The organism is Streptomyces sp. NPDC093510 (assembly GCF_040683555.1).
Taxonomy (GTDB): domain Bacteria; phylum Actinomycetota; class Actinomycetes; order Streptomycetales; family Streptomycetaceae; genus Streptomyces.
This window is the reverse complement of the sequence record NZ_JBFBEE010000016.1, coordinates 1-113,393: the sequence shown is the minus strand read 5'-3', so window position 1 is coordinate 113,393 and position 113,393 is coordinate 1. Positions and strand designations below refer to the sequence as shown.

Here is a 113,393-nt window from a genome sequence, read left to right as displayed (position 1 = left end):
AGGTGGCCTCCAAGGCCATCGGCACGGACGCCTTCCAGGAGGCGGACATCGTCGGCATCACGATGCCGATCACCAAGCACAACTTCCTGGTCACCAAGGCCGAGGACATCCCCCGCACCATCGCCGAGGCCTTCCACATCGCCTCGACCGGCCGCCCGGGTCCCGTCCTCGTGGACATCGCGAAGGACGCGCTGCAGGCGCAGACGACGTTCTCCTGGCCGCCGCAGCAGGACCTGCCCGGCTACCGCCCGGTGACCAAGCCGCACGCCAAGCAGATCCGCGAGGCCGCCAAGCTCATCACGGCGGCCAAGCGCCCGGTCCTGTACGTCGGCGGAGGCGTCATCAAGGCGCAGGCCACCGCCGAGCTGAAGGTCCTGGCAGAGCTCACCGGAGCGCCCGTCACCACCACACTGATGGCGCTCGGCGCATTCCCCGACAGCCACCCGCTGCACGTGGGAATGCCGGGCATGCACGGTGCGGTCACCGCCGTCACCGCGCTGCAGAAGGCCGACCTGATCGTCGCCCTCGGAGCCCGCTTCGACGACCGCGTCACCGGCAAGCTGGACAGCTTCGCCCCGTACGCGAAGATCGTCCACGCCGACATCGACCCCGCCGAGATCGGCAAGAACCGCGCCGCCGACGTGCCGATCGTCGGTGACGCCCGCGAGGTCATCGCCGACCTCGTCCAGGCCGTCCAGGCCGAGCACACCGAGGGCCACACGGGTGACTACACCGCCTGGTGGAGCGACCTCAACCGCTGGCGCGACACCTACCCCCTCGGCTACACCCAGCCCGAGGACGGCTCGCTCTCCCCGCAGCACGTCATCGAGCGCGTCGGGCAGCTCGCCCCGGAGGGCACGATCTTCGCGGCGGGCGTCGGCCAGCACCAGATGTGGGCCGCGCACTTCATCGAGTACGAGAAGCCCGCCACCTGGCTCAACTCCGGCGGCGCAGGGACGATGGGCTACGCGGTGCCGGCCGCGATGGGCGCCAAGGCCGGCCGGCCGGACCGCACGGTCTGGGCGATCGACGGCGACGGCTGCTTCCAGATGACCAATCAGGAGCTCACCACCTGCGCCCTGAACAACATCCCGATCAAGGTCGCCATCATCAACAACGGCGCCCTCGGGATGGTCCGCCAGTGGCAGACCCTGTTCTACAACCAGCGTTACTCCAACACCGTCCTGCACAGCGGTCCCGAGGACATCGGCCCCAACAAGGGCACCCGCGTCCCCGACTTCGTGAAGCTGTCGGAGGCCATGGGCTGCGTGGCGCTGCGCTGCGAGCGGCCCGAGGACCTGGACAAGGTCATCGCCGAGGCGAACGCCATCAACGACCGCCCCGTCGTCGTCGACTTCATCGTCCACGAGGACGCCCAGGTCTGGCCGATGGTCGCCGCAGGCACCTCGAACGACGAGGTCATGGCCGCCCTCGGGGTCCGCCCCGACTTCGGCGACAACGAAGACGACTGAGACCGAGAGCGAAAGAGAGACCACGCGTCATGTCCACCAAGCACACGCTCTCCGTCCTGGTCGAGAACAAGCCGGGTGTCCTCGCCCGGATCACCGCCCTGTTCTCGCGCCGCGGCTTCAACATCGACTCGCTCGCCGTGGGTGTCACCGAGCACCCCGACATCTCCCGCATCACCATCGTGGTGAACGTCGACGACCTGCCGCTCGAACAGGTCACGAAGCAGCTCAACAAGCTCGTCAACGTCCTGAAGATCGTCGAGCTGGAGCCGGGCGCCGCCGTGGCCCGCGAACTCGTCCTTGCGAAGGTCCGCGCCGACAACGAGACCCGCTCCCAGATCGTCGAGATCGTCCAGCTGTTCCGCGCCAAGACCGTGGACGTCTCCCCGGAGGCGGTCACCATCGAGGCGACAGGCAGCAGCGACAAGCTGGAGGCCATGCTCAAGATGCTGGAGCCCTTCGGCATCAAGGAGCTCGTGCAGTCCGGCACCATCGCGATCGGCCGCGGCTCGCGCTCCATCACGGACCGCAGCCTGCGGGCGCTCGACCGGAGCGCGTAGCCGGAACCGGACCGCATGGCGAGACCGGCAGACTTCCCTTCCCCCGCCCGCCGTACGGTGGGACGCAACACCAGCACACATAGGAGATTCCCAGTGGCCGAGCTGTTCTACGACGACGACGCCGACCTGTCCATCATCCAGGGCCGCAAGGTCGCGGTCATCGGTTACGGCAGCCAGGGCCACGCCCACGCGCTGTCGCTCCGTGACTCGGGTGTCGACGTCCGCGTCGGTCTGCACGAGGGCTCCAAGTCCAAGGCCAAGGCCGAGGAGCAGGGCCTGCGCGTCGTCACCCCGTCCGAGGCGGCGGCCGAGGCCGACGTCATCATGATCCTGGTGCCGGACCCGATCCAGGCCCAGGTCTACGAGGAGTCCATCAAGGACAACCTCAAGGACGGCGACGCGCTGTTCTTCGGCCACGGCCTGAACATCCGCTTCGGCTTCATCAAGGCTCCCGAGGGCGTCGACGTCTGCATGGTCGCCCCGAAGGGCCCGGGCCACCTGGTCCGCCGCCAGTACGAGGAGGGCCGCGGCGTTCCGTGTATCGCGGCCGTCGAGCAGGACGCCACCGGCAACGGCTTCCAGCTGGCGCTCTCGTACGCCAAGGGCATCGGCGGCACGCGTGCGGGCGTCATCAAGACGACCTTCACCGAGGAGACCGAGACCGACCTGTTCGGTGAGCAGGCCGTGCTCTGCGGCGGCACCGCCGCGCTGGTCAAGGCGGGCTTCGAGACGCTGACCGAGGCGGGCTACCAGCCGGAGATCGCGTACTTCGAGTGCCTCCACGAGCTGAAGCTGATCGTGGACCTCATGTACGAGGGCGGCCTGGAGAAGATGCGCTGGTCCGTCTCCGAGACCGCGGAGTGGGGCGACTACATCACCGGCCCGCGGATCATCACGGACGCCACCAAGGCCGAGATGAAGAAGGTCCTCGCCGAGATCCAGGACGGCACGTTCGCCAAGCAGTGGATGGACGAGTACCACGGCGGTCTGAAGAAGTACAACGAGTACAAGACCCAGGACGAGAACCACCTCCTGGAGACCACCGGCAAGGAGCTGCGCAAGCTCATGAGCTGGGTCAACGACGACGACGCGTAAGTCGTGACGGCAAGGGCCGGGGCAACTGCCCCGGCCCTTGTCCATCGTGTCCAGCCACGGACGAGTGATCCTTCCACCGAGGAGCACGACGACGCCCGTGGCGCCACTACACTTCTGTTCAACATTCGCGTCGGGCCCACAGCGTCGTGCGTCTTCCACGCGGCTAAGCGACTCCGCCTGCGGCCGTCGGGACGGCCGTCCGCAAGGGACTTGTGAGGACTCACGTGAGCACTGCTGCCACCGGCAAACCCGTCGTACTCATCGCCGAAGAGCTGTCGCCCGCCACCGTCGACGCGCTGGGCCCGGACTTCGAGATCCGCCAGTGCAACGGCGGGGACCGCGCCGAGCTGCTGCCCGCCATCGCCGATGTCGACGCGATCCTGGTCCGCTCCGCGACCAAGGTCGACGCCGAGGCCATCGCCGCCGCCAAGAAGCTGAAGGTCGTCGCCCGCGCGGGCGTCGGTCTGGACAACGTCGACGTGTCCGCCGCCACCAAGGCCGGCGTGATGGTCGTGAACGCCCCGACCTCGAACATCGTCACGGCCGCCGAGCTGGCCTGCGGCCTGCTCCTGGCCACCGCGCGCAACATCCCCCAGGCCAACACCGCCCTGAAGAACGGCGAGTGGAAGCGCTCGAAGTACACGGGTGTCGAGCTCGCCGAGAAGACCCTCGGTGTCGTCGGCCTCGGCCGCATCGGCGCCCTCGTCGCCCAGCGCATGAGCGCCTTCGGCATGAAGGTCGTCGCCTACGACCCGTATGTGCAGCCCGCCCGCGCCGCCCAGATGGGCGTGAAGGTGCTGTCCCTGGACGAGCTCCTCGAAGTCTCCGACTTCATCACCGTCCACCTGCCCAAGACCCCCGAGACCCTCGGCCTCATCGGTGACGAGGCGCTGCACAAGGTCAAGCCGACCGTCCGCATCGTCAACGCCGCGCGCGGCGGGATCGTCGACGAGGAGGCGCTGCACTCCGCCCTCAAGGAGGGCCGCGTCGCCGGCGCCGGCCTGGATGTGTACGCGAAGGAGCCCTGCACGGACTCCCCGCTCTTCCAGTTCGACCAGGTCGTCTGCACCCCGCACCTCGGCGCCTCCACGGACGAGGCGCAGGAGAAGGCGGGCATCGCCGTCGCCAAGTCGGTGCGTCTCGCCCTCGCCGGTGAGCTCGTGCCCGACGCGGTGAACGTGCAGGGCGGTGTCATCGCCGAGGACGTCCGTCCCGGCCTGCCGCTCGCCGAGAAGCTCGGCCGCATCTTCACGGCCCTCGCCCAGGAGGTCGCGGCCCGCCTCGACGTCGAGGTGTACGGCGAGATCACCCAGCACGACGTGAAGGTGCTCGAACTGTCCGCGCTGAAGGGCGTGTTCGAGGACGTCGTCGACGAGACGGTGAGTTACGTGAACGCGCCGCTGTTCGCCCAGGAGCGCGGCGTCGAGGTCCGCCTCACCACGAGCTCCGAGTCGCCCGACCACCGCAACGTGGTGACCGTGCGCGGCACGCTCTCCGGCGGCGAGGAGATCGCGGTCTCCGGCACGCTGGCCGGCCCGAAGCACCTCCAGAAGATCGTCGCCATCGGTGAGTACGACGTGGACCTGGCGCTCGCCGACCACATGGTCGTCCTGCGGTACGCCGACCGTCCGGGTGTCGTCGGCACCGTCGGCCGCGTCCTCGGCGAGGCGGGCGTCAACATCGCGGGCATGCAGGTCGCTCGCGCCGACGTCGGCGGGGAGGCGCTCGCCGTCCTCACCGTGGACGACAACGTTCCGCAGCCGGTGCTGAACGAGCTGGCCGAGGAGATCGGCGCGGAGTCCGCTCGCGCGGTGGACCTCACGGACTAGGGGTTCTGCCGGGCGGCGCCGCCGGTTGCCGCACATCACCGGCTTCGCCGAGTTCGTCCTCAAACGCCGGACAGGCTGGAATTTTCCGCCTGTTCGGCGTTTCTGTGCGTCTTGACGCCCCGCAGCGCGACCGCCGCCAGCCCCGCCGCCGCGACCAACAGGCCCGCCCCCGTCAGCGCCGCCACGTGCATGCCGGTGGTGAAGGCTTCCCTGGCCGTCGCCAGAAGGGCGTCCGCCGCGCGGGCCGGGAGGTGTTCGGCCACCGCCACCGCGCCCGTCAGGGTCTCGCGGGCCTCGGCCGGAGCCGTGTCCGGCACCTCGTTCCGGTAGACCGTGTTGCCGATGGAGCCGAGCAGTGCCATGCCCATCGCGCCGCCGAACTCCTGGCCCGTCTCCAGGAGGGAGGACGCCGTGCCGGCCTTCTCCGGCGGGGCCGCGCCGAGTGCCAGGTCGGTGAGTTGCGAGCCGACGATGACGGCGCCGCAGGCCAGCACCCCCGACCCGGCGAGGACGAGCTGGAGGGACGAGGTGCCGGTCAGCGCGAGCAGGCCGTAGCCGCAGGCGGAGACGGCGAAGCCGGTGGCGACGACGTGGGCGCGGTCCATGCCGCGCTGCACGAGTGCCGCGGCGACCGGGGCGGCGAGGCCGATGAGGGCCGAGGGCACCAGCGCCCACAGTGCTGCCTCCATCGCGCTCTTGCCGAGCACGGACTGCAGGTACTGGGTGGTGAAGTAGGCCGAACCCATCATCGTCAGCGCGGAGATGAGGTTCAGCGAGACGGCGGCCCCGAAGGCGCGGCCGTGGCCGCGGAACAGGGCCGGCGAGATCATCGGTGACGCGGCGGTGCGCTGGCGGTGCACGAAGAGGGCGGCGAAGGCGAGGCCGACGGCGACGGACACGACGTACGGAAGCTCGACGCCCTCGGCCGGCATCTCCTTGAGTCCCCACACGAGCGGCAGCACGGCGGCCATCGACAGCGGCACGCTGAGCAGGTCGAAGCGGCCGGGGCGCGGGTCCCGGGACTCCGGGACAAGCAGCGGCGCGAGGACCAGGAGCAGCGCCATCGCGGGCAGGTTGACCAGGAAGACCGAGCCCCACCAGAAGAACTCGACGAGGACGCCGCTCAGTACGGAGCCCAGTGCCACGCCCGCCACCAGCACGCCCTGCCACATGCCGATGGCTTTGGCGCGCTGCCCGGCGTCCTGGAACAGGGTGCGCACGATCGCCAGTGTGGAGGGCATCAGGGTCGCGCCGCCGATGCCGAGGACCGCGCGGGCCGCGATGAGTGTTTCGGCGCTGTCGGCGTACGCGGCGACGAGGGAGGCCGCGCCGAAGGCCACGGCGCCGAGCACGAGCAGCCTGCGGCGACCGATGCGGTCGCCGACGGAGCCCATGGTCATCAGCAGTCCGGCGAGCACGAACGCGTAGATGTCGAAGATCCACAGCTGCTGGGTGGAGCTGGGCCGCAGGTCGGCGCTGACCTGCGGGATCGCGAAGTAGAGGACGGAGACGTCCATCGAGACCAGGAGCAACGGGAGCATCAGGACGGCGAACGCGGTCCATTCCTTGCGGGTGGCACGTGGGGTGGTCTGCATGCGGAGGACTGTACGGATGTCTTATACGTTCGTCTAGTACAAGCGTATAGGACGTGCGTATGGGTCCGGCGTAAGGTGCCCCCATGGGACACCGTGAAGATCTGCTCGAGGGCGCGAAGCGCTGCCTGCTGGAGAAGGGGTTCGTGCGTACGACGGCCCGCGACATCGTGAAGGAGTCGGGGACGAACCTCGGCTCCATCGGATACCACTACGGGTCCAAGGACGCCCTGCTCGTGGAGGCGTACATCGCGCTCATCGAGCCGATGGGGAACGACTTCGAGGGGCCGCGGATCGAAGCCGACGGGGAGAAGGGCGGCCTGGAGCGCTTCCAGCAGGCGTGGGGCAGCATCATCGGCTCGGTTCTCGCGTCGCGTCCCGTCTGGATGATGACGCTGGAGGTCATCACGCAGGGCGAACGCCTCGCGGGCATCCGCGAGTTGCTGATCAAAGCGCAGAGGGAAGGGCGTGCCGGGGTGGCGGCGATGGTCACCGGGATCGAGGAGAGCGAGCTCCCCGAGGACGTCGTGGAGGTCGAGGGCCGCTTCTACACCACGCTCCTCAACGGCCTGATGGTGCAGTGGCTGTTCGACCCCGAGTCGGCCACGACCGCCGAGCAGCTCACCGAGGGGCTGCGGCGCGTCATGGAGCGGGTGGCCGAGGCCGACTGAGGCCGGCCCGCGGTGCGGGCCGGCCTCAGGGTGGTACTTGTTACGGCCGGTTGGTTACGACCACTTGATGCAGGCGGCGGGGATCCAGCCCCGCTTCTTGCCGAACTCGCTGCCGTACAGCCACTTGGTGCTGGTCTTGCCGCACAGCTTGTACTTCTGGCCCGTGTAGAAGTGGCCGTCGTTGCAGAGACTGCCCTTCTTGCCCTTGTTCCACTGGCTGACGGCGGTGGCGTTCACCTTGGCGTGGGTGCGCACCTTGACCGCCTCCTTGGCGGGGACGTTGACGATCTGCCGAGAGCAGTCGGGCTTGGACGCGGCGACGGCGGTACCGCCGGTGGCGACGGTGGTGCCGACGAGCGCGACGGCGGAGAAGGCGACCGCGGGGGCCAACAGCCTGAACTTCATGAGGTGTTCGTTCTCCCGATGCGTGGGGGGAATGGATCTTCGGACGCGGAGAACCGTATCGCCTCTCGAACAGGGGAACGGGCGTCCGTAGCGCGGTCCTTACAGTCGTGACGACTTCAGGACCATGTGCAGCAGCAGACGGTCCTCGCCCTCGTCCAGGTCGAGGCCGGTGAGCTGCTCCACGCGGGACAGGCGGTAGTAGAGGGTCTGGCGGTGGATGCCCAGCTCGGCCGCCGTGCGGCCCGCCTGGCCCGCGCAGTCGAGGAACACCTCGGCGGTGCGGGCCAGTTCGCGGTGGGCGGGCCCCAGGAGCTGCCGGCCCACCGGGTCGTGCGCGGCCTCCGGGGGCAGCGCGGTCAGCAGGCGGAAGGGGCCCACGTCCGACCACTGCGCGACCGGGCCGAAGCGCCGCTCGGCCAGCGCCGCACGCGCCGCCCCCGACGCCTCCCACCAGGCGGCACCCAGGTCCTCCAGGCCGTGCCGGGCCCCCGCGATACCGGCCGCCGCGCCCGGCACCGCGTCCAGGAGGCGCGCCGCCGCCGTGTGCGCGGGCGACAGCGCGTCGGCCGAGCGCAGCCGCACCAGCGCCGCGAGCGACTGCGCGGTCGTGCCCCACGGGACCGTGCACACCGCCGCCGCGCCCGGCACCGTACGGGCGGCGGGCGCGTCGTCCGGGTCCGCGGAGCGCCAAGGGGCCACGCACACCACCGCGTGGAGGCCGTCGGCGCGGGAGCCGAGCGCCGTGCGCAGGGCGGCCACCGCCATGTCGCGCTGCCAGCCGCGCTCGGCCGTCAGGACCGCCCGGAACTCCCGGGTGAGGTCGGCGCCGGCCTGTGCCTCGTCGGCCAGGAGCGCGCCGATCCTGGCGGCCACCTCCATGGCGGCGGTCAGCTGCTGCTCGGTCGGTCCCGGCTCGCCGTCGAGCAGCCACACGTATCCGAGGGCGAAGCCGCGGTGGCGTACGGGAAGGCAGATGCGTCCCCGGTGGACGCCCGCCTCCGGGGTGGGCGGGATGCGGACCGGGGCCGTGGCGCGGGTGATGCCGAAGCTCTCGAACCAGGAGCGGACCTCGGCGGTGGACCGGCGGGTCAGGATCGAACGGGTCCTGACCGGGTCGAGGACGGTCGCGTCGAAGCCGCTGTCGCCCCCGCCGTCGTGCGCGCCGAAGGCGATCAGCTCGAAATCCCGGTTCTCCAGGGTCGCGGGGGCGCCGAGCAGCGCCGAGATCTCGTCGACCAGTTCTTGGTAATCGCCCTTCACGATGTCCATTCTCGCGCAGGTCGCCGCGTTCTTCAGACATCTGTCTGAGATCCAGGGCACGGATGCGTGACAGCTGTCGATGGCTCCCGATCCGGTGTATCCCTAAATTTCACGGTGGTTCTCCGTGCCGTACCGCCGCATTCCCCGTATGTAGGGCTTTGCGGGTACGGCCCTCGATTTCGTACACCCGTGGAGGTGCCCCGTGCTGGGTCCCGTGATCCTCGCCGCGTCGCGCAGCGACAAGATGCGCCGTTTTGTATCGGCGGCCCCCGGCACCAAGCAGGTCGTCTCCCGGTTCATCGCCGGTGAGACCGTCGACCAGATCGTCCCGATCGTCGTCGACGCCGCCGACAAGGGCCTCGAGGTGACCCTCGACGTGGTGGGCGAGGACATCACCACCGTCGAGCAGTCCCACGCCGCCCGCGACGCCTACCTGGAGCTCATCGGCCGTCTGAAGGACCTCGGCCTGGGCACCAGGGCCGAGATGTCCGTGAAGCTGTCGATGTTCGGCCAGGCGCTGGAGGGCGGCCACGAGCTCGCCCTCGCCAACGTGCGCCCCGTCGTCGAGGCCGCCGCCGCCATCGGCACCACGGTCACCCTGGACGCCGAGGACCACACCACCCTCGACTCGATGTTCGCCATCCACGACGAGCTGCGCAAGGACTTCCCGCAGACCGGCTGCGTCATCCAGTCCTACCTCTTCCGCACCGAGGACGACGCCCGCCGCCTGGCCGCCGCCGGCAGCCGCGTCCGCATCGTGAAGGGCGCCTACAAGGAGCCCGCCGAGGTCGCGTACCAGGACAAGGCCGAGATCGACAAGGCGTACGTGCGGATCACGCGCATCCTCATGGAGGGTGACGGGTATCCGATGATCGGGTCCCACGACCCGCGCCTGATCTCCATCGCCCAGGAGCTCGCGCGGCGCGCAGGGCGCAAACTGGACGAGTACGAATTCCAGATGCTGTACGGCATCCGCAGCGACGAGCACCTGCGGCTCGCCGCGGAAGGCCACCGGATGCGTGTGTACACCGCGTACGGCACCGACTGGTACGGCTACTTCATGCGCCGTCTCGCGGAGAAGCCGGCGAACCTCCTGTTCTTCGCCCGCTCCATCCTCACCAAGCACTGAACCAAGGGCTGAGCTCCCACCCCCTCGACCCTCTTAAGGAGATACGGAACTCATGGACGCTGTGACCCAGGTCCCCGCCCCGGTCAACGAGCCGGTGCACGGCTACGCGCCCGGCTCCCCGGAGCGCGCCCGCCTCGAGGCCAAGCTCAAGGAGCTGGCCGAGAACCCGATCGAGCTGCCGATGACCATCGGCGGCGTCAAGCGCCTCGGTGGCGGCGAGCCCTTCGAGGTCGTGCAGCCGCACAACCACAAGGCCGTCATCGGCACCGGCCGCGGCGCCACCCAGCAGGATGCCCAGGACGCGATCGACGCCGCCCTCGCCGCCGCCCCGGCGTGGCGCGCGATGTCCTTCGACGACCGTGCCGCGATCATCCTGCGCGCCGCCGAGCTGCTCTCCACGACGTGGCGCGAGACCCTGGCCGCGTCCACGATGCTCGGCCAGTCGAAGACCGCCCAGCAGGCCGAGATCGACACCCCGTGCGAGCTCGTCGACTTCTGGCGCTTCAACGTGAAGTACGCCCGTGACCTGCTCGCCGAGCAGCCCCCGGCGAACTCCACCGGTGTCTGGAACCGCCTGGACCACCGCCCGCTCGAGGGCTTCGTCTACGCGATCACGCCGTTCAACTTCACCGCCATCGCGGGCAACCTCCCCACCGCCCCGGCCCTGATGGGCAACGTGGTCGTGTGGAAGCCGTCCCCGACGCAGACGCACGCCGCCGTGCTGCTCATGCAGCTCCTGGAGGAGGCGGGCCTGCCCAAGGGCGTCATCAACCTCGTCACCGGTGACGGCATCGCCGTCTCCGAGGTCGCCCTGAACCACCGTGACCTCGCGGGCATCCACTTCACCGGCTCGACCCCCACCTTCCAGCACCTGTGGAAGACGGTCGGCGAGAACATCGCGAAGTACCGCACCTACCCGCGCCTCGTCGGCGAGACGGGCGGCAAGGACTTCGTCGTCGCGCACCCGAGCGCCGACCGTGCGATCCTGAAGACCGCGCTGACCCGCGGCTCCTTCGAGTACCAGGGCCAGAAGTGCTCCGCCACCTCGCGCGCGTACATCCCGGCCTCCATCTGGAACTCCGGTTTCAAGGAGGAGTTCGCGGCCGAGGTCGACGGCATCAAGATGGGTGACGTCACCGACCTGTCGAACTTCATCGGCGCGGTCATCGACGAGCGCGCGTTCGCCAAGAACAAGGCGGCCATCGACCGCGCCAAGTCGGACGACACCTGCACGATCGTCGCGGGCGGCACCTACGACGACTCGGTCGGCTACTTCGTGCGCCCGACCGTCGTCGAGTGCACCGACCCGGCCAACGAGGTCTTCTCGACCGAGTACTTCGGCCCGTTCCTCGCCGTCCACGTGTACGACGACAGCAAGGCCGACGCGTACGACGAGATGCTGACCCAGATGGAGTCGGCCTCGGACTACGCGCTCACCGGCTCGGTCATCGCGAACGACCGCGCGGCGGCCGCGTACACGATGGAGAAGCTCCGCTACGCCGCGGGCAACTTCTACATCAACGACAAGTCGACCGGCGCCGTCGTCGGCCAGCAGCCCTTCGGCGGCGGCCGCGCCTCCGGCACCAACGACAAGGCCGGCGCCCCGCAGAACCTCCAGCGGTGGACGCTGACCCGCGCCATCAAGGAGACGCTGGTACCGCCGACCGAGTACGGCTACCCGCACATGGGCTGACGCCCTCCGCGGGCCGCCCCGGCCCGCCCCTGAACCCCGCCTCCGACCTGGGCCCCACCCCGGTCGGAGGCGGTGTGTTTTTCCCGGCCCGTCAGGTGAGGGTGTCCACGGCGATGCGGGTCATGTCGGCGGCGATGCGGTCCTCGCCGGGGGTGTCCGGGTCGAGGCGCGTCGAGTAGACGGAGACGATCAGAGGGGCGCCGCCCTTCGGAGGCCAGGCCACGGCGACGTCGTTGACCCCGCCGTACGCGGGCGTACCGGTCTTGTCGCCGACCCGCCAGCCCGGGGGCAGCCCGGCCCTGATGCGCTTGTCGCCGGTGGTGTTCTCCAGGAGCCACCGGATGAGCTGGTCGCGGTCGAGCGGGGCGAGGGCGTCGCCGAGGACGAGCTTGTGCAGGTTCGCGGTCATCGACGCGGGGGTGGTCGTGTCGCGCGGGTCGCCGGGGATGTTGGAGTTGAGGTCGGGCTCCCAGCGGTCGAGACGGGTGCGGGAGTCGCCGAGGGAGCGGGCGAACCGGGTGATGGAGTGCGGCCCGCCGAGCCTGCGCATCATCAGGTTGGCGGCCGTGTTGTCGCTGTACGTGATGGTCGCGTCGCACAGCTCCCGGACCGTCATGCCCGTCGCCAGGTGCAGCTCGGTCCGCGGCGAGGCGGAGACGATGTCGTTACGCCCGTACCGGATCAGTGCGTCGAGCAGGCCGGGCTCCTCCTCGCGCGCCCGGCGCAGGATCGCCGCCGCGGCCAGCACCTTGAACGTCGAGGCGATCGCGAAGCGTTCGTCCGCGCGGTAGCCGAGGGTCGCGCCGGTGCCGGTGTTCAGGGCGTGCAGGCCGATGCGGCCCGGGTAGCCCTTCTCGAGCTCGCGCAGCCGCCGCCGGGCATCCGTCGAGGGCGCCGCGTGCGCGGTGCCGGGCACCGAGAGGAACACGGGGGCGGCGGCCGCGGCGCCAAGGAGGGTCCTGCGGGTGGGAGTTGAGTTCATGATCCCGACGGTACGCGAGCCCTCAGCGGCCTCCGAGTGAGGGGGACGCCGCCGTGATGACCTCGTCCAGGACCCCCCTCGCCCGCAGCAGGTCCTCCACCTGGCGGTCGATGCGGGCCCGCTCCTTCGTCAGCTCGTCGACCAGCCACGGCGTGGCCTTCTCCGACGGGCCGCCGTCCTTGTCCCGCATGCACGGCAGTAGCTGGACGATCTTCGTGCTGCACAGGCCCGCCGCGAACAGCTCCTGGATGTGGACGACCCGGTCGACCGCGGATTCCGGGTAGTCGCGGTGACCCCCCGGAGTGCGTTCCGCGTACAGCAGGCCCTGCTCCTCGTAATAGCGCAGAGACCGCTCGCTCACAGCGGTACGCTTCGCCAGCTCGCCGATCCTCATGTGCCCGCACCCCTTCGCACTTGAATTTCACACCGGTGTCAGCTTCTACCGTTCCGGCATGACGAACACCACGCTTCTCTCCCCCTATTCCGCAGGCCCCATCGGCCTCCTCCCCAACCGCATCGTGATGGCCCCCATGACGCGCGCCAGAGCGGCGGAGGACGGCACCCCGCTGCCCGTCGTCGCCGACCACTACGCCCAGCGCGCCGGCGCCGGGCTCATCGTCACCGAGGGCATCTGGCCCAGCAGCAGGGGCCAGAGCGGCTGGCGCTACCCCGGCCTGGAGACCGCCGCGCACATCGAGGGCTGGCGGCGGGTCACCGACGCCGTGCACGCCGCCGGGGGCCGGATCTACGCACAGCTGATGCACGGCGGCCGCAACGGCCACCCGCTCGCCCGCATCGACGCAGACCTGCCGCTCGCCCCCTCCGCCGTGACCCCGCCCGGCCACGCGCACGGCCCGGACGGCACCAAGCCCGACTACGTCACCCCGTGCGAGATGACACGCGACGACATCCGCACGGCGGTGGAGGACTTTGTCGCCGCCGCACGCAACGCCGTCGCTGCCGGCTTCGACGGCGTCGAACTGCACGGCGCCAACAGCTACTTGATCCACCAGTTCCTCGCGGACAACACCAATCTCCGCGACGACGAGTACGGCAGGGGCTCGGTCGCGGACCGCATCCGCTTCGCCGTCGAGGTGGTGCGTGCCGTGGCCGCCGCCATCGGTGCCGAGCGGCTCGGGCTGCGGCTCTCGCCGGGCAACCCGCAGTTCGGCATGGCGGAGGCCGACCCCGGCCCCGTCTACCGCGCACTGCTCGACGAGATCGACGGACTCGGCCTCGCCTACCTCCACCTCACCGACAACGACCGCTACCCGGCCCTCGCCGACCTGCGGCCCCGCTGGCACGGCATCCTCATCGGCAACGTCGGCGAGAACGGCGACCCGACGACACGGGAGGCGGGCGAGGCCGTCCTCGCGTCCGGCCTCGCCGACCTGGTGTCGTACGGGCGCGCGTTCATCTCCAACCCCGACCTGCCGGAACGCCTCGCGGTGGGGGCGCCCCTCCAGGACATCGACCAGGCCCACCTCTACACGCACGGCGCTCGGGGCTACACCGACTACCCCTTCCTGGAGCGGGAGTTGGTGTCGGCCGCTCAGACCTCCACGAGCACCTGATCGAGCGACTTCCGTACGAGGTCGGGGACCTGGCAGTCCGGCGCCGGATACCCGACGGGGATCACCGCGAACGCCTTCTCGTTCTCGGGGCGGCCCAGCACCTGGGAGAGGAACCGCATCGGGCTCGGCGTGTGGATCAGCGCGGCGAGGCCCGACAGATGGAGCGCGGACAGCAGCATCCCCACCGCGATGCCGACCGATTCGTCGACGTAGTAGTGCTTGTGCTTGGTGCCGTCCTCACCCAGCCAGTACCGCTGCTGGAAGACGACGATGAGGGCGGGCGCGTCCGTCAGGTGCGGCTTCACCTCGTCGGTGCCGAGGGGGCGCAGGGCCGCCAGCCACTCCTCGCCGAGCCGGCCGTCGTAGGAGATCTGCTCCTCGTGCTCGGCGGCCTCGCGGATGCGGCGCCGTATCTCGGGATCTTGTACGAGGACGAACGTCCACGGCTGCTGGTGCGCGCCGGACGGCGCCGTCGCCGCGCACGCGATGGCGTCCCGCACGACCTGCGTGGGCACGGGGTCCGGGGCGAACTGCCGTACGGTCCGCCGCTCCCGCATTCGTTCCCTCAACTCGGCGGCGTGCGCCAGGGATTCGGACTCGGGCATGCGCTCCGGGCGGTAGGGCACGGAGCGGTAGGGCTCGCCGTGGATCGGGGTCCACGCTTGCTGCTGCTCGGTCTCAGGCATGGTCCGATTCTGCGGTGAGGGACCGCGTCCGCGCCATGGTGCAGACCAATCACGATCAGCTCCAGCCCGCCACGATCAGGGTGAGCCCTGCCGTGAAACCGGCGGCGAGCAGGGTCAGGTACAGGGCGTAGCGCCGTCGCAGCCGGTGGGCGAGGAACCCGAAGGTGCCGAAAGCAAGGCCCACGGTGAGGGTGCGGGAACCGCGCGAGAGCGCCGAGTGGGCCAGCCAGTCGGACGGGGCGACACCGGCGCGGCCGGCCTCGCGGGCGTACACCTTGAAGGGGATGCCGTTCCATGGCTGGTGCCGGACGGCCGCCGCCGACTCCGCGGAAAGCTCCGCCCGCACTTCGGCCCGCATCCGTTCCGTCGTCAGAGGCTGCGGCAACTGCGCCCCTACTGCTGCCAGTTGGAGGGCTAGCAGGCCGCCGGCCAGGCTGCCCGCGAGCGCCGCGAGCGACAGCTTCAGGGCCCGCCGCGGCACCGCGACGCACGCGGCCGCGAGGAACAGTTCCGGCATGAGCGGCCAGCTCAGCGCCTCCGCGAACGCCCAGAGGAACCCGAGCGCAAGACCCCACCGGGAGCCGGCGACGGCGGCGACCCGCCTGCGCGTCGCGGAGTCCGCCAAGGGCTCTTCCGTCGTACGCCGATGCAGCGCCGCCACCGCGTCGCGGGCCTCCTCCGGGGTGGCGGAGGCGGGCAGCGGCGCCCCGACGGCGACCCGGACCAGGGCGGGGCGGAGCCTGCCGTGCTTGGGCAGCAGGCGGTCCGTGCCCGCGATGCCGACCGGCACGACCGGCACGCCCGCGTGCTCCGCGAGGACCAGCGCGCCGCGGTGGAACGACCCCAGCTCGCCGTCCCGCGCACGGGTGCCCTCGGGGAAGAGGACCACGGCGCGGCCCGCGCGCAGGTCGTCCGCCCTGGCAAGGAGGTCGTCCATGCCGCCTCCGGTACGGCGCACCGGGAAACCCGCGGCGAGGTGGCCGCAGATCCGGCTGCGCCACGGTGAGGCGAACCAGTAGTCGGCGGCGGCGCCGATCGCGGGGGAGTGGCGGGCGTCCAGCGCGGCCAGCAGGGCGGCGGTGTCCGCGTGCGAGGAGTGGTTGGCGACGACCACGCAGCCGCCGCGCGGGAGGCGACCCCGCCGCTCGATGCCTCCGGTGAGCGTGAGGAGCGTCCACCAGAGGGCGCGGCGGAGGGCCGCGGCCACGCGGACCGGCCCGACGCGCCCTTCAACTTCCCTCGCCTGTACGCGGGTTCGGGAGTCCGTCATCACAGCGTCACCACCATCGTCAGCAACAGCGCCACCAGCAGTGAGTCGATCCGGTCGAGCAGGCCGCCGAACCCCGGCAGCCAGCTCCCGGCGTCCTTCACGCCCGCCTCGCGCTTGACCATCGACTCCAGGAGGTCGCCGAGGACGCAGCCGACGAGCACGGCGGCCCAGAGGGCGGGCGTGAACGCGCCGACCGCGGCCAGCGCGACGGCGGTCCCGGCCGCGGCGCCCGCGACGCCCGCCCAGGTCTTGTTGGGGGAGAGCGGGGACAGCGCGCGGGCGAGCGGCCCCCTGCGGCCGAGCGCCGTGCCGCCGCACCAGGCGCCCACGTCGCCGAACGCCACCGCGACGCCCACGGCCACCGCCGTGTCGCCGAGCAGGACGAGTCCGCTCAGCGACACGGGGATCCACAGGAGCCCGAACACCGTGCGGCACGCGCGCGTGAAGCCTTGCGAAGCGTCTCCGGTGCTGACCGCCACCGAGGCGGCGGCGATCAGCAGGGCGCCGGCGGCCCGCAGGTCCAGGGCGTCCGGCGCGGCCCACGCGGCGCCCGGCACGGCCACTGCCGCACCGCTGAGCACCGCCCGTTCGCCCCGGGGCAGCGCGGCCATCCGCGCGTACTCGCCGACCGCGACCACCCCGAGCCCGGCCGCGAGCGCGAACGCCCCCGCCCGCCCGACGAGGAACGCGCCGAGGAAGAGAGGCGCGGCCATCGCCCAGGTGCGCCACCGCTTCCGCAACTCGGCCCGCATCCGCACCCGAGAGGGCAACGCCGCGACGGCGACCCCACCGACCCCGAGCACTCCCGCGACCACGGGAACGGCCCGCCCCGCCACGTCCCCGGCGGCGAACAGCGCACTCATGGCGCACCGCCGGGGGTGGCGTGGGGGGTGGGGTGTGGTGCGTGGCGGAGGTGTGGGGGGTGGGGGGTGGCGGCCGTGGGCATGGCTCGCCCCGCGAGTTCCCCGGCGGCGAACAGTGCACTCATCGCGCACCGCCTTGGGCGGTGGGGTCGGCGGGGGCCAGGTCTCGCCAGAGGTGCAGCAGGCGTAGGGCCGCTGTTGCTGCCGAGCCTGCCGTGAGGGCCATGAGGGTCGGGGTCGTCCAGCCGGAAGCGGCCGCCAGCACGACCAGCGCGCAGCGCTCCGTCTTGCCGACCGGGCCGCCGTTGAGGCGCCGCGCACCCGCCGCCGCGCCCGCGAGCGACACCCAGGACGGCAGAGTCGCCGCGAGACCCGCCGTCGCCACCAGCCACAACGGGGCCAGCGGCAGGAACCCCGCGAGGACGATCAAGTCGGCCGCCCGGTCGCCCAGTTCGTTGAGGAGCGCGCCCCTGCGCGTCGTGCGACCGGTGTCGCGGGCCAGCGCGCCGTCGAGGTTCGCGAAGGCCAGACGCGCGGCGAGCAGCACCGCCACCAGCGGCGCCGAGTACCCGGAGGGCAGCGCGGCGAGCGCGACGGCGGCGCCCGCCGCGCACACCACACCCGCCAGCGTGAGGGTGTCGGGCGACACCTCACGGCGGACGAGCGAGGCACGCACGCCGGACAACCGGTCCGCGTACCAGGGCTTGAGAGCGTAGAGGCCGTTCATGGCACCGACTCTGCCGTCGGCCGGGCGCGGGCAAATCGGGGTGCGTACTCAGATGCCGCCTGAGTACCGTGGGTGACGTGAACACCCTGCGCACTGCCCACACCAGTGATCTGACGGCGGCCGAGCTGCGGGCCGCGCGTGCCCTGATGGACGAGGCGTTCGACGGGGACTTCAGCGACCACGACTGGGATCACGGCCTCGGTGGCGTCCACGCTCTCGTCCACGACCCGGCGGGCGCCCTGCTCGCGCACGGCGCGGTCGTGCAGCGGCGCATCCTGCACAACGGCCGTTCCCTGCGCGTCGGTTACGTCGAAGCGGTCGCCGTCCGCCCCGACCGGCAGCGGCAGGGCCTCGGCGGTCAGGTGATGGGCGCCCTGGAGCGGGTCATCGACGGGGCGTACGAGCTGGGGGCGCTGTCCGCCTCCGCCGACGGCGCGCGGCTCTACCTCGGGCGCGGCTGGCAGGAGTGGAAGGGCGCGGTCGGCACGCTCGGCCCGACGGGCGTGGTCCACATGCCGGAGGAGGAGCCCCCGCTGCTGTGGGGCGCGGACCTCGATCCGGCACACGAGCTCCTCATCGACTGGCGTGACGGGGACGTCTACTAGTCCTGTCGGTCCTGTCAGTTCTGTGTGGTGGAGGACGCGCGGACGATCATCTTCCCCCGGTTCTCGCCGCGCAGCATGCCGAGGAACGCGTCCACGATCCGGTCGAACCCGTCCACCACCGTCTCGTCGAGCCGCATCCGCCCGCTCTGCAGGTGCGGCACCACGAATTCGTACAACTCCTCCTGGACATGCGGGTAGTCGCGCACGAGGAAGCCCTCCATGCGCAGGCTCTTCTCGACGATGTCGGGCAGATTGCGCAGGGCGTACGGCGCACCCGTCGCGTTGTACTGCGCGATCGTGCCGACCCGCACGATCCGCCCGTGCTCGCGCAGCGAGGAGATCGCGGCCTCCAGGTGCTCGCCGCCCACGTTGTCGATGTACAGGTCGATGCCGTCGGGCGCCGCCTCGGCGAGGAGGTCGGCGGTCGGCCCCGCGTGATGGTCGAAGACCTCGTCGTACCCGACGTGCTCGGTCAGGTACGCGGCCTTCGCCGCCGTGCCCGCGCTGCCGACGATCCGGCCCGCGCCCATGAGCCGGGCGAGGCGCCCGGTCGCCGTGCCGACACCGCCCGCCGCGGCGGAGACGAACAGGTCCTGCCCCGCGCGGAGTTCGGCGATACGGGTCAGGCCGACGTACGCGGTCAGGCCCGTGCCGCCGAGGATGCCCAGATACGCGGAGAGCGGCACGCCGTCGAAGCGGGGCAGGCCGCGCACCTCGCCGGGCGTCACGACGGCGTGCGTGCGCCAGCCCTGCCGGTGGAGGACGATCTCGCCCTCGGTGAGGGAGGGGTCGCGGGACTCGACGACGCGGCCGATGGCGCGGCCCTCCAGCGGGGCGTGGAGCGCGAAGTCGCCGTCCATCATCTCGCGGTGGTACGGGTCGACGGACCAGTAGAGGTTCTCGACCAGGGCGGTGCCGGGCGTGGGGCGGGGCAGCGCGGACTCCACGAACGCGAAGTGGCCGGCGGTGGGGAAGCCGTGGGGGCGGGCGGTCTGGTGCACGGTGAGTGCGGTCTCGGTCATGCCGGTGACCGTAGGCAGGAATGCGGGGGTGGGGCAGTGGGTTGCGCTCATGGAACGGCCCGGACCATGAGGGGCCCTCATAGAAGCAGGTGAGCCCCCTGACAGCACCCGCCACTCCCCGTTCCTCCGACCGCCCCCGTGCCACCGCCGCTCTTCCCGCCGATCTCGCCCCGCACGAGTTGCGGATTCTCGTCGCCGTCGACCGTGAGCGCGGCTTCTCGGCGGCCGCGCAGGCTCTGGGGCTCACCCAGTCCGCGGTCTCGCACTCGATCCGGGGGACGGAACGCAAGGTCGGTGCCGTGCTCTTCGAGCGGGGCAGGAAGGGCGCGACGCCGACGCCGGCGGGAGCCGCCGCGGCCGCGCACGCCCGGCGGGTGCTGCGGCTCCTTGACACGCTCGTCGCGGAGGCGCGGGGCGCGGCGCAGGGTGGCGGCGACGGGGCCGTCGAGGGGACGCTGCGCATCGCCGCGTTCCGCAGCGCCGCCCTGTACCTGCTGCCGGCCGCCCTGGACCGCCTGGCCGCCGGGCATCCCGGGCTGCGGCCGGAGGTCCGCGTGGTGCGTGAGCTGGGCGCGGGCACGGCGGGCGAGGTCGCCGAGGGGCGGGCGGACATCGGGATCGCGACGCTCGGGGGGAGCTCGCCGGTGCCCGCCGGGCTCGTCGGCGACGTACTCCTGGAGGAGCCCTACTCGCTCGTGCATCCGGCGGGCCACCCCGACCCGCGCTCGTTGCCGCTGGTGGACTGGCACGAGAACTGCGGCTCGTACACGCGCGACTGGTGGGGCAGGCAGGACTGGATTCCCCTGGCGACCGTCCTGACGGAGGACGACGGAGCGGTGCTCTCGATGGTGAGCAGGGGACACGGAATGGCGATCATGCCTGCCCTCTCCCTGACCGGAGCACCGGACTCGGTCCGGATCACTGATCTCGGAACGGAGCGCCCGACGCGCTCCGTCGGCTACGTCACCACTCCTGAGCTGGCCTCTTCCCTCGCCGTGCGGGCGCTGATCCGCGAGCTGAGAACGGTACGCGGGTGAAGCCGTCTCAGATAGTAGGAAGTCCGAGTAACTGTGGAGACAGATGCTCCGTCCTCCCTTAGCTTTGTAGGAGCCGAACGTCTCGCTCGATCAAGCGAATGGCGGTCGTGAGCCGGAGCAGCACGCAGGCGAACCCTGCCGCTCCAGCGCTCCCCGCCCCTCCGGCGTCTCGTATGAATACACCCTTCCCTCAAGGAGTGGATCTCCCATGGCCGAGACGACCGCCCGCCGAGTCCGTCACACCTCCCGCACCAGCGACGCCGAGCGCAGGAACGCCGCCGCCGCCCTCCAGCGAGCCCTCGACCGCCGGGACAACGGCGGCGAAACGGGTCACTGAGTTCCGCGAGTTCCGCGTACGACCTCGAAGTGGTCGATGCGCTCGCCGGTCTCGGCGAGCGCGGAGACCGACATCCTGGGGCGCGCCCCGGCCGTCACCTCCACCGCGAGGAAAGAGAAGCCGGTGTAGCGCACCCGGGACCACTCCACGGTGTCCGGGTCGGGAACGCGCGACTTCGTCCAGTGGAAGCTCACGATGTGGTCGTGATCGTGGACGTTGCCCTCGTAGCTGTCCTCGACGCCGGGCCCGAAGCCGTAGAGGTCCTTGCCCGCGCCGCCCGCGGTGACGTACACGATGCCGTCGCGCGTCGGATCGGTCGACGCGCCGACCGGCACGGGCTTGCCGACCTCGCCGCCCTTGATCGCGTCCGTGCGCTCGTAGACGTGGTTGTGGCCGTTGACGACCAGGTCCACCTGGTGCTTCGTGAACAGCTCCAGCCAGGCGTCCCGCACCCCGCCGTCGGAGGCGTGCGTCGACGTCGAGTACACGCAGTGGTGGAAGAAGACCACGATGAAGTCGACGGACTCGTCCGCGCGCAGGGCGCGCAGGCGCTTGTCGAGCCAGGCGGTCTGCCGGCCGTCCGTGTAGCCCTTGTTGGCGGGTATCTCGTACGAGACGTCGTTGGCGTCCAGTGCGACGACGCCGACGTTCCCGTACCGGAAGGAGTAGACGCCCGGCGCGTTCCGCGGGTCGAAGCCGTTCTCCGGGAGCGACCAGCGGGCCCGCTGGCCGCCGTAGCCGTTCGGCGAGTACCACGCCTCCATGTCGTGGTTGCCGGTGGTCACCATCCACGGCACCGACTTCGCGACGGACTCCGTCTGGGCGAGGAAGGTGTCCCACACGCGTGCGTCGTAGGTGTCGGACTCCTTGCCGTGCCCGGTGGTGTCCGCGTAGCAGATGTCGCCCGCGTGCAGATGGAACGACGGGTTCTGGCCCAGGATCACCTGATCGTTGGCGAGGGCGTGGTAGCTGACGCCCTGGTCGCCGAAGGCCGTGAAGACGAACTTCTCCGGCTCGGCGGGCGCGGTCCTGAACGAGCCGATCGTCGCCATCCGCTCGGGCGAGGCCGGGTCGAAGCCGTCGTGGCCGACGCCGTAGTAGTACGTCGTGCCGGGGCTGAGGCCGTCGAGCGCCGCGTGCAGGTAGTACTGCTCGACCGCGGGCAGCTTCTTCGACAGCGACGGGGTGCGCAGGTCGCGCACCTCCGCCTCGATCTTCCGGCTCAGCTCCCAGGGCTTCGGGCCCACGCGTATGTAAGGGGACCTGACCGCGAGCGGCACCTGCCAGGAGATCCGCATCTGCGTCTTCGGGTCGGCGCCGAAGGCGAGGTGCCTGCCGAAGGGGGCCACCAGTCCGCCGTCGACCCGCACCGGCGCGGGCGGCGCGCTCACGGCGTGCGCCGACGACGTACCCGAGCCGTCGGCCGTGACCGAGCCGTCGGCCGTGCCCGAACTTCCGGCGAGCAGGCTCACCCCGCCCACCGTCCCGGCCGTCGCGAACGAACTGGCGAGCACCTTGCGCCGGGAGAACTTCCTGCGCAGGTACTCGTGCTGTTCGGGCATGCTCATCCGGGCCGCGAGCTGCTCCGGAATGCCGACGTTGGGAGTGTCCATGGCAGGAAACTTCCCAGCGACGCCCAACTCCCGCCCTACACCGGGATGAACAGAAGCTGACCGCGAGGAGCCGGGCGGGCCGGGCGGCCCGCGCATGTCCGCATGCCGGACACCTCATGTCATCCCCTGGGACGAAGAGTACGGTGCTCGTATGTCGGCCAGTTCTCGCAGCATCAATCTCGCAGTCATCCCCGGAGACGGCATCGGCCAAGAGGTCGTGGCCCAGGGGCTCAAGGTCCTCAACGCCGTGCTTCCGCAGGATGTGAAGCTCGAGACGGAGGAATACGACTTCGGCGCCAAGCGGTACCACGCCACCGGTGAGACCCTCACCGACGCCGACGTGGAAGCCCTCAAGCAGCACGACGCGATCCTCCTCGGCGCGATCGGCGACCCCTCGGTCCCGTCCGGCGTCCTGGAGCGCGGCTTCCTGCTGAAGCTCCGGTTCCTCTTCGACCACCACGTGAACCTGCGCCCCTCGAAGCTGCTCCCGGGTGTCGCGACCCCCCTCAAGGGCCAGCCCGAGATCGACTTCATCGTCGTACGCGAGGGAACCGAGGGCCCCTACACGGGCAACGGCGGCTCGATCCGCACCGGCACCCCGCACGAGGTGGCCACCGAGGTCTCCGTCAACACCGCCTTCGGTGTGGAGCGCGTGGTCCGCGACGCCTTCGCCCGCGCGCAGGCCCGCCCGCGCAAGAAGCTGACGCTGGTCCACAAGAACAACGTCCTCGCGTACGCCGGTCACCTCTGGACGAACGTCTTCAACCAGGTGGCGAAGGAGTTCCCCGAGGTCACCACCGACTACATCCACGTCGACGCCGCGACGATCTACCTCGTCACCGACCCCGGCCGCTTCGACGTGATCGTCACCGACAACCTCTTCGGCGACATCATCACCGACCTCGCCGCGGCCGTCTCCGGCGGCATCGGCGTCGCCGCCTCCGGCAACATCAACCCGAGCCGCGAGTTCCCGTCCATGTTCGAGCCGGTGCACGGCTCGGCGCCGGACATCGCGGGCCAGGGCAAGGCCGACCCGTCGGCCACGGTCCTCTCCGTCGCGCTGCTCCTGCGTCACCTCGGGTACGAGGGCGAGGCCGCCCGCATCGAGGACGCCGTCTCCGCCGACCTCGCCGAGCGCGGGGACACGGTCCGCACCACCGAGCAGATCGGCGACGCGCTCGCCGTACGAGTAGCGGGCTGACCCGGTAGCTCGTAGATCACACCGAAGATCACGCAGAAGCCGCCGGGTCCCTCAGGACGCCCGGCGGCTTCTCGTATCCACCCCCCGGGTGTCACCATCGACCCCCGGGCCGCAATCGTGCCGTTTCTCCCTCAGGTCCCCGCGAGCGATAATCGAACGTGGGGCCGTGGAAGCAGCAGGGAAAGTCGGACGTCCTAGTACTGGGCGTCCGGATGTGAGCGCGGTCCGTCACCATCACACGTGAAGGACGAAGTACTCATGACGACGACGCCGACCATCGAGCTCAAGCCCTCCTCGACGCCGCTGGCCACCGCGGAGCGCGAGGCCATCCTGGCCAACCCCGGGTTCGGCCGCCACTTCACCGATCACATGGTGACGATCAAGTGGACGGAGGGCCGCGGCTGGCACGACGGTCAGCTCGTGCCGTACGGCCCGCTCGCCCTCGACCCGGCGACGAACGTCCTGCACTACGCCCAGGAGATCTTCGAGGGCCTGAAGGCCTACCGGCAGCCCGACGGCTCGGTGGCCACGTTCCGCCCTGACGCCAACGCCCGTCGCTTCCAGTCCTCCGCGCGCCGCCTCGGCATGCCGGAGCTGCCCGTCGAGACGTTCATCGAGGCGTGTGACCTGCTGGTGCGGCAGGACATCGACTGGGTTCCCGCGCACGGCGGCGAAGAATCCCTCTACCTGCGCCCCTTCATGATCGCCACCGAGGTCGGCCTGGGCGTGAAGCCCGCCAACGAGTACCTCTTCGTCGTCATCGCCTCGCCCGCCGGCGCGTACTTCCCCGGCGGCGTGAAGCCCGTCTCCATCTGGCTGTCCGAGGACCGCGTGCGCGCCGTGCCCGGCGGCATGGGCGACGCCAAGACCGGCGGCAACTACGCCGCGTCGCTGCTCGCGCAGGCGGAGGCCGCGGCGAAGGGCTGCGACCAGGTGGCCTACCTCGACGCCGTCGAGCACAAGTGGGTCGAGGAGTTGGGCGGCATGAACCTGTACTTCGTGTACGGCAACAAGATCGTCACCCCCACCCTGACGGGTTCGCTGCTGGCGGGCGTCACCCGCGACTCCCTCCTCACTGTCGCCCGTGACCTCGGCTACGAGTCGGAGGAGGCCCGCGTCTCCATCGACCAGTGGAAGAACGACACCGAGAACGGCACCCTCACCGAGGTCTTCGCCTGCGGCACGGCGGCCGTCATCACGCCCGTCGGCACGGTGAAGTGCAACGCGGGTGAGTGGGAGCAGAGTGGGGGCGAGCCGGGCGAGGTCACGATGAGGCTTCGTGAGGCGCTGCTGGATGTGCAGCGGGGGAAGGTGGGGGATCAGCACGGCTGGATGCACGAGCTCGGCTGAGGGCTTGACCGGTGGCCCCTGGCCCGGGCCCGGAGGCCCGGACCGGGGGTCCCCCTTACGTCCGCTCCAGGCTGCGGGCCCGTTGTGGCTGATCGCGCAGTTCCCCGCGCCCCTGAACGGCTTCGCCGTCCGGGGGTGTTTCCCTTTGGGGGTCGGCTGCGGGCCCGTCGTGGCTGGTCGCGCAGTTCCCCGCGCCCCTGAACGGCGGCTCCGCCGCCAGGGGGCGAAGCGTCCTCGCGCCCCTGAGCGGCGGCTTCGCCGTCAGGGGGCGTGGTGGGGGCGGTGCCGGTGGGGTGGGGGTGCGGGTGGGGTTGTTAGGGGCGCGGGGAACTGCGCGATCAGCCACGGCCGGGCCGCAGAGGGGAGAGAGGGAAGCGAGGGAAGCTAGGGGGCCGTCAGCGGGCCGGGAGTGTGAGCGTGGTGGGGAGCGCGGCGCACGCCTCGTCGAGGAGCGCCGCGAGACGGCCCCGCGTCGGTTCGGACTCCTCGACCCACCCCTCCAGCGCCCGATGAAACGCCGCCACCAGCAGATCGACCGCCAGTCGAGGACGCAGATCACCCCCGCCCGGCAGGGCGAACCGGCGCCGGGCCACGACCAGCGCCGCCCCACTCGTACGGTCACAGAAGGCGAGCCCGTGCGCGTCCATGGACGGAGTCCGCGCCGCGAGGCGCCGGCTCAGCAGCACCCGCTCGGCCCACCCGTCGGCAGGCATGCGCCCGAGCGCGGCGAGCAGCACGTCCCGCAGTACGTCGAACAGCGGCTGCCCCGGCGCCGGTTCGGCCCTTTCCAGCTCCTCCAGGAACGCCGTCCACAGATCCTGCGTCGGCGCCATCGCCACGTCTTCCTTGCTGCTGAACGTGCGGAAGAACGTCCGCTTGGAGACGTCCACGGCATCGCACAGCGCGTCGAGCGTGACGCCGTCGAAGCCGCGCTCCGTGAAGAGGTCCAGGGCCGTGTCGACGAGGGCCTGACGCGTCCGCAGCTTCTTGCGCTCCCGCAGGGGGAGCTGGTCGAGGTCCGTGGAGTCCATGGCGGGAGTGTAGCCAGTCCCGGGAGCGAATGCCCCTTGAGCACTTATGCCACTCAGTGGCACTATTGCCGTGTCGAGGCACCCGTCGTCGGTGTGCGTTCGGATTCTCTGCCTGCTCTTCTTCTGCCTTGAGAGGTTCAACTTCCATGCGCGCACTTCTGGTTGACCGTTCCGCACCCGGGGGCCTGCGCCTCGGGGAAGCCCCCGACCCCGTACCCGGACCGCATCAGGCCCTGGTCGGAGTCGCCGCCACCTCCCTCAACCACGGCGAGGTCCGCTTCGTGCTGGAGAGCGCACCGGAGGGCACGGTGCTCGGCTGGGACGCGGCGGGTGTGGTCGAGCGCGCCGCCGCCGACGGGTCGGGCCCCGCCGCCGGAACCCCTGTGGTCACCCTTGGAGGTGATGGCGGTTGGGCCGAACTCCGCGCGGTGGACACCGACTTGCTGGGTGTCGTCCCCGAAGGGGCGGATCTGGGTGCCATCAGTACGCTGCCGGTCGCGGGCGCCAGCGCCCTGCGCGCCCTGGACCGGATCGGCCCGATCCTCGGCAGGCGCGTCCTGGTCACGGGGGCCACCGGCGGCGTCGGCCGGTACGCGGTGCAGCTCGCCCGGCGGGGCGGCGCCGAGGTCGTCGCGGTGACCGGTGACCCTGAAGGGCGGGGCGAGGCACTCAGGGCTCTCGGTGCGCACGAGGTGGTCGCCACGCCCGCGGCGGCCGGGGCGCCGGTGGACGGCGTGGTCGACCTGGTCGGCGGCCGTCAACTCGTCGAGGCGTACGAGCAGTTGGGTCAGCACGGGACCCTCGTGTCCGTCGGGCACTCCGGCGGCGACGCCGAGCACTTCCCGTACGGGACCCTCTATGGGGACATGGGCCGCCACGACCGCTCGGTCGTCAGCTTCCACCTGCTCGGCTGCACCGGGCTCACCAGGGATCTGACCTGGCTTGCGGGGCAGGTGGCGTCCGGTGCGCTCGACCCCGGCACGTCCTGGCGAGGGTCGTGGGAGAAGTTCCCGGAGGCGGCCGAGGAGCTGCTCGGCCGCCGTCTGCACGGCAAGGCGGTCCTGGACATCGGCTGAGGTCCAGGGAGGCGCGGGATTCCGGTCAGGAACCCTGCCCGGTCTGCCCGGTCTGCCCGGTCTGCCCGGTCTGCCCGGTCTGCTCGGCCTTCTCGCCCTTGCCGTCCTCGTCGTCCGCCTTCGGGGCGTTCGAACCCACCGGGGTGAGCGGGCCGCTGGTGAGGAAGTCGACTGCGCCGAGGACCGCCGCCCCGGCGCCCTTCGCCGCGCGGACGCCGAGTCCTATGAGTTCTTCCATGGTCGTACTCCCCGTACTGCTGTGATCCCCTGACGGTCAACTTCCGCTTCAGGCTACGTGATCAATGGAGGCGGCGGCCGGGGTGGCCTCCGGGGCGGTGGGTGCGACGGGCCGGCCCTCACGCGCAGGCAGCGTCAGATACGCCGCCCCGCCCACCACCCCCGACAGCAGGAAGCTGCAGTCGACCCCGCCCGTCAGGGACAGCAGCGGCCCCTCGTACGACGGCAGCGAGACCGCGAGCACGCCGACCGTCGCGCCCAGCGCCCAGGCGGTCGTGGCCTGCACGTTCCAGCCGGCCCTGTACCAGTAGACGCCGCCACGGGAGCGGCGGTTGAAGACCTGGAGGGCGTCCGCGTCGTACTCCCCTCGGCAGCGGGCGAAGCCGATCAGGGTGATCACCGCCCACGGGGTGCCGATGGCCGTCAGGAGCAGCACGAAGGACGTCATCGCGTCCTGCGCCTCCCATGCGTAGTGGCCGGCGAAGACGCAGGCCGTGGCGACGACGGCGACCGTGTACGTGGCGCGGGCGCGCGACGCGCGGGGCAGGATCGCGTCCAGGTCGAGGCCCATGGAGTAGAGCATCAGGCCCGCGTTGCCGACCGAGCCCGCCGAGGCGGCGAGCAGCAGCGGGAGCAGGTACCAGGTGGGCGAGGCGTCGACGAGTCCGCCGGCGTAGTCGAGGGCGGCGCGGGCCGCGTACGCCGTGAACGTGCCGAAGAGCTGGGGGATCAGGAGCCCCGCGAGCAGTCCGAGCCAGGCCGCGCCGAGGACCGCGCGGGAGCTGTGCCGGGCCGGGGAGACATAGCGGGTGTAGTCGCCGAGGAGGGTGATGAAGGCGATCGGCCCGGAGAGGCCCGCGGCGACCAGGGCGAGCAGCCACGTCGGCCAGAACGAGCCGAGGAGATAGCCGCCCGCGCCCGGGAGCGCCGACGTCGTGAAGTCGGGGGCGTACGCGAAGACGCCGAGGATCAGCAGTCCCGTCATGGCGAACGCGAGGACCCGGGAGAGCCGCAGCAGCACGCGGTAGCCGAAGACGGCGCCGACCACGGTGGCGGCGGCGAGCAGGGTGTAGGCGACGCCGTACGAGAATCCGCCGGCCGGCAGGCCGAGCAGCCGGTGCAGCGTGCCGACCATGACGTCGCCGCCGATCCAGATGGTCAGCGCGGTGTAGCCGAGGGAGAGCAGCAGGCCGACGACGGAGCCGACGAGGCGGCCGCGCACCCCGAACTGGGCGCCCGAGGACGTGGAGAGGTTCGTCCCGGTGCGCAGCGAGACCAGGGCGAGCGGCGCGGTAAGTGCCGTGCCGATCACCGTGCCCGCCACCACCGCGCTCACCGACTGCCACCAGCCGAGGCCGAACGACACCGGCAGCCAGCCGAAGACGATCACCCCCAGGCAGAGGTTGGAGCCGATGAGGATCGACACGAGATCGCGGGGACCGCTGGTGCGTTCCCCGTCCGGGATGGTGTCGACTCCGCGCTGTTCTATCGGCATGAGGGTGCCCCTGACGCTCGCTGGTCCCGAATGGTTGCCCCTTGTTTGAGCAGCGCTCAATGTGACGTGTTCTACGCCCTTTCGTCAATGCCCCTGTCGCCGCTTCCCGAGTGCGGATTTCGTGGTTAGAGTGGCGCTCTAAACGTGGAACAGGGAGGTACGGCGCGTGCGACTCACGCCCACCGAACGCGACCGGCTGCTGCTCTTCGGGGCCGCCGAGCTCGCGAGGTCACGCAAGGCGCGCGGCCTCAGGCTCAACGTCCCGGAGGCGACCGCGCTGATCGCCGACACGGTCTGCGAGGCCGCCCGCGACGGCGCCCGGCTCGCCGAGGCCGTCGAACGGGCCCGCTCGGTCCTCGGCCCGGACGACGTGCTGCCCGGCGTCGCGGACGTGGTGACCGAGGTGCACGTGGAGGCCGTCTTCGACGACGGGTCCCGGCTCGCGGTGGTGTCCGACCCGATCGGGGAAGGGCTCGGCGACGACGCGCCGGGCGCGCTGCTGCCCGGACCGCCGCACGAGGACCCCGCCCCGACGGTGACGCTGACCGTGCGCAACACCGCCACCGTGCCGGTCTCCGTGACCTCGCACTTCCACTTCTTCGAGGCCAACCCCCGGCTCGACTTCGACCGCGCCGCCGCCTACGGCCTGCGGCTCGCCGTGCCCGCCGGGTCCTCCGTCCGCTTCGGGCCCGGCGAGAGCGTCGACGTCGGGCTGCTGCCGATCGGCGGCGAGCGGATCGCCATCGGCTTCGCGGGCCTGGTGGACGGCCCGCTGGACGCACCGGGCGTCCGCGAAGAAGCGCTGCGCCGCGCCGCCGCCTGCGGCTACCTCGGCGTACCGGAAACCACCGATCAGGAGGTCGAGCGATGAGCCGCCCCGGAGGACACGCCGCCGAACCGCGCCGCCTCACCCCGTACGAGTACGCCTCCACGCACGGCCCCCGCGCCGGCGACCACGTCCGGCTCGGCGACTCCGGGCTGACGATCCGCGTCGAGTCCGACGCGCAGAAGTACGGCGACGAGTTCCTCGCCGGATTCGGCAAGACCGCCCGCGACGGGCTGCACCTGAAGGCCGCCGCCGTCCGCGAGACCTGCGACGTCGTCATCAGCAACGTCGTCGTCATCGACGCCGTGCAGGGCATCCGCAAGGTGTCCATCGGCATCAGGGAAGGCCGCATCCACGCCATCGGGCGAGCGGGCAACCCGGACACCCTCGACGGCGTCGACGTCGTCGTCGGCACCGGCACGTCGATCGTGTCGGGGGAGGGGCTCATCGCCACCGCCGGGTCCGTGGACACCCACGTCCACCTGCTCTCGCCCCGGATCATGGAGGCCTCCCTCGCCTCCGGCGTGACCACGATCATCGGCCAGGAGTTCGGGCCGGTGTGGGGCGTCGGCGTCAACTCGCCCTGGGCGCTGAAGCACGCGTTCAACGCCTTCGACGCCTGGCCGGTCAACATCGGCTTCCTCGGCCGGGGTTCGTCCTCGCACGACGCCCCGCTCGTCGAGGCGCTCGCCGAGGGCGGCGCGTCCGGCTTCAAGGTGCACGAGGACATGGGCGCCCACACCCGGGCGCTCGACACCGCGCTGCGCGTCGCCGAGGAGCACGACGTCCAAGTCGCCCTGCACAGCGACGGGTTGAACGAATGCCTCTCCGTCGAGGACACCCTCAAGGTGCTGGAAGGGCGCACCATCCACGCCTTCCACATCGAGGGGTGCGGCGGCGGACACGTGCCGAACGTCCTGAAGATGGCGGGCGTGCCGAACGTCATCGGCTCCTCCACCAACCCCACGCTCCCCTTCGGGCGTGACGCCGTCGCCGAGCACTACGGCATGATCGTCTCCGTCCACGACCTGAAGACCGACCTGCCGGGCGACGCGGCGATGGCCCGCGACCGCATCCGTGCCGGGACGATGGGCGCCGAGGACGTCCTGCACGACCTGGGCGCCATCGGCATCACCTCGTCCGACGCGCAGGGCATGGGCCGCGCGGGCGAGACCGTACGCCGCACCTTCGCGATGGCCGGGAAGATGAAGGCCGAGCTCGGCCCCATGGAGGGCGACGGCGCACACGACGACAACGCGCGCGTGCTGCGCTACATGGCCAAGCTCACCATCAACCCCGCCCTCGCCCACGGCCTCGCCCACGAGGTCGGCTCCATCGAGGTCGGCAAGCTCGCCGACATCGTGCTGTGGCGCCCCGAGTACTTCGGCGCCAAGCCGCAGCTGGTCCTGAAGTCCGGCTTTCCCGCGTACGGCGTCGTGGGCGACCCGAACGCCGCGACCGACACCTGCGAACCCCTCGTCCTCGGACCGCAGTTCGGGTCGTACGGGGCCACGCCCGCCGACATCTCCGTGGCGTTCGTCGCACAGGCCGCCGTCGACCAGGGCAACGACCTCATGCCCACGCGCCGCCGCCGGGTCGCCGTGCGCGGCACCCGTGGCATCGGCCCCGCCGACCTGCGCCTGAACTCCCGCACCGGAGCCGTCGACGTCGACCAGCGCTCCGGCCTCGTCACCCTCGACGGCGACCCGGTCCGCTCCGAGCCCGCCGACTCCGTCTCCCTCAACCGCCTCTACTTCCTTTAAGGGTTTACGCCATGTCTGCTGCCGCCGACGGCTTCCGCATGCCCGCCGAGTGGGCCCCGCACGAACGCACCTGGATGGCGTGGCCGTGCCCCAACCCCACCTTCGACGACCCCGAGGGCCTCGACGAGTCCCGCATCGCCTGGGCGAACGTCGCCCGCGCCGTACGCCGCTTCGAGCCGGTCACCGTGGTCTGCGGGCCCGGCCAGGCCGCGTACGCCGAGGAGCTCCTCGGCCCCGGCATCGAGGTCACCGAGCGGGAGCTCGACGACGCCTGGATGCGCGACATCGGGCCCACCTTCGTCACCAACGGGAAGGGTGAACTGGCCGCCGTCGACTGGACGTTCAACGGCTGGGGCGCCCAGGAATGGGCCCGCTGGGACCATGACTCCAAGGTCGGGGCGCACGTCGCCGACCTCGCGGGAGCCCGTACGTACGCCTCGAAGCTCGTGAACGAGGGCGGCGGCATCCACGTCGATGGCGAGGGCACCGTCCTGCTCACCGAGACCGTGCAGCTCGGCCCCGAGCGCAACCCCGGCTGGACCAGGGAGCAGGTCGAGGCGGAGGTCCACGCCCACCTCGGCACGACGAAGGCGATCTGGCTGCCGCGCGGCCTCACCGCCGACTATCCCGGCCACGGCTACGGCACCCTCGGCCACGTCGACATCGTCGCCGCCTTCGCCGCTCCCGGCGTCGTCCTCGTCCACTCCCAGCGCGACCCCGCGCACCCCGACTTCGAGGTCAGCAAGGAGGCCATCGCGACCCTCAAGGGCCAGACGGACGCCCGCGGCCGCACCCTGCGGATCGTCGAGGTGCCCGCCCCGACCGTCCTCAAGGACGACGAGGGCTGGGTCGACTACTCCTACATCAACCACTACCTCTGCAACGGCGGCGTCGTCCTGTGCGCCTTCGGCGACCCGAACGACGAGCTCGCGGCGGGCATCTTCCGCGGTCTCTTCCCGGACCGGACCGTGACGCTCGTCGACGCCCGTACGATCTTTGCCGGGGGTGGTGGCATCCACTGCATCACCCAGCAGCAGCCAAAGGTGTGATCAAGGAGTACGGGATGGCCGGTCAGGCCCGCGCGCGGAAGAACGCCCCGCCGCGTGAGGACGTCATGGCGGCCGCCATGGAGATGATCGCCGAGCGCGGCCTGGAGAAGCTGACCATGGCCGCGCTCGGCCGCGAGGTCGGCATGAGCTCCGGCCATCTCCTCTACTACTTCCGTACCAAGGACGAACTGCTCCTGCGCACCCTGGAGTGGAGCGAGGGCCGCCTCGGCGCCGAGCGCGGCCGCCTCCTCGCCCGGCAGGGCACCGCCCGCGAGCGCCTCGACGCGTACGTCGACCTGTACGTCCCCGACGCCGTCGGCGACCCCCACTGGACGCTCTGGCTGGAGGTCTGGAACCGCTCCCTCAACGCCGACGAGGAGGGCCGCGACCGGCAGGCCGCCATCGAGGGCGCCTGGCACCGCGACCTGGTGGCACTGCTCGCCGAGGGCGTCTCGCGCGGCGAGTTCGAGGCGATCGACCCCGACCGTTTCGCGTCCCGCCTGCGGGCGCTGCTCGACGGGTTCTCCATCCACGTGGCGATCGGGCTGCGGGGGACGGGACGGGAGCAAGTCCTCGCGCATGTGAGGGAGTTCCTGGACGGATCGCTCGCCTCGGGCGCCCGGGACACCCGGCGGCCTGTCTAGGTTGTACGCAGTCCGGCGGATTGCCCGAAGGCCGGTGGTGCGCTTGCATCACGATGGGCCCTTGGCGTCGCGCCGGGGCACAGGTCTTCGGGGGGAAGCCATGTCCAGTGCCGGACGTGTGTCGGTGAGCGCCTTACTGATGGCGGCGCTCGGCGCGGCGGCCCTGCCCGGCGCGCACGCGAAGCCGCACGAGCCGCACACCGAACGCGTCAGCACCACGAGCACGGGCGCGCAGCTCGACGGCCCCTCCCACCAGGGTGTGATCAGCGACGACGGGCGGTACGTCGCGTTCTACACGAAGGCGGCAGAGTTCGGCTGCCGCGAGAACACGTACACCTGCCTCCAGGTGAAGGACCGGGCGACGGGCGATGTGACCGCGGTGCCCGGCGCGGGCGGGTTCTCGTGGGCGCCGCCGGTCATCAGCGGCGACGGGCGGCACGTGGGCTTCACGTCGGGCACGAAGGTCCCCGTGCCCCATCTGTACGACCGGGCGACGGGTGCGACCCGGCCGGTCCTGCCCGCGTCCGACCCGGAGGCGTCGACCGGCGAGATGTGGTCCGTCAGCCGCGACGGCGGCCATGTCGCCTACGGGGCGGGCAGCCGTCCGCGACCCACCCAGCGGCTGTACGTCCGCTCCATGGCCACCGGCGAGAACGACCTGGTCTCGGGGGAGGCGGACGGCGTCAAGGAGTTCGCCTCGCTGAGCGCCGACGGCGGGCGCGTCGCGTACCAGGTCCGTACGGCGGGCGAGGACCCCGCGGACGTCTTCCTCAGGAACCGCGCCACCGGTGAGAGCGTCCATGTGGACAAGGGCCTGGGCGAGGGGCGGCTGGTCCAACTCAGCGAGAACGGGCGGTACATACTCTTCGCCGCCGACGGCGGCACGTACGTACGCGACATGCGCACCGGCAGGACCCGGCGGGTCGCGGACGTGCCCGCCCGGTCCGCGAGCCGCGACGTACGGCACGCGGTCCTCACCGCGGCCGAGGGCGCGGGGGACGGCCTGACACTCCTCGACCTGCGCACCGGCCGGCGCTCGCCCGTGGGGCCGGGCCGGGCAGTGCCGGGGGCCGTCACCGCGAAGGGCGGTGCCGTGGCGTTCACCTCCGAGGCGACCGACCTGGTGCCCGACGACACGAACGGCGACTCCGACATCTTCGTACGCCACACGCACTGAACCGAGAACCGCACCGAGAACAGCACATCACGGGGGACTGATCATGTACTGCACCCATCGCAAGCGACTCGCCCTGGCCGTCGCGGCAGGCGTCGCCGCGGCCACCGTCACCGCCCTGCCCGCCGCTGTCGCCGCGCCCGACGCGGTGGAGGCGCCCCGCACCGAGGGCGTCAGTGTCACCGCCGACGGCAAGGCGGGCAACGACCGCTCCTCGCAGGAGTCCATCAGCAGGAACGGGCGCTACGCGGCGTTCGTGTCCGGCGCCAGTGACCTGGTGGCGGGCGACACCAACGGGCGGAGCGACATCTTCGTGCGTGACCTGCGCGGCGGGACGACGGAGCGGATCGCCCTGGAGGGGCGCGAGCTGAGCAGTCCGTCGCTGAGCGCCGACGGGCGGTACGTCGCGTTCGTCGCGTCGACCGTCGACGGGCCCGCCGTGCGGGACGTCCGGCTCTACGACCGCAGGACCAAGACCTTCGAGCGCCTCGACGTCGAGCTGCCCGACGGCTTCCCCGGCGACAGCGCGGGCAGCGTCTCGCTCAGCGCGAACGGGCGCTACGCCGTCTTCAGCACGGACGGACCGCAATTCGGCGGCACCGCGGTCTTCCTGCGCGACCGGAGGACCGGCACCACCGAGCGGATCAGCCACCCGTACACGGGCGGCGACGGGGAGCGGGACGCCCACTCGCCGAGCGTCAGCGACGACGGCAGGTACGTCGTCCACGCCGACTCCTTCGTGAACGGCCCGCGCGGCGACGACTGGAGCGACCTGTGGCTGCGCGACCGCAGGACCGGGAAGTCGGCCCAGGTCGACCGCTCGTACGACGGTTCGAAGACCGAGAAGGAGTCCCTGTCCGCGTCCATCAGCGGTGACGGCCGCACGGTCGTCTTCGAGTCGCGTGACACGCACCTCGTGCCCGATGACAACGACGCCGCCTGGAACGTCTTCGTGCACGACGTCGCCGCCGGCACCAACCAGCGCGTCCACGGCACCCAGGGCGGCCCCGGCGAGGCGTACACCCGTTCGCCCGCGATCAGCGCCGACGGCCGCCACCTCACGTACATGTCGGAACTGACCGAGCCGGGCAGCGCGTACGGCAAGGAGTGGCCCACCTATCTGCGCGACCTGAAGAAGGGCACCACCACGCTTCTCACGCCGGACACGGACGGCGGCGCCGCGACGGCCGACGTCCTGCCCGGCGGGATCTCGGGCGACGGCCGCCGCGTCGCCTTCGAATCGTCGGACGAGTCGCTGCTGCCCGGCGACACCAACGACGGCGACGACATCTTCGTGCGCCACGTGCGCTGACCGCTCACCCCGGGCGGGCGGCGCGTCCACGCGCCGCCCGCATCGTGAGACGGGGCAGCGCGCTGTGCACGGGCTGTGGCAGGCTGCCACCGTGCTCTCGTTCGCCATGATTATTGGCAGCAGGCGCGCCGGTCCGCAGTGACCGCCTCGTACCCATCACGTACGGGCGGACACCGTCGCCTCGACCCGCGCGCAGACCTCTCGCACCCGCGAGGGGTTTTTTCGTTTCCCGGCCCAACTGCAGCCGGACACGGAGCGCGAGGGATCATTGGGGGTGGTGGAGCCGGTCATTCCGGTAGACCGAGATCCGACACAGGAGCCAGATCAGCATGACGGAAACCAGCGCACCCGACGATTCCTTCCATGTCTTCGACACGACGCTGCGCGACGGCGCGCAGCGCGAAGGCATCAACCTCACCGTCGCGGACAAGCTGACCATCGCCCGGCACCTGGACGACTTCGGCGTGGGCTTCATCGAAGGCGGCTGGCCCGGCGCCAACCCGCGCGACACCGAGTTCTTCGCGCGGGCCCAGCAGGAGATCACCTTCCGGAACGCCCAGCTCGTCGCCTTCGGCGCCACCCGCCGCGCGGGCGCCAAGGCGGCCGACGACCCGCAGGTCAACGCGCTCCTCGCGTCCGGCGCACCCGTCATCACCCTCGTCGCCAAGTCCCACGACCGGCACGTCGAACTGGCCCTGCGCACCACCCTCGACGAGAACCTGGAGATGGTCCGCGACACCGTCTCCTACCTCGTCTCGCAGGACCGCCGCGTCTTCGTCGACTGCGAGCACTTCTTCGACGGCTACCGCGCCAACCCCGAGTACGCCAAGGCCGTCGTGCGGGCCGCATCGGAGGCCGGCGCCGACGTCGTCATCCTCTGCGACACCAACGGCGGCATGCTGCCCGCGCAGGTCCAGGCCGTCGTCTCCACCGTCGCCGCCGACACCGGCGCCCGCCTCGGCATCCACGCCCAGGACGACACCGGCTGCGCCGTCGCCAACACCCTCGCCGCCGTCGACGCCGGCGCCACCCACGTGCAGTGCACCGCGAACGGCTACGGCGAGCGGGTCGGCAACGCCAACCTCTTCCCCGTCGTCGCCGCCCTGGAGCTCAAGTACGGCAAGCAGGTCCTGCCCGAGGGCTCGCTGCGCGAGATGACCCGCGTCTCGCACGCCATCGCCGAGGTCGTCAACCTGACGCCCTCCACCCATCAGCCGTACGTGGGCGTCTCCGCGTTCGCGCACAAGGCGGGGCTGCACGCCTCCGCGATCAAGGTCGACCCCGACCTCTACCAGCACATCGACCCGGACCTCGTCGGCAACCGCATCCGCATGCTCGTCTCCGACATGGCGGGCCGCGCCTCCATCGAGCTCAAGGGCAAGGAGCTCGGCGTCGACCTCGGCGACGACCGCGAGCTGATCGGCCGCGTCGTCGACCGGGTCAAGGAGCGCGAGCTCCAGGGCTACACGTACGAGGCCGCCGACGCCTCCTTCGAGCTGCTGCTCCGCGAGGAGGCCGAGGGCCGGGCCCGCCGCTACTTCCGCGTCGAGTCCTGGCGGGCCATCGTCGAGGACCGCCCCGACGGCACCCACGCCAACGAAGCCACCGTGAAGCTGTGGGCCAAGGGCGAGCGCATCGTCGCCACCGCCGAGGGAAACGGCCCGGTCAACGCCCTCGACCGCGCGCTGCGGGTCGGCCTCGAACGGATCTACCCGCAGCTCGCCAAGCTGGAGCTCGTCGACTACAAGGTCCGCATCCTGGAGGGCAAGCACGGCACGTCCTCCACCACCCGCGTCCTGATCTCCACCACCGACGGCGTCGGCGAGTGGTCGACCGTCGGTGTCGCGGAGAACGTCATCGCGGCGTCATGGGGCGCCCTGGAGGACGCGTACACCTACGGCCTGCTGCGGGCCGGGGTCGAACCGGTGGAGTAGCGGCCGGACCCGGAGCCTCCGCGGGCATCCGTCGCGGGGCCGACTGGGTTACGTTCGAAGTATGAAGAATCGGACGAACCGGATCACTGTCGGACTGTCCGGGCTGCTGCTCGCCCTGGGAGCCGTGTCCTTCACGGCGGCGCCCGGGGCGCCGGCGGCGTCCGTGGCGCGCGAGGCCTCCAGCACGTCGGTGGTGGCCGATGCCTGGGAGAAGAGCCCGGTGTACGTCGATCCGGCGGCGTCGGACCAGCTGTCGGGCGAGCAGGCCGACGCCCTCGCCGAGCGCATCAAGAAGGCCGACAAGCCGGTGTTCGTCGCCGTGCTGCCCGCGAACTTCCCGCAGCAGGGCCTCTTCCAGCAGCTGCGCACCGAGACCGGCGTGACCGGCGTGTACGCGGTCCGGCTCGGCGGCGGGTTCGACGCGAAGGCCGACCCGTCCGTCCTGACCGGCAACGCCGTCGACAACCTCGTCTCGCTGGTCCAGGGCGAGGACACCGCAGTCCAGCTCGACCGCTTCGTCGGCCAGACCCTCGTGCAGGCGGACGGCAGGGCCCCCGAGTCCTGGGGCGGCGGCCCGGACGACGGGGTGTCGGTGGGCGCCCTCGTCGGGGTCGGCGTGGTCGTCGTCGCCGGTGCCGGGGGCGCGTACGCGATCGTGCGCCGCAAGAAGCGGCGCCACGAAGAGGCGCAGCGCGCTTCGCTGGACAAGCTGTCCGTCGTCGTCGACGAGGACATCACCGCCTTCGGCGAGGAGCTGGACCGGCTCGACTTCCACCCCGCGGAGCCGGGGGCGGACGACGCGATGCGCGCGGACTACGAGCGCGCGCTCGACGCGTACGAGAAGGCGAAGTCGTACATGGCGGCCGCGACGCACCCCGAGGACGTGCGCGGCGTCACCCAGGCACTGGAGGACGGGCGCTTCTCCCTGGCGGCGCTCGCCGCGCGGCGGGAGGGGCGCGAGCTCCCGGAGCGGCGCGCCCCCTGCTTCTTCGACCCCCGGCACGGGCCGTCGGTCGAGGACGTGGCATGGGCGCCCGCGGACGGGGCCGAACGCCAGGTCCCGGTGTGCGCGGCGGACGCGGCGCGCCTCGCGGACGGAGAGGACCCGATGGTGCGGACGGTGGCCACGGACTCCGGTGAGCGGAGGCCCTACTGGGAGGCGGGACCCGCGTACGGGCCGTGGGCGGGCGGGTACTTCGGCGGAGGCATCCTGCCGGGTCTCCTCGTCGGCACGATGCTCGGCGGAATGATGATGAGCCCCGCGTACGCGGCGGACTACGGCTCCGGATACGGGAACCCGGGCGGCTACGAGGGCGGCGACTACTCGGGCGCGGACTTCGACCCCGGTGACTTCGGGGGCGGTGGCGACTTCGGCGGGGGCGGGGACTTCGGCGGGGGCGGCGACTTCGGTGGCGGAGGCGGGTTCTAGCGGCGTGACCGTACGCCTGCCGACGTGGCCGCACGCCTTCTGAAGGCTTGACCGCACGACACGCTTGACCGCACGGCAACGACACGGCTTGACCGCACGGCACGATTGCGAGACGATACGGTTCGTCTTGTTGGTTCGTGTGCGGGAGGACAGCCATGCAGCAGGTCTCAGAACCTCAGGAGCAGTACGTCGAGGTCGCCCCCGGAGTGCGACTGTGGACCGAGCGGCGCGGCGCGCCCCACGCCCCCGCGCTGCTGCTCGTCATGGGGGCCCAGGCCACCGGGCTCGGCTGGCCCGAGCCGCTGGTCGACGCGCTCGCGGCGCACCATCACGTCATCCGTTACGACCACCGCGACACGGGCCGCTCCGGCCGCCCCTTCGACGAGAACCCCTACCCCGTCACCGACTTGGCGCGCGACGCGGTCGCGGTCCTCGACGGACTCGGGATCGAGCGGGCGCACATCGTCGGGCTCTCACTGGGCGGCATGCTCTCCCAACTGGTCCTCGCGGACCACCCGGAGCGGGTGCTGAGCGCGACCCTGCTGGGCACGTGCGCGCTGAGCGAGACGCCGTACGTGACGCCGGACGGCGTGCCTGTCCCCGTCGACGAGCTCCCCGGCGTCGCGCCGGAGATCCTGGAGATGTGGTCGCGCCCCGTCGAGGACCACGGCATGGAAGCCGAGCTGGACCGGCGCGTCGAGCACTGGCGGCTGTTGAGCGGCGACCAACTGCCCTTCGACGCCGATTACTTCAGAGAGCTGGAGCGGCGCGTCATCGAGCACGCGGGTACTTATCTGGAGTCGTCCGCCCACGCGCTCGCGGACAGTGCGGGCATGGTCCGTACGGCCGAGCTGGCCGCGAACCGCGTCCCCACGCTCGTCGTCTCCGCCACGGCGGAGCCGGTCTTCCCGCTCCCGCACCCCCAGCACCTCGCGCAGGTCATCGCCGGGGCGCGCCTGGTGGAGATCCCGGGCATGGGCCATTCGCTGCCGCCGGCGGTGCACGCACCCCTGGCCAAGGCGATCCTGGGACACACGCTCGGCGGGGCGTGAGCGGGCGGCCGTCCCGGGGCCGACCGATATCGGGCCAGTCGGCCAGTCGGCCAGTCGGTCAGCCGGTCAGCCGGTCTGCGGGTCGGCCTGCGGACCTGTCACCGGCCACCGTCCCGGATGCCCCGGCGGGAGTGCCAAGTCCCGTCGTACGGCCGCGTAGTAGGCCTGACGTGCGGTCCGTTGCCGTTCGAGGAGCGCGGCCCACGCCTCGGGGTCGTGGGTGTCCTCCCGCAGGAACCGCTCCATCCGGATCACCAGGAGCACCCACTTCCGCGCCTCGTCGACGACGTCCGGCGCGCCGAGCATCAGCAGCGCCTCCCCGGCGGGGTCGCGGGCTTCGGCGGCCTGGGTGAAGTGGGGGACCGCCTCTTCGGGCGAGAGGGGGTGGGGATGCGGGTCGTTGCCGAGATGGGCGGCGACCCGGTAGGTGAGGCTGACGGTCTGCTTCAGGACCCGGGCGTACTCGGTGTAGACGCCGAGCCGCCGTTCCTCCCAGCGTGCCGCCTGCTCCCGCCTGAACCGGATGCGGTCGCCGCGCGTCACCGCCACATAGGACCCGAGCGCACCGATGGTCACGCCGATGAGGGCGGGCAGTTGCTGTATGAACTCCGACACGACGGAACGGTAGCGCGCGGCGGGACGCGATGGTCGGGATCTGCGGACACCGCCCGGTTCAGGAGGCGGTCTTGATCGCCGAGATGTCGAAGTTCAGCTTGATCTTGTCGGAGACGAGCATGCCGCCGGTCTCCAGCGCGGCGTTCCACGTGAGGCCCCACTCCGAGCGCAGGATCTCGGCCTTGCCCTCGAAGCCGACGCGCTCGTTGCCGAACGGGTCCTTGGCCGAGCCGTTGAACTCCAGGTCGATGGAGAGCGGCTTGGTGGTGCCCAGGATCGTCAGGTCGCCGGTGACGCGGTAGTCGTCGCCGCCCAGCGCCTCCGTCCTCGTGGAGCGGAACGTCATCTCGGGGAACTCGTCGGTCTTGAAGAAGTCGGCGCTCTTCAGGTGGCCGTCGCGGTCGGCGTTGCCGGTGTCGATGCTCTCCATCGTGACGTCGAGGGAGGCCGTCGAGCGGGACGGGTCCGTGCCGTCCAAGTGCAGCGTGCCGGTGAAGTCGAGGAAGGAGCCCTTGACGTTCGTGACCATGGCGTGGCGGGCGACGAATCCGATCGTCGTGTGCGCCGGGTCGATCGTGTAGTCGCCGGTGAGCGCGGCGAGCTCCGGGCTGACCGCGGCGGGGGCGGTGGCGGTGGCGGTGGCGGCGGAGGTGGTGGCGGTTTCGTTCTTGCGGCCGAAGAGACCCATGACGTGCTCCTTGGGGGACGAGCTCCTGTGAGGAGCTACTGAGCTTCCGAGTGCTTGTTGAATGTTCAACGAGAACGAATGTAGCGCGATTCGGTTCAACATTCAACCTATTCGTCATGGGTGTCGTGGGGGTGTCGCATGGGTGCCGCTCGGGCGTCATCGGCGTGCGCGGTGGTGCCACCTTGCGCCAAAGCGTGCGCCACCCTGCCTGACCTGCGAAAAGAGTGCGCGGCGGCCTTGTCCGGTGTGCCCGTGGCGCCGCAACCCCTTGCGGTGGCGCCAATGTGATGCCATGATGGCGTCATGAACCTCACGCAGTACGTCGACCAGCTCCGGCAGGAGCTCGCCGTAGCCGCCGAAGCGGGTGGCGACGAGGCCCGCGCGATGGCCGAGCGCCTCACCGCACCGCTCGAATCGGCCGCCCGGCTCACCCTGCTGAACGCGCTCTCCGCCGCCGCGGACGAGATCACCGCCGACCTCGCGCCGGGCTCGGTCGACGTGCGGCTGCGTGGGGTCGACCCCGAGTTCGTCGTGACGCCGCCGCCCGCCCCCGAGACGTTCGACGCGCGGGCGGAGTACGAGGCCCTGATGTCGGCCCAGCCCGCGCCGCCCCCGGCGCCCGCCGCGCCCGACACCGCGGACGACGGCGGCACCGCCCGGGTCAACCTCCGCCTCCCCGGCCATGTGAAGGCCCGCGTCGAGGAGGCCGCGAGCCGCGAGGGCCTCTCGGTCAACGCCTGGCTCGTCCGCGCCGCCTCCGCCGCCCTGGACCGGCCCGACGCCCGGACGGCCGTGACGGCGGCCCGCCGCGAGGTCCGCAGCTCGGGCAACGGCTTCACCGGCTGGGTGCGGTAGCCCGGACGCGGCCGACGGCCTCACCGCGCACCGCACAGGACCGCGTTCTTTCACCACCACCGCGTTCTTTCACCCATCACTGACCGAGCCCGCGGGCTCGCCGAGCCAGCAGGACGGGACACCCATGCCTTCTTTCGACACTCCGAAGCCCATCACTGCCACCATCAGCTTCGACGCGGGAACCCTCCGCATCGTGGCGGGGGACCGGGCGGACACCGTCGTCGACGTACGCCCCAGCGGTGCGGCCCAGGACAAGGACGTCAGGGCGGCGGACCGCACCCGTGTCGAGTTCGCCAACGGCAGGCTGCTAGTCAAGGGGCCCAAGGAGCGCTCCCTGTTCGGCAAGGGTCCGTCCATCGACGTGGAGATCGCGCTGCCGGCGGGCTCCGAGGTGCACGCCACGGCCGCCATGGCGCACTTCACCGCCGAAGGCAGGCTCGGCGACTGCGAGTTCAGGACCTCCGGGGGTGACGTGCAGGTCGAGCGAGCGGCGGGCGTCCGCCTGAACACGGGCTACGGAGAGGTCTCCGTCGGCCGCGCGGACGGTCCGGCCGACCTCCACACCGGCTCCGGCGAGATCCGCGTCGGCGAGGTCAAGGGGACAGCCTCGGCCAAGAACTCCAACGGCAACACGAGCCTCGGCGACGTCGAGGGCGACATCACGGTGAAGGCCTCCAACGGCTCCGTCACCGTCGACCGCGCCGGCGCCGACGTCAGCGTCAAGACGGCCAACGGGCCGATCCGGGTAGGTGAGTTGGCGCGCGGCGAGGCCGTCCTGGAGACCGCCACCGGCAAGATCGAGATCGGCATCCCCGAAGGCACGGCCGCCTGGCTCGACGTACGGACGAAGTCGGGCAACGTGCACCAGTCACTGGAGGCGTCGGACGGGTCGGACGCGCCGGGCGAGCCCTCGGACAGGCTGAAGGTGCGGGCCCGTACTTCGTGGGGGGACATCGTGATCCGCCGCGCCTGATTCCCGACCCCGGACGCCGGGCCCCCGCCCGGCCCGGCCGCACCTCACTTCGTCCCACCCCGCCCCGCTCCACCCCGCTCCACCTGTTCCACCCCACTCACCCCCAGCTGCTGCCCCGGCAGCCGTCCGGAATCAGTTTCGAACTGGTGTCCGGTACCGAGGCTGCCCGCTGCCGCACACCCTGCCGTGCACAGCCGCCGCACACCCTGCCGTGCACAGCCGCCGCACACCCTGCCGCGCAACCGAAAAGGAATGGACATGGCCACGCCTCCCCAGACGCGCCCGGCGGCGATCACCGCCACCGGTCTCCGCAAGTCCTACGGCGAGAAGACCGTCCTCGACGGCATCGACCTGCACATCCCGCAGGGCACGATCTTCTCCCTGCTCGGCCCCAACGGCGCGGGCAAGACGACCGCCGTGCAGATCCTCTCCACGCTCATCTCCGCCGACGGCGGCGAGGCGCGGGTGGCGGGCCACGACCTGGCGCGCGAACCCGACGCGGTGCGCGCCGCGATCGGCGTCACCGGCCAGTTCTCCGCCGTGGACAACCTCCTCACCGGCGAGGAGAACCTGACGCTCATGGCCGACCTGTACGGCTTCGGCCGCCGCCAGGGCAGAGACCTTGCCGCCGACCTCATCGAACGGTTCGACCTCGCCGAGGCCGCGAGGAAGCCCGCTTCGACCTATTCGGGCGGCATGCGGCGCCGCCTCGACATCGCGATGACCCTGGTCGGCGGCCCGCGCGTGATCTTCCTGGACGAGCCGACCACCGGCCTCGACCCGCGCAGCCGGCACGGCATGTGGGAGATCGTCCGCGAGCTCGTCGCCGACGGCGTGACCATCTTCCTCACCACGCAGTACCTGGAGGAGGCGGACCAGCTCGCCGACCGCATCGCCGTGCTGAGCGGCGGCAGGCTCGTCGCCGAGGGCACCCCCGCCGAGCTCAAGCGCCTCGTCCCCGGCGGCCACGTCCAGCTGCGCTTCGCCGACCTCGGGAGCCTGGAGGGCGCCGCGCTGACGCTCGGCACCGGCACCCGCGACGACGAGGCCCTGACCCTGCAGATCCCGAGCGACGGCAGCCTGAAATCCGTCAAGGCCGTCCTCGACCGGGTCGACGCCACCGGCCTCCGTGTCGAGGGGCTCGGCATCGACACCCCCGACCTGGACGACGTCTTCTTCGCCATGACCGGCCGCCCCGGCAAGCCGTGACCTCCCGCCCCCACCACCACGAGAGAGCGACGACCCGATGAGTACCGTCACCACCGCCCCGGCCGTCACGCGCGCCGGCCGCCCCGTCCCCGCCCCCACCTCCGCGCTGCGCAACTCCCGCACCATGCTGCGCCGCAACCTCCTGCACGCCCGCCGCTACCCGGCCATGACGATCAGCCTGGTGAGCATGCCCATCGCCATGCTGCTGCTCTTCAACTACGTCTTCGGCGGCACGATGTCGGCGGGCATGGGCGGCGGGTCCGGCGACTACATCGACTACCTCGTCCCCGGCATCCTCCTGATGGCCGTCGGCTCGGGCGTCCTGCCCACCACGGTCGGCGTGTGCACCGACATGACCGAGGGCATCGTGGCCCGCTTCAGGACCATGCCGATCAACGGTTCCTCGGTCCTCACGGGCCGCGCCGTCGGCGCCGTCATCCAGACCCTGATCACCCTCGTCCTCGTCACCGGAGTCGCGTTCCTCGTGGGCTTCCGCTCCAGTGCCGAACCCGTCGAATGGCTCGCCGCGGCCGGGCTCCTCACCCTCATGAGCACCGCGCTCACCTGGCTGGCCGTCGCGCTCGGCCAGCTGGTGAAGGCCCCGGAGGCGGCCAGCAGCGTCGCTCTGCCCTTCTCCTTCCTGCTGCCCTTCCTCAGCAGCGTGTTCGTGCCGCTCGACTCGATGCCGGGCTGGCTGCGGCACTTCGCCGAGTGGCAGCCCTACACCGCCTTCACCGAGACCCTGCGCGGACTGCTGACCGGCGGTGAGATCGGCAAGTTCGGTCCGCTCGCGGTGGGTTGGGGCATCGCCATCGCCCTGCTCGGTTTCGTGTGGGCGCGCTCGCTGTTCCGGCGGGACGCGACGCGCTGACCCCACCGGCCCACTGCCCCCCCAGACCCCGCGGAGCCACGGGGGTGTCTCGCGGGACAGGCCGCGCGACGAAAGCGTCGCGCGGCCTTCCGCGGTGTACGTCACTGGCGCCGCGTCGATCTCTGTCAGAGGTCTAGACAGCGCTTTCTATACGCTGATACACCCCTGCCCATGACCCCCACCCGCCGCACCTTCCTCGCCGCAACCGCTTTCACAGCAGCGGCCGCAGCGGCCGCAGCGACCGCAGCGACCACGACAGCCGCCGCCGCTGCCGCCGCCTCCGAGGACGACGAGTTCGCCACCCTCCGCAAGCGCTGGCTGGAGATCTCCCTCGGCACCGGATACGACCCCGCCGCCGAGCCGTACGTGTCCCGCCTCAAGGAGACCGGCGACCTCGCCCGCACCTTCCGCGCGGCCATGGACCCAGCCGCCAAGTCACTCTGGCCCGACGCCCTGTTCGACCCTCCGGCCGGCATCACCCTCAGCCACAGCAGGCTGTGGACGATGACCCAGGCGTACGTCTGTGAAGGCACCGGTTCGACGGGCGACGCCGGCCTCCTCGCCGACGTCCTGCGCGGCCTCGACCATGTGGCGGACACCGTCTACAACGCCTCCACCACCCGCTACGGCAACTGGTGGGAATGGCAGATAGGCAGCCCCCGCCTGCTCATGGACATCGTGGCGGCGCTGCACGGCGAACTCGGCGCCGCCCGCAGGGACAGAGCCTTCGCGGCCGTCGACCACTTCGTCCCCGACTCCGCGCTCACCGACTACACCGGCACCTCCACCGGCGCCAACCGCGTCGACCTCTGCCGTTCCGTCGCCCTGCGCGGCATCCTCGGCGGGGCCCCCGCGAAGATCGCCCTCGCCCGCGACGCGCTCTCCCCGGTCTTCCCCCATGTCACCAAGGGCGACGGCCTCTACGAGGACGGCTCGTTCGTCCAGCACACCTGGGTCGCCTACTCGGGAACGTACGGACAGGTGATGCTCGACGGTCTCGGCCGCCTCTTCGCGCTGCTCGCGGGGTCCACGTGGGCCGTCACCGACCCGAAGCAGCAGATCATCCTCGACAGTGTCGAGCGTGCGTACGCGCCACTGATCCTCGACGGCCTCGCCATGGACAGCGTCAACGGCCGCGCCGTCAGCCGCGGACACCTCAAGGGCGACGACCGCAAGATCATGCGCAGCGACCACTTCCACGGACAGGGCCTGATCGCCGCCATGGCGCTCCTCGCGGGCGGCGCGAGCGCGGCCGAGCGGGAGCGCTGGTACGGCCGCATCAAGGGCTGGATCGAGCGGGACACCGTCACACCGCTGCTCACCGCCCGCCAGCTCGGGGTCGCCGACCTGGCGCGGCTGCACGCCGTGGCGGACTCCGGAGTGCGGGCGGCGCCCGAACCCGTCGGGCACCGGCTGTTCGCCGCGATGGACCGGGCCGTGCACCGGCGCCCGGGATTCACCGTGAACCTCTCGATGGCCTCGGACCGGATTGCGTACTACGAGTGCGGCAACGGCGAGCACCCGCGCGGCTGGCACACGGGCGCCGGAATGCTCTACTGGTGGGCCGCCGGAACCCCCTCCGACCAGTACACCGACTGGTTCTGGCCGACCGTCGACCCCTACCGGCTGCCCGGCACGACCGTGTCCACCAAGCGGCTCCCCGACAAGGCGGGCGGCGAGTGGGGCGCGGCCAGACCCGCCGTGAAGTGGGTGGGCGGCGCGACCGACGGCGAGTTCGCGGCCGTCGGCCAGCACCTGAAGGGCCTCGGCTCCACGCTCGACGCCCGCAAGTCGTGGTTCTGCGCCGCGGACGCCGTGATCTGCCTGGGCGCCGGGATCACCGCCGCCGACGGCGTCCGCGCCGAGACGGTCGTCGACAACCGCAACCTGGGCGAGGCGGGCACGGCGGCCTTCTCCCTCGACGACGGAGCGCGCCCACGCTGGGCTCACCTGGAGGGCCACGGTGGCTGGATCTTTCCGGGCGGTACGGCCGCGCTGAGGACACTCCGGGAGGACCGCACCGGCGCCTGGTCCGACATCAACACCACGAGCTCCACCGAGCGGCGGACCCGTCGCTGGCAGACGCTGTGGCTCGACCACGGCACCGACCCGGTGGACGCTACGTACGCCTATGTCCTGATGCCCGGGGCCTCGCGGCGCACCCTGAGGGCGCGTGCCGCCGACCGCCGCTGGTTGTCGGTCCTCGCCAACTCGGCGGCGGTCCAGGCGGTGGCCGTCGACTCGCTCGGTCTGACCGCGGCCAACTTCTGGCAGGCGGGCGAGACGGGCCGCCTCGCCGTCACCACTCCCGCGAGCGTGCTGCTCCGGCGGCGGGGGAGACGCGCTACGGTGCATGTGAGTGAACCCCCGCGGACCGGAGAACCCCTCGAATTCACCTGGAACCGCCCCGTCTCCCGGGCGCTCGCCGCGGACCCGTCGGTCGAGGTCGTCTCCACCGGCCGGTCGCTCCGGCTCCGCGTCACGCCGGGAAAGGCCTGCGCGAGCCACCGGTGTGAGGTGTCTCTCAGCTGACGGAGAGTCCTGAGAAGTCGCGTTCCGCACCCTCTTTTGTGGAATTTCCACAATGGAGGAGGGTCTGAGCCGTCACTTCTTCATGGCTCGGGCCCGCTTCTGTCCGGGGGTGCCAGGAAAACGGCCCGGAGACTGTACAGAGTCGACGGTCCGTTTACCGGGGGGCGCTCCGTAAGGTCGCTACATGACCGTTTTGGACGAGACCGCTTCCTCCGGGAGCGAGCCCACCGACTCACGTGGCCGCGTGGCCGAACTGCACGAGATCCGTGCGGAGGCGCTGCGTGGACCGAGCGAGAAGGCGACCGAGGCGCAGCACGCCAAGGGCAAGCTGACGGCACGCGAGCGCATCGAGCTGCTCCTCGACCCGGACTCGTTCAACGAGGTCGAGCAGTTGCGCCGGCACCGGGCCACCGGCTTCGGCCTGGAGGCCAAGAAGCCGTACACGGACGGTGTCATCACCGGGTGGGGCACGGTGGAGGGCCGCACGGTCTTCGTCTACGCGCACGACTTCCGGATCTTCGGCGGCGCGCTCGGCGAGGCGCACGCCACGAAGATCCACAAAATCATGGACATGGCCATCGCGGCCGGTGCCCCGCTGGTCTCCCTCAACGACGGCGCCGGCGCCCGTATCCAGGAGGGCGTCTCGGCGCTCGCCGGCTACGGCGGCATCTTCCAGCGCAACACCAAGGCCTCGGGCGTCATCCCGCAGATCAGCGTGATGCTCGGCCCGTGCGCGGGCGGCGCGGCGTACTCGCCGGCCCTCACCGACTTCGTGTTCATGGTCCGCGAGACCTCGCAGATGTTCATCACCGGGCCGGACGTCGTCCGCGCGGTGACGGGCGAGGAGATCAGCCAGAACGGCCTCGGCGGCGCGGACGTGCACGCCGAGACCTCGGGCGTCTGCCACTTCGCGTACGACGACGAGGAGACGTGCCTGGCCGAGGTCCGGTACCTCATCTCGATGCTCCCCTCCAACAACCGGGAGAACCCGCCGGCCCACGAGTCGGAGGACCCCGCCGAGCGCCGCTCGGACGTCCTGCTCGACCTGGTCCCGGCGGACGGCAACCGTCCGTACGACATGGCCAAGGTCATCGAGGAGCTCGTCGACGACGGCGACTACCTCGAGGTCCACGAGCGCTGGGCGCGCAACATCATCTGCGCCCTGGCCCGCCTGGACGGCCAGGTCGTCGGCATCGTCGCCAACCAGCCGCAGGCACTGGCCGGTGTGCTGGACATCGAGGCGTCCGAGAAGGCCGCCCGCTTCGTGCAGATGTGCGACGCGTTCAACATCCCGATCCTGACCCTGCTCGACGTCCCCGGCTTCCTGCCCGGCGTCGACCAGGAGCACGGCGGCATCATCCGGCACGGCGCCAAGCTCCTGTACGCGTACTGCAACGCCACCGTCCCGCGGATCTCGCTGATCCTGCGCAAGGCGTACGGCGGCGCGTACATCGTCATGGACAGCCAGTCGATCGGCGCCGACCTCACCTACGCCTGGCCGACGAACGAGATCGCGGTCATGGGTGCCGAGGGCGCCGCGAACGTGATCTTCCGCCGTCAGATCGCGGCCGCCGACGACCCCGAGGCCATGCGCGCACGCATGGTCAAGGAGTACAAGGCCGAGCTGATGCACCCGTACTACGCCGCCGAGCGCGGTCTGGTCGACGACGTCATCGACCCGGCCGAGACCCGCGAGGTCCTCATCAAGTCCCTCGCGATGCTCCGCAACAAGCACGCCGACCTGCCCTCGCGCAAGCACGGCAACCCCCCGCAGTAGCCCACAAGGAGAACGCTGCAGATGACCACCCCCGACATCCGCGTCGAAAAGGGTCACGCCGAGCCCGAGGAAGTAGCGGCCATCACCGCGATCCTGCTGGCCCGCGCCGCCGCCCAGCCCGCCGTGCCCACCGCCCGCCGCGGCCGCGACAAGGCCGGCTGGCGCCGGCTGGAGCGCACCCCGGGCTTCCGCGCCCCGCACAGCTGGCAGGGCTGACGCACCCGCACGCCGAGGCCCCGCTCTCCCCTCGGGAGGGCGGGGCCTCGTGCCGTGTCAGGACAGGTGGGCCGCGGCCGACTCCGCCAGCGGACGGACCGCGGGATGCCAGGGGCGGCCCCGCGGCCCGGACAGGACCAGACGGCGCGAGGTCCGGGGCTCCACCGGCAGCAGCACCAGGTCGGGCGGTATCAGCGAGCGGGAGACCTCGGAGAGGACGGTCACGCCGATCCCGGCCTGCACCATGCTGATCAGCGTGGCCAGATCCCGGACGCGGTGCGCGGGGCTGAAGCGCAGCCCGGCGAGGCGGTGGATCGCGCGGATGCGGTCCTCGCAGCCGTTGGGCGAGATCAGGAACTCGTCGTCCTCCAGATCGCGGATGTCGACGACGGGCTCGCCCGCGAGGGGATGGTCGCGGGGGAGCAGGGCGCGGTAGCCGTCGAGGGCGAGCTGGACACCCGGTCCCGGCGGCGGGTCGATCAGGACGGCGGCGTCGGCCGTGCCGTTCTCCAGCCACTGGGCGACCTCGCCGCTGTCGCCCTCGAAGACCCGCACGGTGACGCGTGGCAGGCTCTCCCGCCAGTGCCGCAGCAGGGCGGGCACCAGGCCCTGGCAGACCGTGGGCGTCGACGCGAACCGTACGGTGCCGCTCAGGGTCCCCGCGTCCTCGGCGATCGCCTCCACGGCCCGGACCGCCGAGAGCGCGCTGCGGGCGTGCGGCAGGACGCGTTCCCCGAGCGCCGTCGTCCGCACCGGCCCCGACCGGACCAGCAGCGGGGCCGCCAGCTCACGTTCGAGGGAGGCCACGGCATGCGACACCGCCGACTGGCTCAGGCCGAGCTCCGCGGCCGCCGCGCTGAAGCCGCCCGCGTCGACGACGGCGAGAAAGGCCCTGAGCTGCGGGAAGTTCACGGTCATGAGGTGGCCTCATAGGTCTATGACGGCTATGCGTTGGATCAATCGTGCCAGGCCGGGCGAGGCTTGCCGCGTGCCGCCCGGCCGGACGGCACGGCCGTACGACGCGAGGAGAGCCATGCCCCACATCAGGGCCACCGTCACCGACCCGGACCTGCCCCCCACCGTGCGGGGCGCCCTCGCCGAGGGCCTGACCGCCCTGGCGGTCTCCGCGCTCGGCAAGTCCGCCGAGCGGACCATCGTCCACCTCGACCCGGTCCCCGCCGACCGCTACTACGTGGCCGGAAAACCCCTTCCCGAAGGCGTCCGTGACGCACACCTGGAGGTCAGCATCACCGCCGGTACCAACAGCGCCGCGGAGAAGGCCGCGTTCATCACCGGGGCCGCCGCGTTCCTGACGGAACTCCTCGGCCCGCTCGCCCGGGGCGGCGTCGCCCTGCACGAACTCCACCCCGAGAGCTACGGTTACCAGGGCGTGACCCAGTTCGAGCACTACCGCCGAAACTGACAGAGGCCCGCACGCCGAAGCGTGCGGGCCCTCGTCCGCGTACGGAAAAGTGGCGCGTACGGATAAAAAGTGGGGCGTACGGATAAAGAAGGGGAGGGCGACCGCTACCGCAGGCGCGCCATCAGCGCATGCTCGACCAGCGTGATCAGCGCGCTCTTGGCATCCGCGCGGTGTCGCGCGTCCGTCGTGATGATCGGGGTGTCCGGGCCGATCTGCAGCGCCTCGCGCACCTCGTCGGGCGTGTACGGCTGATGGCCGTCGAAGCCGTTGAGGGCGATGACGAAGGGCAGTCCGGAGTTCTCGAAGTAGTCGACGGCGGGGAAGCAGTCGGCGAGCCGCCTCGTGTCGACCAGGACGACCGCGCCGATCGCGCCACGGACCAAGTCGTCCCACATGAACCAGAAACGGTCCTGACCGGGCGTACCGAAGAGGTACAGGATCAGGTCCTGGTCCAGGGTGATGCGACCGAAGTCCATGGCCACCGTCGTGGTGGTCTTGTCTCCGGTGTGGGTCAGGTCGTCGATGCCCGCGGACGCGGACGTCATGACGGCCTCGGTGCGCAGCGGGTTGATCTCAGAGACCGCCCCGACGAACGTGGTCTTGCCCACGCCGAAGCCGCCCGCCACCACGATTTTCGCGCTGGTGGTGGAGCGGGCTGTTGCTCCGCCGCTAGAGCTTGCGAAGTCCACTGAGCACCCTTTCGAGCAGTGTCACGTCTGGCTGGCCGCCGGCGGACTCGTCGCCGCCGGGCTGATGGATGGCGACAAGTCCGGCCTCCGCCAGGTCGGCTACGAGGATCCGGGCGACGCCGAGGGGGATGGAGAGCAGCGCCGAGATCTCGGCGACCGACTTGATCTCCCGGCACAGGTTGCAGATGCGCTGATGCTCGGGCAACTGGCCCTGCAACTGGTGCGGTTGTGCGGTGGTGTGCACCAGCGCCTCGATGGCGAGCTGGTAGCGCGGCCTGGTGCGGCCGCCCGTCATGGCGTACGGGCGCACCAGGGGGTTGTGCGCCGAACCCGCGGGCGCCGGTTCGGGGGCGCGCCGCTGGGGTTGCACGGGCTGGATGCGGGGCGCGTGCGCCGGGGTGCCCTGGTCGTACGGGCGCGGTCCCGGCTGCTGGGGCTGCGCGTACGGCTGGCGGCGGTGGCTCGGCGCGGAGGGGAAGTTGTACCTGTTCGGACCGCCGTCGTGCTGACCACCCTGGCCATGACCAGGGGACCAGTTCGCCGATGACGAACCGTCTGGGGGTGTTGCCACGTTTCTTCCTCCTCCAACTGTGCCGGGCCCATCACTGTGGAGCCGCGTCCCGAAACCTTACGGGCACGAGACGCGAAAACGCACCGTCCGTCTGTTAGTTGAGAAGGCTCCCCTGGAGCTCCGCGCGCAGGTCGGGCGTGAGGACGGTGCCCGCGCGGTCGACAAGAAGTGCCATTTCGTACCCGACGAGGCCGATGTCCGCATCCGGGTGGGCGAGAACGGCGAGTGAGGAACCGTCGGAAATGGACATGATGAAGAGAAATCCTCGCTCCATCTCCACAACGGTCTGGGTCACCGCACCGCCCTCGAAGATCCGGGAGGCCCCGGCGGTGAGGGAGGTCAGCCCCGACGCGACGGCCGCCAGCTGGTCGGCGCGGTCGCGGGGGAAGCCTTCGGACATCGCCAGAAGGAGTCCGTCGGCGGAGACCACCACTGTGTGGGACACCCCTGGGGTGTTGTCCACGAAATTGGTGATCAACCAGTTCAGGTTCTGTGCCGCCTGGCTCATCGGGCTCACACTAACGCTCCTGGTTGTAGGTGCTATCAGGGCTGAAGCCCTGGCCATTCGTGTCACTGCTCGAGTTGCGTCCCCGCTGGACGCCGCGGCGCAGGTTGCTCAGCCTGCCCCGTACGTCCTCGGGGTCGCGGGAGACCGAGGGGCCGCCCTGTGGGGTCTGTTCCGCGGTGCCCTCGACCAGATTGGCCTTGGGCACCCGCCGCGGGAGCCCGGACGGGGTGACCCCGCCCGCCTTCGGCTCCTTGAGGCGCTCGGCTCGCTGCCAGCGCTCGTCGTTGGACGAACGCCAGTCGTCCTTGCCCTCGCTCGCGGCGGGGGAACTTCCGTTCCCGTTCGCACCGGAGGAGCCCCTGCGGGGGAGGCCCGCGTCGGTCATCTCGTGGACGACGGACGGAGTCGGTCCCGGCCGGTCGAAGCCTACGCGCTCGTCGTCGGCCGCGGGGGCCGCCTGCGCGGATTCCGCTTCCTGGCCGTACTCCGCCTGGTAGCCCTCGGCGCCGGGCCAGTCGTCCTGACGGGACCGCTCCGGATAGGGGAGCTGCGGGTCCTGGTAACCGTCCTGGTAGGGCTGCTGCTCGGTGGCGTACTGCTCGGGCGCGTACTGCTCGGCGCCGTAGCCGTTCTCGGCGTACTGCGCGTCGGTGTACTGCGCGTCCGTGTACTGGGCCTCGGCGTACTGCCCGGTGGCGTACTGCTCGTTCTCGTACCCGCCGCCCTGGTCGTACGCGACCTGCTGCTCCTCGTAGACGGGAGCCTGCTGCTCGTACACACCCGGCTGCTGCTGCTGCTGCGGTTCGACCTCGTCGCGGAAGAGCGGGCGGTGGCCGCCGGGCTGCTGGGCCTGCGCCTCCAGGGCCGCGCGGCGCTCCTCGCGCATCAGCGAACGGCCGACCGGGTCCAGCTCGGGCTGCGCCTCGGTGCCGTCACCGTGGTAGCGGCTGTCGTCGAAGCCGAGCTCCGCGGCCGTGCGCAGCGGCTCGGACTCCAGGACCTGCTGCTCCGGGATGATCGAGGAGACGGTGAACTCGTCCTGCGCGGGCTGGTCGCCACCGCCACCGTGGGTGATCGCGTCCGGCAGCATGACCAGCGACGTCGTGCCCGCCTGCTCGCCCGAGGGGCGCAGCTGCACGCGGATGCCGTGCCGGTCGGAGAGGCGGCCGACCACGAACAGGCCCATGCGCTGCGAGATCGCGGCGTCCACCGTCGGCGGGTTGGCCAGCTTGTGGTTGATGTCCGCGAAGTCCTCGGCGGTGAGGCCGATGCCCTTGTCGTGGATCTCGACCATGATGCGGCCGTCGGGGAGCCGGGTCGCGGTGACGCGGACCTTCGTCTGCGGCGAGGAGAACGTGGTGGCGTTCTCCAGGAGCTCGGCGAGCAGGTGCACGAGGTCGGTCACGGCCAGGCCGTGGATCTCGGCCTCCGGCACGCCCGACAGCTCGATGCGCTCGTACTGCTCCACCTCGGAGGAGGCGGCACGCAGCACGTCGACCAGCGGCACCGGCTGGTCCCAGCGGCGGCCCGGCTCCTCGCCGGAGAGAACCAGGAGGTTCTCGCCGTTGCGGCGCATGCGGGTCGCCAGGTGGTCCAGGCGGAAGAGGGACTCCAGCTGGTCCGGGTCGGCCTCGTTGTTCTCCAGGTCGGTGATGAGGGTCAGCTGGCCCTCGATCAGCGACTGGTTGCGGCGCGACAGGTTGGTGAAGATCGCGTTGATGTTGCCGCGGAGCAGTGCCTGCTCGGCGGCGAGCCGCACGGCCTCGCGGTGCACCTGGTCGAAGGCGCGGGCGACCTCGCCGATCTCGTCCGTGGAGTTGATCGGGATGGGCTGCACGCGGGTGTCGACGCGGCCCGGGTCGGTGCGCGACAGCTGGTCGACCAGCATCGGAAGGCGCTGCTCGGCGATGCCGAAGGCGGCCGTACGCAGCTGACGCATCGCGCGGGACATCTGGCGGGCCATCATCCCGGCCAGGATGAAGGCGGCGAGCAGCGCGATCACGACGATGGCGCCGGTGATGTAGGCGTTGCGCTGCGCGGTGGCGGCGATGTCGGACGCCTCGTCCACAGCCTTGTCGGCGAGGTCCGACTCGATGGTGCGGTAGGCGTCGAACTTGGCGGTGGTGGTCGCCCACCAGGCCTTGGGCGTGATGCCCTTGCCGGCCAGCGCGACGCGCGCGCTCGGCTGCGTGCTCTCCAGGGTGGCGAGGGCCGCGACCATCTGGTCCTGGGTGGGCGTCCGGCCGCCCTGCTTCTCGGCGTCGGCCGCCAGCTTCTTCTTGGCGTCCTCCAGCTTGGCGACGTCCTGGGGGGTGCCGCCGCCGGTGTACTCCTCGATGGCGATGCGCTCGAGGTAGGCGTACGAGGAGAAGGAGGTGCGCTGCAGTGTCAGCGAGCCGGTGCCGGGGCCCGGCTCGACCAGGAGGTGCGTGCCGATGGACCGCTGCAGGGAGAGCGCGGCCTTGGAGAGGGAGATCGCGTAGACGGTGCGGCCGTAGCTGGTGATGTTGCCGGTGCCCAGACCGAGCTCGTTGGCGAACTCCATCAGCGGGTGCTGGATGGCGACGTAGCCCTCTTCGGTCTTCACACCGGGAAGCTTGGTGGTGTACGCGGCCTGGCGCAGCGGACCGAGCTTCGACTCGACCTTGTGGAAGGCGTCGAGGCGGCGGTTGAGGCCTTCCTTGTCCGGCATCTTCTCCGCGGCGGAATCGAACTCGGCGGCGGCCCGGTCGGTGGCCTTGCGGGCCTTCACGACGGCCGGGTCGTTCCGCTTGCCGCGCAGCAGCGGCGCGGCGGAGACGTCGCGCTCCTCGATGAGGCGGTTGCCGTAGTCCAGCGAGGCCCGCACCAGGCGGGCGGTGCTCTCGGCGTCCTGGGCCTCGCTCCAGGTGTCGATGGAGCCCTTGACCTGGAAGCCGCCCATGACGAGGCCGACGAGCACGGGTATGAGCAGGATCGCGTTCAGCCGGGTCGGCACACGCCAGTTGCGGGGGGACATCCGTCCACCGGAGGGCGCCGGCGTCTCGTTGCCGGGCGCGGCGGCCACGTCGACGGGGGACGCCGCTGTGCGCGGCGGCGGGGTGAAGTTGCCCCGTGCGTCCCCGGTGGGGGATGCCGCGGGACTCGGCTTGCTTCGCCTCACTCGACCAACAACCTCTCGGCGGCGGCACACACATCGTGCCGCTGTCGTCTCCAAGGCCCGTGCTACTGGGCAGTTCAGCGCATTCCAGCACGTCAGGGGCTGCTCTTCCAAACAGTGGGAAGGGCTGGATCCGAGTGGTGTAAGCCTCAGATAAATCGGTCATAAAGAGCGAGCCCCGCCAAAAGGCGGGGCTCTTGTGAGCACAGCGACACCAGGTGACCGCGACGCGTGGCGGTCACCTTGCAATTCTCTGTCGAAACGTTATGAACACGGCGCACGGCCGTGTCAAAGGACACAGGGCGCTCCGGGTGTACTACGGCAACTGCCGTATGGAATCTGCCTACTTGAGACGTGCCATAAGTGCGTGTTCAACCAATGTGATCAGGCCACTCTTTGCGTCCGCACGGTGTCGCGCGTCCGTCGTGATGATCGGTGTACCCGGGCCGATCTGCAGCGCCTCGCGCACCTCGTCGGGCGTATACGGCTGGTGGCCGTCGAAGCCGTTGAGGGCGATGACGAACGGCAGCCCGCTGTTCTCGAAGTAGTCGACCGCCGGGAAGCAGTCGGCGAGCCGGCGGGTGTCCACGAGCACGACCGCGCCGATGGCCCCGCGCACGAGGTCGTCCCACATGAACCAGAAACGGTCCTGACCCGGCGTACCGAAGAGGTACAGGATCAGGTCCTGGTCGAGCGTGATGCGGCCGAAGTCCATGGCGACGGTGGTCGTCGTCTTGTCCCCGGTGTGGGTCAGGTCGTCGATGCCCGCGGACGCGGACGTCATGACGGCCTCGGTGCGCAGCGGATTGATCTCCGAGACGGCCCCGACGAACGTGGTCTTGCCCACGCCGAAGCCGCCCGCCACCACGATCTTCGCGGAGGTGGTGGATCGGACCGAGCCCGAGTCACTAGAGCTGGCGAAGTCCACTGAGCACCCTTTCGAGCAGTGTCACGTCTGGCTGGCCGCCGGCGGACTCGTCGCCGCCGGGCTGGTGGATGGCGACGAGCCCGGCCTCGGCCAGGTCCGCCACGAGGATCCGGGCCACACCGAGCGGCATCGACAGGAGCGCGGAGACCTCGGCCACCGACTTGACCTCACGGCACAGGTGGCAGATCCGCTGGTGCTCGGGGAGCAGCCCCATCAGCTGGGACGGGTCGGCCGTGGTGCTCACCAGCGCCTCGATGGCGAGCTGGTAGCGGGGCCGGGTCCGGCCGCCGGTCATCGCGTAGGGCCGCACCAGCGGCTGGTCGCCCTCCATTCCGTACGAGGCGTCGCCGTACGGGTTGTGAGAGGCGGTGGGCGGGGTCATGGATCCTCCGGGCGGGACAGCAGGTCATCTGCGTGTGCCGTCTGACAGAGCCGGTGGGGGCAGTGTGGCGGCCGGACGGTTGGTCAGTACGTTCGGTCGGTGGGGCGGCCGAAGGGGTAAGGCTTCGGAGCGTGCTCCGGGTCAGTGGAGCAGGCTGCCCTGCAGCTCGGCGCGGAGATCCGGGGTGAGGACGGCGCCCGCGCGGTCGACGAGGAGGGCCATCTCGTACCCGACGAGGCCGATGTCGCACTCGGGGTGCGCGAGCACGGCGAGCGACGAGCCGTCGGAGACGGACATGATGAAGAGGAACCCCCGCTCCATCTCCACCACCGTCTGCGTGACGGTGCCGCCCTCGAAGATCCGGGAGGCCCCTGCGGTCAGCGAGGTCAGCCCGGAGGCGACCGCGGCGAGCTGGTCGGCGCGGTCGCGGGGGAAGCCTTCGGACATCGCCAGAAGGAGTCCGTCGGCGGAGACCACCACTGTGTGGGACACCCCTGGGGTGTTGTCCACGAAGTTGGTGATCAACCAGTTCAGATTCTGTGCCGCCTGGCTCATCGGGCTCAACTAACGCTCCTGCTGGTGAGTGGGGCGAGGGAAACTGCCGGTCTGGCCGGTACCGGCCTGGCGCCCCTGCTGGATGCCCCGACGGAGATTCGTCAGCCGGCCGCGCACCTCTTCAGGGGCGCGCGAGACCTGCGGACCTGTGCTGTCCTGCTGCTGCTGTGCCGTGCCCGCGACCAGGTTGGCCCGCGGGACGCGGCGCGGCAGTCCGGATGTCGTGACGCCACCCGCGGAGGGCTGCCGTACGCGCTCGGCCTGCCGGCCCAGCTCGTCGTTGGGGGAGGAGCGCCAACCGCCGGGCATGCCCGCGCCGTTGGTGCCGCCTCCGCCCGCGGGCGCCGCGTTCGGGTCCTGGCGCTGGGGGCGCGAGGGGAGCGGGCGCTGCGGCGGTTCCGGGGCCTGGTGACGCGCGGGCTCGGCGGCCTGGCGCGGCGCGGCCTCGGGGGCCTGCCTGCCCTGCTGCTGCTCGTGCTGTGCGGCCTGCTGGTTCTGCTGCTCCCGCGCGGCCTGCTGCTGCGCCGCCTGCTGGTTCTGCTGCTGGAACCAGTTGGTCTCCAGCGTGTCGAACAGCGGCGTACGGCCGTCGCCGGGGCCCGCGGGGGGCAGCGGCTCGGGCTCGGCGGGCTGCAGGGGCTGGGCGGGCTGCGAGGGCTGCAGGGGCTGCTGCTGGTGCTGCTGGGCCTGCCGGTCCTGGTGCGGCGCCTGACCCGGGCCCTGACCCTGGCTGCCCTGGCCGGGCTGCTGGGGGAGACCCTGGTGGGGGTCGCCCTGGCTGCGACGGGGGGCAGGCGGGCGCGGCACGGTGTAGTCGGGCATCTCCCGGTTGCCGTGCTGCGCCGGGGCGTTGCCCTGGTTCTGCTGCTGGTTCTGCGGCAGACCCTGGTTCTGGCCCTGGCCCTGGCCCTGGTTCTGGTTCTGGCCCTGGTTCTGCCGGCCGCCCTGACCGCCGAAGACGTCCGAGCGGACGAACTGGCCGGTGGAGCCGGGGTCCTGCGGCGCCGGGGTGCCGGGCGGCGGGGCGTCGAAGTCCGGACGGGCGAACTCCGCGGTGGAGCCGGGGCCCTGCCGGTCGTCCGTCCCGGCCGACGGCTGGGGGAACTGACCGGTGGACTCGTGCTCCTCGTGGCCCCGCGGGGTGTCGAAGGGCTCGCGCGCCACCTGCGGCCGCGCGTTCTCGTCGCTCCAGCTGGGCACGCGCGGCTGCGGGTTGCCCCCGGGCAGCTCGGCGCGCGGTCCGCCGCGCGGCGGCAGCTGCGGCCTGCGGCCCTGGCCGGCCGGGTCGACGCCCGCACCGGTCTCCGCACCCGTGTCCGCGGCGGGGGGCATGGCGTTCGTACGCTGCTGGGGCACCGGAGGCTGCGGCGCGTTGCCGCCGCGACCGCGCTGCGGCTGACCGCCCTGCGGCATCTGCGGCTGACCGCCCTGCGGACGCTGCCGGCCCTGGTTCTGGCCCGGACCCTGAGCCGGGCCCTGGTTCTGGCCCTGACCCTGACCCGTGTCCCTGGAGGGCAGCGCGGCCCGCGGACCCGAGCCCGCGACCTGCTGGCGCGGCGCACCGGCACCGAGCAGACCGGGGCCGCCCTGGGCACCGGCACCGGGGCCACCGCCGAGCGCGGGACCGCCGCGGCCGGGACCACCGGGCAGACCGGGACCGTTGCCACCCGTACCGACACCGCGTCGCGCGGCCGCGGCACCCGCTGCGGCCTGAGCCGCGGCGGGACCGCCGGTGGGAGTGGGCGCACCGGGCTTGCCCGGCATCTTCTTGCCGCCCTGGGCGACGTCGACGGGCAGCATGACCAGCGCGGTCGTACCACCGGAGTCGGACGGGCGGAGCTGGATGCGGATGCCGTGGCGCTGCGACAGACGGCCGACCACGAACAGACCCATGCGGCGGGAGACGGAGACGTCCACGGTGGGCGGCGATGCGAGCCGCTCGTTGATCGCGGCGAGGTCCTCGGGGGAGAGGCCGATGCCGGTGTCGTGGATCTCGATGAGGACGCGGCCGTCGGGCAGCGCGTGACCGGTGACCTTGACCTTGGTCTGCGGCGAGGAGAACGACGTCGCGTTCTCGAGCAGCTCGGCGAGGAGGTGCACGAGGTCGTTGACGACGCGTCCGGCGACCTCGGTCGCGGGCACCGAGGAGAGCTCGATGCGCTCGTACTGCTCCACCTCGGACGCGGCGGCACGCAGCACGTCGACGAGCGGGACGGGCCGGGTCCAGCGGCGGCCCGGCTCCTCACCGGCGAGGACGAGGAGGTTCTCGCCGTTACGGCGCATGCGGGTCGCGAGGTGGTCGAGCTTGAAGAGCGAGGACAGCTGGTCCGGGTCGGCCTCGCGCGACTCCAGCTCGGAGATGAGCGAGAGCTGGCGCTGGATGAGGCCCTGCGAACGGCGCGAGAGGTTGGTGAACATCGCGTTGACGTTGCCCCGGAGGAGGGCCTGCTCGGCGGCGAGGCGGACGGCCTCGCGGTGCACGTCGTCGAAGGCCGCGGCCACCTGGCCGATCTCGTCCCGGGAGTGCACACCGACGGACTCGACGGAGGTGTCGACGTCCTGCGGGTCCGACTCCGACAGCTGCTTGACCAGCTCGGGCAGGCGGTCCTGGGCGACCTTGGTCGCGGTGTCCTGGAGCCGGCGCAGCGAGCGGATCATGGACCGGGCCACGACGAACGCGCCGACGAGCGAGACGCCGAGCACGAGCAGGATCAGCGCACCGTTGAGGATGGCCGACTGCTCCGACTCGTTGCGCAGCTCGCGCGCCTTCTGCTCCATCTCGCCGAGCAGCGTCAGCTCGATCTTGGCCATCGCGTCGATCTTGGTGGTGTCCAAGTCGACCCAGTCCTTGTAGGACCGCTTGTCCTGGAGCTTGATGCCCCCCTGCTGCTCCAGCACGCGCTTGGCGTACTCGTTGGCGGCCTTGACCGCCGGGTTGCCGCCGTCGATGGGCTTGGTCAGCTCACCGGCGTTGCCCGCGTAGATCTTGCTGAACGTCTGGAGCTCCGAGCGCTCCTTCTCGTTGGCGCTGAGGCCGAAGGTGCGGTCGGTCTCGCTGATCTTGCCGTACTCGCTGTCGTTCGCCGGCAGGGCCGCGGCGATGATCGCGCGCTGTACGGACGCGTACTCCTTGGCCGAGGAGAAGGCGGCCAGCGAACGCGTGCGCTGGATCATGTCGGGGTTGCTCGTCGCCTGCGCCATGTCCTGCGACAGCTTGAGGAGCTGCTCGACGAGCTGGCTGTAGGCCTCGACGGTCTGCGAGGTGGAGCCCTTGGCCTGGAAGGCGTTCTTGCGGACGTCGTTGATGCCCTGGAGCTGCTGCGTGATCTGGACCGCGCTGTGCCGGACGCCGAGGAGGCCCTTCTCGCCGTCGGTGTCGTTGAGGTCCTGGGTGCCCTGGAGGAAGTTGCGGTAGACCCGGTCGGTCTTCTCGCGGGCGCCCTTGACCGTGTAGTCCGAGGCCTTCGCGCCGTGCGCGAGGGGGCCCGCCGACTTGTCGCGCTCCTCCTGGAGCGCCGCGGCCAGCTCGGTGGCCTGCTTGGTCATCTCGGTCAGCAGCTTCATGTTGTCGAGCTGCTGGATCTCGTCCATGGACGAGTTGATGCGGAGCGCGCCGAGCGAGGTCGCGGTGATCACGGGGAGCGCGAGCAGCGAGACCAGACGGGTGGAGATGCGCCAGTTGCGCAGGGCTATTCGCGAGCCGGGGCCGGTGGGCGTCTTGGTTCCGGACGAGCTCTTGCCCTTGCCCTTGGCCGGGGCGGTCGTCGAGCCGCTGCCGACGGCTCCCTGACGCGCGGCTCCGGGGCCGCTGTCGCCGGGCGTGCCCGGTCCGGGGTTCTGGGCGTGCTGGGGCGAGGAGCCGCGCTCCGGCTCCGCCGGAGCATCCCCTCGGCCGCGGTCGGCCTGGGGAGACCCCTTGCCATCCCTCTTGAAACGTCCCTGCACTAGCGTCGCAACCTCTGGACCAGGCGTCCTGCCGGATAACGGCGGGACGGTGTCGGCGTCGTGGGGCGGCAAGCGCCCCATATGTGGTCGTGAGTGACCGGCGCTTGCTCCCCCTCCCCGCCGCCACTCGGCGCTGCGTTGCGCCCCTGCGCGCCGGTTCGATCCCGCGGCGGTCCCGGGAATTCCAGCACAGTGCCGGATCTCCAACAAGGCCCGTGTGTCGCGGCACGACCTACGTGACGCGTTGTGAGTGGGATGTCACGAGACGTAGAAAATGATCTAGCAAAAAACGGACCCATCCCCTCAAAGCTCCTGTCGGCGGGGGGTGTCCCAGTGTTCATGATCAGGAGCGGAATGGTGCCTTCAGTGGTGCAATGTCCGTTTCCAACGGACTGACGTCGAGCCTGGATTGCCCTATTTGCCTGCTACCTCGTGAGCAAACTCACACGAAGATCAAGGCGTCCACCGGACTTTGGCCGGGAATTGGATGTTTAGCCTGACGCTTTACAGGGATGGCGAATCCGACAACCCGCGTCCATCGCGTGACGCCCCAACCGACAAGGTCCGAACAGCAGATGAAGACTGTGAAGTCGACGATGTTCCGCAACATAGCCAACCCGCGCCGCACCACTCTCGCGCACCTCAAGGACGCGGACGAGGTCGCACTCGCGGCCGAGCAGCCGGAGCACGCCGTCGAACTGCCGACGCAGACCGCCAACCCCAAGCGCACGATCCTGATGGACGCCCCGGAGCAGCCCACCCCTGTGGCGGGTTGATAACGGGAGGTCGGACCCCCTTGCCGCGTTAGCCTGGAGCGTCAGACTCCACCCATTCCAGCAAGGGGCCGAGGCACACGTGCGCATCGCCAGGTTCTCCATCGACGGCAACGTCGCCTTCGGCGCGGTCGAGGGCGAAAGTCCCCCCGGAACGACCGACGGTCTTGTCCTCGACATCATCAAGGGCATCCCGTTCGCGGACTTCGAGCTCTCCGGCACGAAGGTCCCGCTGAGCAAGGTCAGGCTGCTGCCCCCGGTGCTCCCCAACAAGGTCGTGGGCATCGGCCGCAACTACGCGGACCACGCGGCGGAACTCGGCAACGAGGTCCCCGACGTCCCGGTCGCCTTCTTCAAGCCGTCCACCTCGGTGGCGGGCCCCGGCGACGCCATCGTGTACCCCTCCTTCTCACAGGAGGTGCACCACGAGGCCGAGCTCGCCGTGGTCATCGGCCGCATGTGCCGCGAGGTCCCGCGCGAGCGCGCCCGCGACGTCATCCTCGGCTACACCTGCGCGAACGACGTCACCGCGCGTGACGTACAGAAGCGCGAGAAGCAGTGGGCCAGGGCCAAGGGCTTCGACACCTCCTGCCCGCTCGGCCCCTGGGTGGAGACCGACCTCGACCCGTCCGACCTCACGATCCAGTGCACGGTCAACGGCGAACAGCGCCAGCTGGGCCGCACGGCCGAGATGGTCCGCTCCGTCGAGGACCTGATCGTGCACATCTCCGAGGCCATGACGCTGCTCCCCGGCGACGTCATCCTCACGGGTACCCCGGCAGGCGTCGGGCCCCTCAACGTCGGCGACGAGGTCGCCGTCACCATCGAAGGCATCGGCACTCTCACCAACAAGGTGATCAAGCGTGGCTAACGCGACCCCCGTACGCGTACGTTTCTGTCCCTCGCCGACCGGCAACCCCCACGTGGGCCTGGTCCGCACCGCCCTCTTCAACTGGGCCTACGCCCAGCACAACCAGGGCACTCTGGTCTTCCGCATCGAGGACACCGACGCGGCTCGCGACTCCGAGGAGTCGTACGAGCAGCTGCTCGACTCGATGCGCTGGCTGGGCTTCGACTGGGACGAGGGCCCCGAGGTCGGCGGCCCGCACGCGCCGTACCGCCAGTCGCAGCGCATGGACATCTACAAGGACGTCGCGGCCAAGCTCCAGGACGGCGGCTACGCCTACCCCTGCTACTGCACCACCGAGGAGCTCGACGCGCGCCGCGAGGCCGCCCGCGCCGCCGGCAAGCCGTCCGGTTACGACGGGCACTGCCGCGACCTCACCGCCGAGCAGAAGCAGGCGTACGAGGCGGAGGGCCGCAGCCACATCGTCCGCTTCCGCATGCCGGACGAGGCCACGACCTACACCGACCTGGTCCGCGGCGAGATCACCGTCCAGGCGGAGAACGTCACCGACTACGGCATCGTGCGCGCCAACGGCGCCCCGCTGTACACGCTGGTCAACCCGGTCGACGACGCCCTGATGGAGATCACCCACGTCCTGCGCGGCGAGGACCTGCTCTCCTCCACCCCGCGCCAGATCGCCCTCTACAAGGCACTGATCGAGCTCGGCATCGCGAAGACGATCCCCGAGTTCGGCCACCTGCCGTACGTCATGGGCGAGGGCAACAAGAAGCTCTCCAAGCGCGACCCGCAGTCGTCGCTGAACGTCTACCGCGAGCGCGGCTTCCTCCCCGAGGGCCTGCTGAACTACCTGTCGCTCCTCGGCTGGTCGTTCTCCGCGGACCAGGACGTCTTCTCGATGTCCGACATGGTGGCGAAGTTCGACGTGGCGGACGTGAACCCGAACCCCGCCCGCTTCGACCTCAAGAAGGCCGAGGCGATCAACGCCGACCACATCCGCATGCTGGACGTGAAGACCTTCGCCGAGGCCTGCGAGCCCTGGCTGCGGGCCCCGCACGCCAACTGGGCGCCCGAGGACTTCGACGAGGCGGCCTGGGCGGCGATCGCCCCCCACGCGCAGACCCGCCTCAAGGTCCTCTCCGAGATCACCGACAACGTCGACTTCCTGTTCCTCCCGGAGCCGGTCTTCGACGAGCCGAGCTGGACGAAGGCCATGAAGGAGGGCTCCGACGCCCTCCTGCGCACCGCCCGCGCGAAGCTGGAGGCGGCCGACTGGACCTCCCCCGAGTCCCTCAAGGAGGCCGTCCTGGCCGCCGGCGAGGAGCACGGCCTGAAGCTCGGCAAGGCCCAGGCCCCGGTCCGCGTCGCCGTCACCGGCCGCACGGTCGGCCTGCCCCTCTTCGAGTCCCTGGAGATCCTGGGCAAGGAGAAGACCCTGACCCGCATCGACGCGGCCCTGACGAAGCTCACCGCGTAGCAGCGCGTACGCACCCGAAGGACCCGGAAGCCACCACGGCTCCCGGGTCCTTCGCATACGGTCGAACCATGCCGATCAAAGCCGTGGTCTGGGACATCGACGACACCATCTTCGACTACGCGCGCGCCGACAACGCCGGTATGCACGCTCATCTCACCGCCGAGGGGCTCCTGGAGCGGTACGAGTCCGCCGAGCGTGCGCTCGGGCGGTGGCGGGAGCTCACCGAGCGGCACTGGGCCCGCTTCGGCGCCGGGGGAGTGACCTTCGAGGAGCAGCGCCGCGACCGCGTGCGGGACTTTCTCGACGCCCCCGGACTGAGCGACGCCGACGCCGACGCCTGGTTCGACCGTTACGTCGGTCACTACGAATCGGCCTGGTCCCTCTTCCCCGACACCGTCCCCACCCTGGACGCCCTCGCCGGCGACTACCGCCACGCGGTGCTGTCCAACTCCGCCCTGTTCGTCCAGGAGCGCAAGCTGCGCTTGCTCGGCGTCCGCGACCGCTTCGAGGCCGTGCTGTGCGCCGCCGACCTGGGCGTCTCCAAGCCCGCCGCCGAGGCATTCCTCGCGGTCTGCGACCAGCTGGGCCTGGCGCCCGCCGAGATCGCCTACGTCGGCGACCAGCCGGAGATCGACGCCAGGGGCGCGAGGGACGCCGGACTCGTCGGGATCTGGCTGGACCGCAGCGGCACGGCGGGGGACGGCCCAACCGGAGTGCACCGCATCAAGGAGCTCTCCGAGCTCCCCGCGCTGCTGCGTGCGGATACCCGTTTTGGAGCGCCGTCCACCTTCGGGTAATGTTCTTCCTGCGCCGCCCGAGAGGGCCGAAAGGTCCGGCCGGGAAGCGCAAGTCAAACAAAACCCCTTCCGGGGGTGGCGCTTTGATGGCCTATGGTGTAATTGGCAGCACGACGGTTTCTGGTTCCGTTAGTCTAGGTTCGAGTCCTGGTAGGCCAGCTCGCAGAGCTCATCTGCAACCTGTGGATCTCATCCACAATGCCCCCGTTGTGTAGCGGCCTAGCACGCCGCCCTCTCAAGGCGGTAGCGCCGGTTCGAATCCGGTCGGGGGTACAGATCCTTCCCGCGGGGACAGATCGGGTCGCACCCACTGTCACTGATGCAGGATCGCTAGGGCCCCCGTTGTGTAGCGGCCTAGCACGCCGCCCTCTCAAGGCGGTAGCGCCGGTTCGAATCCGGTCGGGGGTACTGTAGGTACTAGACATGGTCTAGACCACATTGGGCTATGGTGTAATTGGCAGCACGACGGTTTCTGGTTCCGTTAGTTTAGGTTCGAGTCCTGGTAGCCCAGCTGGATCAGGTGGAGACGCACGATCCTCGCCCCCGTTGTGTAGCGGCCTAGCACGCCGCCCTCTCAAGGCGGTAGCGCCGGTTCGAATCCGGTCGGGGGTACAGAAACGGCAAGGGGCCTTCCCGCGAGGGAGGGCCCCTTCGTCATTCCCCCGGGCACCCCTGCCCGAAGCGGCGACGGGACTCCTCCGCCTGCGCGATGCGGCGCAGGCTCAACAGCACCGGCTCGTACAGCACCGTCAGAGCGACCGCCGCCTCCAGTTGCTCGTCGGACGAGTCGAACCGCTCGATCAAATCCAGGTCCGTCGCGGCCAGTTGGCCTCCCGCGCGCGCGTAAGGCGCCAAGTCGTCCACCGAGCACGGGTAGCCGAGCCGCGTCAGGGCGGCGACCGCGGTCACCAGCATCCGATAGGCCGGGGATTCGGCCCCGTACTCCGCGGCGGTCTCCCAGCCGAGACGCGCCAGCAACGCGTCCACCGTGCGCCCTGCCTCCTCCTGCTGCGTCACGTCCTGCCCGGCGGACTCCGCGGTGTGCGGCAGGGCCCAGACGGCCGTGCCCAGACGGGAGTTGTGGTCCAGGGACTCGTCCTCCAGGGCGGTCAGGACCTCACGCGCCGCCGCGACAGGGACCCGGCCCACCTGGATCAGCGCCCGCACGAGCCGGAGCCGCCGCAGATGCCCGTCGTCGTACTCCGCCTGCGTCGCCGTCACGCGACGGCCCGGCGGGAGCAGCCCCTCGCGCAGGTAGTACTTGATCGTGGCCGTGGGGATCCCGCTGAGCCTGCTCAGCTCCGCCAGCTTCATCGGTCGTGCCTCCTCTTGCGTCTCCCTTTGGGGAGTGGCACTATCCAAACATGGATAGCGAAACTATCCAATGCTCGGCCACAGCTATGCCAAGGGGGAAACGCCATGAGCAGCAAGCCGATCGAGGGGCGCATGACCGCGGACGCGCAGGGGGGCGTCGTCGTCTTCCACATAGGGATGCGCATCAACAACTTCCGCGCCGTGCGCAGCTGGTGGCCCGTCGCCGTGGCGATGCCGCGCATGCTCAAGGAGCTGTCGCGGGACCGGGATAGCGGACTGCTGGGGTACCGGCTGCTGCTCGGCGGACCGCGTCTGATGTACGTCGTCCAGTACTGGGAGTCGCTGGAGAAGCTGCTGGCGTACGCGGCGGACCGGGACAAGGAGCACCGGCCCGCGTGGGCGGCCTTGAACCGCCGCATCCGGGAGGGCAAGGGGAAGGTCGGCTTCTGGCACGAGACGTTCGTCGTGCCGGCCGGTGCCCATGAGGCGGTCTACATCAACATGCCGGCGTTCGGTCTGGGGGAGGCCCTGGGCGTGATCCCCGTCGGCCGTCGCGGAGACCGGGCCGCCGACCGCCTGACGACCGTCTGACGGCGGCCCGGGTTCAAAGAGAAGCGCCGGAAGGGGCCGCCGCGGCGTTGGGGCGGCTCCTTCCGGCGCTGTGATGCGTGCGACGGGCGCTGCTCGGCGCGCCAGAGCGCCGGGCCGTGTGTCAGCCCGAGCGGCGCAGGGCCTCGGAGAGGCGTCCGGCCGCGTCGATGACCGCCTGCGCGTGCATGCGGCCGGGGTGACGGGTCAGACGCTCGATCGGTCCGGAGACCGAGACGGCCGCCACCACGCGGTTCGAGGGGCCGCGCACCGGCGCGGAGACGGACGCGACGCCCGGCTCGCGCTCGCCGATCGACTGGGCCCAGCCCCGGCGGCGTACGCCCGAGAGGGCCGTGGCCGTGAAGCGGGCGCCCTGGAGGCCGCGGTGCAGGCGCTCCGGCTCCTCCCAGGCCATCAGGATCTGCGCCGACGAGCCCGCCTTCATGGTGAGCGTCGAGCCGACCGGGACGGTGTCCCGCAGGCCGGACAGACGCTCGGCCGCGGCCACGCAGATGCGCATGTCGCCCTGGCGGCGGTAGAGCTGCGCGCTCTCGCCCGTGACGTCGCGCAGGTGCGTGAGGACCGGGCCCGCCGTGGCGAGCAGGCGGTCCTCGCCCGCCGCCGCCGCGAGTTCCGCGAGGCGGGGGCCGAGAATGAAACGGCCCTGCATGTCCCGCGCCACCATCCGGTGGTGTTCCAGTGCCACGGCCAGTCGGTGGGCCGTGGGTCGTGCGAGCCCGGTGGCCGCGACCAAGCCCGCGAGGGTGGCCGGACCGGACTCCAGAGCGCTCAAGACAAGGGCCGCCTTGTCCAGAACGCCGACGCCGCTAGAGTTGTCCATGCGTCGATACTCCCGTCTCACTCTGTGAAACGCAAGTTCAATTTTTCGTGGAACGCGCCACTCTGTACGAGCGATCCGCGGACCAACGGATCGGCGGCCGACGCGCGGCACGAGGGGTACGCGCGTCGGCGAACGGATTCTCTAGTTGGGCCGGCGAAGCGGCCGGTCGGAGGGAAAGCGATGGGTAGGACACTCGCGGAGAAGGTCTGGGACGACCACGTCGTCCGGCGCGCCGAGGGCGAGCCCGACCTCCTCTACATCGATCTGCACCTGCTGCACGAGGTGACCAGCCCCCAGGCCTTCGACGGCCTCCGCCAGGCCGGCCGCCAGGTGCGGCGGCTCGACCTCACCATCGCCACCGAGGATCACAACACCCCGACCCTCGACATCGACAAGCCCATCGCCGACCCGGTCTCGCGGGCGCAGCTGGAGACGCTGCGCAAGAACTGCGCCGAGTTCGGGGTGCGCCTGCACCCGCTGGGCGACGTCGAGCAGGGCGTCGTCCACGTGGTGGGACCGCAGCTGGGACTGACCCAGCCCGGCACCACCGTGGTCTGCGGCGACTCGCACACCTCCACGCACGGCGCCTTCGGCGCGCTGGCGTTCGGCATCGGCACCTCCCAGGTCGAGCACGTCCTCGCCACCCAGACGCTGCCGATGGCCCGCCCCAAGACCATGGCCATCACCGTCGACGGCGAACTGCCCGACGACGTCACGGCCAAGGACCTGATCCTCGCCATCATCACGAAGATCGGCACCGGCGGCGGCCAGGGCTACGTCCTGGAGTACCGCGGCTCCGCCATCGAGAAGCTCTCGATGGAGGCCCGCATGACCATCTGCAACATGTCGATCGAGGCGGGCGCCCGCGCCGGGATGATCGCCCCGGACGAGACCACCTTCGACTACATCCAGGGCCGCGCCCACGCGCCGCAGGGCGAGGACTGGGACGCCGCGGTCGCGTACTGGAAGACCCTGAAGACCGACGACGACGCCGTCTTCGACGCCGAGGTCTACATCGACGCCACCTCGCTGGCGCCGTTCGTCACCTGGGGCACCAACCCGGGCCAGGGAGCGCCGCTTTCGGCGAGCGTCCCCGACCCGGCTTCGTACGAAGACGCTTCGGAGCGCTACGCCGCCGAAAAGGCCCTGGAATACATGGGGTTGACCGCCGGGCAGCCGCTGCGCGACATCAAGGTCGACACCGTCTTCGTAGGTTCCTGCACCAACGGCCGCATCGAGGACCTGCGCGCGGCCGCCTCCGTCGTCGAGGGCCGCAAAGTCGCCGACGGCGTACGGATGCTGGTCGTCCCGGGCTCGGTCCGGGTCTCCCTGCAGGCCGTCGCGGAGGGCCTGGACAAGGTCTTCGTCGCCGCGGGGGCCGAATGGCGGCACGCCGGCTGCTCGATGTGCCTGGGCATGAACCCCGACCAACTGGCTCCCGGCGAGCGCTCGGCGTCCACGTCGAACCGCAACTTCGAAGGCAGGCAGGGCAAGGGCGGGCGCACCCACCTGGTCTCCCCGCAGGTCGCCGCCGCCACCGCGGTCACCGGCCACCTCGCCTCGCCCGCCGACCTGTCCGACGCCCCCGTGACCGCCGGAGTCCGATAACCATGGAAGCATTCACCAAGCACACAGGCCGGGCCGTCCCGCTGCGCCGCAGCAACGTGGACACCGACCAGATCATCCCCGCCCACTGGCTCAAGAAGGTCACCAGGGACGGCTTCGAGGACGGGCTCTTCGAGGCCTGGCGCAAGGACCCCGAGTTCGTTCTCAATCGTCCCGAGCGGCAGGGCTCCACCGTCCTGGTCGCCGGACCCGACTTCGGCACCGGCTCCTCCCGTGAGCACGCGGTGTGGGCGCTGCAGAACTTCGGCTTCAAGGCCGTCATCTCGTCCCGCTTCGCCGACATCTTCCGCGGCAACTCGCTGAAGAACGGCCTGCTCACCGTGGTGCTCGACCAGCAGGTCGTGGACGCGCTCTGGGAGCTGACGGAGAGCGACCCGCAGGCCGAGATCACCGTCGACCTGGAGGACCGCCAGGTTCGCGCCGGGGACATCACCGCCGACTTCGAACTCGACGAGAACGCCCGCTGGCGGCTCCTGAACGGCCTGGACGACATCAGCATCACGCTGCAGAACGAGCCGGACATCGCCTCGTACGAGACCGGACGCCCCTCGTACAAGCCGCGGACCGTGCGGGTCTGACAGCCCGCAACACCTCGCAACGCCCTGATGTACCCCCAATCGTGGACGGTTGGGGGTACATCTGTGTGTGCCCCTCCGGAGGTGCCCGATGACCTGAACGGGTGGACTCAACTCCCTTGTCCGCGAAGGAAGAAGAGGCTGGAAATCCCCTTGTACTCGGCGCGACGGGGTACCCTCAGGAAGGCAGCGGACGGCGGCAGTTACCCCCTGCGGAGGCGACAACTCGCCCCAGATGGCACAATCGGTGCATGGGACGTGACAGCCAACTCGAGCTCTACGGGCTCGTCGCGGACCAACTGAAGGAAGCGCACTCCCGAGTGCGCGCACTGCAAGTCCCGGAGGGCGTACGGATGGCGCTGACCCGGAAGCTGCTGGTCATTACGGCCGCGGCCAAACACGATCTCGCCGATGCGGCAAGGCGTCTGGAGCGATTGATGGTGTCCCTCGACGAAGCTGACGAGGGCCGATTCCCCCAAGACACCTGATCCGCAGCCTCAACGGGCCTTCGAGGAACTCCGAGATGAGCCACTTCGTTGCGGCACAAGGGTGATTAGCCCGTTTCGTGTTTGATTTGCGGTATATATCTGCCTAACGTGCGAAAAAGCCGGAGTATTTCGCTCCCGGCAATGTCTCCGAAGGGGAAGACGTGAACAAGGCGCAGCTCGTAGAAGCGATTGCCGACAAGGTCGGAGGCCGCCAGCAGGCCGCCGACGCCGTCGACGCGGTCCTGGACGCCGTCGTCCGTGCCGTTGTCAGCGGGGACCGTGTTTCGGTCACCGGCTTCGGCTCGTTCGAGAAGGTCGACCGCCCGGCCCGTTACGCCCGCAACCCCCAGACCGGGGAGCGCGTGCGCGTCAAGAAGACCTCGGTGCCGCGCTTCCGCGCCGGTCAGGGCTTCAAGGACCTGGTGAGCGGCTCGAAGAAGCTCCCGAAGAACGACGTCGCGGTCAAGAAGGCGCCCAAGGGCAGCCTGACCGGCGGCGCTTCGGCGACGGTCAAGAAGGCCGCGGCCAAGAAGGCCACCGCCAAGAAGGCCACCCCGGCGAAGAAGACCACCGCCAAGAAGACCGCCGCGAAGAAGACGACGGCCACCGCCAAGAAGGCCACGGCCACGGCGAAGAAGGCCACGGCGACGGCGAAGAAGACGGCCACGAAGGCGACGGCCAAGAAGGCCACGCCGGCGGCGGCGAAGAAGACCACCGCCAAGAAGGCCACGCCGGCGGCCAAGAAGAGCACGGCCACCGCCAAGAAGACCGCGCCCGCCGCCAAGAAGGCCACGGCCAAGAAGACCGCGCCCGCCAAGAAGGCCACGACGCGCAAGACGGCCGCCAAGAAGACCACGGCCCGCAAGAAGTAGGGGCACGAGGGCACTCACGCGCCGGGCCGGGCTCCCACGGGGGAGCCCGGCCCGCGTCGTGCGTCCGGCCGGTGACGGAGCCCAGGTCTCAGAACGTCCGCGCCCAGGTCCCTCAGAACGTCTGCCAGGTCTCTCAGAACGTCTGCAGGGTCACCAGAGTGATGCGGCGCCCGTCGCCCTCGCCGTCGACCTCGATGCGCACGCGCTGCCCGGGCCGCAGCAGCCGCAGCCCGCCCGCGTCGAAGGCGGGCGCCTCGAAAGGCACGGGAGTCCCGTCGTCGAGCAGCACGCTGCCGCTGCGGGTCTCGGAGTCGTACGTGTACGCGGTCGCCTGCATGGAAAGCAGCGTACTCAGTCGGAGATGAGCAGGCGCGCCGCGGCCGCCGCGGTGCGCGGTCCCACACCGAGTGCGAGAGCGGCCCGCAGGTCCTCTCCGGTGTCCACGTCCTGGCGTACGGAATCAAAGCCGTCGAGCGCGAGTTCCACGGCCCCGGACGCCGAGTGCCGACTCCGTGAGATCGCACCGAATGCGGGACGCAATTCCGTTCCCGCCGTCGCGCACAGCAGTGTTGTCCCGATTCCTGCGGCATCCGGCATGAATGCACGGGGAAATGCGGCGGCGCTGTCGAGCGCGCGGGCCAATTCCATGGGGCGCAGCGCCGGCAGATCGGCGTTCAGGGCCGCGACGGACGCGTCGGGCCGCCCGGCGCGCACCAGGGCCGCCCCGTGCGCCAGAGCCGCGTTCAGGCCCCCTCCGGGCTCGTCGGCGACGATCCGGGCGCCCAGCGCGGCCAGCTCACGACCCGCCAGGACGTCGTCCGTGACGACTGCCACATCCCGTACGGCGGGGCACGCCAGCACGGCGGCCACGGTGTCCTGCGCGAATGCCAGGGCGAGGCCGGGGCGCAGACCGTCCCCGGAGGCTGCGGCGAGCCTGCTCTTGGCGCGCGCCAGCGGTTTCAGGGGTATCACCAGGGTCCACTGCACGGGCGCTCCGTCCTTCGCGTCGCGCCCATTGTCACCTGCCGGCGGACGAGGGGCGGTGGCCGCAGACGGGTGGGCGTACGGTGTTCTCGACAGACCGGCAGCCTGGGGCGACACTTGTGCGGCCGATCAGGTACATGGAGGAAGGTGTCCGAGTGTCCCGCCGCAGAATCGGCTTCTGGTACCGCCTTGCGGCGGTCATTGCAAAACCGCCGCTCGTGGTTCTGTTCAAGCGGGACTGGCGTGGAATGGAGCACATTCCCGCCGACGGTGGATTCATCACCGCGGTGAATCACAACTCGCATATCGACCCGTTCTCGTACGCGCACTTCCAGTACAACACCGGTCGAGTGCCGCGATTCCTGGCGAAGGACGGCCTCTTCAAGAGCGGCTTTGTCGCCAAGGTGATGAAGGGCACGGGCCAGATCCCGGTCTACCGCGAGACCACGAACGCGCTCGACGCCTTCCGCGCCGCCGTCGCCGCCATCAAGGGCGGCGAGTGCGTGGCCTTCTACCCCGAGGGCACCCTCACCAGGGACCCCGACATGTGGCCGATGACCGCCAAGTCCGGTGCCGCGCGGGTCGCGCTGGAGACCAAGTGCCCGGTGATTCCGGTCGCGCAGTGGGGCGCCAACCTCGCCCTGCCGCCGTACAGCAGGAAGCCCGCCTTCTTCCCGCGCAAGACCCTCCAGGTGAAGGCCGGACCGCCCGTCGACCTGGCGCGCTTCTACGACAAGGAGCCGACGCCCGAGGTGCTGCGGGAGGTGACCGAGACCATCATGGCCGCGATCACCGAACTCCTGGAGGAGGTCCGGGGCGAGAAGGCCCCCGAGACGCCGTACGACCCGCGCAGGGCGCGGCAGGAACAACGACGCAAGGCAGCGGCCCGCGGCGCCGTGCAGGGCGCCGCCAAGAGCACCTCGGAGGACAGCAAGTGACGAACCCCGTGAACTCGACGGGGCCTGTGAAGGCCGCCGTCTTCGGAACGGGCTCCTGGGGCACGGCCTTCGGCATGGTGCTCGCCGACGCGGGCTGCGACGTCACCCTGTGGGGCCGCCGTGCCGAACTCGCCGACGCCGTCAACTCCACGCGGACGAACCCGGACTACCTCCCAGGCGTGCGGCTCCCCGAGAACCTGCGGGCCACCACCGACCCGGCCGAGGCCGCCGCGGGCGCCGACTTCACGGTCCTCGCCGTGCCGTCGCAGACGCTCCGCGCGAACCTCGCCGAGTGGGCGCCGCTGCTGGCCCCCGAGACCGTCCTCGTCTCCCTCATGAAGGGCGTCGAACTGGGCTCCGCCATGCGGATGACGGAGGTCATCGAGGACGTCACGAAGGTCCCCGCCGACCGGATCGCCGTCGTCACCGGGCCCAACCTCGCCCGTGAGATCGCCGCGCGGCAGCCCGCCGCCGCCGTGGTCGCCTGCCGGGACGAAGCCGTCGCGCAACGCCTCCAGACGGCCTGCCACACGCCGTACTTCCGCCCGTACACGAACACCGACGTGGTCGGCTGCGAACTCGGCGGCGCCGTGAAGAACGTCATCGGCCTCGCCGTCGGCATCGCGGACGGCATGGGCCTCGGCGACAACGCCAAGGGCTCGCTCATCACCCGCGGCCTCGCGGAGACCACCCGGCTCGGGCTCGCCATGGGCGCCGACCCGCTCACGTTCTCCGGCCTCGCGGGCCTGGGTGACCTGGTGGCCACCTGCTCATCGCCGCTGTCGCGCAACCACACCTTCGGCACCAACCTCGGCAAGGGCATGACCCTCCAGGAGACCATCGCGGTCACCAAGCAGACCGCCGAGGGCGTCAAGTCCTGCGAGTCCGTGCTGGATCTGGCCCGCAGGCACGGCGTCGACATGCCGATCACGGAGACGGTCGTGGGCATCGTGCACGAGGGAACGCCCCCGGTGGTCGCCCTCAAGGACCTCATGTCGCGCAGCGCCAAGCCCGAGCGCCGCTGACGGCACGGCCGACGGCACGCCTGACTACTTCGGGGCCAGCGGGTACCCTCAACGCGATATGAGCAGCGAGAACCTCCCCCAGAGCCCTGAGCAGCCGCTCCGCAAGCCGCGTGTGGCCGTCGTGTTCGGCGGCCGCAGCTCGGAGCACGGCATCTCCGTCGTCACCGCCGGCGCCGTGCTGAGCGCGATCGACCGCTCCAAGTACGACGTCCTGCCGATCGGCATCACCACGGACGGCCGTTGGGCGCTGACCGCCGACGAGCCGGAGCGGATGGCCATCGCCGACCGCCGGATGCCGAGCGTCGCCGAGATCGCCGACTCCGTAGAGGGCGGCGTCGTGCTCCCGGTCGACCCCGGCAACCGCGAGGTCGTCTACAGCGAGCCCGGCTCCGTGCCCAAGGCACTCGGCGAGGTCGACGTCGTCTTCCCGATGCTGCACGGTCCCTACGGAGAGGACGGCACCCTCCAGGGACTGCTCGAACTCTCCGGAGTGCCCTACGTCGGCTCCGGAGTCCTCGCCTCGGCCGTCGGCCAGGACAAGGACTACATGAAGCGGGTGTTCGCCTCCTTCGGGCTGAACGTCGGCCCGTACCTGGTGATCCGGCCGCGCGAGTGGCGGCAGGACGAGGCGGGCGCCCGGCAGCGCATCGCGGACTTCGCCGGCGAGCACGGCTGGCCGCTGTTCATCAAGCCCGCGCGCGCGGGCTCCTCGATCGGCATCACGAAGGTCGACTCCTTCGACGGGCTCGACGAGGCCATCGCCGAGGCACAGCACCACGACCCCAAGATCATCGTCGAGGCGCTGCTGCGCGGCCGCGAGATCGAGTGCGGCGTCCTGGAGTTCGAGGACGGCCCGCGCGCGAGCGTCCCGGCCGAGATCCCGCCCGTGCAGAGCCACGACTACTACGACTTCGAGGCGAAGTACATCGACTCGACGCCCGGGATCGTGCCCGCCCCGCTGACGCCCGAGCAGACCGCGGAGATCCAGCGGCTCGCCGTCGAGGCGTTCGAGGCGGCGTCCTGCGAGGGCCTGGTGCGCGCGGACTTCTTCCTCACCGAGGACGGCCGCTTCGTGATCAACGAGATCAACACGATGCCGGGCTTCACGCCCATCTCGATGTACCCGCAGATGTGGGAGAAGAGCGGCGTCAGCTACCCGGAGCTGGTGGACCGCCTCATCCAGGCGGCCCTCGACCGCTCCACGGGCCTGCGCTAGCGCGCCAGGGCTCAGGCGATCCCCGTGGGGATGGTCTTCTTGATGGGGGCGGCGAAGTCCGTGAGCGGGCTCAGGCCGCCCCCTGTGCGCTCCTCCGGCAGCGTCACCTCCACGTAGGCGAGGCGCGCCCCCGTGGTGAAGGTGTACGAGCCGTCGTCGCGCTTCTGCAGAAGCCAGGCGACACCGTTCACGCGCACACTGTTCTTCTTGGCGTATGCGGGATCGATCATCTCCGGGGGCCGTTTCACACCGCAGCGCAGTATGATCGCCGGGTCTCCCCACCCCGCGGTCAGCTCGGACTTCGGCCCGGGGTCGGTCCGCTCCAGACCCTCGACCTTCTCCGGGAGTTGTCCGTGCAGGTCCCGGCAGAGTCCCGCGGCCTTCGCGGCCGGGGACGGAACCACCACTGACGCCTCGTCGTCCGAAGATGAGCAGGCCGCTGTCGTGATCAGCAGGGCGAGGGCGGACGTTCCTGTGAGGCAGCGGCGCCGGAGACGGGGGATGTTCACCGGGCCAGGGTAGACGGGGGCTACAAGTGCACGACCGGGCAGGTCAGCGTTCTGGTGATGCCGTCCACTTGCTGAACCTTGGCGACCACCATGCGGCCGAGTTCGTCGACCGTGTCCGCCTGCGCGCGCACGATGACATCGTAGGGTCCGGTCACGTCCTCGGCCTGGATCACTCCCGGGATCTTGCCGATCAGCTCGGCGACGGTCGACGCCTTGCCGACCTCTGTTTGGATCAGGATGTACGCCTGTACCACGGAACCTCCAGGGCGGCCACGAGGATCATGTGGGGGAGAAAGGGACGCCACGGTACCGCGTCGCCGCTCGCCACGGGGAGACCCGGGCGACCTGTGGCGCGCACATCGTGGTGGACGGACAGCAGAAGTGACGGTCATGTCGACCGTACCGATGACAGAGACGGCTCGCGACCGGGGGCCGAGCAGCGTGAAAGGGCATGGTGAGACTCGGTGAAGGGTTCCGTGGGCGAGTTGGGGGAGTTCGGGCTCATCAGAGAGCTCACCTCGCGGCTCACCTCCACACCGGCCGTACGGCTCGGCCCCGGCGATGACGCCGCGGTCGTGGCCGCTCCGGACCGCAGGGTCGTGGCGAGCACCGACATCCTCCTCGAAGGGCGGCACTTCCGCCGCGACTGGTCCACCGCGTACGACGTGGGCCGCAAGGCCGCCGCGCAGAACCTCGCCGACATCGCGGCCATGGGCGCCGTGCCGACCGCGCTGCTGCTCGGCCTGGTCGTGCCGGCGGAGCTCCCCGCGAGCTGGCCCACCGAGCTGATGGACGGCCTCAGAGACGAGTGCCAGGTCGCGGGCGCGGCCGTCGTCGGCGGCGACGTCGTGCGCGGCGACACGATCACCGTCGCGATCACCGCCCTGGGCGATCTGCGCAACCACGAGCCCGTCACGCGCGCGGGAGCCCAGCCCGGTGACGTCGTCGCCGTGACGGGCTGGCTCGGCTGGTCCGCCGCCGGGCACGCCGTGCTCTCCCGCGGCTTCCGCTCGCCCCGCGCCTTCGTGGAGGCCCACCGCAGGCCCGAGCCGCCGTACCACGCGGGCCCCGCGGCAGCCGGTCTCGGCGCCACCTCCATGACGGACGTCAGCGACGGCCTCATCGCCGACCTCGGGCACATCGCCGAGGCCAGCAAGGTGCGCATCGACATCCGCTCCGGAGACGTCGACGTGCCCTCGCAGATGAACGACATCGGGCAGGCCGTCGGCGTCGACCCGTTGCAGTGGGTGCTCAACGGCGGCGAGGACCACGCGATCGTGGCGACGTTCCCGCCGGACGTGAAGCTGCCCGCCCGCTGGAAGGTCATCGGAGAGGTCCTCAACCCCTCCGCGCTGCCCCAGGTGACGGTGGACGGCGCCCCGTGGACCAGCAAGGGATGGGACCACTTCGGGGACAACGGCGACGACGACGGCAACGGAGCCACCGAGTGAGCGGCCTGCCGGGGACGGGCGCCCCGCCGAGGGTCCTCACCGTCGCCGGGTCCGACTCCGGCGGCGGCGCCGGCATCCAGGCCGACCTGAAGACGATGCTCGCCCTCGGCACGCACGGCATGAGCGTCATCACGGCCGTCACCGCGCAGAACTCCCTGGGCGTACAGGGCTTCTGGGAGCTTCCGGTGGAGGCGGTGCGGGCCCAGTACCGCAGCGTCGTCGACGACATCGGCGTACAGGCCGTGAAGACCGGCATGCTCGCCTCGGCCGAACTGGTCGAGGCGGTCGCGGACTTGCTCGCCGGCACGGACGCCCCCGCGGTCGTCGACCCGGTCGGCGTCTCCAAGCACGGCGACTCGCTGCTCGCGGCGTCCGCGCTGGACTCGGTGCGCACGAGGCTGCTGCCGGCCGCGACGGTCGCGACACCCAACCTCGACGAGGTCGCCCAACTCACGGGTGTCGAGGTCGACTCGGAGGACGGCCTGCGACGCGCGGCCGACGCCGTTCTCGCGTACGGACCGAAGTGGGTGCTCATCAAGGGCGGCCACCTCAGCGGCGACGCCGTGGACCTGCTCACCGACGGCTCCGTAGAGCACGTGTTGCGCGCCCCGCGCCACGACAACCGCCACACGCACGGCACGGGCTGCACTCTCGCCAGCGCGATCGCGGCACAGCTGGCGAAGGGCGAGAGCGTCCCGGAGGCCGTCCTGGCGGCCAAGGAGTACGTGACCGGGGCGATCGCCGCCGGGTTCGCCCTCGGCGGCGGGATCGGCCCGGTGGATCACGGCTGGCGGTTCAGGGAGGCGTAGTCCCCCGCGGGGTGTCGCGCGTAGTCCTTGAGCACGAGGTCGCTCGCGGCCTTCTCCGTCAGCTTCTTGAAGAGGCCCGCCAGCAGACGTGAGCCGAGCACGCGGTACGCCCGGTCGCGGCTGCGGATCTTCTTCTCGGTCGGCGGAGCGAGGAAGGGACCGGCGTTGTCCGCGGTCTTCTGGCAGCCCTTGGCGTAGTCGCGGATCTCCGCCTCGTACGCGGCGAAGCCGGCCCGGTGGTCGCCCCGCGCCGCCGCGAGCTCTCCGGCAAGGACGTACGCGGACACCAGTGCCGTGCCCGTCCCGATGCCGCCCATCGTGGCGCCGTACCCGGCGTCGCCGAGCAGCACCACACGGCCCTGGGAGAGCCGGTCGATGTGGATCTGCGCGATGGCGTCGAAGTACAGGTCGTCGGCGCTCTCAAGGCCCTTCAGGGCCTTGGGGGCGTGCTTCCAGGCCGTGCCCGCGAACCGGTCCACGAGGATCTTCTTCTGCTGCGCGGTGTCGTGCCGGTCGTAGTCCAGCTGCTCGGAGCTGAAGACCAGGCCGACGCCCGCCCGGTCGGAGTCACGGCCGTAGTTGTTGATCATGATGGTGCGGCCCGGCTCGCTGTAGACGCGGGCGGTGCGGTCGAGGCCGAGATGGTTGGGCATGTCGAAGCCCGCCACGTAGTAGCCCAGGAACCGCAGATACCGCGACTCGTCGCCGAAGACCAGACGGCGGGTGTGCGAGTGCAGCCCGTCGGCGCCGACGACGAGGTCGAAGCGGCGGGGAGCGCCGTGGTCGAAGGTCACGTCGACGCCTCCGGAATCCTCGGTCAGCGTGGCGACGGAGTCTCCGAAGACGTACTCCACGTCGTCCTTGGTGCGCTCGTACAAGATCTTCGAGAGATCACCGCGGAAGACCTCCACATCACCGCTCATGAAGAACGCGGGCAGGTCCAGCCGCTCCCTGTCGTCGGCCTCCACGATGGTCTGGCGGCCCATGTGCGTCTGGCGGCGGTGGACCTCGTCCCAGATGCCCATGCGCCGCAGCACGGTGCGATGCACCTCGCCACGGAAGTCGACGGCGAAGCCGCCCTCGCGCAGGGCGGGCGCCTTCTCCAGGACGGTGACGCGGGCTCCGTAGCGGGCCAGCCACAGGGCGAGCGCGGGGCCCGCGACGCTGGCGCCGGAGATCAGGACGTTCAGATGGGCGAGGCTGTGGGTGGCGGTCCGGGCCGGCTTCCGGCTCGTCGAGTTCTTCGAGTTCGTCATGCCTGGAAGCTTCCGGGCAGCCGCTGACCGTCCGCCTACCGTTCCCTGACCGCCGCTGACCGCAGACTCCGCCCCTGGTCGAAGGCCTTCTGATAGGCCTCCGGGGAGAGCCTCGCGCGGGCCGCCTCCTCGATGGGTACGACGTCGGGGTCGTCGGCGATCAGGGCGCCGCGCAGGCCGTGGGCGGCGCCCAGGAGCCGGGCGGCCTCCTCGGAGTCCGCGGCCACGGCCGCCAGCGCCTCGGCCACCTCGGCCAGTTCACCGGTGTCCGAGACACGGGCGCCGACGCCGAAGGCCGGCACATCGGTGCCGCACGCCAGCACCCGGGCCTGCTCGAACCAGTCCGCCGCCTCCTGCGCGCGGGACTCGGCGAGCGCGGTACGGCCCAGGCCGACCAGGATCCGCACGCTCTCCCCGAGGCTGAACCAATTGGCGGCGCACGTCTCCAGGGCCGCTTCGTAGTGCTCACGCGCGCGTGCCGTGTCACCGGAAAGCCGGGCCACGTCCCCGAGCCCGCGCCGCGCGGTCGCCACCTTGTCGGGGACGCCGATGGTACGGGCGAGGGCGGCGGAGTGCGTGTAGTGGGCGTCGGCCTCCTCGAAGTCGCCCCGGTGCAGCAGCACCGTGGCGCGCTGGTGCAGCAGGTCGGCCATCTCTTCGGGCGCCGCCAGCTCCTTCACGTACACCAGGCCCTCGTCGAGCAGCTCCAGGGCCCGTTCCCGCTCGCCCCGCCAGTCGGCGAACATCCCCAGCGGGTCCAGGCAGTTGGCCATGCCCCAACGGTCCCCGGTCGTCCGGAAGCCCTCCAACGCACGCGCGAAGGCCGCCTCGGCCGCTCCGGCGCGGCCCGCGAAGAGCTCCTGGAAGCCCTGCCCGAGGTCGAGGAGGGCCAGACCCCAGGGATGATCGCCGACCTGGGCCCGCACCCGGTCCTCCATGGCCCGCGCGGGGCCGCCCGCGATCGACCAGAGGACCACCAGGTACGGCAGCCGCAGAGGCCCTTCGAGCGCGGCGAGCAGGCTGTCCGCGCGCGCGAGGCGCGCCGGTTCGCCCGGGTCGGCGCCGTCGCCCACGATCGTGTTGATCAGGCAGATGAGGTACTCCTCGGAGAGGCCGTCCGGCGGTTCGGTGCCCACCGCGTCCAGCAGGTCGACGGCGAGCGCCGTCGGCTCCCCGTAGCGGCCGCGCAGCCGCCAGGACCAGGAGAGAGCGGCCATCAGGCGCAGTCCGTCGCGCGGTGCGGTACGGGTCAGGTGGCGCAGCGCGGTGTCCAGGTTCATCTGCTCGGCGTCGAGCCCGGCCAGCCACGGCAGTTGCCCGCCGCCGCGCAGCTGCGGCTCGGCCGCCTCGGCCAGGCGCAGGAAGTGCCCGGCGTGCGCGGCCCGCAACCGGTCCTCCTCGCCCGACTCGGCCAACTCCCGGGCGCAGAACGCGCGGATGGTCTGCAACATGCCGTAGCGCCCCTCGGTCACATCGAGGAACGACTTCTCCGCGAGAGAGGCGAGCAGATCCTCCGGACACGGGATGCCGCAGACGGCCTCCACGGCGTCGGACGTGGCCCCTCCGGAGAACACGGTCAGCCGTCGGGCCAGCTTCCGCTCCTCGTCGTCGAGCAGCTCCCAGCTCCACTCCACGACCGCGTGCAGGGTGCGGTGCCGGGGCGCCTTCGTGCGGTCGCCGCGCGAGAGCAGCCGGAAGCGGTCGCCGAGGCGGGCGGCGAGCTCGTCCAGGGTGAGGGTGCGCAGGCGTGCCGCGGCCAGCTCGATCGCGAGCGGCAGGCCGTCGAGCGCCGCGCAGATCTCGTCGGTCAGCCGCCGGGCGTGCTCGTCGGCCGGGCCCGCGAGGTCGGGCCGCACGGCGGCCGCCCGGTCCGCGAAGAGCCGGGCGGCGGGCCCGGCCGCCAACGGCGGCACCGGCCACAGCACCTCACCCGTGATCCCGAGCCCCTCCCGGCCGGTGGCGAGCACCCGCACACCGGGGCAGGCCCCGAGCAGCAGCCCCGCGACCCGCGCCGCCTCGTCCACGAGGTGCTCGCAGTTGTCCAGGACGAGCAGCAGCTCGCGGCCGCGCAACGCGGTGAGCAGCCGCTCCGTGGTGTCGCCGCCCTGGCTGTGGAAGCCGTCCCGCACCCCGAGCGCGGTGAGGATCGCGTACGTCACTCCGGAGTCGTCGGAGAGCGGGGCCAGCTCCACGAAGCAGACATCGGGCAGCGCACGGGCCGCTTCGATCGCGAGCCGTGTCTTGCCCGCCCCGCCAGGACCGGTGAGCGTCACGAGCCGCGCCTCGGTGAGCAGGGCGCCGATCCGCGTGAGCTCGTCGGCCCGCCCGATGAACCGCGTCAGCTGCGCGGGCACGCCCCGCTGCCGTGCGGGCTCCCGGCCCCGGAGCAGTTCCAGGTGGAGCGCGGACAGTTCGGCGGAGGGGTCGGTGCCGAGCTCGTCCGCGAGGGTGCGCCGTGCCTCTTCGTAGACGGTGAGCGCCTCGGCGGGCCTGCCGTCCGCGTGCAGTGCCCGCATCAGCTGGCCGTGCAGCCGCTCGCTCAGCGGGTGCCCGGCGAGCAGCCCGCGCACCTCGGGCACGAGCTCGGCTCCGCCGCCCAGTGCGAGATCCGCGTCGATGCGGTCCTGCACGGCGGCCAGGCGCGTCTCCTCCAGGCGCGCGGCGAGGGGGCGGGCGTCCGGCAGTTCGGCGAGGGCGGTCCCGCGCCACAGTCCGAGCGCCTCCCGCAGGAGTCCGGCGGCCCGCGCGGGGTCTCCGGAGCCGAGGGCCTCGCGCCCCTCACGGGCCAGCCGCTCGAAGCGGTGCAGGTCGACGTGGTCGGGGTGGACGGCGAGGCGGTAGCCGGTGGGGGTGGCTTCGATGGTGAGGCCGAGGCGTTTGCGGAGCCGGGAGATCTGGGACTGGAGCGCGTTCGCCGCGCCGGCGGGCGGCTCGTCGCCGTAGAGCCCGTCGGTCAGCGCCGTCACGGAAACGGTGCGGCCGGGGTCCAGGAGCAGCAGGGTGAGCAGGGCGCGGGGGCGCGGCCCGCCGGGGTCGACGGGGGTGCCGTCGGGGGAGCGGACGTCGAGGGGGCCGAGGATGCCGAAGCGCATCGCCAGATTCTGGCAGCCCCGGGTGCGTGGACAGACAAAAAGCCGCCCCCGTACGCGGGCAGACGAAAAAGAAGAAGCCGCCCCCGTGAGCGGGCAGACGAAAAAGCCGGCCCCCCTGAGGGGACCGGCTGATTCAGCAACCAGCTAGGTGGCCGCGCTGGCGTCAGCGCGAGACCTTGCCGGCCTTGATGCACGAGGTGCAAGCGTTGAGGCGCTTCGGCGTCCCGCTCACCACGGCACGCACACGCTGGATGTTCGGGTTCCAGCGACGGGGCGTACGGCGGTGCGAGTGCGAGATGTTGTTGCCGAAGCCCGGCCCCTTGCCACAGACGTCGCAGTTGGCAGCCACGGGTCACTCCAAAGACTTCAGATGCACTTACGGTTAATCCCGGCATGCCGGGATCAGTGCAATGATCGAAGTGGCGTTGCCAGGAGGAATGGCCCGATGCGTATCGGGCAACCGAAGCAGCATACAACGACTGCTTCGGTACAACGAAACTACCACGGCCGGCCCGGCCCCCGCCCCGGGCCCTCCGTTCACCCTGGGTCTACGCTGCGTCCATTGCGCATGGTCAAGGAGGCGAACAGGTGCCGCAGAACCTCGACGCGGTCGCGGTGCGCGCCTGGTGCCGACTGGCTCTGGACGCCCTCGGCAGGGCCCGCGAGGAGATCGACTCCATCAACGTCTATCCGGTCGCCGACGGGGACACCGGGACGAACCTCTATCTGACCGTGGAATCCGCCTCCCAGGCGGTCGACGCGGCCTTCACGGGCCACGAGCCGTCCCTCCCCTCGCTGGCGGAGACGGTGCGCGCGATGGCGCACGGAGCGCTCATCGGGGCCCGCGGAAACTCGGGCACGATCCTTTCGCAGCTGCTCCGCGGGATGGCACAGGTCATCGGCGGCACGCAGGGCGGACCGGGCGCCGGGGCGGGTGACGGGGAGCCGCGAGGTGACGCGGATCACGTCGACGGCCCGACCCTCGCACGCGCCTTGCGGAGTGCGGCCGAGTCCGCCTACCAGGCCGTCGCCCACCCGGTGGAGGGCACCGTCCTGACGGTCGCCACCGCGGCGGCCGAGGCGGCCGAGGGCACCGGCGACGACTGCGGGGCAGTGGCCAGGGCGGCGTACGAGGGGGCCTGCGCGGCCCTGGACGCGACACCGGGGCAGCTCGCCGTGCTCGGCCGCGCCGGTGTCGTGGACGCCGGCGGCCGCGGACTCGTGGCGGTGCTGGGGGCGCTGGTGGGCGCCCTGTCGGGCCGGACCGTCGCCCCCAAGAGCACTGTTCACGCGCGCGTGGAGGCCGTCGAGGACACGGCGGCCGTCGAGTGCGAGGAGCTGCCCGGCGACGAGAGCGGCCCCGCCTTCGAGGTCATCTACCTCCTGGAGGCGGACGACGCCGCCGTGACCCGGCTGCGGGCCCGGCTCGACCGGCTCGGCGACTCGCTCGTCGTGGTCGGCGGCGACGGGCTCTGGAACGTCCACGTCCATGTCGACGACGCGGGAGCGGCCGTCGAGGCGGGAGTCGAGGCGGGCCGCCCCCATCGCATCCGGATCACCCACTTCGGAGTGGGCGACGCGCACACCACCCCGCAGCCGCCCCGGGAACGCGCGCAGCGCGCCATCGTCGCCGTCGTGCCGGGGGAGGGCCTCGCAGGGCTCTACGCCGAGGCCGGGGCGACCACCGTGCCCGCGCACGTGGGGGAGCCGCCCGCGAGCGGCGAGCTCGTCGAGGCGATCCGGCGGGCGCACGCGCGCGAAGTGGTGCTCCTGCCCAACGACGCCGAGCTGCGGCACACCGCGGCCGCCGCGGCCGAACAGGCCCGCACGGAAGGCGTGCGGGTCGCGCTGATCCCCACCCGCTCCGCCGTCCAGGGCATCGCGGCGCTCGCCGTGCACGAGCCGGACCGCCGCTTCGACGAGGACGTCGTCGCCATGACGTCGGCGGCCGGCGCGACCCGGTACGGCGAACTGGCCGTCGCCGAGCGGCAGTCCTGGACCATGGCGGGCATCTGCCAGGCCGGTGACGTGCTCGGCCTGATCGACGGCGATGTCGCGGTGATCGGCTCCGATGCGGCCCGCACCGCCGTCTCGGTCCTCGACCGCATGCTCTCGGCGGGCGGCGAGATGGTCACGCTCGTACTCGGCGAATCCGTGCCCGACACCGTCGCGGAGCAGCTGGAGAAGCATGTGCGCGAGACGTACCTGGCCGTCGACACGGTGGTCTACCGCGGCGGTCGTCAGGCGGCGCTGCTGCTGATCGGCGTGGAGTAGCACCGAGCGGGACCGGCGACGGGACTGGTGACGGGACCGGTGACGGGACCGGTGAATCGGGGGGACGTTCGGCGGATTGTCAGTGGCGTGGTGTGCAATGGATCTCGTGCCTGCGCTCGAAGAACCCCTGAAGAAAGTGGTCGGCCCCGCCACCGCGAAGGTGATGGCCGAGCACCTCGACCTGCACACGGTCGGCGACCTCCTGCACCACTACCCCCGGCGCTATGCCGAGCGCGGCGAGCTCACCCGCCTCGCCGAGCTCCCGCTGGACGAGCACGTCACGGTGGTCGCCCAGGTCGCGAGCGCACGCATCCTCAAGTTCAACGGCGGCCGGGGCCAGCGCCTCGAGGTCACCATCACCGACGGCAGCGGCCAGGTCCAGCTCGTCTTCTTCGGCCGCGGCATCCACAAGCCCCACAAGGACCTGCTCCCCGGCACCCGCGCGATGTTCGCGGGCAAGGTGTCGGTCTTCAACCGCAAGATGCAGCTGGCCCACCCGGCGTACGAACTGCTGCGCGCCGAGGGGGACGAGGCCGGCGAGACAGTCGGCTCCTGGGCCGGCGCCCTCCTGCCGATCTACCCGGCCACCGCCAAGCTGGAGTCCTGGAAGATCGCCAAGTCGGTCGACATGGTCCTGCCCAGCGCCCAGGAGGCCGTGGACCCGCTGCCGCCCGCCCTCCGCGACGGCCGCGGCCTCATCCCGCTCCCCGAAGCCCTCCTGAAGATCCACCGGCCGCACTCGAAGGCGGACATCGCCGGCGCCCGCGACCGCCTGAAGTGGGACGAGGCCTTCGTCCTCCAAGTAGCCCTCGCCCGGCGGCGGTACGCGGACGCGCAGTTGCCCGCCGTCGCCCGCAGGCCCAAGCCGGGCGGCCTCCTCGACGCCTTCGACGCCAAGCTGCCCTTCACACTCACCGAGGGCCAGGAGAAGGTCTCCAAGGAGATCTTCGACGACCTCGCGACCGAGCACCCGATGCACCGCCTGCTCCAGGGGGAGGTCGGATCGGGGAAGGCGCAACCACTCGACTCACTGGTGCTGACTCCCGAAGGCTTCCGCCCGATGGGCGACATGAACACCGGCGACCTTGTGGTCGTTCCCACCGGGGAAACCGCGGTCGTCAGCGGTGTCTTTCCGCAGGGCGAGCGGGACGTATGGCGTCTGACGCTTTCCGACGGCAGCTCTGTCGAGTGTGACGACGAGCACCTCTGGATCGTCGGCACCAGTTGTGGTTGGCACCGAGGGCAGCCGCCGAAGGTCCTGACGACGAGAGAGATCCGTCTGGACCTCTGCAAGGCGAACGGTTCCTCGAAGTGGTACCTGCCTGCCGCCGCGCCGACCGACCTGGGACACGACGAGCCGCTGCCGCTCGATCCCTATTTGTTCGGTCTTCTGCTGGGCGACGGGTCGTTCCGCCACGACTTGCGGTTGTCCACGGCCGACGAGGAGATCCACGCCGCGGCGGCCGACGCCGTGGCGCCGGAATGCCGTCTGGACCTCTGCAAGGCGAACGGTTCCACGTACGACTACACGATTCAGCTGACACACCGTACGGGCGGCACGCGCAACCCCGTCATCCAAGTTCTGCGCGACTTGGAGCTGTGGGGTGTGACCTCGCACGGGAAATTCGTCCCCGAGATCTACAAGAACACGTCGATCAAGAATCGACTGGCCCTGTTGCAGGGACTGCTGGACACGGACGGCACGATTCAGTCGGACGGGCTGAGCATCTCGCTGTGCTCGGCGTCCCTCCGGCTCGCCGATGATGTCGCCTGGCTCGTGCGCTCACTGGGAGGCAGGGCCAGGGTTCTGCCGACGAAGGCGGCATTCAACGTGTCGATCGCGTTGCCCGAGGAGTACATGCCGTTCAGGCTGACGCGCAAGGCGGAGCGCGTGTGCACGAGGCCGAAGTACGACACGTTCCGGCGGGGGATCCGCAGCGTCGAGTTCGTCGGGCGGAAGCCGGTCCAGTGCATCAGCGTCGCTCACCCGAGCCGTGCCTACATCACCGACAACTTCACGGTCACGCACAACACCATGGTCGCCCTGCGCGCCATGCTCGCCGTGGTGGACGCGGGCGGGCAGGCCGCGATGCTCGCGCCCACCGAGGTCCTCGCCCAGCAGCACCACCGCTCCATCGTCGAGATGATGGGCGAGCTGGCCGAGGGCGGCATGCTGGGCGGCGCCGAGCACGCCACGAAGGTCACGCTGCTCACCGGCTCCATGGGGGCGGCGGGCCGTCGGCAGGCCCTCCTCGACCTGGTCACCGGTGAGGCCGGGATCGTCATCGGCACGCACGCGCTGATCGAGGACAAGGTCCAGTTCCACGACCTGGGCCTGGTCGTCGTCGACGAGCAGCACCGCTTCGGCGTGGAGCAGCGCGACGCCCTGCGCGGCAAGGGCAAGCAGCCCCCGCACCTCCTGGTCATGACCGCCACGCCCATTCCGCGCACGGTCGCGATGACCGTCTTCGGCGACCTGGAGACGTCCGTCCTCGACCAGCTCCCCGCGGGACGCTCGCCGATCGCCAGCCACGTCGTCCCCGCCGAGGAGAAGCCCCACTTCCTCGCCCGCGCGTGGGAGCGCGTGCGCGAAGAGGTGGAGAACGGCCACCAGGCGTACGTGGTCTGCCCCCGCATCGGCGACGACGAAGCCGAGGACCCCAAGAAGGCCAAGAAGAAGGCGGAGGAGGAGGCCACCGCGGAGAAGCGGCCCCCGCTCGCCGTCCTCGACGTCGCCGAGCAGCTCTCCCACGGCCCCCTCCGAGGTCTCAAGGTCGAGGTCCTGCACGGCCGCATGCAGCCGGACGACAAGGACGCCGTGATGCGCCGCTTCACCGCGGGCGAGACACAGGTCCTGGTCGCCACGACGGTCATCGAGGTCGGGGTGAACGTGCCGAACGCCACCGCCATGGTGATCATGGACGCGGACCGCTTCGGCGTCTCCCAGCTGCACCAGCTCCGCGGCCGCGTCGGCCGCGGCTCGGCCCCCGGCCTCTGCCTCCTCGTCACCGACATGCCCGAGGCGAGCCCCGCCCGCGCCCGGCTCGGAGCCGTCGCTTCCACGCTCGACGGGTTCGAGCTCTCCCGCATCGACCTGGAGCAGCGCCGCGAGGGCGACGTGCTCGGCCAGGCCCAGTCCGGAGTCCGCTCCAGCCTGCGGATGCTCGCCGTCATCGAGGACGAGGAGATCATCGCCGCGGCCCGCGAGGAGGCGGTCACCGTGGTGGCCGGGGACCCCGAGCTGGAGCGGCTGCCCGAGCTGCGCACCGCCCTGGACGCCCTGCTCGACGCCGAGCGCGAGCAGTACCTCGACAAGGGCTGACGCCGTCGTACGCCATATCGTGGGATGACCACCGTCCAGCCAGAAGGAATCAGATGACCCGCGTGATCGCCGGCACGGCCGGCGGACGCCGCCTGGCCGTCCCGCCGGGCAACGGCACCCGCCCCACGTCCGACCGCGCGCGCGAGGGCCTCTTCTCCACCTGGCAGGCGCTCCAGGGCACGCTCGACGGGTCCCGCGTCCTCGATCTGTACGCGGGCTCCGGAGCCGTCGGCCTGGAGGCGCTGTCCCGCGGCGCCGCCCACACCCTGCTCGTCGAGGCCGACGCCCGTGCGGCCCGCACCATCAGGGAGAACGTGAAGGCGGTCGGTCTGCCCGGCGCCGAGGTGCGGGCGGGCAAAGCCGCCCAGATCGTCCAGGGCGGCGCCCCCACCACCCCGTACGACCTGGTGTTCCTCGACCCTCCGTACGCCGTCACCGATGACGATCTTCGGGAGATCCTCCTCACACTCCGCTCGGAACGCTGGCTCACGGACGACGCGCTCGTCACCGTTGAACGCAGTACAAGAGGCGGTGTCTTCGGCTGGCCGGAGGGTTTCGAGGCCCTCAGGTCCCGTCGCTACGGCGAAGGGACGTTTTGGTACGGTCGCGCCGCCTCTACGTGCGACGACTCAGTGATCGCGCCATGACCGGACCGGAGAGCGAGGGACTCACGATGCGCCGCGCCGTCTGTCCGGGGTCGTTCGACCCCATCACCAATGGACACCTCGACATCATCGCCCGCGCCTCCAAGCTGTACGACGTGGTGCACGTCGCGGTGATGATCAACCAGTCGAAGAAAGGTCTCTTCGAGATCGATGAGCGGATCGAACTGATCCGCCAGGTCACCGCCGACTTCGGCAACGTCGAGGTGGAGTCCTTCCACGGCCTCCTCGTCGACTTCTGCAAGCAGCGCGACATCCCCGCCATCGTCAAGGGCCTCCGCGCGGTCAGCGACTTCGACTACGAACTCCAGATGGCCCAGATGAACAACGGCCTCTCGGGCGTCGAGACCCTGTTCGTGCCGACCAACCCCACCTACAGCTTCCTCTCCTCCTCGCTGGTCAAGGAGGTCGCGGCCTGGGGCGGCGACGTGGCGCACCTGCTGCCGCCGATCGTCCACGAGGCCCTGGTCGAACGCCTGGGCAAGAAGTGACCCACCCGCAGGCGCGCTGACAGTTCGTCACCCGGTGTCGGGCGGGCGGCCACTGGCCTTACAGTCGTCCCGTCCGTCTCCCAACCAGCTGTAGAGAGTGGCGAGCACACGGTGGACGTGCAGAAGAAGATCGACGAGATCGTCCAGGCGGTCGGCAGCGCCCGGTCCATGCCCATGTCGGCCTCGTGCGTGGTCAACCGCGCCGATCTGCTCTCGATGCTCGAAGAGGTGCGCCAGGCGCTGCCGGGCTCCCTCGCCCAGGCGCAGGAGCTCATCGGCGGCCGCGAGCAGCTCGTCGAGCAGGCCCGCCAGGAGGCGGAGCGGATCATCGAGACCGCGCACGCCGAGCGCGGGTCCCTGATCTCCGACACCGAGGTCGCCCGCAACTCGCAGAGCGAGGCCGACCGCATCCTCGCCGAGGCCCGCCAGGCCGCCGAGGAGGTCCGTGTCGAGGCCGACGACTACGTGGACAGCAAGCTCGCCAACTTCGAGGTCGTCCTCACCAAGACCCTCGGCTCGGTCGGCCGCGGCCGCGAGAAGCTCCTCGGCACCGGCCCCGGCCTCGACGAGCAGGGATACGAGGACGAGGACGCCCCCGAGCGCAGCCACGACCCCGAGACGCTGCGCCGCAACGCCGACGCGTACGTCGACGCCAAGCTCGGCGCTTTCGAGGCGGTCCTCGCCAAGACCCTCGAAGCCGTCGGCCGCGGCCGCCAGACCCTGCACGGCCGCGCCCCCGCCGACGAGCTCGGCACGCTGGGCGAAGGCACCGCCACGCAGGGCCACACCACCGACGCCGAATACCTGGCGGACCTCGCGGGCCCCGTGGCCGCGGCAGTGCCGGCCCAGGCCCCGCCGCAGCCGCCGCAGACCCCGCCGATCCCCGCCCAGCAGCCCTACGCACCGCCGCAGCAGCAGCCCGACCCGTACGGGTACCAGCAGCAGGACCAGTACGCGTACCAGCAGCCGTACGGCCAGCAGGACCCGTACGCGTACCAGCAGCACGACCAGTACGGCTACCCGCAGCAGGGCTACGAGCAGCCCCGCTACGAGGCGCCGGCCGCCCAGCAGCCCGCGGCGCTGGAGGAGGCCAGCCTCTTCGACACGACCATGATCAGCGCCGAGCAGCTGCGCCAGTACGAACAGGGACGCTAGCGGCACATCGGGCCGGATTGGGCCGAGAGCGAAAGGTCAAGTATCCTGGCTCTTCGGTCGCGCATACGTCCGCGATCCAGGCTGCCCGCCCAAGCCGCACATGTGCGGCATCAGTGCGGCGGCCCCCCTTTGAACTCCCCGGATCCGAAAGTTGGAAAAGCCCTGAGCACGCGCCTCGACCACCGAAACCCCCTCGTGTTCGACACACACGAGCTGGGTCGGCGTCCTGGTGCCATGCAGCGGGTGACCCGCGAGATCGAGGCGCCCGGCCCGCCGAGCGCCCTCGGCATCGAAGGGGTCATCGGAGTGCCGCAGGGCGCCCCGGTCCAGCTGGAGGTCCGTCTCGAGTCGGTCATGGAAGGGGTGCTTGTCACAGGCACCGCCCGTGCAACGGCCGAGGGGGAGTGCGTAAGGTGTCTGGAGCCGCTCGAGCTGGAGCTCGACGCGGACTTCCAGGAGATGTTCTCGTACCCTGACGCCGACGACCGGGGCCGCAGCGCGGAACCGGCCGACGACGCCGAGGAAGACGAGAGCAGGCTCTTTCTCGAGGACGGCATGTTCGACCTCGAGCCTGTGCTGCGTGATGCGGTGGTGCTCGCACTGCCGATGCAGCCGGTGTGCCAGGAAGACTGTCCGGGCCTGTGCTCCCAGTGCGGGGTGCGGCTCGCGGACGACCCGGACCACCACCATGACGCCGTCGACATCCGTTGGGCGGCATTGCAGGGACTCGCTGGCACCATCCAGGACGGCGAGAAGGACGAGATGAGCGGCGCCGAAGCGGAAGCGGGCGTCGACGAGAAGCAGGAGAAGTAGCCGTGGCTGTTCCGAAGCGGAAGATGTCGCGCAGCAACACGCGCCACCGCCGGTCGCAGTGGAAGGCTGCGGTCCCCACCCTGGTTTCGTGTGAGCGTTGCCAGGAGCCCAAGCAGCAGCACATCGCGTGCCCGAGCTGCGGCACCTACAACAAGCGCCAGGTCCTCGAGGTCTGAGCGGCTGGTGAGAGGCACCGTGTCTAGCCCCAAGAAGGCGGAAGACGCCAAGAAATTGGCGGAGACAACGGCCTCGTCCCACACGCTTCTGGAAGGGCGGCTCGGGTACAAGCTCGAGTCCGCCCTTCTGGTGCGCGCGCTGACCCACCGTTCGTACGCGTACGAGAACGGCGGTCTGCCGACGAATGAGCGGCTCGAGTTCCTCGGGGACTCGGTGCTCGGCCTCGTCGTCACGGACACGCTGTACCGCACCCACCCCGACCTGCCCGAAGGCCAGCTGGCCAAGTTGCGGGCCGCGGTGGTCAATTCGCGTGCGCTGGCGGAGGTCAGCCGCGGCCTCGAACTCGGCTCCTTCATCCGGCTCGGCCGGGGTGAAGAGGGCACGGGAGGCCGGGACAAGGCATCCATCCTCGCCGACACCCTCGAAGCGGTGATCGGCGCGGTCTATCTGGACCAGGGTCTGGACGCCGCGGGCGAGCTCGTGCACCGGCTCTTCGACCCGCTGATCGAGAAGTCCTCGAACCTGGGAGCGGGCCTGGACTGGAAGACCAGTCTCCAGGAGCTCACCGCGACGGAGAGCCTCGGCGTGCCCGAGTACCTCGTCACGGAGAGCGGCCCCGACCACGAGAAGACTTTCACTGCTGCCGCCCGCGTCGGAGGCGTCTCGTACGGCACCGGCACCGGCCGCAGCAAGAAGGAAGCGGAGCAGCAGGCCGCCGAGTCCGCATGGCGCGCCATCCGCGCGGCAGCGGACGAGCGCGTCAAGGCGGCCGAGGCCGCCGCTGCCGCCACGTCCGAGGGAACCGCCGACGCTCCCTCGGCCTGACCGCCGACTGTCATCTGATGCCGGCCGCCCCTTCAGGGGGCGGTCGGCATCGTCCTTGAGGAGACCGGACCGTGCCTGAGTTGCCCGAAGTCGAAGTCGTCCGGCGTGGCCTGGAGCGCTGGGTCAGCGGACGCGTCGTCGCCGACGTGCAGGTGCTGCATCCGCGTGCGGTGCGCCGGCACCTGGCGGGCGGCGTGGACTTCGGGGACCGGCTGACCGGACACCGGATCGGTCTCGCGCAGCGGCGCGGCAAGTATCTGTGGCTGCCGCTCGCCGACTCCGCGCAGTCCGTCCTCGCCCACCTGGGCATGAGCGGCCAGTTGCTGGTGCAGCCCCAGGAGGCCCCGGACGAGAAGCACCTGCGGATCCGGATGCGCTTCGCGGACGAGCAGGGCACCGAGCTCCGCTTCGTCGACCAGCGCACCTTCGGCGGGCTCTCGCTCCACGACAACACCCCCGACGGGCTCCCGGACGTCATCGCGCACATCGCGCGCGACCCGATGGACAGCGCGTTCGACGACGCGGCCTTCCATCTCGCGCTGCGCCGCCGTCGTACGACGATCAAACGGGCCCTGCTCGACCAGTCGCTGATCAGCGGTGTCGGCAACATCTACGCGGACGAGGCGCTGTGGCGCGCCAAGCTGCACTACGAGCGGCCCACCGGCACCTTCACGCGCCCGCGCACCGCCGAACTCCTCGGCCACGTACGGGATGTGATGAACGCGGCCCTCGCCGTCGGCGGCACCAGCTTCGACAGTCTCTACGTGAACGTGAACGGCGAATCAGGCTATTTCGACCGGTCCCTCGACGCCTACGGCCGGGAGAACGAGCCGTGCCGCCGCTGCGGTGCCGCGATCCGCCGCCGCCCCTGGATGAACCGGTCCAGCTATTTCTGCCCCCGCTGTCAGCGGCCGCCGCGCGTCGCGTCGTAGCGCTCCCGGGCCCGCAGCACCTCGTCCTGCCGGCTCTCCACGAAGTGGATCAGGGCCAGCAGGCGCTCGGCGACCTCGTGCCCCAGCGGGGTGAGCCGGTAGTCCACGCGCGGCGGATTGGTCGGCTGTGCCTCACGGTGCACCAGGCCGTCGCGCTCCAGCGCGTGCAGGGTCTGGGACAGCATCTTCTCGCTGACGCCGTCGACGCGGCGGCGCAGTTCGTTGAAACGGAACGAGCCCTCGTGCAGCGCTCCGAGGGTGAGTGCTCCCCAGCGCCCTGTGACGTGCTCCAGCGTGCCCCGGGACGGGCACTGCCGGGAGAAGACGTCGTACGCGAGGTCGGAGGATTCCATGCCGACACTGTACTCCCGCACAGCGCTTTCGAATAGTTAGCGCTGGCTCGGGCCGGCGGGATCAGAAGCCGAAGTCCTGCGTCCACCACGGGCCGCCCGGCGCGAAGTGCGCGCCGACGCCGAGGGTCTTGTAGTCGCAGTTGAGGATGTTGGCGCGGTGGCCCGCGCTGTTCATCCAGGCGTCCATCACGGACCGGGCATCGGCCTGGCCGCGGGCGATGTTCTCGCCGCCCAGGTCCGTTATGCCGGCCTTGTCGGCGCGGTCCCACGGCGTCGCGCCGTCCGGGTCGGTGTGGTCGAAGAAGTCGCGCTCCGCCATGTCGGCGCTGAAGTCGCCGGCCAGCGCCGCGAGGCGGTCGTCGGCCCGCACCGGGCGGCAGCCGACCTTGGCCCGCTCCTGGTTGACCAGCGTGAGCACCGCGGCCTCGGCCCGGCTCTCGTCGGACGACGACTGCGAGCTCGCCGGGGGAGCCTTCGGCTTCTCCTCGGGCGTACGGGACGGGGGCAGCGTCGACTTCTTGTCGGTGTCCGGCTCCGGCGCCTGCTTCGACGGCTTCTCGGACGGCGTCCTCGACGGCTTCGGGGCGGTCTTGGAGGCAGCGGGCTTCGGCGCCTCCGCGCGTCCGGTGCCACGGCTCGGCGACGGCGTGCCCCGCTCGGCCTCGGCACGGGAACCGCCCTGGGCGTCCACCTCGGTCGGGACGGGCGCGGAACGCACTTCACCGGAGTCGCCCCCGCCGCCCAGCTGGTAGTTGTCGCCCCCGGGGAGCACGCCCGCGGCGACCGCGACGGCCCCCATCGCGACGGCGGCGGAGACCCCGAGCAGGCCCGTGCGCACCGGGGTGGCGGCGCGGCCCTTGCGGCGGTGCGACACCTTCCCCGGGTGGTCCTCAGGGGTGGCGGCGGCCTGTCCAGCGCCGGAGCGTCGGTGGCGTCCCATCTCCTGGCCTTTCGTCCTGCGATCAACGTGACTCACCCGTATGAGTGAGGCTCATCGATTCGGGACTGTACGCGATGACGCATGGGGACGAAGTGCTCCCAGAGCAATTGGCCGGTTAGCGTGCACCCATGAACGAAGACGTGCGACTCACCGCCTGGGTGCGAGGACGCGTGCAGGCCGTGGGATTCCGCTGGTTCACGCGGGCCAAGGCACTGGAGATCGGCGGCCTGAGTGGTTTTGCTCTCAATCTGGAGGACGGCCGCGTCCAGGTCGTCGCCGAGGGCCCCCGGGCGGGCTGCCAGAAACTGCTCGACTGGCTTCGCGAAGGCGACACACCCGGCCGCGTCGACGGCGTCACAGAGATCTGGGACACACCACGTGGCATATACGAGACCTTCGCCATCCGCTGACCGTGACCCGCGCGAACGCTCTGAGGAGGGAGCGCCGGGGCGCCGGACGAGTGTCCCGGGCAACTGCCTGAGGCAGAAAGAGCCTGGTGGTTGCCAAGAACCTCTTGCCGTGGCAGGCTCCGCAAGTAAGGATGATCTCCACGCCCTCAGGGCCCCGAAGGAGTAGCAGCGCCGCCCGTTCCGAGGCCGCGCGCCCCCGGGTCGCCCGCCAATACGGGGCGTGATCGTGTTGACCGTCAAACATTTTGGTGAGACTCTGGAAGCCCCGCGCACCTTAGCTGTTTGGCATGTGAGAACGGCCAGTACGACCCAGCGAAACAATGAGTGCCAAGCACCGCGGGTGCGATTCCCTCACGACCCACACCGCTTCGGTCGGTCACTCAGTGTGGAGGACCATCCATCATGGCAAAGGCGCTTCTCGGTTACGTCGGCGGCAGCGACCCGCGACTCCTCGCCGAGATGCGACGGCTCCAGCAGCGCGTCCAGGACCTGGAATCCGAGCTCGGTCGGATCCAGGCGGAGAACGACGCGCTGGCGGCTGCCGCTTCTCACGAATCTCTCCTGGAGAGCATCGACGTACCCCAGGCGGAGCCTGCGCTCACCTGATCCCTATCCGCTGACGAACATATGGGCCTTGCCTTGCCGCAAGGGCCCGTACCAAGCAAGTGGTCAGGCTGTCGTGTCAGCCGCTTGTCCAGATCTGCAAGGGACGCTTCGGCGTCCCTTCTTTCTTGCCCCGGCTCTGCCGCGCCGTACGCTGCTCTCTTTACCGTGGATTCTTTACCGTCTGATGTGCCCTGCACGTTCCTCGGTGAAACTGTCGACGAAAGGTAGAGTCCGACGGCGTGCATCTCAAGGCCCTGACCCTGCGCGGCTTCAAGTCCTTCGCGTCGGCGACGACGCTGAAGTTCGAGCCGGGCATCACCTGCGTCGTCGGACCCAACGGCTCCGGCAAGTCCAATGTCGTGGACGCGCTCAGCTGGGTCATGGGCGAGCAGGGCGCCAAATCACTGCGCGGCGGCAAGATGGAGGACGTCATCTTCGCCGGCACCACCGGGCGGCCCCCGCTCGGCCGCGCCGAGGTCTCCCTCACCATCGACAACTCCGACGGCGCCCTGCCCATCGAGTACGCCGAAGTCACCATCACGCGGATCATGTTCCGCAACGGCGGCAGCGAGTACCAGATCAACGGCGACACCTGCCGCCTCCTCGACATCCAGGAACTGCTCTCCGACTCCGGCATCGGCCGTGAGATGCACGTCATCGTCGGGCAGGGACAGCTCGACGGGGTGCTGCACGCCGACCCGATGGGGCGACGCGCGTTCATCGAGGAGGCCGCCGGCGTCCTCAAGCACCGCAAGCGCAAAGAGAAGGCCCTGCGCAAGCTCGACGCGATGAAGGCCAACCTCGCGCGCGTCCAGGACCTGACCGACGAGCTGCGGCGCCAGCTCAAGCCGCTCGGCAGGCAGGCCGCCGTCGCACGCCGGGCCGCCGTGATCCAGGCCGACCTGCGCGACGCCCGACTGCGGCTGCTCGCCGACGACCTCGTACGGCTGCGCGAGGCCCTGAACGCCGAGGTGGCCGACGAGGCCGCGCTCAAGGAGCGCAAGGAGAGCGCCGAGGCCGAGCTGAAGGCGGCCGTGCAGCGCGAGGCCCGGCTGGAAGAAGAGGTGCGCCGCCTCACACCGCGGCTGCAGCGGGCCCAGCAGACCTGGTACGAGCTGTCCCAGCTGGCCGAGCGGGTGCGCGGCACCGTCTCGCTGGCCGACGCCCGGGTCAAGAGCGCCACCGCCGCGCCCCCCGAGGAGCGCCGAGGCCGCGACCCCGAGGACATGGAGCGCGAGGCCGCCCGCATCCGCGAGCAGGAGGCCGAGCTCGAAGCTGCCCTGGAGGCAGCCGAGCACGCCCTGGACGACACGGTCGCCCACCGCTCCGACCTCGAACGCAGGCTGGCGGTCGAGGAGCGCAGGCTCAAGGACGTGGCGCGGGCCATCGCCGACCGGCGTGAAGGGCTCGCACGGCTGACCGGACAGGTCAACGCGGCCCGGTCGCGTGCCGCGTCCGCCCAGGCCGAGATCGACCGGCTCGCCGCCGCACGGGACGAGGCCACCGAGCGCGCGGTCGCGGCCCAGGAGGAGTACGAGGAGCTGAAGGCCGAGGTCGACGGGCTCGACGCGGACGACGCCGAGCTCGGCGAGCGGCACGACGCGGCGAAGCGCGAGCTCGCCGAGGCCGAGGCCGCGCTCACCGCGGCACGGGAGGCGGCGACCGGCGCCGAGCGCAAGCGGGCCGCGGTCGCCGCCCGCCACGAGGCGCTCGCGCTCGGTCTGCGGCGCAAGGACGGCACCGGCGCGCTGCTCGCCGCCAAGGACCGGCTCACCGGGCTGCTCGGCCCGGCCGCCACCCTCCTCACCGTCGCCCCCGGCTACGAGGTGCCCGTCGCGGCCGCGCTCGGCGCCGGCGCCGACGCGATCGCCGTGCGCGGGCCGAGCACGGCCGCCGAGGCCATCCGCCTGCTCCGCAAGCAGGACGCGGGACGCGCGGCGCTGCTGCTCGCCGACGCCCCCGACGACGTACGACAGGAGCGTCCCGGAGGGCCGCCGTACGTCGCCGATCTCGTGCGGGGCCCCGACGAGCTGATGCCCGCGGTGCGGCGGCTGCTGCGCGGAATCGTCGCCGTCGGCACGCTGGAGGACGCCGAGGACCTGGTCTACGCGCACCCGGAGCTGACAGCCGTCACCGCCGAAGGGGATCTGCTCGGGGCGCACTTCGCGCAGGGCGGGTCCGCCGGGGCGCCCAGCCTGCTGGAGGTGCAGGCATCCGTCGACGAGGCCGCCGCCGAGCTGGAGCAACTCGCCGGGCAATGCGAAGAGTTGGCCGAGGCGCAGCGCAGTGCGGGGGAGCGGCGGAAGGAATGTGCCGCGCTCGTCGAGGAGTTGGGGGAGCGGCGCAGGGCCGCCGACCGGGAGAAGTCCTCCGTGGCGCAGCAGTTGGGTCGGCTCGCCGGGCAGGCGCGGGGCGCCGCGGGCGAGGCCGAGCGGTCCGCCGCCGCCGCGGCCAAGGCGCAGGACGCGCTGGACAAGGCGGTCGAGGAGGCCGAGGAACTCGCCGAGCGGCTCGCCGTCGCCGAGGAGGCGTCCCCTTCCGGGACAGAGGAAGAGCCCGACACCTCCGAGCGCGACCGGCTCGCCGCCGACGGGGCCAACGCCCGGCAGACCGAGATGGAGGCGCGGCTCCAGGCGCGTACACATGAGGAGCGGGTGAAGGCGCTCGCGGGCCGCGCCGACTCCCTGGACCGGGCCGCGCGCGCCGAGCGCGAGGCACGCGCGCGTGCCGAGCAGCGCAGGGCGCGGCTGCGCCACGAGGCCGCCGTCGCCGAGGCCGTCGCCTCCGGTGGGCGCCTGCTGCTCGCCCACGTCGAGGTGTCCCTCGTACGCGCACAGGAAGAGCGTGCCGCCGCCGAGCGCGCCAAGGAGGTGCGGGAGCGGGATCTGGCGGCCGAGCGCAGCCGGGGCCGCGACCTCAAGGCCGAACTCGACAAACTGACGGATTACGTTCACCGCGGCGAGGTACTCGGTGCCGAGAAGAGGCTGCGCATCGAGCAGCTGGAGACCAAGGCACTGGAGGAACTCGGTGTGGAACCGGCGGGGCTCGTCGCCGACTACGGCCCCGGTCAGCCCGTGCCGCCCTCGCCCCCCGCCGAGGGCGAGGAGCTGCCGGCCGACCCGGAGCACCCGCGCAACCAGCCGGTGCCGTTCGTCCGTGGGGAGCAGGAGAAGAGGCTCAGGTCAGCCGAACGGGCGTATCAGCAGCTCGGAAAGGTGAATCCGCTCGCCCTCGAGGAGTTCGCGGCGCTGGAGGAGCGCCACAAGTTCCTGAGCGAGCAGCTCGAAGACCTGAAGAAGACGCGCACCGACCTCCTCCAGGTGGTGAAGGAAGTCGACGAGCGGGTCGAGCAGGTCTTCACCGAGGCCTACTACGACACGGCCCGGGAGTTCGAGGGCGTCTTCTCGCGGCTCTTCCCCGGTGGTGAGGGGCGGCTCGTCCTGACCGACCCCGGCAACATGCTCACCACGGGCATCGACGTCGAGGCCCGGCCGCCGGGCAAGAAGGTCAAGAGGCTCTCGCTGCTGTCGGGCGGCGAGCGTTCGCTGACCGCCGTGGCGCTGCTCGTCTCCATCTTCAAGGCACGGCCCAGCCCGTTCTATGTGATGGACGAGGTCGAGGCGGCGCTCGACGACACCAACCTGCAGCGGCTCATCCGCATCATGCAGGAGCTGCAGGAGGCCTCGCAGCTCATCGTGATCACGCACCAGAAGCGCACGATGGAGGTCGCCGACGCGCTGTACGGCGTCTCGATGCAGGGAGACGGCGTCTCCAAGGTCATCAGCCAGCGCCTCCGCTAGCCCACCTTCCAACACTTCAAGACTTGAACGTACGCGGCCTCAGAGTGCCCTCAAATTCACAGCAGCCCACCTATTGACTTCGAAACTTGAAGGCATAGTCTCTGCAACGTTGCTTTTACCTTCAGGTGGTGGGCGGCGTGAAGTTGTGCGCCACTTGAAGAGCTCGCCCCCACCCCCGGCAGCGCTGCCGGTGGCCCGAGGAGTACACGTGACCAGCACATCGCAGGCGCCCCAGTCCGGAGCCAGAGAGGCCCACCCGGACCATCTCGGCCATGTCATCTTCATTACGGCGGCCGCCGCGATGGGTGGCTTCCTCTTCGGCTACGACAGTTCGGTGATCAATGGCGCGACCGTCGCCATCCAGCACCGCTTCGACGTCGACGCCAACATGCTCGGCTGGATCATCGCCACCGCACTCCTCGGCTGTGCCGTCGGTGCCGCGGTCGCCGGACGCATCGCCGACCGCATCGGCCGCATCCGCTGCATGCAGATCGCCGCCGTCCTCTTCGCGGCCAGCGCCATCGGCTCGGCCCTGCCCTTCGCGGCCTGGGACCTCACGATGTGGCGCCTCATCGGCGGCATCGGCATCGGCATGGCCTCGGTGATCGGCCCGGCGTACATCGCCGAGGTCGCGCCGCCCGCCTACCGCGGCCGGCTCGCCTCGTTCCAGCAGGCGGCCATCGTCATCGGCATCGCCGTCTCCCAGCTGGTCAACTGGGGCATCCTGAACATGGCCGACGGCGACCAGCGCGGCAAGCTGATGGGCCTGGAGGCCTGGCAGTGGATGCTCGGCGTCATGGTCATCCCGGCGCTGCTCTACGGCCTGCTGTCCTTCATCATCCCGGAGTCGCCGCGCTTCCTGATCTCGGCAGGACGGCACACCGAGGCCAAGAAGGTGCTCGGCGAGGTCGAGGGCACCTCCATCGACCTGGACGCGCGCGTCGACGAGATCGAGAAGGGCCTGCACCGCGAGCACAAGCCGTCCTTCAAGGACCTGCTCGGCAAGGTCGGCTTCCTGCCGATCGTGTGGATCGGCATCATGCTGTCGGTCTTCCAGCAGCTCGTCGGCATCAACGTGATCTTCTACTACTCGAACCAGCTGTGGCAGTCGATCGGCAAGGACCCGAGCAGCTCGTTCCTGTACTCGTTCGAGACGTCGATCGTGAACATCATCGGTACGGTCATCGCGATGATCTTCGTCGACCGCATCGGCCGCAAGCCCCTCGCCATCATCGGCTCCGCGGGCATGGCGGCGGCCCTGTTCACCATGGCGTGGGCGTTCTCGTACAAGACCGGCTCCGGTGACAACGTCTCGCTGCCGAACGCGCAGGGCCTGACCGCGATCATCGCCGCCAACGCCTTCGTGCTCTTCTTCGCCCTGTCCTGGGGTGTGGTCGTCTGGGTGCTGCTCGGCGAGATCTTCCCCAACCGGCTCCGCGCCGCCGCGCTCGGTGTGGCCGCCTCCGCCCAGTGGCTCGCCAACTTCGCGATCACCAAGACCTTCCCGAGCATGTCCGAGTGGTCCCTGACCGGCTCGTACATCATCTACGGCGCCTTCGCGGCGCTCTCGATCCCCTTCGTCATGAAGTTCGTCAAGGAGACGAAGGGCAAGGCCCTGGAGGAGATGGGTTAAACCCCCGCTGCCCCCTCCTCTTCAGGAAGCTGCCCCGGCTGAAGGACTCGTGCTCACTTGTCCTTGAGCCGGGGCAGTACGTTTTCGCAGAAGTGGTGCAGGCTCCGCCAGCCCTCGTCGACGGGCATGCCGCCGGAGAGCGGATGCAGGATGAGGCTGCCGGCGCCGCCCTTCGCGTACGCCACGCACTCGTCGGGCGTCAGGATCCGGTAGAGGCCCTCGGCGCGCAGCTCCTCCACGGTGGTGGCCGTCGACTTCACCGCCGAGCGGATGTCCCGGGACTGCCAGGAGGCGTACGTACGGGCCTCGTGCAGGAAGTGTTGGCCGTGCTTGGCCCAGGTGTGGTCCGGGTCGTCGGCGATGTGCAGGAGGTGGGTCTCGGCGGCGGGCATCATCGTCCAGCCCTCGGTGCCGTGCAGCGCGAGCTGTTCGTTGTAGTACGCCTCCAGCTCCGGCAGATGGGCGCTCGGGAAGAACGGCAGGCCCAGCCGGGCCGCCCGCTGGGCCGCGGCCTTAGACGAGCCGCCGACGAGCAGCAGCGGATGCGGCCGGGTGAAGGGGCGGGGCGTGATGCGCACCGTGCGGCCGCGGAAGTCGAAGGGCTCGCCGGTCCACGCCTCGAGCAGCGTCTCCAGAAGCTCGTCCTGGAGCTTTCCGCGACGCGTCCAGTCGACGCCCGACTGCTCGTACTCCTCGGGCCGGTAGCCGATCCCCGCCACCGTGACCAGGCGTCCCGCGCTCAGCAGGTCGAGCACGGCGATGTCCTCGGCGAGCCGCAGCGGGTCGTGCAGCGGTCCGATCACCGCGGACACCGTCACGGTGATCCGCCGGGTCGCGCCGAAGACGGCGCCCGCGAACGTGAAGGGCGAGGAGATCCAGTTGTTCTCCGCGCCGTGGTGCTCCTCCGTCTGGACCGTGGAGATGCCACGGTCGTCCGCGTACGCGGCCATCTCCAGGGCGGCACGGTAGCGCTCGCTCAGGGAGGCGGGCGTCGCCGCGGGATCGACGAGGTTGAAACGTACGACTGTGGCGGGCATGGGAACGTCCCCCTTCACCGTGCGTGGGCGGCGAAGGGGGACGTTAGCTGACGCGATATCAGATGGATACCCTCGTACGGGAGTTGGATGGTCCCGTACGGGAGTTGGCGAGGATCAGGCGGAGACCAGCTCGGTGTCGTCCCCGCCCTTGCCGGCGGCCGCGTCCTTCTCCACCAGCGGGGACTTCGGCAGGACCGCGTACAGCACGGCGGCGACGACGATCGTGATCAGCCAGCCCAGGCCGTGACGGCCGATCCAGGACGTGGCGAGCGGGCCGCTGAACCAGTCGACCTTGGTGAAGAGCAGGCCCACCACCAGGGCGACCGCCCACGCCGTCATGGCCTGCCAGGCGAAGCCGGCCTTGTACCAGTAGGCGCTGGTGCGCTTGGTGTCCATGAGGGCCTCGCCGTCGTACGTCTTGCGGCGCAGCATGTCGACGCCGAAGACGCCGATCCAGGCGGAGAACGCGACGGCGAGCAGGGTGAGGAAGGAGATGAACGAGCCCATGAAGCTCGTCGCCACGTTCATCAGGATGTAGCCGAAGATCAGGCTGATGATCGCGTTCACGCTGACCGCCCACGCGCGCGGCACCTTGATGCCGAGCGTCATGGCGGTGAAGCCCGCGGAGTACATCGACATCGAGTTGATCAGCAGCATGCCGATGAGGGCCATCAGCAGGTACGGCACCGCGATCCACATCGGAAGCAGCTCGCCGAGGAAGGAGACCGGGTCCTGCGCCGAGGAGAGCTTCGGGTCGGAGACCGCCATGACGGCACCCATCAGGACCATCGGCACGACGACGATTCCGGCGCCGCCGATGGCGTGGCCGACCAGCGGCTTGTTGGAGGCGTTGCGCGGGAGGTAGCGGGTGAAGTCGGGGCCGGTGGGGACCCAGCTGATGCCGCCCGCCGCGATGGTGCCGACGCCCGCGACCATCATCGCGGTGGAGCCCGCGGGCTTGTCGAAGACGGCGGACCAGTCGGTCTCGGCGAGGAGATAGACCAGCACGAGCACGCTGAACGCGCCGAAGGCGTACGTCGACCAGGTGCTGCAGATGTGCAGGATCTTCCGGCCGAGGCCGCTGATCAGGAACGTGCAGGTGACGAAGGCGACGAGCGTGACGACGGTCAGCCAGGTGCTCGACTCGACGCCGAAGCAGATGTCCAGGACGGTGATGATCGCGTACGCGCCCGTGACCGCGTTGATCGTCTCCCAGCCCCAGCGGGCCACCCAGATCAGCGCGCCAGGGAAGAGGTTGCCGCGCTGGCCGAAGACGGCGCGCGAGAGCGTCATGCCCGGCGAGCCGCCGCGCTTGCCGGCGATGGAGATCAGGCCGACCATGCCGTAGCTCAGCAGGGGCGAGACGAGCGCGACGACCAGGACCTGCCAGAAGTTCAGGCCGTTGGACACGATCAGACCCGCACCCATGGTGAGCAGCAGGACACTGATGTTGGCCGCGACCCACGTGGGGAACAACTCGCGGGTCCTGCCGGTGCGCTCGGCGTCCGGGACGGGCTCGAGGCCGCGTGTTTCGAGGGCGCCTTCGGGTTCGGCGGTGGTGCTGCTGCTCATGGGGGTTGGTCCGTGCCTCTCGCTCGGCTCGCAACGTCGCGATCCGTCGGTGGGGGTGATCGCGATGGACTCTACGCGCGTTGATGCGGCGAGCTCCATCGTACTTTAGTCCGAGTAGTGCCCTCCCAGGGCATATGTTCTTTGGAGGAAAACACAATCTGGGCCTCTCTGGGGGCCATGGCCGATACTGGACGGGTTATGGAAATCGTCATCCTTGCTGTAGTCATCGCCGTGGTCGTGATCGGCGCGCTCGGCGGGCTTGTGATCGGCAGCCGCAAGAAGAAGCAGCTGCCCCCGCAGGCCCCGCCCTCCGCGCCCACCATCACCGCCCCTCCCGCCGAACCGAAGGTCGGCGACGAGGCCGAGACGCCGCGCGACGAACCGCGCCGCACGATCGAGGAGGTGGAACTCCCCCTCGTCGAGCCGTCGGCCACCGCGCCGGTCGTCGTCGAGGAGCCGGCCGCACCGGAGATCGAGACCCCCGAGCCCACCGCCGGCCGCATGGTCCGGCTGCGCTCCCGGCTCTCCCGCTCGCAGAACGCGCTCGGCAAGGGGCTGCTCACGCTGCTGTCCCGCGAGCACCTCGACGAGGACACCTGGGAGGAGATCGAGGACACGCTGCTCACGGCGGACGTGGGCGTCGCGCCCACCCAGGAGCTCGTGGAGCGGCTGCGCGAGCGCGTGCGCGTGCTCGGCACCCGTACGCCGGACGAGCTGCGCGCACTGCTGCGCGAGGAGCTCGTCAAACTCCTCGGGACGCCCGAGGGCACCGACTTCGACCGCACCGTGAAGACCGAGTCCGGCCTGGAGACGCCGGGCATCGTGATGGTCGTCGGGGTCAACGGCACCGGCAAGACCACCACCACCGGCAAGCTCGCCCGCGTCCTCGTCGCCGACGGCCGCTCGGTCGTCCTCGGCGCCGCCGACACCTTCCGCGCCGCCGCCGCCGACCAGTTGCAGACCTGGGGCGACCGCGTCGGCGCCCGTACGGTCCGCGGCCCCGAGGGCGGCGACCCGGCGTCGATCGCCTTCGACGCGGTCAAGGAGGGCATCGCGGACGGCGCGGACGTCGTCCTCATCGACACCGCGGGCCGGCTGCACACCAAGACGGGCCTCATGGACGAGCTCGGCAAGGTCAAGCGCGTCGTCGAGAAGCACGCCCCGCTCGACGAGGTGCTGCTCGTCCTCGACGCCACGACCGGACAGAACGGCCTGGTGCAGGCGCGGGTCTTCGCCGAGGTCGTCGACATCACGGGCATCGTCCTGACGAAGCTGGACGGCACCGCCAAGGGCGGCATCGTCGTCGCCGTGCAGCGCGAACTGGGCGTGCCGGTCAAGCTGGTGGGCCTCGGCGAGGGCGCCGACGACCTGGCCCCGTTCGAGCCCGAGGCGTTCGTGGACGCGCTCATCGGGGACTGACGTTCCAGACTCTCGTACGCAGGTGAAGGGCCCCCTCGCACGGTGCAGATGCGAGGGGGCCCTTCGGCTCTGTGGCGCGTCCTGCGGCGCCCTGTTCGAGGGTGCGCGAGGCGTTACGCGGGGGAGCGGTGTGCGACGTACGCCAGGGTTCCGAGGACGAGGCGCGCCTCGGGCGGGTTCGTCGCCGTGTCGAGCGCGGGGGAGCGGAGCCAGCGGACAGGGCCGAGGCCGCCGCGGTCGGACGGGGGCGCCGTGATGTGGTCGCCGTGGCCGAGCCCGTGCAGGTCCAGGGCCGCGCCGTCCCAGCCCATGCGGTAGAGCAGCTGGGGGAGTTCGCGCGCGGCGCCGGGCGAGACGAAGAACTGCGCCCGGCCGTCGGGCGTGACCGCCACAGGGCCCAGGGGCAGCCCCATCCGCTCCAGCCGGACCAGGGCGCGCCGCCCCGCGGTCTCCGCCACCTCGATCACGTCGAAGGCGCGCCCCACCGGCAGCAGCACGGCGGCGCCGGGGAACTCGGCCCAGGCGTCCGTCACCTCGTCGAGCGTGGCCCCGGCCGGCACCTCGGGGGCGAAGCCCAGCGGATGGGCGCCGGGGGCGGCACAGGTGGTGACCCCGCACGAGCAGGCGCCGTCCAGGGCCCGGGCGCCCGGCACCGCGTCCCAGCCCCACAGGCCGGTGTACTCCGCCACCGCGGTGCAGTCCGACGTGCGGCCGCGCCGCCGTGATCCGGTCCGGGGCCTGTCGGTTCCCCGGATGCCGCCGATCGTGAAGCCCATGCCCCCTCCAACGGGTCGAGCGTGCCGCGGTTACGTTCAGGAATCGGATCGTGACCCTCTGTCCTTGAGGCGGCGCCCGGTGGACAGGCGGGTGGTGCGCCGGTCGTCATGCGCCCCGGTGCACTCCTCTCCGCCCACTTTCAGTTGCCCTGTGTCAAGTGAATCGCTTGTCGCCGCAAGGGAGTTCATTCGAAGGGGTGGCGAATGGTGGCGTTTCCGCAATCGCCCTCGCCGGACGGGTGATCGTGGGATTACTTTCGGTACATGACCCTGGGAGTTCGAGCACTCGCGGGTATGCCGGAGGCAAGTCGGTTTCCTGTTCGATGGGTGACATTCCCCGGGCGGACAGCCGCAAGGCCCGGCATTCTGTTAGGGCTTGGCGTAGACAGCACGCAAGTGTCGTGAAGGATGGGGGCGTTCCAGTGGGCGGCAACGGCGGAGGCGGCGGGGACACCGTGAACACTGCGAACACTGCGAACGCTGCGAAGCGCCCCAACGAGATGCTCACGTCCTGGTTCGTGCGCAGCGGCTGGTCCAAGGGCGAGTTGGCCCGGCAAGTGAACCGCAGAGCGCGGCAGTTGGGTGCTCACCACATTTCCACGGACACCTCGCGGGTGCGCCGCTGGCTGGACGGCGAGAATCCGCGCGAGCCGATTCCCCGCATCCTTTCCGAGCTGTTCTCCGAGCGGTTCGGCTGCGTCGTCGCCGTCGAGGACCTGGGCCTGCGCGCCGCACACCGCACCCCCGCCTCCTCCGGGGTCGACCTGCCCTGGACAGGACCGCAGACGGTCGCCCTCATCAGCGAGTTCTCGCGCAGCGATCTGATGCTCGCCCGCCGCGGCTTCCTCGGCACCTCGCTCGCGCTCTCCGCGGGCCCCGCCCTCATCGAGCCCATGCAGCGCTGGCTGGTGCCCTCGCCGTCCTCGCCGCCCAAGGACCCCGAGCCCGCCGCGTCGCGCCGCCCGGCGCGGCTCTCCAAGCCGGAGCTTGACCTCCTCGAGTCCACGACGGTGATGTTCCGCCAGTGGGACGCCCAGTGCGGGGGAGGGCTCCGGCGCAAAGCCGTCGTCGGACAGCTGCACGAAGTGACGGACCTGCTGCAGGAGCCCCAGCCCGAAGCCACCTCCAAGCGCCTCTTCAAGGTCGCGGGTGAACTGGCCGAACTGGCGGGCTGGATGAGCTACGACGTGGGACTCCAGCCCACCGCCCAGAAGTACTTCGTCCTCGCCCTGCACGCCGCCAAGGAGGCGGGCGAGAAGCCCCTCGGGTCGTACATCCTCTCCAGCATGAGCCGCCAGATGATCCACCTCGGCCGGCCCGACGACGCGCTCGAACTCATCCACCTCGCGCAGTACGGCAGCCGTGACTGCGCCACCCCGCGCACCCAGTCCATGCTGTATGCGATGGAGGCCCGGGCGTACGCGAGCATGGGGCAGCCCGGCAAGTGCAAGCGGGCCGTCCGGATGGCCGAGGACACCTTCTCCGACGCCGAGGACTTCACCGAGCCCGAGCCGGACTGGATCCGCTTCTTCTCCGAGGCCGAACTGAACGGCGAGAACGCCCACTCGTACCGCGACCTGGCCTACGTGGCAGGCCGCAGCCCCACGTACGCCTCGCTCGCCGAGCCCGTCATGGGCCGCGCGGTCGAGCTCTTCCAGCAGGACCTCGAACACCAGCGTTCGTACGCGCTGAACCTCATCGGCAAAGCCACCGTCCACCTGCTCCAACGCGAGCCCGAGCAGAGCACCGTCCTCGCCGGACAGGCCCTCGACATCGCCAAGAAGGTCCGCTCCGAGCGGGTCAACACCCGCCTGCGCAAGACCGTCGACACCGCCGTGCGGGACTTCGGAGACGTCGCCGAGGTCGTACAGCTCACCGAGCGGCTCGCCATCGAGATGCCGGAGACCGCGGAGGCGGTCTGAAGCCCGGCACGCCCGGCCCCGGCCGCGGCGGACCCATCCCTAACAGCCCGACTCGGCTCCCCCATGCCAGGTCAGCCGGATGGCCGCCGCGGCCGGTTCTCATGCTGTGCGCAGGGTAGGAAACCGCACCCCGCGCGACCCGGCAGTTCATGGCCGTGTAACACGCACGACCTCTTCGTCACTGCGGCGAAACACCGAGGGGCCCCCGCCGAAACCGCGCTGCGCCAATGTCTGGCGCACAACCGGCCCACCGCCCCGCGCTCCCCGAGCAGGGGTTGCTCGGTACCGCACAGGCTTCGCCCGCACGGGCCGCATACGACGACGAGGAGACGCCGATGCCCCCAGGCATCACGATCGCCGCAGACGCCCCCGAGCTGTCTGCCGCCAACACCGGGTTCATGCTCATCTGTTCCGCCCTGGTGATGCTCATGACACCGGGACTCGCCTTCTTCTACGGAGGCATGGTCCGCGTCAAGAGCACCCTGAACATGCTGATGATGAGCTTCATCAGCCTGGGGATCGTCACCATCCTCTGGGTGCTGTACGGCTTCTCCGTCGCGTTCGGCACCGACCACGGCAGCCTCTTCGGCTGGGAGAGCGACTACGTCGGGCTCAGCGGCCTCGGCGTCAACCAGCTCTGGGACGGCTACACCATCCCGGTCTACGTCTTCGCCGTCTTCCAGCTGATGTTCGCGATCATCACGCCCGCGCTGATCAGCGGTGCCCTCGCCGACCGCGTCAAGTTCACCGCCTGGGCGCTGTTCGTCGCCCTGTGGGCCACCATCGTGTACTTCCCCGTCGCGCACTGGGTGTGGGGCACCGGCGGCTGGGCCTTCGAACTCGGCGTCATCGACTTCGCGGGCGGCACCGCCGTGCACATCAACGCCGGAGCCGCGGCGCTCGGCGTGATCCTCGTCATCGGCAAGCGCGTCGGCTTCAAGAAGGACCCGATGCGCCCCCACTCGCTGCCGCTCGTGATGCTCGGCGCGGCCCTGCTGTGGTTCGGCTGGTTCGGCTTCAACGCCGGATCGTGGCTCGGCAACGACGACGGCGTCGGCGCCCTGATGTTCGTCAACACGCAGGTCGCCACCGCCGCCGCCATGCTCGCCTGGCTCATCTACGAGAAGATCCGCCACGGCGCCTTCACGACGCTGGGCGCCGCCTCCGGAGCCGTCGCCGGTCTCGTCGCCATCACCCCGTCCGGCGGCTCCTGCTCGCCGCTCGGCGCCATCGCCATCGGCGCCATCGCCGGTCTGCTGTGCGCCATGGCCGTCGGACTCAAGTTCAAGTTCGGGTACGACGACTCCCTCGACGTCGTCGGCGTCCACCTGGTCGGCGGCATCGCCGGCTCGGTCCTCGTCGGCTTCTTCGCCACCGGCGGTGGCCAGTCGAAGGCCCAGGGCCTCTTCTACGGAGGCGGCCTCGAACAGCTGTGGAAGCAGCTCGCCGGGGTCGGCGCCGTCCTCGCGTACTCCCTGATCGCCTCCGCGATCCTCGCCCTCCTCATCGACAAGACGATCGGCATGCGGGTCGAGGAGGACGACGAGGTCGGCGGCATCGACCAGGTCGAGCACGCCGAGACCGCGTACGACTTCAGCGGTGCGGGCGGCGGTACGGCTCCGCGCACGGCGGCGGTGCCCGCCCCGGGTGCGGACGGCGCGCAGGGAACAGCCCAGGTTCAGCGGAACAAGAAGGTGGACGCATGAAGCTCATCACCGCGGTCGTCAAGCCGCACCGGCTCGACGAGATCAAGGAAGCACTGCAGGCCTTCGGCGTCCAGGGCCTGACCGTCACCGAGGCCAGCGGCTACGGACGGCAGCGCGGACACACCGAGGTCTACCGGGGCGCCGAGTACACCGTGGATCTCGTACCGAAGATCCGCATCGAGGTTCTCGTCGAGGACGACGACGCCGAGGAGCTCCTCGAAGTCGTGGTGAAGGCCGCCCGTACCGGCAAGATCGGCGACGGCAAGGTCTGGAGCGTGCCGGTCGACACGGCCGTCCGGGTGCGCACCGGGGAGCGCGGGCCCGACGCGCTGTGAACCGTCCGGCCCACTGTGCGGGGCCGAGCGGGACTGACGGGGCGGGACTGAACGGAACTGAACGTAACTGAACGTAACTGTGCGGGACTGGACAGGAGCTGCTGGGTGACGAGTGTGGACGCGACATTGGAAGTCTCCGGCCCCAGCGGCTACGCGGCGGCCCGGCTGCGGCTCCTCCACGAGGAGTCGCGGTCCGGGCCGCCGCGCCGTTCCGCACTCGCGGAGCTGACGGACGACTGGCTGGCCGGACTCTTCCAGGCCGGTCCCGCCCGGTCGGGGCGCTCCCGGGCCGGGGGCGAGGCCCCGGACGTGCCGCGGGGCGCCGCGCTCGTCGCCGTGGGCGGATACGGGCGGGGCGAGCTGTCCCCCCGGAGCGATCTGGACCTCCTGCTCCTGCACGACGGGACCGCGGACCCGGCAGAGGTGGCCGCGCTCGCCGACCGCCTCTGGTACCCCGTGTGGGACCTCGGGCTCGCCCTCGACCACTCCGTGCGCACGCCCGCGGAGGCCAGGAAGACCGCCGGTGAAGACCTCAAGGTGCACCTCGGGCTCCTGGACGCGCGGCATGTCGCCGGGGACCTGGGGCTGACCTCGGGGCTGCGCTCCGCCGTACTCGCCGACTGGCGCAACCAGGCGCCGAAACGGTTGCCCGAGCTGCGCGATCTGTGCGAGGAAAGAGCCGAACGGCAGGGCGAGTTGAGCTACCTGCTCGAACCCGACCTGAAGGAGGCAAGGGGCGGGCTTCGCGACGTGACCGCGCTGCGGGCCGTCGCCGCGTCCTGGCTGGCGGACGCGCCCCGCGAGGGCCTCGCCGACGCCCGGCGGCGCCTCCTCGACGTGCGCGACGCGCTCCACCTGGCCACGGGCCGCGCCACCGACCGTCTCGCCCTCCAGGAACAGGACCAGGTCGCCGCGGAACTGGGCCTGCTGGACGCGGACACCCTGCTGCGGCAGGTGTACGAGGCCGCGCGCGTCGTCTCCTACGCCAGCGACGTCACCTGGCGCGAAGTCGGGCGGGTGCTGCGGGCGCGGGCCGTGCGGCCGCGGCTGCGGGCCATGCTGGGCGGTGGCCGTGGGGCCGGCCGTGGGGCCGGCCTCGGGTCCGGCCTCGGGCCCGGTCGTGGGTCCGGTCGTGGGTCCGGTCGTGGGTCCGTGGCCGAGCGGTCGCCGCTCGCCGAAGGAGTCGTGGAGCAGGACGGGGAGGCAGTGCTCGCCCTTGCCGCCCGGCCCGAACGGGACCCGGTGCTGCCGCTGCGGGCCGCCGCGGCCGCCGCCCAGGCCGGACTCCCGCTGTCCCTGCACGCCGTACGGAGGCTCGCCGCCTCGGCGGGAACTCTGACCACACCCTGGCCCGCCGAGGCGCGCGAACAGCTCGTGACGCTGCTCGGCGCGGGGCGCCCCACGGTCCAGGTGTGGGAGGCGCTGGAGGCCGAGGGGTTCATCACCCGGCTGCTGCCGGACTGGGAGCGGGTGCGGTGCCGGCCGCAGCGCAACGCCGTCCACACGTGGACGGTCGACCGGCACCTGGTCGAGACGGCGGTGCGTGCGTCCGGGTTCACGCGCCGGGTGGGGCGGCCCGACCTGCTGCTCGTGGCCGCGCTGCTGCACGACATCGGGAAGGGCTGGCCCGGCGACCACTCCGCGGCCGGGGAGATCATCGCCCGGGACGTCGCGGCGCGGATCGGCTTCGACCAGGGGGACGTGGCGGTCGTCGCCTGTCTGGTCCGCCACCACCTGCTCCTCGTCGAGACCGCCACGCGGCGCGACCTCGACGACCCGGCGACGGTGAAGGGTGTCGCCGAGGCCGTGGGTTCCGTGGGGACGCTGGAACTGCTGCACGCGCTGACCGAGGCGGACGCGCTGGCCACCGGGCCCGCGGCCTGGTCGACGTGGCGGGGGGCGCTGGTCGCCGACCTGGTGAAGCGGGTGGCGGCGGTGCTGTCCGGCCGGGCGCCCGAGGAGACGGCCGAGGACGCGGCGCCGACGGCGTCGCAGGAGCGGCTCGCGGTGGAGGCGTTCCGTACGGGTGGGCCCGTGCTGTCGCTTCGGGCGGAGGGGGCTGAGGGGGCTGAGGGGGCTGAGGGCGCGGACGGGGCGGACGGGGCGGAGAAGGCTGGCGGCGCGGGGGCGGCCGAGCCGCTCGGGGTCGAGTTGGTGGTGGCGGTGCCGGATCAGCCGGGGGTGCTGTCGGCGGTGGCCGGGGTGCTGGCGATGCATCGGCTCGCGGTGCGCACGGCGGAGCTGCGGGAGCTTACGTTGCCGTCCGATCTGGGGTCCGCCGGGACGGGGGCGTCTGTACTGCTGCTCAGTTGGCGGGTCGCCGCGGAGTACGGGTCCCTGCCGCAGGCGGCGCGATTGCGGGCCGACCTCGTGCGGGCGCTGGACGGCTCGCTGGACATCGAGGCGCGGCTCGCGGAACGGGAGGCGGCCTACCCTCGGCGCCGCGGGTCCGTCGCGCCGCCGGCCCGGGTCACGGTGGCGCCGGCGGGTTCGCGGCTCGCGACGGTGATCGAGGTGCGGGCCCAGGACGCGCCGGGCCTCCTGCACCGGATCGGGCGCGCGCTGGAGGCGGCGGGGGTGGTGGTGCGGAGTGCGCATGTGTCGACGTTGGGGGCGAACGCGGTGGACGCGTTCTATGTGACGGGTGTGGAGGGGGCTCCTCTGGCGGGGGAGCGGGCTGCGGAGGTTGTTCGGGGGGTGGAGGGGGCGTTGCGGTTGCGGGGGTAGGGGCTGGACTGTGCCGCTGCGCCGTGCGTGCGCCTGCGGTTCGTCTGGGGGCGGGGCCGTGGGGGTATGTACGTACTCGCTATCCCTTCGCCACGCCTCAAGTCCAAAGACGCCAATGTTTCCTCGGTGCTCCGTGCGCACA

General features: G+C 71.1%; 102 protein-coding genes and 5 tRNA genes (1 of these 107 running past the window's edge). 68 read left to right on the top strand and 39 right to left on the bottom strand.

What is annotated here, in order from left to right:
* The 4 genes from AB0N81_RS25890 to serA form a co-directional block, all read left to right on the top strand.
* Positions 1–1,472 carry the 3' portion of an acetolactate synthase large subunit gene (locus AB0N81_RS25890; RefSeq protein ID WP_365362258.1) on the top strand. It extends 376 nt beyond the left edge of the window, so only the last 1,472 of its 1,848 coding nucleotides appear in the window; its start codon lies beyond the left edge, outside the window; the stop codon is at positions 1,470–1,472.
* A gap of 29 nt (positions 1,473–1,501) precedes the next feature.
* Complete coding sequence (gene ilvN / locus AB0N81_RS25885; RefSeq protein ID WP_365362256.1) at positions 1,502–2,029, top strand: acetolactate synthase small subunit; 528 nt, start codon at positions 1,502–1,504, stop codon at positions 2,027–2,029.
* Between the two features lie 93 nt (positions 2,030–2,122).
* On the top strand, positions 2,123–3,124 hold the full coding sequence (gene ilvC / locus AB0N81_RS25880) for a ketol-acid reductoisomerase (RefSeq protein ID WP_365362254.1): 1,002 nt from the start codon (positions 2,123–2,125) through the stop codon (positions 3,122–3,124).
* A gap of 224 nt (positions 3,125–3,348) precedes the next feature.
* A complete protein-coding gene (gene serA, locus AB0N81_RS25875) occupies positions 3,349–4,953 on the top strand; it encodes a phosphoglycerate dehydrogenase (protein ID WP_365362252.1) in 1,605 nt (534 codons plus the stop codon).
* A gap of 59 nt (positions 4,954–5,012) precedes the next feature.
* Here serA and AB0N81_RS25870 read toward each other — a convergent pair whose 3' ends face one another.
* Entirely contained in the window at positions 5,013–6,548 is a 1,536-nt protein-coding gene (locus AB0N81_RS25870; RefSeq protein WP_365362250.1) for an MFS transporter, read from the bottom strand.
* Between the two features lie 83 nt (positions 6,549–6,631).
* On the opposite strand from AB0N81_RS25870, the gene AB0N81_RS25865 reads away from it, so the two are divergent.
* Positions 6,632–7,216 (top strand): TetR/AcrR family transcriptional regulator, encoded by a 585-nt coding sequence (locus tag AB0N81_RS25865; protein WP_365362248.1) that lies wholly within the window; start codon positions 6,632–6,634, stop codon positions 7,214–7,216.
* A gap of 54 nt (positions 7,217–7,270) precedes the next feature.
* Here the strand turns inward: AB0N81_RS25865 and AB0N81_RS25860 are convergent, their stop codons facing one another.
* Positions 7,271–7,621, bottom strand: coding sequence for a hypothetical protein (locus AB0N81_RS25860; protein ID WP_365362247.1), 351 nt, complete (start codon positions 7,619–7,621; stop codon positions 7,271–7,273).
* Positions 7,622–7,720: 99 nt separating this feature from the next.
* Positions 7,721–8,890, bottom strand: coding sequence for a helix-turn-helix domain-containing protein (locus AB0N81_RS25855; protein ID WP_365362245.1), 1,170 nt, complete (start codon positions 8,888–8,890; stop codon positions 7,721–7,723).
* A gap of 193 nt (positions 8,891–9,083) precedes the next feature.
* Here AB0N81_RS25855 and AB0N81_RS25850 point away from each other — a divergent pair, with 193 nt between their 5' ends.
* On the top strand, positions 9,084–10,010 hold the full coding sequence (locus tag AB0N81_RS25850; RefSeq protein ID WP_365362243.1) for a proline dehydrogenase family protein: 927 nt from the start codon (positions 9,084–9,086) through the stop codon (positions 10,008–10,010).
* Between the two features lie 52 nt (positions 10,011–10,062).
* Entirely contained in the window at positions 10,063–11,703 is a 1,641-nt protein-coding gene (pruA, locus tag AB0N81_RS25845; protein WP_365362241.1) for an L-glutamate gamma-semialdehyde dehydrogenase, read from the top strand.
* Positions 11,704–11,794: 91 nt separating this feature from the next.
* Here pruA and bla read toward each other — a convergent pair whose 3' ends face one another.
* Both bla and AB0N81_RS25835 read right to left on the bottom strand, forming a co-directional pair.
* The gene (gene bla / locus AB0N81_RS25840) at positions 11,795–12,685 is read right to left on the bottom strand and encodes a class A beta-lactamase (protein WP_365362239.1); all 891 of its coding nucleotides are present in this window, start codon (positions 12,683–12,685) and stop codon (positions 11,795–11,797) included.
* 22 nt (positions 12,686–12,707) lie between these two features.
* Positions 12,708–13,079 (bottom strand): MerR family transcriptional regulator, encoded by a 372-nt coding sequence (locus AB0N81_RS25835; protein ID WP_365362237.1) that lies wholly within the window; start codon positions 13,077–13,079, stop codon positions 12,708–12,710.
* Positions 13,080–13,137: 58 nt separating this feature from the next.
* On the opposite strand from AB0N81_RS25835, the gene AB0N81_RS25830 reads away from it, so the two are divergent.
* Positions 13,138–14,259: an alkene reductase gene (locus tag AB0N81_RS25830; protein WP_365362235.1), complete on the top strand. Its 1,122-nt coding sequence runs from the start codon at positions 13,138–13,140 to the stop codon at positions 14,257–14,259.
* Here AB0N81_RS25830 and AB0N81_RS25825 read toward each other — a convergent pair.
* The 4 genes from AB0N81_RS25825 to AB0N81_RS25810 form a co-directional block, all read right to left on the bottom strand.
* A complete protein-coding gene (locus AB0N81_RS25825) occupies positions 14,238–14,945 on the bottom strand; it encodes a nitroreductase family protein (RefSeq protein WP_365362233.1) in 708 nt (235 codons plus the stop codon). The two genes, AB0N81_RS25830 and AB0N81_RS25825, sit on opposite strands and share 22 nt — an antisense overlap.
* Positions 14,946–15,000: 55 nt before the next feature.
* Positions 15,001–16,215 carry a lysophospholipid acyltransferase family protein gene (locus tag AB0N81_RS25820; protein ID WP_365362231.1) on the bottom strand — a complete coding sequence of 405 codons (1,215 nt, stop codon included), beginning with the start codon at positions 16,213–16,215 and terminating at the stop codon, positions 15,001–15,003.
* A complete protein-coding gene (locus tag AB0N81_RS25815) occupies positions 16,215–17,078 on the bottom strand; it encodes a phosphatidate cytidylyltransferase (RefSeq protein ID WP_365362229.1) in 864 nt (287 codons plus the stop codon). Before AB0N81_RS25815 ends, AB0N81_RS25820 begins: the two co-directional genes overlap by 1 nt.
* A gap of 121 nt (positions 17,079–17,199) precedes the next feature.
* A complete protein-coding gene (locus tag AB0N81_RS25810) occupies positions 17,200–17,805 on the bottom strand; it encodes a CDP-alcohol phosphatidyltransferase family protein (protein ID WP_365362227.1) in 606 nt (201 codons plus the stop codon).
* A 77-nt stretch (positions 17,806–17,882) separates the two neighbouring features.
* Between AB0N81_RS25810 and AB0N81_RS25805 the strand changes: the two genes are divergently transcribed.
* Entirely contained in the window at positions 17,883–18,410 is a 528-nt protein-coding gene (locus tag AB0N81_RS25805) for a GNAT family N-acetyltransferase (protein WP_365362225.1), read from the top strand.
* A gap of 14 nt (positions 18,411–18,424) precedes the next feature.
* Here AB0N81_RS25805 and AB0N81_RS25800 read toward each other — a convergent pair whose 3' ends face one another.
* A complete protein-coding gene (locus AB0N81_RS25800; RefSeq protein WP_365362223.1) occupies positions 18,425–19,432 on the bottom strand; it encodes an NADP-dependent oxidoreductase in 1,008 nt (335 codons plus the stop codon).
* A 98-nt stretch (positions 19,433–19,530) separates the two neighbouring features.
* Here AB0N81_RS25800 and AB0N81_RS25795 point away from each other — a divergent pair, with 98 nt between their 5' ends.
* Positions 19,531–20,469, top strand: a complete 939-nt coding sequence (locus tag AB0N81_RS25795) for a LysR family transcriptional regulator (RefSeq protein WP_365362421.1) — start codon at positions 19,531–19,533, stop codon at positions 20,467–20,469.
* A gap of 208 nt (positions 20,470–20,677) precedes the next feature.
* Positions 20,678–20,806: a hypothetical protein gene (locus tag AB0N81_RS25790; protein ID WP_263398816.1), complete on the top strand. Its 129-nt coding sequence runs from the start codon at positions 20,678–20,680 to the stop codon at positions 20,804–20,806.
* Here the strand turns inward: AB0N81_RS25790 and AB0N81_RS25785 are convergent.
* Positions 20,800–22,419, bottom strand: a complete 1,620-nt coding sequence (locus AB0N81_RS25785; protein WP_365362221.1) for a metallophosphoesterase family protein — start codon at positions 22,417–22,419, stop codon at positions 20,800–20,802. The genes AB0N81_RS25790 and AB0N81_RS25785 overlap by 7 nt on opposite strands.
* Before the next feature lie 151 nt (positions 22,420–22,570).
* On the opposite strand from AB0N81_RS25785, the gene AB0N81_RS25780 reads away from it, so the two are divergent.
* Both AB0N81_RS25780 and AB0N81_RS25775 read left to right on the top strand, forming a co-directional pair.
* Positions 22,571–23,620, top strand: coding sequence for a 3-isopropylmalate dehydrogenase (locus AB0N81_RS25780; RefSeq protein ID WP_365362219.1), 1,050 nt, complete (start codon positions 22,571–22,573; stop codon positions 23,618–23,620).
* 258 nt (positions 23,621–23,878) lie between these two features.
* Entirely contained in the window at positions 23,879–24,970 is a 1,092-nt protein-coding gene (locus tag AB0N81_RS25775; protein WP_365362217.1) for a branched-chain amino acid aminotransferase, read from the top strand.
* 395 nt (positions 24,971–25,365) lie between these two features.
* Here AB0N81_RS25775 and AB0N81_RS25770 read toward each other — a convergent pair whose 3' ends face one another.
* Positions 25,366–26,001: a TetR family transcriptional regulator gene (locus AB0N81_RS25770; protein ID WP_365362215.1), complete on the bottom strand. Its 636-nt coding sequence runs from the start codon at positions 25,999–26,001 to the stop codon at positions 25,366–25,368.
* A gap of 146 nt (positions 26,002–26,147) precedes the next feature.
* On the opposite strand from AB0N81_RS25770, the gene AB0N81_RS25765 reads away from it, so the two are divergent.
* Positions 26,148–27,077, top strand: a complete 930-nt coding sequence (locus AB0N81_RS25765) for a zinc-binding dehydrogenase (RefSeq protein WP_365362214.1) — start codon at positions 26,148–26,150, stop codon at positions 27,075–27,077.
* Positions 27,078–27,102: 25 nt separating this feature from the next.
* Here AB0N81_RS25765 and AB0N81_RS25760 read toward each other — a convergent pair whose 3' ends face one another.
* Positions 27,103–27,315: a hypothetical protein gene (locus AB0N81_RS25760; RefSeq protein WP_365362212.1), complete on the bottom strand. Its 213-nt coding sequence runs from the start codon at positions 27,313–27,315 to the stop codon at positions 27,103–27,105.
* A 48-nt stretch (positions 27,316–27,363) separates the two neighbouring features.
* Positions 27,364–28,809, bottom strand: coding sequence for a cytosine permease (locus AB0N81_RS25755; RefSeq protein ID WP_365362210.1), 1,446 nt, complete (start codon positions 28,807–28,809; stop codon positions 27,364–27,366).
* A gap of 166 nt (positions 28,810–28,975) precedes the next feature.
* Here AB0N81_RS25755 and ureA point away from each other — a divergent pair, with 166 nt between their 5' ends.
* The 9 genes from ureA to AB0N81_RS25710 all read left to right on the top strand — a co-directional run bounded on the left by ureA (position 28,976) and on the right by AB0N81_RS25710 (position 39,992).
* Positions 28,976–29,680, top strand: a complete 705-nt coding sequence (ureA, locus tag AB0N81_RS25750) for an urease subunit gamma (RefSeq protein ID WP_365362208.1) — start codon at positions 28,976–28,978, stop codon at positions 29,678–29,680.
* On the top strand, positions 29,677–31,398 hold the full coding sequence (locus AB0N81_RS25745) for an urease subunit alpha (RefSeq protein WP_365362206.1): 1,722 nt from the start codon (positions 29,677–29,679) through the stop codon (positions 31,396–31,398). The genes ureA and AB0N81_RS25745 overlap by 4 nt, the downstream gene beginning before the upstream one ends.
* Before the next feature lie 11 nt (positions 31,399–31,409).
* Entirely contained in the window at positions 31,410–32,447 is a 1,038-nt protein-coding gene (locus AB0N81_RS25740; RefSeq protein ID WP_365362204.1) for an agmatine deiminase family protein, read from the top strand.
* A gap of 14 nt (positions 32,448–32,461) precedes the next feature.
* Complete coding sequence (locus AB0N81_RS25735) at positions 32,462–33,091, top strand: TetR/AcrR family transcriptional regulator (RefSeq protein WP_365362202.1); 630 nt, start codon at positions 32,462–32,464, stop codon at positions 33,089–33,091.
* A 100-nt stretch (positions 33,092–33,191) separates the two neighbouring features.
* The gene (locus AB0N81_RS25730) at positions 33,192–34,268 is read left to right on the top strand and encodes a hypothetical protein (RefSeq protein ID WP_365362200.1); all 1,077 of its coding nucleotides are present in this window, start codon (positions 33,192–33,194) and stop codon (positions 34,266–34,268) included.
* Positions 34,269–34,311: 43 nt separating this feature from the next.
* Positions 34,312–35,577, top strand: coding sequence for a hypothetical protein (locus tag AB0N81_RS25725; protein WP_365362198.1), 1,266 nt, complete (start codon positions 34,312–34,314; stop codon positions 35,575–35,577).
* Positions 35,578–35,906: 329 nt separating this feature from the next.
* Entirely contained in the window at positions 35,907–37,511 is a 1,605-nt protein-coding gene (cimA, locus tag AB0N81_RS25720; protein ID WP_365362196.1) for a citramalate synthase, read from the top strand.
* 61 nt (positions 37,512–37,572) lie between these two features.
* Positions 37,573–38,940: a hypothetical protein gene (locus AB0N81_RS25715; RefSeq protein WP_365362194.1), complete on the top strand. Its 1,368-nt coding sequence runs from the start codon at positions 37,573–37,575 to the stop codon at positions 38,938–38,940.
* 155 nt (positions 38,941–39,095) lie between these two features.
* The gene (locus AB0N81_RS25710) at positions 39,096–39,992 is read left to right on the top strand and encodes an alpha/beta hydrolase (RefSeq protein WP_365362192.1); all 897 of its coding nucleotides are present in this window, start codon (positions 39,096–39,098) and stop codon (positions 39,990–39,992) included.
* Positions 39,993–40,058: 66 nt separating this feature from the next.
* On the opposite strand, the gene AB0N81_RS25705 is transcribed toward AB0N81_RS25710, so the two are convergent.
* On the bottom strand, positions 40,059–40,607 hold the full coding sequence (locus tag AB0N81_RS25705; protein ID WP_365362190.1) for a hypothetical protein: 549 nt from the start codon (positions 40,605–40,607) through the stop codon (positions 40,059–40,061).
* Positions 40,608–40,665: 58 nt separating this feature from the next.
* Complete coding sequence (locus tag AB0N81_RS25700; RefSeq protein ID WP_365362188.1) at positions 40,666–41,295, bottom strand: YceI family protein; 630 nt, start codon at positions 41,293–41,295, stop codon at positions 40,666–40,668.
* A gap of 303 nt (positions 41,296–41,598) precedes the next feature.
* Here AB0N81_RS25700 and AB0N81_RS25695 point away from each other — a divergent pair, with 303 nt between their 5' ends.
* The 7 genes from AB0N81_RS25695 to AB0N81_RS25665 all read left to right on the top strand — a co-directional run bounded on the left by AB0N81_RS25695 (position 41,599) and on the right by AB0N81_RS25665 (position 49,728).
* Positions 41,599–42,150, top strand: coding sequence for a hypothetical protein (locus tag AB0N81_RS25695; RefSeq protein ID WP_365362186.1), 552 nt, complete (start codon positions 41,599–41,601; stop codon positions 42,148–42,150).
* A gap of 124 nt (positions 42,151–42,274) precedes the next feature.
* A complete protein-coding gene (locus AB0N81_RS25690; RefSeq protein ID WP_365362184.1) occupies positions 42,275–43,123 on the top strand; it encodes a DUF4097 family beta strand repeat-containing protein in 849 nt (282 codons plus the stop codon).
* 258 nt (positions 43,124–43,381) lie between these two features.
* Complete coding sequence (locus tag AB0N81_RS25685; RefSeq protein ID WP_365362182.1) at positions 43,382–44,332, top strand: ATP-binding cassette domain-containing protein; 951 nt, start codon at positions 43,382–43,384, stop codon at positions 44,330–44,332.
* A 37-nt stretch (positions 44,333–44,369) separates the two neighbouring features.
* A complete protein-coding gene (locus AB0N81_RS25680; RefSeq protein WP_365362180.1) occupies positions 44,370–45,203 on the top strand; it encodes an ABC transporter permease in 834 nt (277 codons plus the stop codon).
* A 171-nt stretch (positions 45,204–45,374) separates the two neighbouring features.
* Positions 45,375–47,735, top strand: coding sequence for a polysaccharide lyase 8 family protein (locus tag AB0N81_RS25675; RefSeq protein ID WP_365362178.1), 2,361 nt, complete (start codon positions 45,375–45,377; stop codon positions 47,733–47,735).
* Between the two features lie 184 nt (positions 47,736–47,919).
* A complete protein-coding gene (locus AB0N81_RS25670; RefSeq protein WP_365362176.1) occupies positions 47,920–49,512 on the top strand; it encodes an acyl-CoA carboxylase subunit beta in 1,593 nt (530 codons plus the stop codon).
* A 21-nt stretch (positions 49,513–49,533) separates the two neighbouring features.
* A complete protein-coding gene (locus AB0N81_RS25665) occupies positions 49,534–49,728 on the top strand; it encodes an acyl-CoA carboxylase subunit epsilon (RefSeq protein WP_365362174.1) in 195 nt (64 codons plus the stop codon).
* Positions 49,729–49,785: 57 nt separating this feature from the next.
* Here the strand turns inward: AB0N81_RS25665 and AB0N81_RS25660 are convergent, their stop codons facing one another.
* Positions 49,786–50,646 (bottom strand): LysR family transcriptional regulator, encoded by an 861-nt coding sequence (locus tag AB0N81_RS25660; RefSeq protein ID WP_365362172.1) that lies wholly within the window; start codon positions 50,644–50,646, stop codon positions 49,786–49,788.
* 115 nt (positions 50,647–50,761) lie between these two features.
* Here AB0N81_RS25660 and AB0N81_RS25655 point away from each other — a divergent pair, with 115 nt between their 5' ends.
* Complete coding sequence (locus AB0N81_RS25655; protein ID WP_365362170.1) at positions 50,762–51,151, top strand: tautomerase family protein; 390 nt, start codon at positions 50,762–50,764, stop codon at positions 51,149–51,151.
* A 104-nt stretch (positions 51,152–51,255) separates the two neighbouring features.
* Here AB0N81_RS25655 and AB0N81_RS25650 read toward each other — a convergent pair whose 3' ends face one another.
* The 8 genes from AB0N81_RS25650 to AB0N81_RS25615 all read right to left on the bottom strand — a co-directional run bounded on the left by AB0N81_RS25650 (position 51,256) and on the right by AB0N81_RS25615 (position 61,868).
* A complete protein-coding gene (locus tag AB0N81_RS25650; protein ID WP_030361923.1) occupies positions 51,256–51,840 on the bottom strand; it encodes an ATP/GTP-binding protein in 585 nt (194 codons plus the stop codon).
* Positions 51,821–52,411, bottom strand: coding sequence for a DUF742 domain-containing protein (locus AB0N81_RS25645; RefSeq protein ID WP_365362167.1), 591 nt, complete (start codon positions 52,409–52,411; stop codon positions 51,821–51,823). Before AB0N81_RS25645 ends, AB0N81_RS25650 begins: the two co-directional genes overlap by 20 nt.
* 94 nt (positions 52,412–52,505) lie before the next feature.
* Positions 52,506–52,919: a roadblock/LC7 domain-containing protein gene (locus AB0N81_RS25640; RefSeq protein ID WP_062779227.1), complete on the bottom strand. Its 414-nt coding sequence runs from the start codon at positions 52,917–52,919 to the stop codon at positions 52,506–52,508.
* Positions 52,920–52,929: 10 nt separating this feature from the next.
* A complete protein-coding gene (locus AB0N81_RS25635) occupies positions 52,930–56,061 on the bottom strand; it encodes a nitrate- and nitrite sensing domain-containing protein (protein WP_365362165.1) in 3,132 nt (1,043 codons plus the stop codon).
* A 340-nt stretch (positions 56,062–56,401) separates the two neighbouring features.
* Positions 56,402–56,986, bottom strand: coding sequence for an ATP/GTP-binding protein (locus tag AB0N81_RS25630; RefSeq protein ID WP_365362163.1), 585 nt, complete (start codon positions 56,984–56,986; stop codon positions 56,402–56,404).
* A complete protein-coding gene (locus tag AB0N81_RS25625; protein ID WP_365362161.1) occupies positions 56,967–57,368 on the bottom strand; it encodes a DUF742 domain-containing protein in 402 nt (133 codons plus the stop codon). The genes AB0N81_RS25630 and AB0N81_RS25625 overlap by 20 nt, the downstream gene beginning before the upstream one ends.
* 141 nt (positions 57,369–57,509) lie before the next feature.
* Entirely contained in the window at positions 57,510–57,923 is a 414-nt protein-coding gene (locus AB0N81_RS25620) for a roadblock/LC7 domain-containing protein (RefSeq protein WP_030787430.1), read from the bottom strand.
* 9 nt (positions 57,924–57,932) lie between these two features.
* The gene (locus tag AB0N81_RS25615) at positions 57,933–61,868 is read right to left on the bottom strand and encodes a nitrate- and nitrite sensing domain-containing protein (RefSeq protein WP_365362159.1); all 3,936 of its coding nucleotides are present in this window, start codon (positions 61,866–61,868) and stop codon (positions 57,933–57,935) included.
* 575 nt (positions 61,869–62,443) lie between these two features.
* Between AB0N81_RS25615 and AB0N81_RS25610 the strand changes: the two genes are divergently transcribed.
* From AB0N81_RS25610 to AB0N81_RS25570, 9 genes are all read left to right on the top strand, one after another.
* On the top strand, positions 62,444–62,644 hold the full coding sequence (locus AB0N81_RS25610) for a hypothetical protein (protein WP_365362157.1): 201 nt from the start codon (positions 62,444–62,446) through the stop codon (positions 62,642–62,644).
* 79 nt (positions 62,645–62,723) lie between these two features.
* Entirely contained in the window at positions 62,724–63,512 is a 789-nt protein-coding gene (locus AB0N81_RS25605) for a fumarylacetoacetate hydrolase family protein (RefSeq protein ID WP_365362155.1), read from the top strand.
* The gene (gene gltX, locus AB0N81_RS25600) at positions 63,505–64,983 is read left to right on the top strand and encodes a glutamate--tRNA ligase (RefSeq protein WP_365362153.1); all 1,479 of its coding nucleotides are present in this window, start codon (positions 63,505–63,507) and stop codon (positions 64,981–64,983) included. The genes AB0N81_RS25605 and gltX overlap by 8 nt, the downstream gene beginning before the upstream one ends.
* Before the next feature lie 68 nt (positions 64,984–65,051).
* The gene (locus AB0N81_RS25595; RefSeq protein ID WP_365362151.1) at positions 65,052–65,780 is read left to right on the top strand and encodes an HAD family hydrolase; all 729 of its coding nucleotides are present in this window, start codon (positions 65,052–65,054) and stop codon (positions 65,778–65,780) included.
* An 87-nt stretch (positions 65,781–65,867) separates the two neighbouring features.
* Positions 65,868–65,939, top strand: a tRNA-Gln gene (locus AB0N81_RS25590).
* Between the two features lie 41 nt (positions 65,940–65,980).
* Positions 65,981–66,053: transfer RNA gene (locus AB0N81_RS25585), tRNA-Glu, on the top strand.
* Between the two features lie 62 nt (positions 66,054–66,115).
* Positions 66,116–66,188 (top strand) — tRNA-Glu (locus AB0N81_RS25580).
* A gap of 31 nt (positions 66,189–66,219) precedes the next feature.
* Positions 66,220–66,291: transfer RNA gene (locus AB0N81_RS25575), tRNA-Gln, on the top strand.
* A 28-nt stretch (positions 66,292–66,319) separates the two neighbouring features.
* Positions 66,320–66,392, top strand: a tRNA-Glu gene (locus tag AB0N81_RS25570).
* Between the two features lie 42 nt (positions 66,393–66,434).
* Here the strand turns inward: AB0N81_RS25570 and AB0N81_RS25565 are convergent.
* On the bottom strand, positions 66,435–67,094 hold the full coding sequence (locus AB0N81_RS25565) for a MerR family transcriptional regulator (protein WP_365362149.1): 660 nt from the start codon (positions 67,092–67,094) through the stop codon (positions 66,435–66,437).
* A 105-nt stretch (positions 67,095–67,199) separates the two neighbouring features.
* On the opposite strand from AB0N81_RS25565, the gene AB0N81_RS25560 reads away from it, so the two are divergent.
* Positions 67,200–67,685, top strand: a complete 486-nt coding sequence (locus AB0N81_RS25560) for a DUF4188 domain-containing protein (protein ID WP_365362147.1) — start codon at positions 67,200–67,202, stop codon at positions 67,683–67,685.
* A gap of 121 nt (positions 67,686–67,806) precedes the next feature.
* On the opposite strand, the gene ndgR is transcribed toward AB0N81_RS25560, so the two are convergent.
* Positions 67,807–68,523, bottom strand: a complete 717-nt coding sequence (gene ndgR / locus AB0N81_RS25555; protein ID WP_058942291.1) for an IclR family transcriptional regulator NdgR — start codon at positions 68,521–68,523, stop codon at positions 67,807–67,809.
* A 180-nt stretch (positions 68,524–68,703) separates the two neighbouring features.
* Between ndgR and leuC the strand changes: the two genes are divergently transcribed.
* From leuC to AB0N81_RS25535, 4 genes are all read left to right on the top strand, one after another.
* A complete protein-coding gene (leuC, locus tag AB0N81_RS25550; protein WP_365362145.1) occupies positions 68,704–70,131 on the top strand; it encodes a 3-isopropylmalate dehydratase large subunit in 1,428 nt (475 codons plus the stop codon).
* Between the two features lie 2 nt (positions 70,132–70,133).
* Positions 70,134–70,727, top strand: coding sequence for a 3-isopropylmalate dehydratase small subunit (leuD, locus tag AB0N81_RS25545; RefSeq protein ID WP_365362143.1), 594 nt, complete (start codon positions 70,134–70,136; stop codon positions 70,725–70,727).
* Between the two features lie 248 nt (positions 70,728–70,975).
* A complete protein-coding gene (locus AB0N81_RS25540; protein ID WP_365362141.1) occupies positions 70,976–71,212 on the top strand; it encodes a hypothetical protein in 237 nt (78 codons plus the stop codon).
* Between the two features lie 161 nt (positions 71,213–71,373).
* Entirely contained in the window at positions 71,374–72,084 is a 711-nt protein-coding gene (locus tag AB0N81_RS25535; protein ID WP_365362139.1) for an HU family DNA-binding protein, read from the top strand.
* Between the two features lie 133 nt (positions 72,085–72,217).
* Here the strand turns inward: AB0N81_RS25535 and AB0N81_RS25530 are convergent, their stop codons facing one another.
* Together AB0N81_RS25530 and cofC are read right to left on the bottom strand one after the other, a co-directional pair.
* Positions 72,218–72,421 carry a hypothetical protein gene (locus AB0N81_RS25530; RefSeq protein ID WP_365362137.1) on the bottom strand — a complete coding sequence of 68 codons (204 nt, stop codon included), beginning with the start codon at positions 72,419–72,421 and terminating at the stop codon, positions 72,218–72,220.
* Between the two features lie 14 nt (positions 72,422–72,435).
* Positions 72,436–73,071 (bottom strand): 2-phospho-L-lactate guanylyltransferase, encoded by a 636-nt coding sequence (gene cofC, locus AB0N81_RS25525; protein WP_365362135.1) that lies wholly within the window; start codon positions 73,069–73,071, stop codon positions 72,436–72,438.
* Positions 73,072–73,223: 152 nt separating this feature from the next.
* Here cofC and AB0N81_RS25520 point away from each other — a divergent pair, with 152 nt between their 5' ends.
* From AB0N81_RS25520 to AB0N81_RS25510, 3 genes are read left to right on the top strand one after another with little or no spacing between them, the layout of a single operon-like run.
* The gene (locus AB0N81_RS25520; RefSeq protein ID WP_365362133.1) at positions 73,224–74,006 is read left to right on the top strand and encodes a lysophospholipid acyltransferase family protein; all 783 of its coding nucleotides are present in this window, start codon (positions 73,224–73,226) and stop codon (positions 74,004–74,006) included.
* Positions 74,003–75,031, top strand: a complete 1,029-nt coding sequence (locus AB0N81_RS25515; protein ID WP_365362131.1) for an NAD(P)H-dependent glycerol-3-phosphate dehydrogenase — start codon at positions 74,003–74,005, stop codon at positions 75,029–75,031. The genes AB0N81_RS25520 and AB0N81_RS25515 overlap by 4 nt, the downstream gene beginning before the upstream one ends.
* A gap of 58 nt (positions 75,032–75,089) precedes the next feature.
* Positions 75,090–76,247: a D-alanine--D-alanine ligase family protein gene (locus AB0N81_RS25510; protein WP_365362129.1), complete on the top strand. Its 1,158-nt coding sequence runs from the start codon at positions 75,090–75,092 to the stop codon at positions 76,245–76,247.
* Between the two features lie 11 nt (positions 76,248–76,258).
* Here the strand turns inward: AB0N81_RS25510 and AB0N81_RS25505 are convergent, their stop codons facing one another.
* On the bottom strand, positions 76,259–76,750 hold the full coding sequence (locus tag AB0N81_RS25505) for a DUF3515 domain-containing protein (protein WP_365362419.1): 492 nt from the start codon (positions 76,748–76,750) through the stop codon (positions 76,259–76,261).
* A 26-nt stretch (positions 76,751–76,776) separates the two neighbouring features.
* Complete coding sequence (locus AB0N81_RS25500; RefSeq protein ID WP_016642988.1) at positions 76,777–77,010, bottom strand: Lrp/AsnC ligand binding domain-containing protein; 234 nt, start codon at positions 77,008–77,010, stop codon at positions 76,777–76,779.
* Positions 77,011–77,220: 210 nt separating this feature from the next.
* On the opposite strand from AB0N81_RS25500, the gene AB0N81_RS25495 reads away from it, so the two are divergent.
* The gene (locus AB0N81_RS25495; RefSeq protein WP_365362127.1) at positions 77,221–78,207 is read left to right on the top strand and encodes a thiamine-phosphate kinase; all 987 of its coding nucleotides are present in this window, start codon (positions 77,221–77,223) and stop codon (positions 78,205–78,207) included.
* Positions 78,204–79,016, top strand: a complete 813-nt coding sequence (gene thiD, locus AB0N81_RS25490; protein ID WP_365362125.1) for a bifunctional hydroxymethylpyrimidine kinase/phosphomethylpyrimidine kinase — start codon at positions 78,204–78,206, stop codon at positions 79,014–79,016. The genes AB0N81_RS25495 and thiD overlap by 4 nt, the downstream gene beginning before the upstream one ends.
* Here the strand turns inward: thiD and AB0N81_RS25485 are convergent.
* The 3 genes from AB0N81_RS25485 to rpmB all read right to left on the bottom strand — a co-directional run bounded on the left by AB0N81_RS25485 (position 78,989) and on the right by rpmB (position 83,713).
* Positions 78,989–80,272 (bottom strand): FAD-dependent monooxygenase, encoded by a 1,284-nt coding sequence (locus AB0N81_RS25485; protein WP_365362123.1) that lies wholly within the window; start codon positions 80,270–80,272, stop codon positions 78,989–78,991. The genes thiD and AB0N81_RS25485 overlap by 28 nt on opposite strands.
* A gap of 35 nt (positions 80,273–80,307) precedes the next feature.
* Positions 80,308–83,364 (bottom strand): BTAD domain-containing putative transcriptional regulator, encoded by a 3,057-nt coding sequence (locus AB0N81_RS25480; protein WP_365362121.1) that lies wholly within the window; start codon positions 83,362–83,364, stop codon positions 80,308–80,310.
* A gap of 163 nt (positions 83,365–83,527) precedes the next feature.
* Complete coding sequence (gene rpmB, locus AB0N81_RS25475) at positions 83,528–83,713, bottom strand: 50S ribosomal protein L28 (RefSeq protein ID WP_016642993.1); 186 nt, start codon at positions 83,711–83,713, stop codon at positions 83,528–83,530.
* 239 nt (positions 83,714–83,952) lie between these two features.
* Between rpmB and AB0N81_RS25470 the strand changes: the two genes are divergently transcribed.
* From AB0N81_RS25470 to mutM, 9 genes are all read left to right on the top strand, one after another.
* The gene (locus AB0N81_RS25470) at positions 83,953–85,638 is read left to right on the top strand and encodes a DAK2 domain-containing protein (protein ID WP_365362119.1); all 1,686 of its coding nucleotides are present in this window, start codon (positions 83,953–83,955) and stop codon (positions 85,636–85,638) included.
* 97 nt (positions 85,639–85,735) lie between these two features.
* Positions 85,736–88,960, top strand: a complete 3,225-nt coding sequence (locus AB0N81_RS25465; protein WP_365362117.1) for a helicase-related protein — start codon at positions 85,736–85,738, stop codon at positions 88,958–88,960.
* A 53-nt stretch (positions 88,961–89,013) separates the two neighbouring features.
* The gene (rsmD, locus tag AB0N81_RS25460) at positions 89,014–89,607 is read left to right on the top strand and encodes a 16S rRNA (guanine(966)-N(2))-methyltransferase RsmD (protein WP_365362115.1); all 594 of its coding nucleotides are present in this window, start codon (positions 89,014–89,016) and stop codon (positions 89,605–89,607) included.
* A 26-nt stretch (positions 89,608–89,633) separates the two neighbouring features.
* On the top strand, positions 89,634–90,113 hold the full coding sequence (gene coaD / locus AB0N81_RS25455) for a pantetheine-phosphate adenylyltransferase (protein ID WP_365362417.1): 480 nt from the start codon (positions 89,634–89,636) through the stop codon (positions 90,111–90,113).
* A gap of 111 nt (positions 90,114–90,224) precedes the next feature.
* Complete coding sequence (locus AB0N81_RS25450; protein WP_365362113.1) at positions 90,225–91,268, top strand: cell division initiation protein; 1,044 nt, start codon at positions 90,225–90,227, stop codon at positions 91,266–91,268.
* Between the two features lie 162 nt (positions 91,269–91,430).
* A complete protein-coding gene (locus tag AB0N81_RS25445; protein ID WP_365362415.1) occupies positions 91,431–92,081 on the top strand; it encodes a YceD family protein in 651 nt (216 codons plus the stop codon).
* A 2-nt stretch (positions 92,082–92,083) separates the two neighbouring features.
* Entirely contained in the window at positions 92,084–92,257 is a 174-nt protein-coding gene (gene rpmF / locus AB0N81_RS25440; protein WP_026165248.1) for a 50S ribosomal protein L32, read from the top strand.
* Between the two features lie 7 nt (positions 92,258–92,264).
* Entirely contained in the window at positions 92,265–93,083 is an 819-nt protein-coding gene (gene rnc / locus AB0N81_RS25435; RefSeq protein WP_365362111.1) for a ribonuclease III, read from the top strand.
* A gap of 71 nt (positions 93,084–93,154) precedes the next feature.
* A complete protein-coding gene (gene mutM / locus AB0N81_RS25430; RefSeq protein ID WP_365362109.1) occupies positions 93,155–94,015 on the top strand; it encodes a bifunctional DNA-formamidopyrimidine glycosylase/DNA-(apurinic or apyrimidinic site) lyase in 861 nt (286 codons plus the stop codon).
* Here the strand turns inward: mutM and AB0N81_RS25425 are convergent.
* Entirely contained in the window at positions 93,988–94,368 is a 381-nt protein-coding gene (locus AB0N81_RS25425) for a helix-turn-helix domain-containing protein (RefSeq protein WP_365362107.1), read from the bottom strand. The genes mutM and AB0N81_RS25425 overlap by 28 nt on opposite strands.
* Before the next feature lie 61 nt (positions 94,369–94,429).
* A complete protein-coding gene (locus AB0N81_RS25420) occupies positions 94,430–95,308 on the bottom strand; it encodes a CAP domain-containing protein (protein ID WP_365362105.1) in 879 nt (292 codons plus the stop codon).
* A 128-nt stretch (positions 95,309–95,436) separates the two neighbouring features.
* On the opposite strand from AB0N81_RS25420, the gene AB0N81_RS25415 reads away from it, so the two are divergent.
* The 4 genes from AB0N81_RS25415 (at position 95,437) to AB0N81_RS25400 (ending at position 101,757) form a co-directional block, all read left to right on the top strand.
* A complete protein-coding gene (locus AB0N81_RS25415) occupies positions 95,437–95,718 on the top strand; it encodes an acylphosphatase (RefSeq protein ID WP_361173901.1) in 282 nt (93 codons plus the stop codon).
* A gap of 402 nt (positions 95,719–96,120) precedes the next feature.
* Positions 96,121–96,324 (top strand): hypothetical protein, encoded by a 204-nt coding sequence (locus AB0N81_RS25410; protein ID WP_055551056.1) that lies wholly within the window; start codon positions 96,121–96,123, stop codon positions 96,322–96,324.
* A 239-nt stretch (positions 96,325–96,563) separates the two neighbouring features.
* Positions 96,564–100,124 (top strand): chromosome segregation protein SMC, encoded by a 3,561-nt coding sequence (gene smc / locus AB0N81_RS25405; RefSeq protein ID WP_365362103.1) that lies wholly within the window; start codon positions 96,564–96,566, stop codon positions 100,122–100,124.
* Positions 100,125–100,332: 208 nt separating this feature from the next.
* Positions 100,333–101,757, top strand: a complete 1,425-nt coding sequence (locus AB0N81_RS25400; protein WP_365362101.1) for a sugar porter family MFS transporter — start codon at positions 100,333–100,335, stop codon at positions 101,755–101,757.
* A gap of 53 nt (positions 101,758–101,810) precedes the next feature.
* Here the strand turns inward: AB0N81_RS25400 and AB0N81_RS25395 are convergent, their stop codons facing one another.
* Positions 101,811–102,794: an LLM class flavin-dependent oxidoreductase gene (locus AB0N81_RS25395; RefSeq protein ID WP_365362099.1), complete on the bottom strand. Its 984-nt coding sequence runs from the start codon at positions 102,792–102,794 to the stop codon at positions 101,811–101,813.
* A gap of 114 nt (positions 102,795–102,908) precedes the next feature.
* The gene (locus AB0N81_RS25390; RefSeq protein ID WP_365362097.1) at positions 102,909–104,366 is read right to left on the bottom strand and encodes a cytosine permease; all 1,458 of its coding nucleotides are present in this window, start codon (positions 104,364–104,366) and stop codon (positions 102,909–102,911) included.
* A 198-nt stretch (positions 104,367–104,564) separates the two neighbouring features.
* Here AB0N81_RS25390 and ftsY point away from each other — a divergent pair, with 198 nt between their 5' ends.
* The gene (gene ftsY / locus AB0N81_RS25385; RefSeq protein WP_365362095.1) at positions 104,565–105,785 is read left to right on the top strand and encodes a signal recognition particle-docking protein FtsY; all 1,221 of its coding nucleotides are present in this window, start codon (positions 104,565–104,567) and stop codon (positions 105,783–105,785) included.
* 113 nt (positions 105,786–105,898) lie between these two features.
* On the opposite strand, the gene AB0N81_RS25380 is transcribed toward ftsY, so the two are convergent.
* Positions 105,899–106,561, bottom strand: a complete 663-nt coding sequence (locus tag AB0N81_RS25380) for a bifunctional DNA primase/polymerase (RefSeq protein ID WP_365362093.1) — start codon at positions 106,559–106,561, stop codon at positions 105,899–105,901.
* 500 nt (positions 106,562–107,061) lie between these two features.
* Between AB0N81_RS25380 and AB0N81_RS25375 the strand changes: the two genes are divergently transcribed.
* The 4 genes from AB0N81_RS25375 (at position 107,062) to AB0N81_RS25360 (ending at position 113,251) form a co-directional block, all read left to right on the top strand.
* Positions 107,062–108,483: a hypothetical protein gene (locus tag AB0N81_RS25375; RefSeq protein ID WP_365362413.1), complete on the top strand. Its 1,422-nt coding sequence runs from the start codon at positions 107,062–107,064 to the stop codon at positions 108,481–108,483.
* Between the two features lie 335 nt (positions 108,484–108,818).
* Entirely contained in the window at positions 108,819–110,189 is a 1,371-nt protein-coding gene (locus AB0N81_RS25370) for an ammonium transporter (protein ID WP_365362091.1), read from the top strand.
* Positions 110,186–110,524 carry a P-II family nitrogen regulator gene (locus AB0N81_RS25365; protein WP_365362089.1) on the top strand — a complete coding sequence of 113 codons (339 nt, stop codon included), beginning with the start codon at positions 110,186–110,188 and terminating at the stop codon, positions 110,522–110,524. The genes AB0N81_RS25370 and AB0N81_RS25365 overlap by 4 nt, the downstream gene beginning before the upstream one ends.
* A gap of 105 nt (positions 110,525–110,629) precedes the next feature.
* Entirely contained in the window at positions 110,630–113,251 is a 2,622-nt protein-coding gene (locus AB0N81_RS25360) for a [protein-PII] uridylyltransferase (RefSeq protein ID WP_365362087.1), read from the top strand.
* Positions 113,252–113,393: the final 142 nt, after the last annotated feature.

What these genes read in the sequence shown, in the direction of transcription:
- AB0N81_RS25540 (WP_365362141.1), top strand. Translation starts at nt 70,976, where the DNA reads ATGGGACGTGACAGCCAACTCGAGCTCTACGGGCTCGTCGCGGACCAA.
- pruA (WP_365362241.1), top strand. Translation starts at nt 10,063, where the DNA reads ATGGACGCTGTGACCCAGGTCCCCGCCCCGGTCAACGAGCCGGTGCAC.
- AB0N81_RS25560 (WP_365362147.1), top strand. Translation starts at nt 67,200, where the DNA reads ATGAGCAGCAAGCCGATCGAGGGGCGCATGACCGCGGACGCGCAGGGG.
- bla (WP_365362239.1), bottom strand. Translation starts at nt 12,685, where the DNA reads ATGAACTCAACTCCCACCCGCAGGACCCTCCTTGGCGCCGCGGCCGCC.
- AB0N81_RS25390 (WP_365362097.1), bottom strand. Translation starts at nt 104,366, where the DNA reads ATGAGCAGCAGCACCACCGCCGAACCCGAAGGCGCCCTCGAAACACGC.
- AB0N81_RS25655 (WP_365362170.1), top strand. Translation starts at nt 50,762, where the DNA reads ATGCCCCACATCAGGGCCACCGTCACCGACCCGGACCTGCCCCCCACC.
- AB0N81_RS25565 (WP_365362149.1), bottom strand. Translation starts at nt 67,094, where the DNA reads ATGAAGCTGGCGGAGCTGAGCAGGCTCAGCGGGATCCCCACGGCCACG.
- AB0N81_RS25825 (WP_365362233.1), bottom strand. Translation starts at nt 14,945, where the DNA reads ATGCCTGAGACCGAGCAGCAGCAAGCGTGGACCCCGATCCACGGCGAG.
- AB0N81_RS25860 (WP_365362247.1), bottom strand. Translation starts at nt 7,621, where the DNA reads ATGAAGTTCAGGCTGTTGGCCCCCGCGGTCGCCTTCTCCGCCGTCGCG.
- AB0N81_RS25770 (WP_365362215.1), bottom strand. Translation starts at nt 26,001, where the DNA reads ATGGACTCCACGGACCTCGACCAGCTCCCCCTGCGGGAGCGCAAGAAG.
- coaD (WP_365362417.1), top strand. Translation starts at nt 89,634, where the DNA reads ATGCGCCGCGCCGTCTGTCCGGGGTCGTTCGACCCCATCACCAATGGA.
- rsmD (WP_365362115.1), top strand. Translation starts at nt 89,014, where the DNA reads ATGACCCGCGTGATCGCCGGCACGGCCGGCGGACGCCGCCTGGCCGTC.
- AB0N81_RS25685 (WP_365362182.1), top strand. Translation starts at nt 43,382, where the DNA reads ATGGCCACGCCTCCCCAGACGCGCCCGGCGGCGATCACCGCCACCGGT.
- AB0N81_RS25790 (WP_263398816.1), top strand. Translation starts at nt 20,678, where the DNA reads ATGGCCGAGACGACCGCCCGCCGAGTCCGTCACACCTCCCGCACCAGC.
- AB0N81_RS25695 (WP_365362186.1), top strand. Translation starts at nt 41,599, where the DNA reads ATGAACCTCACGCAGTACGTCGACCAGCTCCGGCAGGAGCTCGCCGTA.
- AB0N81_RS25725 (WP_365362198.1), top strand. Translation starts at nt 34,312, where the DNA reads ATGTACTGCACCCATCGCAAGCGACTCGCCCTGGCCGTCGCGGCAGGC.
- AB0N81_RS25810 (WP_365362227.1), bottom strand. Translation starts at nt 17,805, where the DNA reads ATGAACGGCCTCTACGCTCTCAAGCCCTGGTACGCGGACCGGTTGTCC.
- leuC (WP_365362145.1), top strand. Translation starts at nt 68,704, where the DNA reads ATGGGTAGGACACTCGCGGAGAAGGTCTGGGACGACCACGTCGTCCGG.
- AB0N81_RS25760 (WP_365362212.1), bottom strand. Translation starts at nt 27,315, where the DNA reads ATGGAAGAACTCATAGGACTCGGCGTCCGCGCGGCGAAGGGCGCCGGG.
- AB0N81_RS25370 (WP_365362091.1), top strand. Translation starts at nt 108,819, where the DNA reads ATGCCCCCAGGCATCACGATCGCCGCAGACGCCCCCGAGCTGTCTGCC.
- ndgR (WP_058942291.1), bottom strand. Translation starts at nt 68,523, where the DNA reads ATGGACAACTCTAGCGGCGTCGGCGTTCTGGACAAGGCGGCCCTTGTC.
- AB0N81_RS25610 (WP_365362157.1), top strand. Translation starts at nt 62,444, where the DNA reads ATGAAGACTGTGAAGTCGACGATGTTCCGCAACATAGCCAACCCGCGC.
- AB0N81_RS25415 (WP_361173901.1), top strand. Translation starts at nt 95,437, where the DNA reads ATGAACGAAGACGTGCGACTCACCGCCTGGGTGCGAGGACGCGTGCAG.
- cimA (WP_365362196.1), top strand. Translation starts at nt 35,907, where the DNA reads ATGACGGAAACCAGCGCACCCGACGATTCCTTCCATGTCTTCGACACG.
- AB0N81_RS25765 (WP_365362214.1), top strand. Translation starts at nt 26,148, where the DNA reads ATGCGCGCACTTCTGGTTGACCGTTCCGCACCCGGGGGCCTGCGCCTC.
- AB0N81_RS25745 (WP_365362206.1), top strand. Translation starts at nt 29,677, where the DNA reads ATGAGCCGCCCCGGAGGACACGCCGCCGAACCGCGCCGCCTCACCCCG.
- AB0N81_RS25865 (WP_365362248.1), top strand. Translation starts at nt 6,632, where the DNA reads ATGGGACACCGTGAAGATCTGCTCGAGGGCGCGAAGCGCTGCCTGCTG.
- AB0N81_RS25670 (WP_365362176.1), top strand. Translation starts at nt 47,920, where the DNA reads ATGACCGTTTTGGACGAGACCGCTTCCTCCGGGAGCGAGCCCACCGAC.
- AB0N81_RS25640 (WP_062779227.1), bottom strand. Translation starts at nt 52,919, where the DNA reads ATGAGCCAGGCGGCACAGAACCTGAACTGGTTGATCACCAATTTCGTG.
- AB0N81_RS25815 (WP_365362229.1), bottom strand. Translation starts at nt 17,078, where the DNA reads ATGAGTGCGCTGTTCGCCGCCGGGGACGTGGCGGGGCGGGCCGTTCCC.
- AB0N81_RS25410 (WP_055551056.1), top strand. Translation starts at nt 96,121, where the DNA reads ATGGCAAAGGCGCTTCTCGGTTACGTCGGCGGCAGCGACCCGCGACTC.
- AB0N81_RS25675 (WP_365362178.1), top strand. Translation starts at nt 45,375, where the DNA reads ATGACCCCCACCCGCCGCACCTTCCTCGCCGCAACCGCTTTCACAGCA.
- AB0N81_RS25625 (WP_365362161.1), bottom strand. Translation starts at nt 57,368, where the DNA reads ATGACCCCGCCCACCGCCTCTCACAACCCGTACGGCGACGCCTCGTAC.
- AB0N81_RS25785 (WP_365362221.1), bottom strand. Translation starts at nt 22,419, where the DNA reads ATGGACACTCCCAACGTCGGCATTCCGGAGCAGCTCGCGGCCCGGATG.
- AB0N81_RS25375 (WP_365362413.1), top strand. Translation starts at nt 107,062, where the DNA reads ATGCTCACGTCCTGGTTCGTGCGCAGCGGCTGGTCCAAGGGCGAGTTG.
- AB0N81_RS25870 (WP_365362250.1), bottom strand. Translation starts at nt 6,548, where the DNA reads ATGCAGACCACCCCACGTGCCACCCGCAAGGAATGGACCGCGTTCGCC.
- ilvN (WP_365362256.1), top strand. Translation starts at nt 1,502, where the DNA reads ATGTCCACCAAGCACACGCTCTCCGTCCTGGTCGAGAACAAGCCGGGT.
- AB0N81_RS25425 (WP_365362107.1), bottom strand. Translation starts at nt 94,368, where the DNA reads ATGGAATCCTCCGACCTCGCGTACGACGTCTTCTCCCGGCAGTGCCCG.
- AB0N81_RS25660 (WP_365362172.1), bottom strand. Translation starts at nt 50,646, where the DNA reads ATGACCGTGAACTTCCCGCAGCTCAGGGCCTTTCTCGCCGTCGTCGAC.
- AB0N81_RS25665 (WP_365362174.1), top strand. Translation starts at nt 49,534, where the DNA reads ATGACCACCCCCGACATCCGCGTCGAAAAGGGTCACGCCGAGCCCGAG.
- AB0N81_RS25780 (WP_365362219.1), top strand. Translation starts at nt 22,571, where the DNA reads ATGTCGGCCAGTTCTCGCAGCATCAATCTCGCAGTCATCCCCGGAGAC.
- AB0N81_RS25395 (WP_365362099.1), bottom strand. Translation starts at nt 102,794, where the DNA reads ATGCCCGCCACAGTCGTACGTTTCAACCTCGTCGATCCCGCGGCGACG.
- AB0N81_RS25620 (WP_030787430.1), bottom strand. Translation starts at nt 57,923, where the DNA reads ATGAGCCAGGCGGCACAGAATCTGAACTGGTTGATCACCAACTTCGTG.
- AB0N81_RS25365 (WP_365362089.1), top strand. Translation starts at nt 110,186, where the DNA reads ATGAAGCTCATCACCGCGGTCGTCAAGCCGCACCGGCTCGACGAGATC.
- AB0N81_RS25595 (WP_365362151.1), top strand. Translation starts at nt 65,052, where the DNA reads ATGCCGATCAAAGCCGTGGTCTGGGACATCGACGACACCATCTTCGAC.
- AB0N81_RS25820 (WP_365362231.1), bottom strand. Translation starts at nt 16,215, where the DNA reads ATGACGGACTCCCGAACCCGCGTACAGGCGAGGGAAGTTGAAGGGCGC.
- AB0N81_RS25680 (WP_365362180.1), top strand. Translation starts at nt 44,370, where the DNA reads ATGAGTACCGTCACCACCGCCCCGGCCGTCACGCGCGCCGGCCGCCCC.
- AB0N81_RS25855 (WP_365362245.1), bottom strand. Translation starts at nt 8,890, where the DNA reads ATGGACATCGTGAAGGGCGATTACCAAGAACTGGTCGACGAGATCTCG.
- AB0N81_RS25690 (WP_365362184.1), top strand. Translation starts at nt 42,275, where the DNA reads ATGCCTTCTTTCGACACTCCGAAGCCCATCACTGCCACCATCAGCTTC.
- AB0N81_RS25480 (WP_365362121.1), bottom strand. Translation starts at nt 83,364, where the DNA reads ATGCGCTTCGGCATCCTCGGCCCCCTCGACGTCCGCTCCCCCGACGGC.
- AB0N81_RS25700 (WP_365362188.1), bottom strand. Translation starts at nt 41,295, where the DNA reads ATGGGTCTCTTCGGCCGCAAGAACGAAACCGCCACCACCTCCGCCGCC.
- AB0N81_RS25800 (WP_365362223.1), bottom strand. Translation starts at nt 19,432, where the DNA reads ATGACCGAGACCGCACTCACCGTGCACCAGACCGCCCGCCCCCACGGC.
- AB0N81_RS25510 (WP_365362129.1), top strand. Translation starts at nt 75,090, where the DNA reads ATGAGCAGCGAGAACCTCCCCCAGAGCCCTGAGCAGCCGCTCCGCAAG.
- AB0N81_RS25710 (WP_365362192.1), top strand. Translation starts at nt 39,096, where the DNA reads ATGCAGCAGGTCTCAGAACCTCAGGAGCAGTACGTCGAGGTCGCCCCC.
- AB0N81_RS25715 (WP_365362194.1), top strand. Translation starts at nt 37,573, where the DNA reads ATGAAGAATCGGACGAACCGGATCACTGTCGGACTGTCCGGGCTGCTG.
- AB0N81_RS25380 (WP_365362093.1), bottom strand. Translation starts at nt 106,561, where the DNA reads ATGGGCTTCACGATCGGCGGCATCCGGGGAACCGACAGGCCCCGGACC.
- AB0N81_RS25465 (WP_365362117.1), top strand. Translation starts at nt 85,736, where the DNA reads ATGGATCTCGTGCCTGCGCTCGAAGAACCCCTGAAGAAAGTGGTCGGC.
- AB0N81_RS25740 (WP_365362204.1), top strand. Translation starts at nt 31,410, where the DNA reads ATGTCTGCTGCCGCCGACGGCTTCCGCATGCCCGCCGAGTGGGCCCCG.
- AB0N81_RS25835 (WP_365362237.1), bottom strand. Translation starts at nt 13,079, where the DNA reads ATGAGGATCGGCGAGCTGGCGAAGCGTACCGCTGTGAGCGAGCGGTCT.
- AB0N81_RS25485 (WP_365362123.1), bottom strand. Translation starts at nt 80,272, where the DNA reads ATGACGAACTCGAAGAACTCGACGAGCCGGAAGCCGGCCCGGACCGCC.
- AB0N81_RS25755 (WP_365362210.1), bottom strand. Translation starts at nt 28,809, where the DNA reads ATGCCGATAGAACAGCGCGGAGTCGACACCATCCCGGACGGGGAACGC.
- AB0N81_RS25530 (WP_365362137.1), bottom strand. Translation starts at nt 72,421, where the DNA reads ATGCAGGCGACCGCGTACACGTACGACTCCGAGACCCGCAGCGGCAGC.
- leuD (WP_365362143.1), top strand. Translation starts at nt 70,134, where the DNA reads ATGGAAGCATTCACCAAGCACACAGGCCGGGCCGTCCCGCTGCGCCGC.
- AB0N81_RS25420 (WP_365362105.1), bottom strand. Translation starts at nt 95,308, where the DNA reads ATGGGACGCCACCGACGCTCCGGCGCTGGACAGGCCGCCGCCACCCCT.
- ftsY (WP_365362095.1), top strand. Translation starts at nt 104,565, where the DNA reads ATGGAAATCGTCATCCTTGCTGTAGTCATCGCCGTGGTCGTGATCGGC.
- AB0N81_RS25735 (WP_365362202.1), top strand. Translation starts at nt 32,462, where the DNA reads ATGGCCGGTCAGGCCCGCGCGCGGAAGAACGCCCCGCCGCGTGAGGAC.
- AB0N81_RS25730 (WP_365362200.1), top strand. Translation starts at nt 33,192, where the DNA reads ATGTCCAGTGCCGGACGTGTGTCGGTGAGCGCCTTACTGATGGCGGCG.
- AB0N81_RS25830 (WP_365362235.1), top strand. Translation starts at nt 13,138, where the DNA reads ATGACGAACACCACGCTTCTCTCCCCCTATTCCGCAGGCCCCATCGGC.
- AB0N81_RS25775 (WP_365362217.1), top strand. Translation starts at nt 23,879, where the DNA reads ATGACGACGACGCCGACCATCGAGCTCAAGCCCTCCTCGACGCCGCTG.